Genomic DNA, 115,343 nt, shown 5'->3' on the forward strand with positions numbered 1-115,343 from the left:
ATGGTAAAAACTGCTGAATCAATCTGGGACAATTGCCTTAAAATTATTAAAGACATTGTAGAATGGCAACATTACAAAACCTGGTTTGAACCCATCAAACCTATTGAGCTTAAAAATAATGTGTTACTGATTCAGGTACCCAGCCAATTTTTCTATGAATATTTAGAAGAACACTACGTTAATTTATTAGCAAAAACGCTAAAGCGTGAATTAGGAAAAGATGCCCGTTTAGAATACCGTATTATGGTAGACAGTGGCAATGGTCGCAATGGCAGTATGGACTTACCCGCCAGCGGCATGAAAATTTATGCCAACAATGAAATGAGTTTTCCGCTGGTAATAGATAATCCTGTAAAAAATCCTTTCATTATTCCCGGGTTAAAGAAAATGCAAATAGACCCTCAGTTGAATGCATCTTATATTTTCGATTCATTTATTGAAGGCGATTGTAATCGTGTTGCCCGCAGGGCCGGAAAAACCGTAGCTGAAAAACCAGGCGCCAATTCATTCAATCCATTGGTAATTTATGGTGGCGTGGGTTTGGGTAAAACACATTTGGCACAGGCTATTGGAAATGAAGTGAAACGATTGCATCCCGGTAAAGTAGTGTTATATGTAAGTAGTGAAAAATTTATTAATCAGTTTCAGGACCACAGCCGTAATAATGCCATCAACGATTTCATTCATTTTTACCAGTTAATAGATGTATTGATTATTGATGATGTGCAATTTTTTAATCGTGCTGAAAAATCGCAGGATGCCTTCTTTGCCATTTTTAACCATTTACACCAAAGTGGCAAACAATTGGTACTTACTTCCGATAAATCGCCGAAAGATTTAGACGGCATGCAGGAACGCCTGTTAAGCCGTTTCCGCTGGGGCTTAAGCACCGATTTGCAATTACCCGATTATGATACCCGTATTGAAATTTTAGAACATAAAATGAAGAACGACGGGTTGGACATGAGTAAAGAGGTAGTAAAATATGTGGCCTACAATATTAATACCAATGTGAGAGAATTAGAAGGAGCCTTAATATCGTTATTGGCACAATCGTCTTTAAACAAGAAAGAGATTGATTTAGAGTTGGCTAAAAAGGTACTACGCAATTTTGTAAAAACCAGCAGTAAAGAAATTACCATAGAAGCCATTCAGAAAATGGTATGCGAATATTTTGATGTACCTTATGAACGTTTATTACATAAAACCAGAAAGCGTGAAATAGTACAGGCCCGGCAAATTACCATGTACTTAGCCAAAGCTTTTACCAAAAACTCATTAAAAACCATTGGAGAACATTTTGGCGGAAGAGATCATACAACCGTTATTCACTCCTGCCAAACGGTAAAAGATTTAATGGATACCGATACCATATTCAGAGAAAATGTAATGGAATTAACGCAAAAAGTGCAGTTAGCTGCTATGTAATGGGTCAAAAAAAATAAAGGCCAAAAAATATTTTAAGAATTAGCAAAGCTGATTTTAGGATTTTACAACTGGTGTTCCTATTTTTGCAACCCCAAACGAAAGAATGGGAATGGTGAGGTGGGTGAGTGGCTCAAACCAGTAGTTTGCTAAACTGCCGTACGGGTTAAACTGTACCGAGGGTTCGAATCCCTCCCTCACCGCAAAATATACGCACAAACAAAGTGCGTTTTTTTATCCATAGGGCTCGGGAGGTAGTTCAGCCCGGTAGAATACCTGGTTTGGGACCAGGGGGTCGCAGGTTCGAATCCTGTCCTCCCGACAGAAGCTTCAAAAAGGCAATCCATTAACAAGGATTGCTTTTTTTATTTTGTGCTGTAATGCAGTGGTGATGGGCATCGCATCATCATTTGTTTGTGCAAAAACAAGATTATCCTGGCGTATGTCTGTGTCTACTGTTGTCCTGTAAAATCAAACTGCCATATAAAACATCTGTTTTAGTATAGTAAATAAGGCAGCATTAATACTTTTGCTTTTCTTAATTCTTTTACCGGACAACAGTAGTTGAAAACATACACCGAGTGTTTGTTTAGATAAGAATAAACTATGCTGAAGAGAGATTCTATTAAATTTAAGTGGTTACTTAAATTTACCTTACAGCTACTTAATATGTATCAATTTATATTTTACGAAATCTTTATTGCCGATGCTTTTAGTATAAGCAATTAAGACTGTGGTTTCATCTATTGTTTTAATAACCGGAAAGGTGGCCAGGCCGATATCATCCGTTATAAATTGTTTTTCAGGATTAGTTCCCTGAGGATTTCTTATCTCCAGACCAATTCGTGTGGCAACATTTTGTCCTTTGATTATATTTTCATTCCAAACCATTATAACACGATTGCCAATAGAAGTCATTTGAGGATGTCGGCCCGAAGGCCCGCTGACTAATGCTCGCTGAGAAAAGTTTTTTCCATCCATATCTGCGTGGCAATAATATATACCCGCCTGTCCCCCGGCGGTAAACCAGGAAAATTGCAATCCATTGTTATTTTCCGTCATGGCCGGCCCGCTATGCGGACAGCCGTTGATCACCCAGTTATCATTACTAATTCTGTGTGGTGGTGAAAAAGTTTTACCCATATCTGTAGAAAAAATATGTACCATATCGCGAATGCTGTCATTTAAGATAGCCCTGTATATGATATGAATATTATGGTTATGATCCATAAAAATACCCGTTCTGCAACAGGGGCAGCAGGGCCCTTCAATTCTTTTCTCATTTTCAAATCCTGAAGTACCATGAGAACTTGCAAAGAAAAGAGAAGATCCATCTCCTGTGCCCTTTTTTCTATTGTCTAACCACGTAATGGCTGCCGATCCATCCGGTAACAGTGCTACATCAAAATAACGTTGATCAATACCCGAAGAATCCTTAACCAGTTTTACTGCTCCATTCCATGTTTTGCCTCCATCGAACGATTGGGAATAATAAACGATGCCTGCATAAGAATTTATAGGATTGGGATTAGCAGCTCCCCAAACTGCAATAACCTCCCCTGCGGGCATAAAAATTATTTTAGGCATATTTTCTCCATGTGGAAAAACATTTGCACTTTGTGGAATGATGGTTTCTTTACCAAACGTTTTTCCATGGTCACTTGAAATGGCATAGCACACTACCCGGGTGGAATCACTCGTTTTTTTTATCCAACTCATCACCAGGTTTCCATTGATATCTTTTGTAAGGTATGGGCAGGAGCCTTCAGTAGTATCTGTATTCATTTCGTTTGAAACAACAAGGTTGGAAGCATGGTTTGTTTGATTACAGGAAAGGATAATCCCGGACAAACTGTAATATATAATATATATAATTTTTTTCATTTTTTAATTTTTTGGTTGAAGTAACAATGCTGTTATTTATCTGCCTGTATAAATCATTGTTTAGAAATATTCTTAAGGTTAATTTTTGTTTTTATCAAAATGGTAAGCAACCCCTACCTGCAGGGTTCTCAATTGCCCTGATCTGTACGAAGTACCATAGGCGCTTTTCTCCACCGTTACAGCATAATTTCCATTCGCAACATTCAGGCAATTCATCCATGTTTCATAGTTTTTTAAGCGGTATCCCATCCTGATGTTGAAAGCTGTAAACCCATTATATTTCGAAGTGTTTTGCGGGTCTGTAAAATAGGAACCAAGACTCTGGCATTCTGCAGCAATCCTGAAACCTCTTACAAATAATGGCTTGTAGGTTATTTCGCCATTTATAATATAAGCAGGTGCCTGGGGCATATCGTTCCCGGAAAAATCTTTTCCCTGCTGCAGGTAATTGATGTATTTGTGTTTGGCAACGGTACCACCTATGCGAAACATCAACTCCTGCGTGGGTGCATATTTTATATTCAATTCTATTCCTTTGTGACTGGTTATACCTGTATTTTGTTTTTGGTAACTTCCATCCTGAAGGCGTACACTTACAATTTCGTTCTTTCCATTCAATTTGTATAGAGATGCTTCAACAGATCCTTTTGAACCGGCAAATCCAAGCCATCCGCCTATTTCATAATTATTGTAAGAGGAAGGTTGTAAAGTGGGTATCAGTACTCCACTGTATAAATCGGTTATATTAGGTGGCGCAAAACCTACACTATAATTTAAATAAATTCCTTTTTGGTTCCCAAAATTGTAAGTGAGGCCCAGCTTCGGAGAGAAATGATCGAAGTGGTTAACAGCATCCGGCGCTCCTGAATATGCCCCTGGAGGTAAATGATTGTCAAAATTGTAATCAAGCCTGTCATATCGTGCAGCGGCTACAAGACGCAGCGTATGTACAGGCTGGTATTCTATCTGTGTGTAAAGAGCTGTATTGAATAACCCGATCTTATAATCAGTTAGCACACTGTCGCTCAAATGATATTGATAAAATACGCCGTTAGCATCTTTGTCTATATTTATGTATTTAGCAAGATAGATAGCAGGGCTGTAATCTGCGCCAATACCGGAAATCCATTTAATTTGCACTGATGGTATTTGGGTAGTATGCTGCACCAGGGTTCCAAAACTTTGAAAGGCATCGACATTAATTTGTCCATTTGCTTTTAAGGAATTTCCGGTCACATTTTTAATAGCATAAAATGGATTTTGCCCTATAGAGGAATTACGATAAAAGATGGTGAAGCTGGTTTGGTTGTTGTCATTCCATTCCTGATTTAAGGTGCTCCGAAACCTTAATGCATCTACTTTGCGATAGGTAAACCTATAAAAACTGGAATAATCTTTCCGGTAAAAATGCTGACTGTCCAGACCTCCTTTTTGATCGGTTTTGTAATGAATCAGATCCAAAACGTTGATTAATTTTGATTTTTTATTAAAAGTATAATCACCCCTTACAGTAAAGGCTGCTTTGTAAAAGTCATTATGTTCATTTACACTTTGATTCTGGTTGGCATAATAACCTGCAGCATAAATGCTTATTTTTTTATATGTATTGCTAACCGCAACATCTGTGCGTTTGTAACCTAAGCTTCCTATTTCAGCCTGAATTTTACCTGTAAGGTATGGCGATGGCGATTGCGTGATAAAATTCAGGGCGCCACCTACCGCATCGCTTCCGTATAAGGACGATGCCGGTCCTTTTATCACCTCAATACGTTGCAGCGAAGCCTGATTAATTTCAATTAATGCATTGTGGTTAAAATCTCCAACCGTCCTTATTGGAATACCGTCTTCCAGATACAGGAAGATATTACTGGTGCCTATAGGCTGCCGCACCGCCATGCTGTGCTGTTCGTTGCCAAGATCTACCATAAACACTCCGGGTACTTTATTGATAAGCATATCCAGACGTGTAGCCTTGGTGTCGTTAATTTGTGTTTTTGAAATTACATTTATAGCTACCGGCACTTCCGTACGCTTTTGTGTTTCCCTGCTTCCGGAAATGATTATTTCATTGAGGTTGCTGAACGAGGGTGTTAATAAAATTCTACCTTGATTGGTTGTTTTTATTTTTTTGGGGTAATAACCAATGCAGGTTACAGATATACTATCTGTTTTTGTCGGTATTGAAAAATTGCCATTGGCATCTGTCAGGTATATGTGATGATTTGCAAAGTCAGTAATGGTTGCGCCTTGTAATGCCTGTTTGGTTACTGCATCCAAAACAGTACCAGACATGGTTGATTGCGTATATCCTGCACTGCCTGACATGCATAGCAATGCAATTAAGCATAGATGCTTTTTCATTCATTAATAAATTAAAATTGAAAAATAGATTACCCTGTTTGAGTAATTCAAATGCTGATCAATAGAATAGTAGTTATTATCAGACTGTAGGTGGATGGAAGAATGTCCGGGAAATACAAAATATCCTGGTGTCGTTTTTAAGAAAGAAATGATTTTTAAGAGGGATTATCAGGTCGGGTACAGTAAATATTGTTGCAACAAAACAGGGTGAAAGCTCAACAAGCTCATTTTTAGTTTCAGGTGCCTGAGTATCCTGTTTTTCTTGCTCATTTATTTTTTTGTTGAGATAACATTTACCATTGCAGTGCATCAAAGGCTTATCCCGGTTCTCACATAAATTTTTGACAATATAGGCTCTGTACCAGTAAAAATCAGCTTTAATGAAATAAGTGCTAAATGTTTGTACGAACACAATAACAATTAAGAATATAGATACAGTAACCTTCAATTCAAAATATTTTGATGCAAAAGTGAACGTCTTATTTCAATATGAATATGATTTTGCTCATATGAGGGGATGTTTTTAATTATTTTGTTTCAATAGTTTGAAATAGTTCAGTAAAGTAACTTCTAAATGATAGCGCCTATAAAGCAATTTGTATTTCTCTGCATCCTTTAGAAGTGTTGCTGTTACTTCCGCATAATATACATGGTTTACATTTGGAAAAGTAGGGTCAGCAACAGGGTAGTTGAAACAGCCCAACTAATCGTAGTTTACTCCAATAAAACGAAATTTTACCAGACTTATCGCTGTGCCTACGCCATTTTTCTTAGTAGCAAATGCTACATTAAATAATGATGATATAAGATTTACAAAATTTGTACATTCGTTTTATGCGAGTTGAATGTGTGCAAAGTAGCCAATGCTATAAAAAAGTACGGCGTAGTTGAAAACATAAGGTGAGAGTATGGTTATAAAAGAACAAACTACTGAGATGGGGGCAATCTTGCAAAAGGTTGCCTTTTTCTATCATTTGGCATTTGGTCGCTAAAAAACAAGTTTTTGTCGCACCTACATCAACATTCTATCATAACTACATTATTTTAGTACCATGAAACAACAGTGGTATGCAAAAAAATGGGTAGTCATTGCGATGCATATTGCTGCATGGACCCTCCTATTCTCTTTGCCATTTTTACTTCGTCCTTCCTACGAAAATGCCCATAACCATAACGATTCCTTTTCCCTTATTAAATATATTATCACCGGTGCACTTTGGGCAGGTTTCTTTTATTTGAATGCTTACTTCTTAATGCCCAAATTTATCTACAAAAAAAAGTATTGGGAATTTGCACTTTTACAACTCATCATTTTTATTATACAAATTATTTTCGACTGGATTTTATTTGAAACCTTTCTAACAGAAAGAACATATGAATTAAAACCGGCCATCCTCTTCGTATTCTTTCCCTATATTTTTATTTTGGCTACCAGTACCGCATATAGAATGATTAGCGATAAAATAAAATACGACCATATATTCCAACAAAAAGAAAAAGAAAATTTAACTACAGAGCTTTCCTTTTTAAGATCGCAGGTTAGCCCTCATTTTATGTTTAATGTACTGAACAACATGGTAGCCCTGGCAAGAAAAAAGTCTGACCTGCTGGAGCCATCACTCATTAAATTATCCTCTTTAATGCGTTATATGTTATACGAAGCCGATGAAGAAAAAGTACCACTTGAAAAAGAAACAGAGTACCTTCAAAGCTATATTGATTTGCAGCAACAGCGCTTTGGAAATAATGTGGCCGTTAATTTTTATACGGAAGTGCCTGATAAAAGTTATACTATAGAACCAATGCTTTTAATTCCATTTGTTGAAAATGCTTTTAAACATGGCACAGGCATTGTTGATAACGCTACGATAAATATTGAACTAAAAGCAAAAAACAATTTGCTTCATTTTATGGTAAGCAACAAATTCAATCCTGTTTCAAATGAAATAAAAGATAAAACCTCCGGTATTGGATTAACGAATGTTGAAAGAAGATTGAACTTGTTATATGGTGGAAGTCATTCACTTTTGATTAAAAAAAATGACGATTGGTTTATGGTGTCATTACAATTAAACTTTCATTGATGATACACTGTATTGCTGTTGATGATGAACCCTTAGCACTTGAGCTTTTGGCAGATAATATTAGCCAATTGCCCTATTTACAATTAGAAGCTTCCTGCAATAATGCCATGGAAGCCATGAAAGTATTACAAGAGAAGCCTATTGACCTTATTTTTTTAGATATACAAATGCCGGGACTTACCGGCCTTCAATTTATTCAAAGCCTACCCAAAAAACCAATGATTATATTGGTAACTGCTTATGAAAAATTTGCACTGGAAGGTTTTAATCTGGATGTGGTAGATTATCTCGTAAAGCCGGTATCGTTAGAAAGATTTGTGAAAGCTTGTAACAAAGCATGGGAGTTATACCAACTCAAAAATACGCCTACACCTGCAGCCAATACGCCTAACTATTTTTTTGTAAATGTTGATTATACACTTCTGAAAATTACATTTACCGACATTATTTGGATAGAAGGGTTAAAAGATTACATTAAAATACACCTGCATAGCTCATCAAAACCGGTTATTACCAGAATGAGCATGAAAACAATGGAAGAGCAATTGCCTGCTTCACTATTCATCAGAATTCATAAATCTTACTTTGTATCTATTGAACATATTACTGCCATCAAAAAAAGTAGTGTATTTATTGGCAGCATTGAACTTCCAGTTGGTGATAATTACAAAGAAGCTGTTACGGCTTTAACCGGCAAAACATCCTAACTTTTTTCTTCATTCAACAAACTATCATTTAGCAAGTACGCTTACAAATGCCTGCTTTGTTATTTTATTGAAAAAAATATACATCAAACTAACAACAAACCGCCTCCAAAAATGGAAAGGCGGTTTTTGCTTGAAACAATCCTCCAGATTATTGAACTCCCTGTAAAGCATCCATACCCGAGGTATTAGTATTTTTTCTTTTAAATAAGGATACATCCATTTTACCAAACCGATAAGTAAAGTTTAAACGCAACATTTGCGGGTTACGCAGCCTATTATAATCCTGTACAAAAAAGTTACTTACAGAATATTGATCAGAATATCTTGTATGGAAAATATCACTCATACTCAAGCTAATTGTAGCCGCATCGTTCTTTAAAAAACTACGGCTAATAGCAGCATCTACACTATAAAAAGAACGGATATACCCTTGTGAAGCACTCTGAGATTGCATCATAGGTGGCCCCATTTGCTGACCGCCATTGTTATTTACCGGTAAATTTGTTTTTGATTGATACAATCCGGTTAATTGCAATTTGAATTTTCCGGGTAATTTAAAATTATTATTCATCTTACCAAACCAACTCCATAATGCAGCTTGCGAATTACCAATAATGTTATTGGTATTGATTTGAGAGTTGTAAATGTTTACATTCATCGTCATATCCCACCACTTGGTTAACTTGGTTACACCTGTTAATTCAGCACCTATTGTATAACTTGAATTGGCATTTACATAGGTGTTAATAATATCCTGCTTACCGGTTAAATAGTTTTGTGCAGTATCCAGGTATCTTGTTATCAAGCCCTCGGTATGTTTATAATATAAAGAAGCCAGGAAAGTATTATTATGAGGTAATGTTTTTAAATAGGATAGTTCAAATGAGCTGGTAAACTCAGGCACCAGGTTAGGATTACCTCTGGTAATGTTTAAGCTGTCTGAATAGTCGGTATACGGAATAAGCTGAAAAAAGTTGGGCCTGTTAATACGGCGTGTATAGCTGAATTGCACTTCATTATTATCTTTAAACTTCTGACTTAAAAAAACAGAAGGAAATAAACTAATGGGATAGCTATTACTAAAATGCTGCTGTGTGTTCAATAAATCGCCCGAATAATCTGAACGTTCAGCACGCAACCCTAACTGGTAACCAAAATTTTTAATGGCACTGGTAACCGATGCATAAGCCGCATATACATTATTGGTGTTTTTATAATTAATAGAGGCTGCATTAGATAATATAAAATTTTTACTTGTATTATCCATATAATAATTATCAGTTCCGTTGGTCAACTTTTGCTGTTGAAAACGCAAACCGGTTTCTATTTTCGATTTTTTACCAAATGGTTTTACATAATCGGTTTGTGCAGTAAGAAACTGATTGTAGCCCGTACCAATGGTTTGTTGTTGTGAGTTATTATTGATTGCACTTCCTGCTCCATTTAAATAATAATTGGTGTTGTACAATACGTTATTAGAATTATTACCCGAGAAATAATTCATATCGGCAGTTAGGGTTTCACCTTCTTTTTTAAATAACTGCTTAAACCCAAACTGCGCACCGGTTCCATTAAAAATTCGTTTGGTATTAGCATATCGTTCGCTATATTGTGTAGTAGTACCTGTATTGAGTAAACTATCAATGTTTGTAGTTAAGAACTGATAAGGGCTCATATCTGCATGCACCCGAACCATGCCGGCCGAAAAAGATGTTCGGTTGGTCATAAAATAATCCAAGCCTACTCTTCCAAATATAAAGCCCCCATTGTCTTTATCAGTTGATATTTGATGCACGGCAGTACTTGTATCGCCAAAGTTGTTACGGTAAGTTGTTCCAAAAGTTTTACCCTTGTTTTGGTTTACAAATGCCGAGGCATTAAAATTGAATTTTCCCTGACGAATATTAAAATCGGCACCTCCATTGATAGCACCATAACTATCAACACCGACACGCAGATTGCCATTATAGCCGGTTTTTCTATTCTTTTTTAAAATAATATTCAGAATGCCTGCACCGCCACCCGATGCATCGTATTTAGCAGAAGGATTAGTAATCACTTCCACACTTTCAATAGCATCGGCCGGTATTTGATCAAGGGTTAAAGTAGTAGGCCTTCCTTCAATATATATTTGCGGTGTGGCATTACGCAGTGTTACATTCCCATCAATATCAACATTTACAGAAGGCACATTCTTCATTACATCTAAAGCAGTACCACCTGCATTTACAATATCTTTCTCTACATTGTACACTTTTTTGTCAATATCCATTTTCAAAGTAGGCTTTGTGATGGCGGTTACCACTACACCCTGCAACTGATTCACATCTTCAGCCAATTTAATATTACCCAAATCTTTATCAAAAGCATTCAATGCCTGGCTCATATCGCCCATTGCAGGTTGCGTTGCCGGTTTGGGCATACTAAAACTTACATTTTGTTCTATTGATTTAAAGCCTGTTGCTGAAATCTTTAATTTCAAAGTGCCTATTATGGGCAGCTCTTCAAAACTAAAGTCGCCATTGGCTTTTGTAGTAATACCCTTAAACAACACTTCTTTCATTTTTTTGGTGGCAGCATCCATTCGGGTATGTAATAACAAAACGGTAGCATCATGAATAGTTTTTCCGGCACTATCTAACACCCGGCCATAAATATGCCCAATGTTTGCAGCAGCTTGCGCTTTACCCATACCCGGCATTTGGCTAAAACCGGAAAAACTGAGTGTAACAGCGATAATAAAAATTAAAAGTTGTTTCATAATCTTTTGATATAATACACAAAACTATTCACCCACTCAACCAATAAAATTGAATTGCGACCATATTAGAAAATGTTGCGACGAAACAGATGTATTGGAGCATTTTAGTCATGAATGGGCCAACGCTTCATGAACCCCATAGAAATGTACCTTATTAAATAAAAAATATTATTCATAAAAAAAATAGCTAAAAGGTTTGTATTATTCAATTATTTAGCTATCTTAACCAACGAACAGCGCATCTCATATCCCACGAAGCCTTTCGCCATTTTTATTCTTATTTTTTTTAACCTTTAATACAACAACAACCATGAAAACAATGCTTACATTGGCCATTTTGGCCTTTTTAATTTCCTGCAATCCAAAAGATGCCTCAAAAGAGGTTACCACCACATTGGCAAAAGATTCTACGGGACTGGTCATTCAATCACCCTATCCCATTCTTTATTCGTCTAATTTCACCATGGGCAATCCCAAAAACGCTGAAAACTTATTGATACTTTGGAAAGACTGGGATGATGGTAATTTAGCAGCGCATAAACACTTTTTCGCTGATTCAGTAACCATGGTATTTGCAGATGGGAATACTATCCATACTAGTAATGATAGTGCTTTGGCACATGCCCAGCGCGAAAGAAACAATCTGGCATCTTCAGTTAGTTCTATTAATGCCATTATGCCCGTAAAAAGCGTTGATAAAAATGAAAACTGGGCTTTGATATGGGGCAAGGAAGTAGATACAGATAAAAAAGGAAAAAAAGACTCTGCCTATATTCAGGAAACCTGGCGATTTAATAAAGACGGAAAAGTTGATTTATTCTATCAGTTTAAAGCTGCAGGAGCGCCTCCCAAAAAATAGTAATGATTAGAAAGCCTCATTTTTGTTTTTTTTCATGCCGGCATTTCCTGTCATGGCATGAATTGCATCAACCCCACTATGGTAAGCATTTTCTACACAGATGGACTAATCAACCAATAGCCATTCATGCAATAACACATGGAATGGATGCATTCCTAAATGCGTAATGGTATACTGTAAAAGTTGGCAAAAGCAACAGGATGTATGCGTTGTTGCATCTTCCCAACAGCATCGTCCGGAAAAAGCAGTTGTTTGCTATACATGCATTATTGTACACTTTCATCAGCCTTCGGCTTTAAGTATATAGCAATCAAATTTTCGGTTGCGGCTAGTTCACTCCATCCTTGTTTTAACCAACGCATAACCATGCCCGTCATTTTTTGTTGTAAACCCTTTTGCCTGGGTAATTGCCGGTAATTTTTACTGGTAATGGGAGATGCTATTTTTAGCCATTCGCTTTATTGGCGCTGTGCAACAAATGCAGGATCCTGCTGAAAACGTTTTTTATTGATGGAAGTTTTACTACGCACCAACTGGCGGCCTTTTACCGTATAAAAAGTAAGTCCGCCGTAAGTTCCACTAATATAAAACGAAGAAACAGTTGCCATGGCATATTGATTTTTTGTGTTTTCAATATACAACTTTCAATAGGGGGTTTCCAAATTCTTTTTAGCGAAAAATGCACAATTTTAGCAGTAATTAATTACCATACGGCACCTACCCTTCTACCTATTTACAGCGTTGCGCAACGCTGTTGAGTCGAATTTGTATCGAAGCGGGATGAGTTCGGATTACTATGTTAAACAAACATATTATTACCCCCACATCACTATCTACAAAAATTCAGTACGGCTTCAAATATTTGTTGGCGAATGGGCGTAACATCATAATATTTTCCATTGGGTAAAAAGCCCATGTGCTGGCGGTTAATGAGCAATATAATAGAAGTATGGTATTGTGGAACCACTACAATACTGGTTCCCGTAAAGCCGGTATGTCCAAAGCTACCTTCGGGTGCATGTTTCATAAATGAATCGTTGGTATCCATCATCCAACCCAATCCATTTTGAAAAGCATCTTTCGTAAAGAATGTTTTTAAGGTATTGGCACTAATAAAATCCTTTCCATTTACTTTGCCATCATTCATGAGTATATCTATCAGTTTTTGCACGTCATCGGCTGTTGAAAATATACCGGCTGCGCCTGATACCCCACCATTGGCATACCATGCATTCCCATCATTCACTTCACCATTTAAAACATAATGGCGCCAGCCATTCCACGATTGCGGATTAATTTCTTTGTACGTAAAACCAAGCGTATTATCGTACACCATTCTTTTTTCATAAGGATTACCAAAAGAAGTGGCAGCAAAGTTTTTGAACTTGCCGGTTTTTAGAGGATTATAAGTAGTATGATACATGTTAAGGGGATGAAATATTTTTTCTTGTTCAAACTGCTCAAAGGGCATACCGGAAACCACCTGAATAATTTCGCCAAGAATGGTAAAGCCCAAATCGCTGTATTTTCTTTGTGCACCAATTGGGTACCGTAAGGGTAATTGAGCAATGAGCGAAAATACCTGTTGGCGGTTATGGGCACGATAAAATAAGGGGTACCATTCATCAATGCCCGAGGTATGGGTAAGCAGGTTACGGATGGTAATATTTTTTTTGTCGGGAGTATTAAAATCAGCAACGTATTTTGAAACCGGGTCATTTACCGATAATAAATGCCGATCAGCCAGGTACATAATGGCCGTAGTAGTGCCAATAACTTTGGTAAGTGAGGCCAGATCGAACATTGTATTCAACTGCATTTTTTCAGGTTTTGCCAATAGTTGATGGTCATTACTGTACATCCTTGCATAACCATATGCCTGTTGGTACACTACTTTACCATCTTTCTTAATCAACACCACTGCACCCGGTATGAATTGCTGTTTTACTTGTGATTGAAGGATGCTATCGATGGTATGAATAAGGGTGGATTTTTTTGAATCCGGTTTAGCCGAGGCATACAACACAATAAACAGCAAAATGCATGAAAAAAGAAACTTGTTCATATCGTATGAATAATAAATTACATATAAAACTCAATTCGCATCGCCCATCCCCTAATGCAAAGCCATCTGTTGCCAGGCTTGCCAGATTTCTGCATTTGCATCATTTTTAAATAGGGAAGATACATTATTCTTTCTTTCAGCTAAAGCAGCATCTATTAAATCATAGGCTGTTTTATTAACCGAAAATATTTGCCGACACTGTTGCGTAAAATGCGTGGCACCTGCCGTATCTTTTAATTGATGAAAAGCCAACAAAGTAATACAATAACGGGAAGGCGAAATATATCCCTCTGCTATTTCCAATTGTTGTTGAGAATACTTTACCAATTGCTGCAAAGTGGCATTTGCAGCAGATTCATTGTGTAAAGCAAGATAATTCTGGTAAGTGAGCCAATCTTCTAACGATTCATCCAACATATTGGCATAAGGTTTACCTGCCCCTAAGTTTACCGGCCATAATTTTGACTGCTGAATGTATTGCAGTGCAAGCTGATATTTTTGTTGCGCCATCTCCTGAACAGCGAGCATCAGTAATGCTTTTCTGTACAAATTTCTACCAACGGTTGAACCTTCGTAAGGTAGTATTTCAATAGATTGCAATACCCGTAATACTTTTTTATATTGCGCATTCAGCATTAATGTATTGGCATAAGCTATACCCATTAAATAATTAGTAGTATCTTTTTCAAATGCCCCGGTGGCTAAAGCAAGTGCTTCTGTTAACTGATGATGACCAATATAATATTGTATCAATGCTTGGGCATAACGCCATTGAGAGGGGTCTGATTGATAAGCATGTTGCAGGTCGTGCAATATTTGTAAGGAATCCTTTTCCTGATACAGTGAAGCACGTACTGCATAAAAAGGTACATAGTTTGGCGTATTCCCACAATCGAGCAGCAAATTTAAAGCAAGACGTGGATGGTTATTATTTCGCTCAATTAAAGCGCTGTAATAATGAAGTAGCCAATGTTTGCGCTGTCGCATGAGTTGTTTTATAATATGGTTCGTTTCATTTCTGAAAGGGAAAATCAAATCGGGTTGTACTTTTTCGGGCAATGGTTGCCGGGTAAGATAAGCCCGCCATATTTGTACTTCCGGATTTTGAGGAGCCATTTGCAATAGTTGAAGTGCTTCATTATTTCGGCCAATATTCCAATACCAAATAGCCATTTCTAAAAAAGTTTCTACAGGAAACTCATTGGTAATGGTACTTAAAAATTGTTCTTTGTTTTGTGCATTAGGATTTGCCAGATAATTTTCGAATGCAGCTATATGATTGAGCGGATTATAGGAGTGCAATTTTTGCAATGAAGATTGTTGTAATGCTTTATTTTTTTCTATTCTACCTATTATTACCAATAGTTGGTCAGCATCTACATTATAATAATTGGTATAAAGCGATTGTTGTGCATAATACCTGGCTTTTTCCCATTGCTGTTGTTTGAAATAAATTTTTGCCAATGCGGTATAGGCAGCAGTTCTTAAACCCGCATCTAAAGCGGCTATCTCAAATCCATCTATTGCATCGGCTAACATACCCAATTGTTGGTTGGCCAACCCATAATAATAATTGGCAGTAGGATGATAGGTATTCAATGATAAAGCCCGGCGTGCAAAAAATAATGCAGAATCATAGTTGGCATTTCTGTAATGCACCATTGCCGCATCTACCAAAGCAGGTAAATAATTAGAATCTTTTTGAATGGCCTGATGAAAGTATTGTATAGCTACTGAATAGTTTCTTTCTACCAGATTTTCATGCCCTAAAGTGTACAAGCCATCTGTGCTTGTCCAGTCATAGCTTTTGGGTGTTTCTAAGGGGCGGTGTAACGCCAATTGCTTTGAATCGGAATGATAAATGATTAATCCATTACCTAAAGTGACTGTAAAATCAGAAACTGTATCACTAACGGGAATGGTTTGATGTACAAGTTGCAATACAGACAGTTTTAAATTTTGCTGATACAAAATGGCATTACCCGATATTACCTTTAAAGTGTCATTGATTGGCTGAAGGGGTGAAAAATACAGTTCTATTGCTTTGGCTTGTTGAATTACATTCAGCACACCTACCTGATTAGCTAAAACCATCCCCTTTGTTTTAACCGCGGGGAACCAGTACTCCATCCAAACATCTGTTGTATGTGGAGCAAATCCTTTATGCTTAAAAGGCGTGAAGCTACTTTTTTCTTCTGCCTGATTGAAAAGACGGCCACTTTGTACTTCTGCATATTGGCCTCCTGAATCAGTTAATAACTTTTCCCAAATCATTCCTTGTTGAGAAAGGCCCCATATCCATAATTTTTTTCCCGGTTTATCATTTCTTGTACTATACCGGCCCATGCCTATTCCATCGTTGTGCCAGTAAGCCCCAAAAAAGTTGGATAAGGTGCCAAAAACATGGTACGACTTATAACTTCCAAAGTTATTTTCTTTATACCAATCAATATGCTTCCCATTTTGAGTGTTAATGGGCCAGCTGTGGTGCTGCCCTTCGTGTCCTAAATAGGTATTTCCCGGGAAAATAAACTGCAGATCATTTTTGGCTTTGATGGCTGCATTCATCCAGGTATAATAAGGTTGTTCCTCATCACCGGCATTGTACCAAAAAGAAGAGGTAGTAAAATACGCTTTATCTTTTGGCAAGTTAATTTCAATTTGCCAGGAAGTTCTGGTAAGTAAATCTAATACCCCAATGTAACAACTCACACTTCCATCGGGTTTATGTTGTATGGTATAATCTACAGGTGTAGCACAATTTGGTGTATGCCCAATAATGCCATAGTTGGCTTCAATACCACCGCTTGTCCATGGTCCACGCATGGCTACATCGCGGAATTTTACCACATCATTATCATAGATGAATGGTTTACCGGTTGATTTTTCGATGGCTGTCCAGATTTTTCCGCCTATTTCCGGCAGAATCAAAACTTTAATATAATCATTCTCCAATTCTACTACCTTCCAGGATTTTTTGATGGGATGGTTGGTAAATAAATCATATCTAAAATAAGGATAAATTAAATCGTTTTTAGGAATAGGATTTGGGTCGCGGTAGGGATAAGTGATAAATACTTTATTGTATTCCCGAACGGTGGTGTTTGTTTGTGCATATGAGACTGATGTTATAAACAACAGGCCGAAAATGAATAAGCAGTAAAGTACTTTCTTATTTTTTAGCATAGCAGTATTATACAACATAACTAATTATTTATCATTTATAATGAAGACATTTATTTCAGGTAATTTAATAGTAGCAATCGAATCCGATCATAGTCATCACCGGAAAGAGACCAGGGTGTTGTTGCATCCATTGCTACTTCACTAAAGGCAGCAGGTATCACTTTATTTACAAACGATAGCACTTTTTCCCGGCCAATTTTCTTTTCAGCCAGCAGTAAAATAGCAGCATCTTGTTGACCGCGGCGCATATTTTGTAAGCGGATAGAAGGGAAAAGTTGATTGACCCCAAAATTTTCATCAGGATAAAAAGGGTTATTTCCGGGATAGAACAGAACTCCATCACCGTTACCCCATTCCATACGATTATTGATATAGGTTAATGGATTTGAAAATACTTTTTGATGAAGGTCTCTTTTAGGTCCGCTATGATTATGTTGCCATTGCGTTCCATTCCATACAAACCAAACATTTACGCCATATTTATACATCATCCAACTATTTACTCTACAATCAACAGCAGAGGCTTCTAAAATAATAGAACCGTAACGTGGCCTGTTACCATTATAAAACCAATGGTCACCACCCGATTGTTGAATAGCAGGTAATAACTGCAGATTAACGCCATCATAACCGGCCCAATATTGTATGGCATTTTTCAACAGATGTGTATAAGCAGTCGTTGTAAACAAGGGCATATTTCTTCCTACACCTGTATCATTTATAATCCATTGTGCACGCTTCTTAATCCATTGATATTGATCAGGCTGCGGTTCATCAGTAACATACCAAAAATATTTTACAGAGGGTGCATAATGCTGAAACCAATTCACCCACAAATTTGCCTGTTGCTGCACTGTTATTGAATCATTTCCCATTACAGGATCATCGCCATACATACCAATAGGAAATATTTTTTCTCCTACCCCTATACCCGGCCCCTGATAGTCATTTTTAGGGGTAAATGCCGTTCCATTCAAAAAAGGTAAGTATGCCAGCATATTTGAAGCATTAAATGGGGTTTTATTAACTGTAAACCCACCCATCACATCTATTCTATGCTTATGTCCTTCAAACTTTACCATTTTATCAATTTGTTCATGGGTAAGTGAGGGGAAATAACGATAAACATTTTCAGTATACAACCAAATGGTATGTGCATTGGTGTCGGGTAAATAAACAGGTAAAAGTTCTAAATTAACGGGAATAGTTTTTACCTGTATACCATTTTCCCGAATAACAACTTCACTGTTATAATAACCAGAAGGAATTGTATGCATATTCCTGGGCAAATAAACATCTACCCAAAATGTTTGAGTGGGCTTAGCATCTAAAAACCGATGGTGTGGATCTATTTCTTGTAGCGACGGAATATTGATTGGATATTTTTGTGCATTTTTTAAAGCAGTCATCGGAACCAAAGCATCAGGAATCCAACCGGTCATTTTTTGTGGCATTGCTTTAGGAGAGCCATAGTACCAGTTGGGATGTGTTGAATCAGTAACCAATAAATATTGCTCCGCAAAAAGCTCAACGCTGCCATCTTCACTATACGCAGAATTACCTCCACCAAAGGCCTGATGACCATTTTGCTGCACAAAAGGGCGCATCTCTATGGTTACTTGTTTAGCTCCTATTGTGTCTACTTCCAACACTACCTGAAAAGATACTACTTCATTGTACAATCCTTTTAACTGAATGGTTTTACCGTTCCAAACAGCATTTAATTTTTTTTGTGAAGCATCCAAACCTGTTCTAAATATTTTTTCACCATCACCAACTACCCATATGTGTTGAATTTGTGCTTGTAAACAAGCGGTGCAAAACAGAAAAACAATAAGGAGTATTTTGTACAAACCCTTTACAGCAAGTTTGACCATTTGATTTACTAAACCTGTTAATTGTTCTTGTAACATAGTTGATTATAATTTGATGAAAATCTTTTTTGTATACAGCCAATAACACAAATACCAATATATAAACCATACCACTACTGCATTGATAAAATAACTAACAGGCAGGCTAATATGCATTAGCTGTGAGAAACCACCAATAAAAATATAACTGGCTGGCCGTAACCATTGGTAACCTACTGTTTCAAAAAACAGGTAAATAAAAATTGCATTCATACCAACAGCGGTAATAATCCTGGTATTTTTTTTGTGGTTACGCATATCAATCCACCAATACAGCAAAGCCATTAATAGTAACACCCATCCAAATGAAACTAATACAAAAGCGCCTGTTGCAATGCGTTTGATGATGAGCGAAATTTCCATATAATTGAGAAGGTATCCGCCAGCCAATGCAATAAGCCCAAAAACAAACAGGTTGATTAATTTACGATGATTACTTTTTTTCTCCATTAACCATTTGCCAATGGTTACACCCCATACCGTATGTGCAGCCGTAGATATACAATTGATAGCCACCCACCCGTCTGCATTGATTTTACCCATTAACAACAAATCAACATAACTACCTAAGTTTTTACCTTCTATAAAAGGAAAATTAAAGGAAGGAATTTGAATGAAATGATAGGCCAAATCATTAGCAGCAATGCACAAAATACCTACCATAATCTGAACAAAATAGGAAGAGCGAATGAATAGGTATGCAATTAAAGTAGTAACCGCCAACTGTGTTAATACATTCCATAGCTCAAATACCAGCTTACTGGCATATACACAATGCAAACCGGTACCAAGTATAAACAACTTGAAGCTACGTATAATAATGTGTTTAAAATTATGTTGCCAGGAAATGCCCTGCTTTAATTTCTGTGTATACGAAATATACATGGCTGTTCCGGCCATGGTCATAAAAGCAGGTTGTACTAAATCCCAAAAATGTAAGCCATGCCAGGGATTATGAAAAAATTGTAAATTAAGGTTATGCAACCAAGAAGGGATGGACAAATCATTGATCGAAGCATATAGGGTAGCACTCTCACCGGCTAATAAAATCATAATTAATCCACGCATTACATCAAGTGAAACTAATCTTTCAGACTTTTTCATTAATGATGGCATATTAATGATTTAGTTTTAAATCAATTACAGTTGTATCATTTGAACCTATTAATAAATGTTGTTGTTTACCGATTTGGATTAATGCACTTGCCCGAACATTTTTTCTAATATTTAATCCTGAAAAAAATTGTGGAACATAAGTAAAACTACCTTTACCATTGTTTAACAATAAAACTCCATGATTGGCATCATAACGTCCAAACTTGATACGTGTATAAGTATTATTGCCAGTTAACAATATATCATTATTTCCATCGGCATTTACATCTAACACTGAAATGCCAAATACGGGTGCATACTGCGCCTCAATTGGAAGTGTATGCCATTCAAAACCGGCATTACCTTTATTTTTTAAATATCCGGTAGTTAAATTATTACAAACTAATTTACCCGCATCATTTAATTGTGTATTTGTAAATAAATCGTTAATGGTTGCATTAGCGTATTCATGGTATTGTAAAAATTTATTTTTTAGTGATGGAATTTGTTCAGTAATGTCATCTTTAGAAAAAGCAGGATAAGAAACTCCATTTATGTAATAACACAAAATAGGATCAATAGAACCATTTCCGTCAAAATCTTTATAATACAGCTCCATAGGTTCTTTTGCATTTGCTTTAAATTGCGTATTCAGTCCATAATTTCCTAAAACAATATCCATATCGCCATCGTTATCTAAATCGGCAACGGTTATTCTATTCCACCATCCATTGTTAGGAAAGTGTAAATAATGATTGGACGCATCGGTAAATGAACCTTTTTGATTGATAAAAATTTTAACAGGCATAAACTCTCCAACAACAATTAAATCGGGTAATTTATCTCCATTTACATCTAACCATGCTGCATCTGTAACCATTCCTATGTTTTTAAGAATAGGTGGTGTTGCATCGGAAAAATGTCCCTTTCCATCATTTAATAAAATACAACTTTGCGGTGATAACGGATATTTTCTAGGCACAACCCTTCCGCCAATAAATACATCCAAATCACCATCTCCGTCTATATCGGCCACTTTTACAACACCTACACTAATTCTGTTAGCAGGTAGTCCACTTCTGCTTCGTTTAAAACCCATCCCTCTTTCATTTATATACAATCTACTTTCAAGCAATGAGTCTTTCTCATTTAAATTATATCCACTACTTGCTACCAATAAATCCAACCATCCATCTCCATTTGCATCAAAAAAAACAGCAGACGCATCTTCATAATTCAAATCTTTTAGAAAATCGGGAACTATTACTGGTTGAAAAGTGCCATTACTTTTTTGAAGAAATAATTGTCCTGACTGTAGTTTAGATCCACCCAAATAAACATCAACCAAACCATCTTTATTAACATCTGCAGTAGCAATACAGGGTCCTTGATGTGATAAAAAATTGGGCAAAAGTGTTTGAATGTTAAAATCATTTACATCCTCATCACGATACTGCATTTGAGGCAATGCTTTTTGTATAATTAAAGGGGTGTAATTTGAACCGACTTTTTTATAGTGTTTTACTGCATGTGCTTGACTTAGTTGAAAAGTAATAGTTTGATTAAATTTTACTTTTTGAACAGTTTGCATTGCATCATTAGGCCATATAACCAAAATTGAATCAATCAGTTCGTGAGTTCCTATACCAAAATTTAGAACAGGATCACTTGACGATTGAAATCCTCTTACAGGAAAAGCTTCTTGATAATAAACATCATAACCACAATATACTTTTACTTTAGCACCAATACCATTTATATTTTTAGCATCACCAATAAATTTAATTTTTACAAAATGGTTACTTGAATTTTCATTTGCATTATTTCTATACACAGATGCAATATCATTGGTATTATTCATTACAATATCCATATCGCCGTCATTATCTAAATCGACATAAGCAGCGCCGGCAGAAACTATATTTTGAATGAGGCCCCATTGCATATTGCTTTTTATAAATGAATCTTTTCCTTCATTTTTAAATATATAGCTGTGCTGTTTATTTTCGGGCATTTTTTCAATAAATGTTTTTACAGCATCCTCCTTGTTCAAAATATTGGCTTTTGAAGCTTTATCGGCCGAGAACTGCAGGAAGTCCATATCGGTATAATCTTTTACATATCCGTTGGTAACCAGTAAATCTTTTTTTCCATCATTATCAAAATCAGTAAATAATGCCGACCAACTCCAATCGGTATTAGATACACCTGCCAATTGCCCTATTTCAGAGAAAGTGCCATCGCCATTGTTTTTTTGCAACATATTTCTACTGTATTGATAGTAGAACCCCCTATTAAATAGTAATTGAAACTTGTTATAATTTTCTGCACCACTATGCATTTTTTGGGTGTAGTTATCTTCCGGTAACATATCTAAAGTTAATAAGTCGATGAAACCATCATTATTATAATCGGCTGCATCAGAACCCATTGAATACAATGAAACATGATCCATACTTTGTTTTAACTGATCAGAAAAAGTTCCATTACCATTATTCATGAACAGATAATCAGGTTCATTAAAATCATTAGATATATAAACATCGGGCCATCCATCGTTATTCAGATCAGATATGGCTAATCCCAGACCAAATGTGTATACGTTAGAGGTAATACCTGCCTGGGCAGAAACATCGGTATATACCGGGTGTTTGAGTTGCTCATTCCAATCATTCCGATATAATTTACATTCAAACTCAGGAATAGATTTATTTCTTAACTGCGGATTTTCAATAGCACCCGTTGTGTATTCATGTAAAGAGTGATTAATGAGAAACATATCCAAATCGCCATCTTTATCATAATCAAAAAAAGCGGCTTGTGTAGAGTATCCCGTGTTATCCAAACCATACTCCTGCGCTTCTTCTGTGAAAGTTAAGTCGCCATTGTTGATAAAAAGTAAGTTTTTGCGCATTTTGGGGTTAATATCGGCAGACCGGCAGATGTAAATATCTAATTTACCGTCACCGTTAATATCTACCATGGTTGCGCCCGTACACCAACCCTGCATAGAGGCAATTCCGCTTTTATCGGTAATATCTTCAAATTTAAAATTACCCTTATTTAAATACAACCTGTTTTTTACCATATTACCAGTAAACAAGATATCGGATAACCCATCATTGTTAATATCGCCTATTGCAACACCACCACCATTATAAAAATAGATATAATTTAATATATTAAAGGATGATTCTGTGAATAATTGATTATTAAAGTGAATACCTGTTTCATCGGCATCTAATTTTGTGAGCAATGTATTTGAATGTTGTCCGCAACCAACCATCACTAACAGGATTAACAACAGAAATGAATATTTAAATGGAAACATAGTTTTGTTTTAAGAACTAAACTTACGCTTTATACTAAAAGATTCCATCTTTTATTTGATGGAATCTTTTAGCAAATGCTAGTTACATATCTAATTTTTATCCCACCAAAGTGGCGTAGTAACTTTATCAGGACCACCTAACAGGTTAACTGCTTTGGTTACTTCAGCACCATTGGTTTGGTATTCAGATAGCAGGAAAGGAATTCTTCTGATCCATTGAGTGGTTGTGTTGGTAATATCAGGATTATCTGAATTAACCACAGGATATAATTTTAATACGTGGCTTCTTCTATAATCTGCCCATGCCTCCTGCCCATCAGGATATAATGCCAACCATTTTTGTGTCATAATTTGCTCTAATTGAACGGCAGGATTCGATGTATTGAAGAGCACAGGAATGTTTGTCATGGGTGGTGAATTCAAATAATCGCCTGGCGCAATTGGCGTTGCTGTGCTGTTGATATAATTATTAATAACAGTGGCATCTGTAATTCCCCATTGATTGAATGAGGCAGTAATACCTTGATTGTATAAAGTTTGGGGAGTACCTCCCATATTCCAACCTAAAATAGCACCCTCAGCACGTAGGAAATATACCTCGGCAGTGCACATAATATTTTGTCGGGTAGACAAAGAGGTAGCAGAACCGGTAACATTACCATTAATATCAGTAACATTGGTTGAAGACCATCTTTTACCAACATGTGAATTGTTGTTGTAATTGTTGGCAGGTTGTGTTAATTGATTAACACTTAATCCATTTCTTAATCCATCATATTGATTGTTATTGACAGAGGGTAAGAAATAAACCTGCATCCTAGGATCATTATAGCCTTTTAACACAGATTCCATAGAAGCACTCATTCTAAATTCATTCCAATCTGACATGATTGACAAACCATTACCGTCATCTCCTTTTGTACTTCTATTCACAAGGGCATCATCGCCACCAGGATTAGCAGTAGGATCGGTAATAGGTGCACTCACGGTCATTACCCCACCTGTATATGCTGCTTCGCCTTCTGTTTTAGCCCTAGCAGGATCTACTTTTGAAATACGAATAGCCAATCTTAAACGAAGAGAATTGGCAAATTTAATCCAATGATTCACATCGCCACCATACACTAAATCATAGTTCCCAAAATGATTTTCACCTGTATGTTGATTTAATATCGCCACAGCGGCAGCTAAACGTTTAAAAAAATCATCATAAATTTTATCTTGCGGATCGTAAGGAACAGAAGAGGAAGATACCTTTCCAGCCTGGAAATAAGGAATTGGCCCCCAATAATCAGTTACTCTGTGAAAAGTATACACCCACCAAATACTTGCCATAGCATATTCTACAGAATTAGAATCAGTGTTGGCAAAAATAGTTTGCAACTGAGGCATTACATCAGTATACATTGGGTCGAAGGCTGCTCCTACCCAATCTTGCCTGATTACTAACCTATCAGATGGAAAGTAAGTAGCCTCACAAGCAAAATATTGTGCATATTGATCAGCAAATAAATTTTGGGCTACCTGATAGTTATACATATCATGCGGTGCAGCTGAAAGCGCTTTGGAAAACAAAAAAGGCAATTCAGTTGGTCCAATTGTGGCAATAGAATTCTTATCGATATTAATTGACTTAAAGTCTTTTGTACAAGCACTGATATTTATCATTAATGCGAAAAACAATAAGTATAAAAACGTATTGATTTTAATTTTTAACTTTTTCATATTATACTTATTTAATTATTAAAAGGTAAGTTGTAAATTAACACCAATTGATCTTGTGGCTGGCAAAGTACCATAAGTAATTCCCTGGTAATTGCCATTACCTAAGCTCATATCGGGATCAAATGTCATCTTTCTTTTACCTAATCCCGGAATACTTAGTAAGGATTCTCCACGATATAACCAGAATAAATTACGAGCAACGGTAGAGAGTCTTGCTCCTTTAATAAATAAAGTGCTTTTTAAGGGAATATCATAGCCTATGGTCAGTTCCCGAACACGGAAACTGGTTGCATCGTATGCAAAAAAATCGCCTACTCCATAACGCTTTCCGGATGCAGTTTGCCAAAACTGTTGCGCAGTTATGGTTGTGGTAACGGGGTTACCATTAACATCAACACCACCTAAACTCCATCCCCCTTCTCTATACTTAGCAGTTGCTTCAGGTATACCACTAAAAGCAAGATTCATCTCAGTTCCATCCACAATAACACCACCAATTCTTCCATCTACTAATATACGCAATGAGAAGTCTTTATATCTAAATGTATTGGTTAATCCTAAATTTTCATTAGGATTGAAGTTACCAATATAAGCTTGTGCATCACCGGTTTGATAAGAGGTTAACGGTGTACCATCTGCATTTACTTCATATCTGCCTTTTGCATCTTTCAACCATTTAAATCCAACCAAATCGCCGTATCGCCCACCTTCCTGTATTTGCATCGTAGCAGCACGGCTATCACCAAAATAAACTGTTTTTAATTCCGGACTAAGAGCAACCACTTTATTTCTGTTTAAGGAAAAGTTCAAGGCTACATCCCAGTTAAAGTTTTTAGAATGTATGGCATTGGCATTCAATACTAATTCTATACCCTGATTTTGGATATTACCTGCGTTAATGTACTGCCGGCTATAACCTGTTGAAGTGGGTAAACCAATTTGTAGTAATTGATTGAATGAATTGCTTTTATAATAGGTCAAAGTAAAGCCCCATTTGTTTTTATTGAATCTGGCTTCAATGCCCGCTTCAGTGTTCTTTACTATTTCAGGTTTTAATCCCGGAATGGGTAATGTGGTGCTTCTACTTAAAAACCCATTACCTGCACCCTGACTATAACCATAAGTACTTGTTAGTAACCCAAATTGCCCACCGTTACCTACTTCGGCATAGTTTAAACTTGCTTTCAAAAAAGAAATATATTCAGGTAAATTTATTAAATCAGAAAGCAATGCAGATGCGCCAACTGAATAATATTGGTATGCATAGGGAGCAGGCAAACGAGAATCCCAATCATTTCGAATACTCGCATCTAAATATATAGCATCTTTATAAGAAAAATTTGCCTGTGCAAAGAGTGCCTGTGTTTGAACCTCAGTACCGGTTTGATATAAAGCTGGATTCGTAGCATAATTTAAACTAAACTTATTGGTTACATTTAATCCATTGGCAATACCTTGCATCAAATCAAACTTGTTATCCTGATAAATTGCTCCAAAATGATAATTTGCTTTAATGTTTTCAGTTATTTTATTAATTCCATCAAATATGGCATCAAACCATTTTTGGGTAGTTACTATATTGGTTTGAGAAAAATACCCACCCCTCTGATTAGCCCACAATAATGTTCCTTGCGAATACTGTTGAGTTAATTTATCAATACTCCTGTCAATATTAGCTCTTCCGGATAAACTTAACCATGATGTTAATTGATATTTTGCTGATAGGAACCCCATAATTCTATCCCTTGTTTCATTCAATGCCGTATTATTAATAATCCAATATGGATTTTGATAAATAGACGTTAAGGTAGAAGGCCAGGGATTTGGAGCAGCCACTCCAACATTATTAATCTTTTGATATTGCTGAGCCTCATATAAACTTATATTTCTCGGAGTTTGAAAAATATCAATTACAGGAGAATTTTCTTCCCCTGTACGAGGCTTATTTTTAATGTCCTGATTTATGTATGTTACTTTTGCATCAGTTGAAAACTTAGAGCTAATTTGGTTCGTAACTCGTAAAGTAACGGTATGCCGTATGAGTACATTTTTGGGTACAATACCTTGAATAGAATTGTTTGTATAAGATAGGTAAGTTTGTGCTTTTGAATTACCCCCAGAAACACTAATAGAATTATTTAAGCCTAAACCTGTTTGAAAAAAGTCTTTAATATTATTCGATTGTGGCGCATATTTTTGGGTTTGGCCTAAAAAATTAGTATAAGTTTGGCCGGTCATTTTTGCCCCCCAGCTATCGCCAAATAATGAATCAACATATTGATTATTATTACCTTGCCCATACATGTTTTGTACCTTAGGTAAGGCAAATGCATTTTCAAAAACAGCACCTGAATTTACGTTTACAGACAGTTTATCTTTTGAACCTTTTTTAGTGGTAATAACGATCACACCATTTCCTGCCTGACTTCCATATAATGCTGCCGCAGAAGCACCTCTTAATACAGTAACTGACTCAATATCATCTGGATTAATATTAGATGCACCGTCTGAGCCTTGAACAGAGCCAAAAGTACCGCCCGCTGCACTATATGTATTGTTTTCAATGGGCACCCCATCAACCACTATCAATGCATTATTATCACCTTGAATAGAGCGATTCCCTCTTAATACTATACGAGCACCGCTACCCGGACCTCCAGACCCCTGATTAATAACTGCATTGGCAATTTTGCCTTGCAAGGAATTTAATACATTGTCTGATGCACGCACACCGGTTAATTCAGATACCTTTACGCTTTGGGTTGCATACACTAAACTTTTTGCTTGCCTTGTAATACCCAGCGCAGTAACAACCACATCTTTTAGTTGACTAGAATCACTCCTCAATTCAATTACGATTGAATGCTCATCGGGCCTAACATTCACTTCTTTTTTTAGGTATCCAACTGAGGTAACCTCCAGCTGTACCCGCCCATCAGGCACTTTTAAAGAAAAATTTCCATCGGCATCAGCTGCAGTTCCCTGCGCTTTACCTTTAATAAGAACAGAAGCGCCCGATATGGGTTTCTTTTCTGAATCAACTATCTTTCCCGTCACAGTTCTAGTTTGTGCAGTTACAGTAAAACTGAACAAAACTAGTGAAGAGAAAAAGCATAGAGAGAAGCTAAATTTCCTCATAACACAGTAGTTTTTGGTAAAAAAATAATAATTACTCTAATGTAAAAAAAAAAGTGAAAATTTCTAATTATATAACTGCACAAACGTTTGCATTTATCACGTTATAACATAAACGACCTAACATTTTTCATGTATTCTATTTCAAAATAATATACGCGATTACAGAAGCGCTACAACACTTTTGTGGTGCCACCATTTTGTAAAGAAATATCGATGGGTTTATTTGAACTCCAAGAACCCCTTGTAAAATCCGGCACATTTATGGGGGATGATTTATGTAAAACAGATGCTTCACTCAAAGGGCCGAGTGCACTCCATAAAGCCGTATCATAAACATCTATATCTACAGGCAACCCATTACGTAAGCAATCAATTAGTCTCCAGTTAATCAAAAAATCCATGCCACCATGGCCACCTACTTCTTTCGCAAAAACACCTAATTTTTTTACAATTTCAGGTTTATACTTTTCTTCAAGCAATTCCATTTCTTTCTGATCTATCCATTCAGGCAATGGTGTTTTTTCCCAATCCTCAGGCAACTCCCAATTTTGCGCCAATGCAATTTTTCCCGGTAATGGATATTTTTGAGCACACGCTTTCGTTCCGCTAATTAAATGAATTCTGGAATAAGCTCTTGGCGAGCTAACATCATGTTGAATCATGATGGTTTTACCTTTATGTGTACGAATAATAGATGTATTTATATTTCCCCGAAAATTTTTATTTTGGTATTTGTCGTAATAAGAATCTTTTTTTGCAAGCTTATTGGCAAGTTCTTTCATCATGAAATCATTACTTGACATGGAAACCAAATATTCCATTTTATCACCCCTATTCAAATTCATTATTTGAGAAATTGGCCCTAAACCATGAGTCGGATATAAATTTCCATTTCTTGTAGCATTTTCTTTTAAACGCCACATATCCCAATATTTGTTTTTCGCAAAATTCCCTTGAAGTAAATAATGTAAATATGCACCTTCACAATGAATAATTTCTCCCAAAAAACCCTGCCTTGCCATATTTAGAGTTAATAACTCAAAAAAATCATAGCAACAATTTTCTAATAACACACAATGCTTTTTTGTTTTTTCAGATGTATTAACCAGCTGCCAACATTGATCAATCGTTTTAGCAGCAGGCACTTCTATTGCAACATGCTTACCTTGTTGCATAGCATACAAGGCCATGGGAACATGCAAATCCCATGATGTTGCTATATAAATAAGATCAATATCAGATTGCTCGCACAACCTTTTCCAATTATTTACATCTCCAGTGTAAACTTTAGGTTTGTGACTGGTGTTTTCCAACAATTGCTTTGCAAATTCAACCCTTTCCATACGCAAATCACACAAAGCATTAATTGCTACTCCATCTATTCTAACTAACTGCCTTAAATGTTCAGGCCCCCTATTACCTAAACCAATAAAACCAACCCTTACAATACCTGTTTTTGGAGCAGCATAACCACACATATTGAATACTTGTTCATCATATTGATTAAAAGTTTCATTAAGTACTATAATATTTTTTTCTTTTAAAATATTACTTTTTTTATGGCTGATAATACCAGCTGTTGTAATACCAAACAATTTTAGAAAATTTCTTCTATTACTATTGTTTTCCATGTTTTTATTTTGAAATATTTATTATAATTTAAAAAAAATACCTTTTTTATAAAGAAAATAGCACAAATACCATTCAATGATGAAAACAGAAAAAGAACCAAATATTACACCAAGTACAATGGGAATTCCAAATAAGTTTAAAATACCTGCAACAAGAATATTCATGTATTCATATAAAAAGTAGGAACTTATAAAATTGAAAAAAAGATAAATGAAAATAGAATTTAATGAAACTATTTTAATTAAAAACCAATATTTCTCATGCTTCTTAATGTCAATCCACCAAAAGCAAAAAGTGAATATTAAAATTGCTATACCAGCAGTAGTTAATATAAATGAGCTGCTGGCAACCCATTTTAAAATTGGTGTAATGTTCATTGAATTTAGAAAAATTCCAAAAATTAATGCAGTAAATCCAAATGAAGTAAGATACAATATTTTGTTTCGAGTAGGCATTAATTTTAAAAGGATTTCACCCACAATTAAACCAAAAATTGTACTTACTGAAGAGGGAATTACATTAAAGGTTGTTCCATAATGCGGATTTACTCTTCCTATTAAAATTACATCTATATAATTTGCGAAATTATGAAGGTCTACGAATGGCTGATTAAATCCGCTAATATTTGAAAACCTGAATAAAAGTTCGGTAGCTAAAAGAATTATGATGCTTACAATTAATTGAAATCCAATATTTAAGTTAATGATCAAAAAAGATATTAATGTAGCAACTGCTAATTCAACTAATACATTAGAAAATTGAAGATTTATATGGTTACCCTTCACAGCATAAATTAAAACTCCCCAAAAAAATAACCAAAAGCATCTTTTTAAAATTTTTTTAAATGATGTAGACCAGGCAACCCCTATTTTTTGTTGTTTGTTATATGACATAGCCATTGAAATACCGGCAACAAACATAAATGCAGGTAATAATAAATCCCAAAAATGCAAACCCTCCCACTCAGAATGGGAAAATTGCTGGTATAAAAAAAAAGTAACTTTTCCTGGAAATGCTTCATATATTTTAAGAAAAATATCAGTTTCTCCAAGCATTAATATTAACATAATAATTCCTCTAAAAAAATCTATTGATAATAATCGGGCACTGTAGTTTAATGGCGGCGATTGAAAATTACTTTCCATGTAATAAAATTTAATTAATTAGTATATTTCCTATTTCATACCAACCTTCATCCGTTTTATTTTCAATAGCTAACTGAACCACAGGTATGTTTTTGCTATTTACAATTCCTATTTCTAATTTATATACGGCTTTCGGTAAACTATTTGGCACTTTCAAAATGCTATTGTATAAAATATCGCCGGGAAGCCAAGTTTTAATTTTTTTATGAGTATTAATTACAGCTGAACGGTTATTCTTATTATCAATTAATCGAATGGCTAAACAAAAATCATCGTAACATGGTGCCACCCCTTTATTTTCCCACCATGTTTCCAGCTTAAGCAACCTATTGTTATTTATAGTATAATTATAACTAATTCGTCTTAAAACATATCTATATCCCATTTTTAATAACCATTCGTTCAACAATGGTATCCACTCTTCGGGTATGGCCGACGATTTTGGATTAAATGTAGATATATGCCATTTAAGTGCCTGGTCAAAAATAAATTTTACATTACCATAAGTATATTTTTGTATATGCTTCCAGTCCCAAAAAGTGCGACAAATTTCAAAATATACAGGAGCAGTTTTCCAACGATTTGTTAAATGAGATTGAATAATAGCTTGTGGGTACCAATCATACATATGCGACCACCCATTTTGCTCTTTCGCCCAAATACCTAAATCGCCCAGGCAATCAGCCCTCCATCCAACATATTTATTTTTTGAAACAATATAGCGATTTGTAGTAGAATCAGTTAACAAGGCTATTAGTTTTGTATTTTTAAAAGAATGCAAATAAACATTTATTAATTTATTGCGCGTTCTGGTTGATAATAACTCTGAACCTTCACCCTCTCCCCAAGCACCAATAATTGCAAGATCAACTGATTCTAAATTTGGATTACCATCATACCTTTTTGCAAACCTTTTAATTAATCCACCAAAATATTTTATATAATTAGAATTTTGATAGTCTATCGCCCACTTATTATTAACTTTATTATGAAAATTAAAATCATATCCAACCATATTTCTATACCATCTGGGAACATCATTAGTACTATCAGGCCCATGAGGTGCAATTCTAATTATTAATTTCTGCCCCCGTCGACTTGCGCTATCTAATGCCTGATCAATTAGGTCCCATCTATATACCCCAATTTCAGGTTGCAAATACTTCCAATATATTCTCCAATAAGCCAAAGTGGTTTGAGGATAATTAGTATTAGTAATAGTACCCCGGTAAGTTTGATAATTAATGGGCAAACCATCTCCCTCTGTCCAATCCCTGCCATTTTGAAGTGTATCACCATTAAATCTTTGATATGTAACAAAACCAATTCCAGGATTATTCAATATTTTAAAACTTTCTATGGGCTTTACAACATTGATGTTTGTATCAATTAAACTTCTACAATAAATTTTGCTTATACTTAAAGGAAACAATAAAATAAATAACCCTATTTTAAATGGAGACATAAATTAATAAATTTTGGTAACGCATTATTGTCATATTGCTACTCACTAAATTTATAAACTTCCAAAAGATTCTGCTATGAAAGCAAGCACACAAACGTTTGTGTAATTTTAAAATATAAAACTATTTATTAAAATATTTAGATTCATATTATAATGAACTATCAAAGCATGTAAATAAACCGCAAATTGGTTGCCATAAATTACAATAAAAATAAAACAGCACTGAGGAAGGAAGAAAAAAACATTAATTTTTTATCATTATTGTCCGACAAAACTTAACTAAAAAATCGCTGTAATCCTTTGTTGTAAATGATTACAGGCTAAAAAATGATTGTTTCAAAATTGGAGGTAGTACCCCATCTTTTGAAATCGGCTGAAATATGTTTCTGTAAAGGGTTTGGACCATTATTTTACAATTTTAGTCGGACAACAATGATTTTTTATATTAAAAATACAATCATTCAAATCTAAATACTTATTAAACACAAATACATTTTACATAATTATTGTTGAAAAAGTATATTTATTCACATCATTTAAAATAAATTTCAATGAAAAAAAATAATACTGCACTACTACTTGCAATACTTTGTAGCATTTTTAATACAACATATGCACAAAAAAAATTTAAATATTACGATGCATATTCTTTAAAGATTGTAGGTATGCCATTCAAAAATGTTAAAAGTTATGAGCGGCTCCCACTTACGTTAAAAAAAAGTGTTAGAATACCAATTTGGTATGAAAGCCTAAATTCAACAGGAATTGCAATTCAATTTGAAACAAATTCTTCATCCATTGCAGTAAAATGGAAATCCGGGGACTCAAGCTATTTCCCGCATGTAGCTGGAACACTTGTTAAAGGGCTTGACCTATATTGCTGGCAAGATGGTAAATGGTATTTTGCAGGTGTTGGTAAACCTTATTCTAAAGTGTATAATGAAGGTGTTTTAATTAGCAACATGGAAAACAAGATGAGACGCTTCATTCTCAATCTACCAATGTATGAAACGGTTGATTCTATTTATATTGGTATAGACTCAAATGCGCAAATTTTAAGTCCCAACAAAACTTTTTTTCTTCCTTACAACCCCATCGTTTTCTATGGAACCAGCATAGTGCAAGGAGCATCGGCATCAAGACCAGGAATGTGCTATCCCTCAATACTTTCACGCAGATTAAATATTGAAACAATAAATTTAGGATTTAGTGGAAATGGATTATTAGATTTAGAAATAGCAGAAATTATGAGTGAAATTAAAGCATCTTGCTATGTTATTGATTGCGGCCCCAATCTTACAGAAGCCCTTGTTAAACAAAGGCTTATTAAATTTATAACATTACTGCACAAAAAAAAGCCGGATACACCAATTATATTAGTAGAAAATATAAATTACCCAACAGGCAGGTTTGATATGAAAGCGAAGGCGCATGTAAGCACTATTAACCAGGAATTCAACAATGCATTTAATTACTTAAAAAAACAAGGCATAAATAATTTATTTTACATAAACCAAAAAAATTTAATTGGAAATGATGGAGATGGAACCGTAGATGGTATTCATTTAACCGATCTTGGATTTTATAGACTTGCAAATGTGCTGGAAGCAGAAATAAATAAGATTGGATTAAGCCGAAAATAATTTATATGGTATAAAAATTAAAAATATAGTAAGTATATTTTCATTTAATATCTACAAATATCAAAAATGACAAAATAATTCAGTTACACACAATATGATATTAACATACATTATATTTAAAAAACATAAAATACAATATCTTTTTTTAATTTTATTATTAGTCTGTAATTCTATTGTAGCGCAAACATTTAAATACATTCAAACTACTAATGGAATAGAAATTTACGAAAAAGAAAAAAAAGTATTATTTTTTCAACAAGCTCCCAAAAAACTAAATGATAAATATGAAAGAGCCGGATACGTTCATCCATTATATGGTTTAAACAATGAAATACTTACCGATGACTCACCAATTGATCACCCTTACCACCGGGGAATTTTTTGGGCATGGCATCAAATTATACAAAACAACAAACAAATTGCTGACGGTTGGACTAGCACAAATATTATTTTTAAACGGCCTGAAATTAGCATAAATAATAAAGCCGAAAGTATAGCTTTAACAAGTAATATGAAATGGGGCTGTTTATGTTTAAAAGACAGTGTTTATAATATTATCAATGAGCATACAACTATAACGATATATAAATCAGTAAATAATTACAGACTAATTGACTTTGATATTTCATTATTTCCTTTGATTAGAAATATGTTCATTGGAGGTTCAAATGACTATAAGGGATATGGTGGTTTCTCATTGCGATTAAAATTTCCAAAAAATTTTGAAATTTATGCTATCAAAGGGTTAGTAAATCCACCTAAAAGATCAATCAAAGTTGGTAATTGGGTTAATTTTGTGGGAACATTTGATAACGCAAAACAAACTAAAACTGGCATTGTAGTGTTTGCTTACCCATCTCCAAAAAATAAAAAAACAAAATGGGTTTTAAGAACAAATAAAAGCATGCAGAATATTGCTTTCCCCGGTAGAAAGCCCATAAAAATAAATGAGGATGGCCTTTCTATTCACTACAGAATACTGATATATACCGACTTTATAGCAAAAAACCAGATTATTCAACTATACAACGAATACACATCAAATAAAAAATAATACAAACGTTTGTGTATAAAACATATTGGTAAGCAATAATAATAACTATAATTTAGAATTACATTCCAAAAAATGGTCAATACCTTAATTGACTAAGATTGAATTGATTTTACTATTACAATAATACTGTACGTATGTACAAGACAAAGCTTCATAAACAAAATAACTTATTCTTTTATTACCCTTTATTCATTTTTATATTTATTGCTATATTCTCTTTTACTTTTAATCAAAAAAATACTTTAAAGAAAATATACCTAACTGGCTATGCACAGGGAACTAGCTGGCATATTACTTACTATGCAATAGACACTGTTGTTCGTAAAATTCAAATTGACAGTATACTTTTGGCTTTAGATAGTTCACTCTCAATATACAAACCTTACTCTAAAATTGTTGCATTTAATAATAGTTCAAAAGGTATATACATTGATGTGCATTTGAAGAATGTTATAAAAAAATCATTAGAAGTATATACACAAACAAATGGCTTATCTGATATTACGGTACAGCCGCTGGTTGAAGCCTGGGGTTTTGGAGCAAAGCCAATAAAACAATACCCTGATTCAACTTTTATAGAACAAACATTAAAGTGCATTGGAGCAAATTATTTAAACTTAGAAGATAATTTTTTAAGTAAGAGTAAGCCATGTATTAAAATCGATGTAAATAGTATTGCACAGGGATATAGCGTAGATGTGTTAGCAAATTTTTTCGCAACAAACGGAATAAAAGATTACATCATAGAAATTGGTGGAGAGTTACGCATTCACGGAAGAAAACCAGGTAACAAAAAATTTAGCGTAGGAATAGAAGCTCCCAATGATGATGATATTTTTGGCACTGTAATGGAAAAGAAATTATTAATTGATAGTGGAGCGATAACTACATCAGGAAATTATAGAAAATATCTTGAAAAAGATGGAAAAAAAATATCGCATTTAATTGACCCCCGGACTGGATATCCAATTCAAAATGAAATGATCAGTGTAACCGTATATGCTAAAGATGCAATAACTGCTGATGCTTATGATAATGCACTGATGACGATGGGCTTAAAAAAATCGCTTGAATTTATCAATAACAGAAATGATTTATCGGCCTGGATAATTTATTATAATGCAAATGGAAAGATTGAAGATACCGGAAGCAGCCAATTTTATAAATTAATAAATTAACATACAAATGAAAAGAAGAAGCTTTATTAAAAACTCTACTTTGCTAACCGGAAGCATGCTAATACAGAAACACTTAAAGTATCAGAATACATTCACTTCAAATGAAATAATTAATATCGGTCTTATCGGATGTGGAGGTCGTGGAAATGGTATCATTGATGATGTTATAACAAAAATGATTGATAAATTTCGGGTTGTAGCCATCTGTGATATTTTAGATTTTAGATTACAAGAAGCAAGTAAGTTGGTACCAAAAGCAATAGCATATAAAAATTATTTGCAGTTATTAGAAGATAAAAACGTTGATGCAGTTATTATTGCAACACCACTTTATTTACATTATAAAATGGCGGCAGATGCTTTGCATGCAGGCAAACACATTTATTTGGAAAAAACAATGACCTTTACAATTGATCAGGCCATTAACCTTGTGCATCAAGCTAAGCAGCATCCTAACCAAATATTGCAAATTGGTCATCAACTTCCTTATACTCCTTTATATCAACGAGTATATGAAATGATACAAAAAGGACATCTTGGAAAAGTTACACAAATAGACTGTAGATATGACAGAAATTCTAATTGGAGGAAACCAGTTACAGATCCGAATTTGGAAAAAATAATCAATTGGAGAATGTACAAAGCTTATTCAGGTGGCTTAACCGCTGAGATATTAGCACATCAAATAGAATTTGTGAATTGGGCATTTAACACACATCCTGATTACATTTTCTCAACCGGTGGTATTGATTTTTATAATGATGGCAGAGAAACATTTGATAATGTGCAAGTAATGCTTAGATACGAAAAGGATAAGATGATTGGGAATTATGGGGCCACTTGTGCAAATTCAAGGGATGGCTTTATTTTTAAAATAAAAGGTTCAAAAGGAACAGTAGAACTATTATTTGAAGAAGGATATTATTACCCGGAAGCAGAAACTAAAAAACAACTTGAAACGGTTGATGGTGTTGCCGGTGCAACGAAAATTGAGTGGAAAAAAGACGGAGGAATTCCAATTTTAAAAACCCCAATGAAAGAAGCCACTTGGTATGCATTCGAAGATTTCTATAAATGCATTACTGAAAAGAAGCAACCATTGGTTGATGTTGTAGCCGGAGCTAAATCAGCCATTTCAGTTTGCCTTTCTAATGAAGCATTATATAACAAAAAAATTGAGAATTGGAAAAGTGAATTCAATGTTTTATAAATTGATTATAGTGTATCCAATTTACCATTTGCAATAAAATTTATGCTTAACAAAAGTGACAAAATATATCTCTATTCAAAAACTGAAATAGAGTTATTAAAGATGCAAGCTGATGATGAAATTCCATATATTGAGTATTATCCATCCAATGGCACTTCTACGAATAAAACAGCTATACTAATATGTCCGGGTGGTGCCTATACAAAACTTAGTTGGGAACTTGAGGGTACTACTCCGGCACTTTTTTTCAATAAAAATGAAATTGATATATTTATTTTACACTATCGCCTGAATAATGAAGAACAAAAAGGATATCTTTATCCGGCACAATATAATGATGCTAATAAAGCATTACAAATTATTCATGAATTAGCACCTGCGTTACAAATAAACAAACAGAATATTGGGATTATGGGGTTTTCTGCTGGAGGTCATTTAGCAGCAACTGTTTCTACTTTAAACGCAAAATCGCATGCTAAAAAAATTCCTGCATTTTCTATTCTAATTTACCCAGTTATAACTATGGAAGAACCATATGTCCATAAATTAAGTAGAAGAATGGTATTGGGTGAATCACCAACAAAAAATCAAATTCATTTATTATCAGCAGAAAAAAACATTACACCTAATACACCTCCTACTATTTTAATTCATGCATTTAATGATGAATTAGTATCTGTACAAAATAGCATTCTTTATTTTCAGCAACTTTTACATTTTAATATTCAAAGTGCCTTATTTATTTATGATCATGGTGGCCATGGATTTGGAATACCTGAAAATGATAAATGGCTTTATAAATGGCCGGAACAGGTTATTTCTTGGATGCATTCAATGAAACTCTGTTAACTTTTTTTATGAAATTATTAGTTCAACTTTAAGATTCAAACCTTTAAAACCATATTTTCCGCTAACGTTTGCATATCCGAGTAGTTAAAAATTCAGTTAAGTTTACTTTATTCAATAAAACTAAAAGTAGATTGCAATGTACAACCGTAGAAAATTTATTAAAAATACTGCGTTAACTGGCGCAGGTATTGCGCTTCTTTCTAATCCAATTTTATCTTTTGCATCCATAAAAAAAGAAAAAATAAATGTTGCTATTATTGGTGTAGGGGCCAGAGGCAAATTACATTTAGAACAAATGCTAAAAAGAAATGATGTTAATGTAATAGCAATTGCTGATCCTGATGAGCACAGCATTAGTAGGGCACAAGAAGTTTTGGCTAAATATGGTAAAAGCCCAGTTAAGGCATATAATAACGGACCCAATGATTATAAAAGATTACTCGACAGGAAAGATATTGACAGTGTAATTATAGCCTCGCCTTGGGAATGGCACATACCCCAGGCATTATATGCCATGCAAAATAAAATAGCAGTTGGCTTGGAAGTTTCTGGCGCATTACAACTTCAAGATTGCTGGGATATTGTAAATGCCTATGAAAAAACAAAAATACCTGTAATGATTTTGGAAAACGTTTGCTATAGAAGAGACATTATGGCTGTTCTAAACATGGTTCGCCAAGGTTTATTCGAAGATGTATTACATGTTGAAGGTGGATATCAACACGATTTACGTGCAGAGTTATTTAACACTGCAGATAAATGTTGTTCAGGTGTAACTTTTGGCCCTACAGCTAAAGGATCAGCAAAGTGGAGAACCGAATACTATGTAAAAGAAAATGAAGACAATTACCCAACACATGGCTTAGGGCCTGTTGCCATGATGATTGATATTAACAGAGGAAATAGACTAACCAAGTTATCGAGCATAGCTACGCCTGCAAAAGGATTTAACAGATATGTTGCTAAAAACCCATTGGGTGGCCCCAATAGCCCAAATGCAAAACTGAAATTTAAACAAGGCGACATTGTAACTACACAAATACAAACGCATAATGGACAAACTATAGTTATAACATTATCAACTTCATCGCCTCGCCCCTATAATTTAGGTTTTAAAGTACAAGGCACAAATGGACTTTGGCAAGAATTTTCAGCCGGCGAATTTGATAAGGGTTTAATTTATTTTGAAGATAAAAGCCCCGCTGAAACTTGGGAAAACCCAAAAAAATATATGGAGCAATATGATCATCCGCTTTGGAAAAAATATGCTAATGAAGCTGTAGGTTCTGGACATGGTGGAATGGATTTTTTTGTAGATAATGCATTTGTTGAATGTATAAAAAGAAACATTAATTTTCCCTTAGATGTATATGATTTAGCTACCTGGTACTCCATAACGCCTATTAGCAGAACCTCTATTGCTCAAGGGGGAACCTTGCAGGATATTCCTGATTTTACAAAAGGTGCTTGGAAAACAAGAAAAAATACGTTTGCACTAAATGATGATTATTAGAGCATATCTCAAAAGTATGTTTTTTGTAATAAATTGAATGAATTTGCCGTTTATAAGAGAAACGACATTTATGGATATCACAAACGAACAATGGGACTTGATCTGTGGGTTGATTGAAAAAAATATTCCGGCCAAAAAGATAGCCGGACGTCCTCGAGTAGATGATAGAGCAATTTTAAATGGGATATTATGGATATGTAGAACCGGGGCACCATGGAAAGACCTGCCAGATCGATATCCACCTTATCAGACCTGTCACCGGCGATTTCAGGAATGGGTAAAGTGTTTGCTATGGGAGCAGATATTAAGTCGCCTGGCGGTGGATTTAAAAACTAGGGGAAAGATTGATTTGGCAGAATGTTATATTGACGGCAGCTTTTCAGCGGCTAAAAAAGGGGCTTTGGAGTTGGGAAAACTAAGCGGGGCAAGGGTACGAAGCTCATGGCAATTGCAGACCGTAATGGTCTTCCTATCGCCATTTCCACACATGAAGCAAGTACCCATGAGATTAAACTCGTTGAAAAAACGATATCAAAACGATTTACGCGAACAAAGCCTAAACGCTTGATTGGGGATATGGCTTATGATAGTGATCCTCTTGATAAAATACTTAAAGGGAACCGCATCAAAATGATCGCTCCACATAAAACCAACCGGGTGAAAAAGGCCACACAGGATAGACGTGAATTACGACGATACAAAAACAGGTGGAAGATCAAAAGAGTCTTTGCCTGGATTCAGCAGTTTCGACGTTGTCAAACAAGATTTGATCACTATGATGCCAATTTTCTCGGATTTGTACAATTAGCTTGTACAGTTACATTATTAAGAAACTACTTTTGAGATACGCTCTAGTCTTTTCAGTTTTTTCATAAAGCAATCAGTTCCGTTATGTCTATTTCGGAACTTTTTATTTTAATACAACAAATACTTATTATGCGCAGAATATATTTTATAGTTGTTATCATTGCATTTTCACCAAAGCTTCATGCACAAAATAAAGATGCTATTTTACAACTAATTAAAAGAATTATCCCCACACATGCATCATCATTTAATGTTAGTTATAAAGAATCAACTTCAGGTAAATATTTTTTTGAAATATATACAGAAAATAATAAAATTCTGTTAGTGGGCAATAACAATGTTAGCATTGCAAGCGCCTTGTATTATTATTTAAAAAATATAATTCATTGCGATATAAGTTGGAATGGAACAAATTTAAAATTACCCCAAAAACTACCTTTATTAAAAAAGAAAATAGTTTGTAACAGTCCCTATCAGTACAGATATTATATTAATTATTGCACAAACAATTATACTATGACCTGGTGGGATTGGAATAGATGGGAGAAAGAAATTGACTGGATGGCATTAAACGGTATTAATATGCCCCTTGCAATTATTGGGCAAAATATCATTGAAAAAAAGCTTTAAAGCCTTGCGATAAACGAGTGATGGTGGAACAGCTGCGGGAAGAGCGGCCAAAAGACATCGGCAAGGCGTGTCGTATACTACAAATAAGCCGCAGCTCTCTTCAATACAAGTCTGTAAAAGATGATAGCACAGTGATACACCTGTTGCAGCATCTTTGTCAAACAGTGGAAGAAGAAGGTTTCTGGAAGTTCTATGGGCGGATCGGGTTACAGGGCCATAAAGTGAATCACAAAAGAGTGTACAGGATTTACAAGCAGTTAGGGCTAAGGATGAAGCGTAAATGCAGGAAGCGCCTGCCGGCACGCATCAGGGAGAAACTGGAAGTTCCTTCCTCCTTTAATCAAACCTGGAGTATTGATTTTATGAGTGATGCCTTAAGCAATGGTCGGAAGTTCCGTTCATTCAATGTGATTGATGACTATAACCGGGAGATCCTTTTTATTGAAACAGATTATTCACTGAAGAGCAGCCGTGTACTATGGGTATTAAAACACTTGATAGCCCGGTACGGCAAACCTAAAAAGATACGTATGGATAATGGTCCGGAGTTCATTGCCGGGATAGCAAAACGATGGAGCGAAGCGAACGAGATTGATTTTAAGTACATACAACCAGGCAAGCCATCGCAAAATGCGTATATAGAGCGGTTTAATCGTACCTACCGGGAAAAAGTATTGGATGCCTACTTGTTCGACAGCCTTGATGAAGTTCGTGAGATAAACGAAACGTTTATGTACGATTACAATCTCCAGCGGCCCCATGATGCCTTGGGAGGTTTACCTCCGGCCCTGTACAGGGAACAAGCAATAGAGAGCAGCGAGGCCACTGCTTTTGGGCTTCGTTACGCTTCGGCTACGCCTTCGCTTCACTACGCCCAAAAGCATGATTAATATCAGAACTAAAAGAAAAAAATATTCTACTTTTATACTGTACTAAAAATGGGGAGCCTTCAACCCAATGGGCAGGATTAATTAAAGACTTTTATAAGCAAAGATGGATACAATATTTTCAATTTTTAAAAATTAATTGGAATGAAAACATTACAATTAAACAAAAAGAATTTGAGGAACAAATAAAAAATTGGGAATGGCAATGGGTAAATCAAACAAAAAAATATTCGAATATACCGAAGGGAAACAGTATAATAATAGCCAATAATTTATTTAAAAAATATTATTCGCAATTTTTAAAGCAATATTAAAAAAAGAAATGTTTATATTGGTATAAAACAGTAATTTAAATTATGCAAAAAGGAAGCCCTACCATAAAAGAAATTGCGAAAAAATTAAACATATCCTTTTCAACAGTTTCAAGAGCTTTACACGATCATCCAAGTATTGGTTTAGGTACTAAATTAAAAGTAAAAAAACTTGCAGAAGAAATGGGTTATGAGCCCAATCAAACAGCAGTTTTTTTACAACAGGGTAAAACCTATACCATTGGGGTAATATTACCGCATCTGGCCGAATCCTTTTTCCCCGCTGCAATCAGTGGCATTGAAGAAGTTGCCATAAAAAATGATTATGTTGTATTACTCGGCCAGTCATTAGACAGCATGGAACGTGAAATAATGTTAGTAGAATCTATGCGCAAACACAGAGTGGATGGTTTAATTATATCAATGGCAAAAAACACCAATAATTATGAGCATTTTGAGAAGTTTAAAAAAAGTAATATACCCATTGTTTTTTTCGATTGCATACCTAATATAAAGGAAATACACACAGTATCCTGTAATATTATATCGGGCAGCATTCAGGCTGTTAGCTATTTATTAAAGAAAGGGCATCGTGTAATTGGTTTAATCAATGGTCCGGAAAAACTGGCAGCATCAAAAGAAAGATTAGAAGGGTATCAACAGGCATTACTCAAAAACAGATTAAAATTTGATCCATCGCTGGTAGTTAATTCAGACTTGACCAAAGAGGGCAATATAAAAGCCTTGCACGAAATTTTAAAAAATAAAAGAAAAGTTACCGCCATTGTTGCATTTCATGATAACCTCGCACTTGAAATTATGCAGGAATTAGACGTTACCGCTACAGATCACAAACCAGCTATAGTAAGTTACGCAAATTTACCAATGATGCAGTTTTTAAAATACAAACCAAATGCATCGGTTGAGCAATTTCCTTATTTGCAGGGGAAAAAAGCAACAGAGGTAATCTTAGATATCATAAAAAATAAACATAATGAAGATGCTGAAAATAATGCCTTCTATAAAATAATTCTGGATTCCAAGCTAATTGAATACAATTAAGAACCTTTCAATTGTATCATTTTACACAAACGTTTGCAACCTATAATCAATTTGAATTGTGGTAAATTTAAGTTTCTAATAAAGTAAGCTTAATGAACGGATTAGCAAAATTTTTAAAGGAATTACAGGTTGAAAATGAAGTAGTACAAATTGAATCATTTGGCAATGGTTTGGTTAATCGAACCTGGTTGGTTAGTTTAAAAAATAAAAAAATTATTGCTCAAAAAATAAATACGAACATTTTTAAATACCCTGAAAACATAAATCACAACTTAAATACTCTTTCCAAATATTTTTCAAAGTATTTTCCGGAATATATATTTACAAAACCACTCAGCAACCCAATGGGGCAAACACTTTTTAACATACAGGATGAATACTACAGGGCTTATGAATATATAGCCAATTCATATGTTTATAACACTATTGACAATGAAAATTTAGCTTATGAGGCAGCTAAACAATTTGGGAAATTTACTAAATTATGTGTCGACTTAGATATTCACCTAATTAAAACAACAATTCCAAATTTTCATAATCTTACTTTCCGTTACAAACAATTTGAAAATGCACTTGAGTTGTCTGAACCGGAGAAAAAAGCATTTGCTTATAATTTAATTAGGGAATTGCAGGCAAAAAAATATATAGTAGAAAACTATGAATCAATAATAACCAATCCAAATTTCAAAAAAAGGGTAATTCATCACGACACAAAAATAAATAACGTATTATTTGATAATAATGATAAAGGTATTTGTATTATTGACCTAGACACCATTATGCCGGGTTATTATATAAGCGATATTGGCGATATGATGCGTACTTATTTATCTTCTGCTGATGAAAATGAAACTGATTTTAATAAAATTAGTATTCGTGAAAATTACTTTACAGCTATTGCAAAAGGGTATTTAGAGGAAATGAATAGCGCCTTGTTTGATGAAGAATTAAAAGAATTTATTTTCTCCGGACAATTTATGATTTATATGCAGGCACTTCGGTTCCTAACTGATTATCTGGAAAACAATATTTATTATGGCGCAAAATACCCACTTCAGAATTACAATCGAGCAAAAAATCAAATTGTATTACTAAATAGATATGAAGAAAAAATATCTAATTTTCAACACTATCTCAGCAAGAATATTTTAAATAAAATTTTTTAAAATAATGTTTAATGGAAAATACAGATTTTGATGCTATAGTAATAGGAAGTGGGATTTCAGGTGGATGGGCTACCAAAGAATTAACCGAAAAAGGATTAAAAGTTTTATTATTAGAAAGAGGTAGAAATTTTGAGCATATAAAAGATTATGTAAACGCAAATAAAGAATTTTGGGATTGGCCACATCGGGGAGAAAGATCACAAGCAATGATAAAAGCTTACCCCGTTCTGAGCAGGGATTACTTAATGGACGAAAATATTATGGATTACTGGCCTAATGAACAAGGCTGTCCTTATACAGAAATTAAACGCTTTGATTGGTTTAGGAGTTATCAGATGGGTGGTAGATCAATCATGTGGGGCAGACAAAGTTACCGATGGAGCGATTTTGATTTTGAAGCCAACGCAAAAGATGGAATAGCCATTGATTGGCCGGTACGTTACAAAGAAATTGCACCTTGGTACAGTTATGTTGAAAAGTTTGCAGGCATAAATGGTTCAATAGAAAATTTAGCACAATTACCGGATGGGTTGTTTCAACCCCCAATGCAAATGAATGTTGTGGAAAAAAATCTTGCTCAGAAATTAAAAGCCTATTACAAGAACAGTAGAACAATGATTATTGGTCGTTCAGCTAACCTTACCCATAATTTGCCAGGACGAACCAAATGCCAGTATAGAGATAAATGTGCTTTAGGATGCCCATTTGGTGGATATTTTAGCACGCAATCATCAACCCTGCCAGCTGCATTAGCTACAAAAAATCTTACAATTAGAACTTGGGGTATTGTAACCAGAATATTGTATGATAAAGACAAAAAAAAAGCAACTGGAGTAGAGATTATTGACGCACAAAGTAATAAAACTTATGTATTCAATGCTAAAATTATATTTTTAAATGCATCTACACTCAATAGTACTTGGATACTGATGAACTCAGCAACTGAAATATGGCCCGACGGCCTAGGAAGCAGTTCCGGAGAATTAGGCCATAATTTAATGGACCATCATGTTGGCATTGATGCATCTGGAGAAATAGAGGGGTTTGAAGATAAATACTATTATGGAAGAAGAGCCAATGGAATTTATATCCCCCGATTTAGAAATTTATTTGGAGATAAAAGAAATTATTTACGTGGATTTGGTTATCAGGGAAGCGCCAGCCGAGAAGGTTGGAACAGAGATGTTGCCGAATATTCTATAGGAATAAATTTAAAAGAAAATCTATCTGAACCCGGGAAATGGAAATTTGGTATGGGTGCATTTGGTGAAATGTTACCCTATCATGAAAACAAGGTTGTATTAGATAAATATAAAACAGACAAATGGGGATTGCCCGTTTTAGCCATTGACTGTGAAATTAAAGAAAATGAAATAAGTATGCGTAGAGACATGTTAAATGATGCTGCTGAAATGTTAGAAAACATGGGTGTTAAAAATATACAAACCAATGATAATGCAGGAGCACCCGGTAGAGCCATTCACGAAATGGGAACAGCCCGAATGGGTGATAGTCCCAGAAATTCAGTACTGAACAAATGGAACCAAGTATGGGATGCAAAAAATGTATTTGTAACAGATGGATCCTTTATGGTTTCATCGGCCTGTCAAAATCCATCATTAACATATATGGCATTTACCGTACGTGCAGCTAATTACGCATTTGAAGAATTAAAAAAAAGAAACATATAAATCAATCATGCAACAACTATTTAAAATAATCCTGAACGCAATACTAATTTTTCTGTTAGTGTTAAATATATCGTGTAACACAAAGGGAAATAGTAAAAATACCATAGAAAATACACCACCATGGCATTTAGGTATTCAGTTATGGACATTCCATCTCTATCCATTCATTACTGCTATTGAAAAAGCCGACAGTTGTGGATTAACTTACATTGAAGCGTATTCCGGTCAATCTATCGGAAGTGTCTATTCTGATTCTTTCAATATAAACATGTCTGAAAAATCAAAAAATTTTGTAAAACAGCTGCTAACTAATAAAAAAATGATACTGGTAGGTTTTGGTGTACTCAACCCCTCCGGTAAAAATGAGTGGGATAAAATATTTGCATTTGCAAATGAAATGGGAATAAAAATATTAACAGCAGAACCAAGACAACAGGATTTAGATTATGCTGATAGTTTAGCAGGAGTTTACGGAATGAAAATTGCCATTCACAATCATCCAAAACCAGCACCCTATTGGCATCCGGATTCAGTATTAGCAGCACTACAGCATCATCCAAACATATTTACCTGTGCAGATATCGGACATTGGGAAAGAAGTGGTTTAAACCCCGTAGAATGTATTCAAATGTTGAAGGGTAAAATTGCCGATGTACATTTAAAAGATGTAGATGGATATAATAAAATTGATGCCAATAATATGGTTTTGGGAAATGGAGTGATTAATCTGAATGGCATTTTTATAGAATTAAAAAAGCAAAATTATAGAGGCCAAATATCCATTGAACATGAACAAAACTGGTTGAATAATATACCAGATGTAGAAGAAAACATAGAATGGTATAACCGGGAAATGGCTAAACTTTTTTAAAACATGTAGATTTATAATTATTTAATATAAATATTAATACTATTTTAAAAAATGAATACCCTTGCGATTTCAAAACAAAGTAATAAACATGCAATTTTTATTATTGGTGTACTATTTTTCATATTTGGTTTTGTAACCTGGTTAAATGGCACTTTAATTCCTTTCTTAAAAATTATTTGTGAATTACAAACAGACACACAAGCATTTTTTGTGGTAACTGCTTCCTACATGGCCTATTTTTTTCTTGCCATACCTGCATCTTATATTTTAAAAAAAACGGGTTATAAAAATGGCATGGCATTGGGATTAGCAATTATGATGATAGGAACAATTTTATTTTTACCAGCAGCAACCACAAGAAACTTTGGACTGTTTTTATCGGGCTTATTTTTGCAAGGTGCTGGTTTAGCACTTTTACAAACTGCAGCTAATCCCTACATCAGTATATTAGGCCCTATTGAAAGTGCAGCAAAAAGAATTAGCATTATGGGCATTAGTAATAAGCTGGCAGGTGTAATTAGTCCTTTAATATTAAGTACACTTTTATTAGGCAATATTGAAATAGTTGAGAGGGGTTTAACAACAGATATTAGTTTATCAGAAAAAATAGTATTATTAAATGAGTTAGCCAATAAAATAAAAGCCCCCTACATAATTATGGCAATAGTCCTTTTAGGGCTTGCCATTATCATTTTTCAATCATCATTACCAGAAATAAAGGATACAGAACAATCTAATCAAACAAAAGAAGCAAATACAATTTACAAAAGTATTTTTTCCCATACACACCTTTGGATAGGTGTATTAAGTATATTTTTATATGTAGGAACAGAAGTATTGGCAGGGGATGCAATTGGAATTTATGGGAATGCCATGGGAATACCATTGAATGAAACCAGATATTTTACCTCCTTTACCCTTACCGGTATGTTAATAGGTTATGTTGCAGGCATAATTACTATACCAAGATATATTTCGCAACAAGGTGCATTAACATTGTGTGCACTATCTGGTATTGCATTCACTATAGCCATTTATTTATCTCATGGTTATTTAGCTATTATGTTTATTGCTATGCTAGGATTGTCAAATTCTTTAATGTGGCCTGCAATATTCCCACTTGCAATAGATGGTTTGGGTTCAAAAACCAAAATTGGCGCTGCCTTCTTAATTATGGGTATCGCAGGTGGGGCAATATTACCGTTAATTTTTGCAACATTGAAACATGTTCCTCAAATAGGCTATAAACTGGCATTTTTTGCATGCTTGCTTCCGGCTTATTCATTCATTTTATTCTTTTCTGTAAAAGGATACAAACTAGGAAAAATAATTGCCGAAAAATAAAGTTATACATCCAATGTATCAAGATATTAGTATATCAAATATAAATACATCAAAAGAACCACCTTCCAGAGAAAATGACAAAGTGTATCTATATCTTAAAAAAGCAGCAAAGCAATTATTCAGGCAATATATGCCTGCTGCAGATCTTACTGCCTGGGAAAAACAAAAAAAAGAAATTTACAATAAAATTATAGAAAGCGCCAATATTCATTTCTACAAAGATTTACCAATAGAAATGAGTGTTACAAAAATTTTACATAGGAATTCATATTCAATTCAAAACATATATTTTCAAACACTACCCAATGTATATGCCACTGCCAATTTGTATATACCCAAGGGAGAAGGACCATTTCCTGCAGTTATTAATTTACATGGCCATATTAAAGACGGCCGATTAGATTCATCAATTCAAAACAGAGCCCATTTTTTAGCCAGTAATGGATTTGTTTGCTTATGTATGGATTCATTTGGTTCAGGAGAACGTTCAGAAATTCATGGTGAATCAGATTATCATGGTTCAAATAAGGGAGCAGCGTTATTAAATATCAATGAAACCTTATTAGGTATTCAGATTTCGGAAAATATTAGATGCATAGATTTACTGGCAGGATTAAACATTGTAGATATTAACAATATTGGAGCAACAGGCGAAAGCGGTGGCGGAAATCAGGCCATGTGGTTGGCTGCTATAGATGAAAGAATAAAAGCAGTAATACCGGTAGTTAGTGTAGGTACTTTTGAAGCATTTGTTATGGAACACAATTGCATTTGTGAATTACTGCCGGATGGCTTAACTTTTTGTGAAGAATTTCAGGTATTGGGTTTAATTGCTCCAAGAGCATTAAACATCTGTAATGCACTTCAGGAAACTCATGCAGCCTTTAGTGCGCATGAAATGGTTAAAACTGCACGAAATACAGGTGAAATTTATAAATTATACAAAGCAGATTCTTTATTTCATGTTCAAATTTTTAATAATGCACATGAATATTCATTCGATATGCAAAAGGCAATGTTGCTTTGGTTTAATCAACATCTAAAAAAATTTTCTCAAAAAATTCAAAATGAATTTTCAGAACCAGATTTTCATAAAAGTGATCTGTGCGTTTTCCCTATTGGTGAAAGAATTCCTAAAATTACCACACAGAGTAAATTTCTGGAAACCCAAAGTATCTTAATTGAACAAGAAAAATTATCACTACAATTTACTTCTGAAGAAGAGCGAAAAAAACTGAAAAAAAATCTTCGCATCAATGAATCAAAGATTTCGGATGATACTAATTATACATTAAATAAACTATCTTCAGTAATTTCAGTAAAAAACATTTGTATTGAATGGTATTGTAATAAAATTTCGTGTAATACCAAACACAATACCATAGATACTAAAAGTAATACCCTTTTCTTACAATTGAATCTCTTTGGTTCAGGCATACAAACATCTCCAATAGCAGATTACTTTGATGAACAAATGACTCCATTTCATACTTTATCGAGATCGCTTAATTGGATTGGGAAAACAGTAATTGGAGAGTGGGTTAAACAAATGAATGAAATTATAGATTCTATATTACTTATAAATCCATCTGCAAATATTATGTTAAGAGCAGAAAAAGAAGCAGGATTGGCTGTTATATTTTTTTCTGCCCTTTATCCCGATAAAATCAAGAACATTGAACTAGAAAACGTGCCTATAAGCTATTCGTTTAAAGCACAAAAAAATTATGATTATTACAATATGTCAGTGCATTTGAAAGCTATTATAAACTGGGGAAACATAGTTAAGGCAGTAGCACTTAACAATGCAAACATTACATTTACCAATGCAAGAAATATTCATGGAAGTATAATTTCAGAAAAAGAAAAAAACACATTCATCAACAATCATACATCATTTAAAAATATATATAAAACTAACTCAAATATATTTTTTAATTAAAAAAAACAATATGAACATTCATATACTATCTAGTAAATCATCATTGGGGGAATCTGCAGGTGAAAAGGCTGCAAGTTTAATTAAGACAACTATTAAAGAGCAAGGCAGCGCCAATATAATTTTAGCCACAGGTGCAAGTCAATTTGAAACATTAAAATATTTAATTACAGATAAAGCAATTGAGTGGAACAAAGTGGTAATGTTTCATTTAGATGAATATATTGGTATTTCGGAAAAACATGGTGCCAGCTTTAGAAAATACTTAAAAGAGCGTTTTCTGCAGCAGGTTACACCTTTAAAAGCTACTTACCTGATTAATGGAGAAGCTGATGCTTTAACAGAATGTAGTCGTATTTCAAATTTAATCAAACAATATCCAATAGATGTTGCTTTAGTTGGAATTGGTGAAAATGGACATTTAGCATTTAATGATCCGCCTGCTGATTTTGAAACAGAATATCCCTACATCATAGTAAATTTAGATGATGATTGCAGAAAGCAACAACTCAATGAAGGTTGGTTTAAAAACATAGACGAAGTACCACATCAGGCCATTAGTATGTCAATTAAACAAATAATGAAATCTAAAAATATTATTTGTTCTGTCCCAGATCGCAGAAAAGCACCGGCAGTAAAAAATTGTTTACAAAATGAGGTGAGCAATCATTTTCCGGCTAGCATTTTACAAAACCATCATTTTTGCGACATTTATTTAGATTTTGAATCGGCATCATTACTTTGTAATTTAAAAAAATAAAGCTAAATGCGAACTGCAATTGTTCATGGGCGTATTATTACCTATGATGGCATTTTAGAAAAAGGTTATATTATTATTGATGATGGAATCATCACGCAAATTGGAGAAAACACGATGTCTGAAGATGTTGATATTATTGTAGATGCAGACAACCATTATGTATCTCCCGGATTTATTGATTTGCATATTCATGGAGGTGGCGGTTTTGATTTTATGGATGCAACACAAGAAGCATTTAATAAAGTAGCGGAAACTCATTTGGCATATGGCACTACCACCCTAATGCCTACAACTTTAACGGGTAGCAAAGAAAAAATTTTAGATGTACTTAGAGCATTCCAGGCTTTCAGAAAAAATAACTGCAGTAAAGTCACATTCCTTGGTATGCATCTTGAAGGTCCATATTTTGCTATGGAACAGAGAGGTGCTCAAAACCCTAAACATATAAGAAACCCGGATATGCATGAAATAAATGACATTTTATTATATGAAGATAATATTAAACGTTGGAGTATTGCCCCAGAACTACCCGGCGCCTTACCGCTGGGAAAATTATTAACCGAAAAAAATATCATTGCTTCAATTGCACATACAAATGCACTATATGATGATGTTGTTTTAGCAACACAATATGGTTATAAATTAGTAACCCATCTTTATTCTGCCATGAATGGTGTTATTAGGAAAAATGCTTACAGATATGCCGGAACAATAGAAGCTGCATTTTTAAATGATGAATTATATGTTGAAATTATTGCAGATGGCAAACATTTACCTACACCACTTTTACAATTAATTTATAAGATTAAAGGACCTGATAAAATTGCTTTAATTACTGATGCTATGCGTGCTGCAGGAACAGAGGTAAACACAAGTGTTTTGGGTAGTTTAGAGGATGGCCCGGAGGTGCTTATTGAGGATGGTGTTGCAAAACTACCAGATAAAACTTCTTTTGCGGGAAGCGTTGCGACTACAAACCTTTTAGTGAAAACAATGTGGAAGGATACAGGCATTCCATTAATAGATGTTATTAAAATGATAAGCACAACCCCGGCAAAAATAGTTGGAATTAACCATGAGCTAGGCTCTATTGCTTTAAATAAAATTGCGGACATTGTAATATTTGATGAAGCAGTTAATATCAAAAAAATTCTCAAAAAAGGAATAGTCATAAAATCCTGTTAGATGCCAATTTTTTTATGTATGTATAAATGATAAATAGAACCATGAAAAAGTGATATATTGCTATACAATCAATGAATATGCTATTTCCATATCTTGTCATTGCTGCCAAATCAACCACTGTATACCTGTTCATTATCCTGGCCATACGCATTTTCGGGAAAAAAGAATTGGCGCAATTATCGGTAATTGATTTAGTTTTTATTTTACTCATTAGTAATAGTGTACAAAATGCAATGGTGGGCAATAATACTACCCTATCTGGTGGATTTGCTGCAGCTTCCGGATTATTCATTAGTAACTATATTTTAAAGCTCTTTTTAAAACGCTATAGCATATTTAGTAAAATGGTGCAGGGTGAAAAAATATTACTGATACATGATGGCATTGTATTAAAAGAGGGAATGGAAAAATCTATGTTTAATATAGATGAATTGGAAAGGGCTATTCGCGAACATGGTGTAGATAAAATTGAAGATGTTGACCTCGCTATTTTAGAAGTAGATGGTAACATTAGTGTACTATCAAAAAACTATTCGCACAGAACGGTAAAACCGAGAAAAAAGCCGCAGTTATCGCACAATCCCTAAGTGCTACATGATAGTAAAATAAAAAAGCCATTTCCCGAAAGAAATGGCTTTTATTTTGCTTACCAAAAATATTTTTAAAAAGTCTAATGCAACTGGAATATAAGTCCGGCATGTATACCCACCATATTCATATTCATGGCATCGCTCATGCCAAATTTGGTGTAATTATAAGATACTCCAAATTGAAAAGCGGTATTTGAATTGTAACGGCTAAATGGTAATTGCACACCGGCATCGGCCATCGCGGTAAACTTACCATTGGAAGTATTATTGGAAGAAAACTCACCCAGATATTGATTATAGGTTATAAAACTAATGCCTGCTCCGGCTGCAACATAAGGCTGTATTAGTTTTGTAGTTCCCAAAAAAGGTGTAAAAGTAACTTTTGCCATAACCGGTACTGCCTGAATAGAATTAGAAAGAACGGCTGATATCTGTTGATTGGGTGCCAGATTATACACCGTTCTCGGGTATTTCTGATAAAAATCCTGATAACCAAATCCAAGTCCAACTGCCCATTTATTGTTTAGTCCTAATGAGACATCGCCCATTAAACCCCGTGGTGATATATTGGAAACATAGTTCGATTTAAAATTGCCTAATGGTAATCCTAAATCATAAGCAGCATTCAATTTTACAATGCCTCTTTGCGCCAATAAAGATGAGGCGGGCAACAAACTAAACAATAACAGCGTTAATATTATATATTTTTTCATATATTTTTTTAATGGATGAATAATACAATAACATAATGAATGGTACTAATTGGCTTTTAAATAAGACGACTGGCTAAATAAAGCATACACCTGACTGTCGGCGGTAGTAGCATCAGCAATACCTTCCCCTCTTATTAAGCCATTCCAAATAATCTTTATTTTTCCATTCGCCGCTGCATTTTTTAAATCTAACATATCAATAGAAAGTGCGCCAGAATTAATTTGGTAGGTACCATACATATAAGGAGAATAATAACCATATCCGCCATAGCCCCAATAAGTAGGATCATAATATCCCCCGTAATAATCATAATAACTACTGTAATCAATTATTCCGGTAGTAGTGGTGTTAATATAGGTTACATTTATTCCTAAATCAGGGCTGGCAGATTTAGGCACCAAGGTATAGCCGGCCTGCTGCATGTATTTAGTAATGGCATCAATAAAAGCCTGACCGGTGGGTGTAAGCGATTTAGATGATTGCCCATTGTCTACCACCGTTACTGAATCATCTATACTAAAAGTTTTGTAACTGCTAAAATTTACCGTTGAGTCTCTTTGTGTAATGTAAATTCGGGTATCGGGATTACTTAAATTATTTACTGCGCTGTTTTTGGTACAACTTACCAAACCAAAAATAGCAAGCGCCAAAAAACCGGAGGTCAGTTTAATATTGTATTTCATACAGAAATTTTTTTTATGATATAAAATTAGTTTGTAGTTGATGCTTTAGATAATTTTGATTGTTAATAGTTAAGCGTAAAATACTTTTTTATGATTTTATTGACATTAACAGGATGCAGGTAACAAAAAAAAGCACCCGATTGGGTGCTAAAAATTATTTTTTTATTTTATAGTTAAGCTTAATGTACACCTTCTACCAGTACAGTTACTTTATTATTGAAAACTTCGGCAAAACCACCGGTAATGGTATAATGTTCGGTTTTTTGTTTATCAACCAACACTTTAATATTACCTTTAGACAAGGCACTTACCAGCGGTGCATGCTTTTCAAGAATTTCAAATAAGCCTGAAATGCCGGGTAACTGAACACCATATACATTGCCACTGTACACTTTTTTCTCGGGTGTTAATATTTCTAACATCATAAATTTTCAATTATAACAAGGTATACAATTTAACTTCGGGCCTGTGCCAGTAATTTTTTACCTTTTTCAATGGCATCCTCAATAGTACCTACTAAGTTAAATGCAGCTTCAGGATATTCATCAACTTCGCCATCCATAATCATATTAAAGCCTTTAATGGTATCATTAATATCAACAAATACCCCTTTTAAACCGGTAAATTGTTCAGCCACATGGAAAGGTTGTGATAAGAAACGTTGTACCCTTCTTGCACGGGCTACTACTAATTTATCTTCATCACTCAGCTCATCCATACCCAAAATGGCAATAATATCCTGTAACTCTTTATAACGTTGCAAAATTAATTTTACCCGGTTGGCACAATCATAGTGTGCATCGCCCACAATTGCAGGGGTTAAAATACGGGAAGTAGAATCCAACGGATCTACCGCAGGATAAATACCTAAGTCGGCAATTTTACGGCTTAATACAGTTGTAGCATCTAAGTGCGCAAAAGTAGTGGCAGGAGCCGGATCGGTTAAGTCATCCGCAGGTACATATACTGCCTGAACAGAAGTAATAGAACCGTTTTTGGTAGAAGTAATTCTTTCCTGCATTAAACCCATTTCAGTGGCCAAAGTGGGTTGATAACCTACCGCAGAAGGCATACGTCCTAATAAAGCTGATACTTCTGAACCTGCTTGTGTAAAACGAAAGATATTATCAACGAAAAATAGGATATCTCTTCCTTTTCCGGTACCATCACCATCGCGGAAATATTCAGCAATGGTTAATCCGCTTAAAGCCACACGTGCACGGGCCCCGGGGGGTTCATTCATTTGTCCGAATACGAAAGTGGCTTTTGAGTCTTTCAATTCTTCCAGATTCACTTTGCTTAAATCCCAACCACCTTCTTCCATACTATGTTTAAAAGCATCACCATATTTCATAATGCCTGCTTCAATCATTTCACGCAACAAATCATTTCCTTCACGGGTTCTTTCGCCTACACCGGCAAATACAGATAAACCGCCGTGGCCTTTGGCAATATTGTTAATCAGCTCCTGAATTAACACGGTTTTACCTACACCAGCACCACCAAATAAACCAATTTTACCACCTTTTGCATAGGGTTCAATCAGGTCAATTACTTTAATACCGGTATATAAAACTTCAGTTGCAGTACTTAAATTCTCAAACAATGGTGGTTTGTTGTGAATGGGGCGGCCATTTGCTTTTGATAACTGCGGCAAACCATCAATGGCATCGCCGGTAACGTTGAATAAACGACCATTAATACCTTCGCCAACGGGCATTGAAATGGCTTTTCCGGTATCAATCACTTCCATACCCCGTACCAAACCTTCGGTACCATCCATTGCAATGGTACGTACACTATCTTCACCCAAATGTTGTTGTACTTCCAAAACAAGGGTATCTCCATTGGGCTTTTTTATTTCTAATGCATTGTAAATTTCGGGCAAATCGTTCAGGTTGGGGAAATGAACATCCACAACGGCTCCAATAATTTGCTTAATATTACCTGTAGCGGCCATAAATAGACAGTTTTTTAAAATTTGCGGCAAAGGTAAGGGAATGAAGGTTTCAAATTCTAACCATTTTTTAATGATAGAATATTTTTTATAGAAGCCCTTCCACTACCCTCAATTTCAAGGTGAACAGTTCGTTTATTTTGCTATATTATTTATTTCAAAATGCTATTCCGCCTTATCTTCATTATACAAAATATAGCCTTTCAACTGGTAGTAGGATAACATGGTTTGTGCTGATAAAGCCAACCCAATATTCGGTATCAATTCATCCATGTTCAGGTTTAACATGGTTAATGCCTGGCCACAGGCAATAAATTTTACTCCTTTATTTTGTAATTCTTCTATCAAAGGCAGATTGCTGTTGGAAACTTTATACATTAACCTATAATTATTATTCTTCAAAAGGGAAAACAATGCAGGCCCATGCACCAATACCACTACTTCTAAATTTTTAGCAGGTACACCGGAAGCCACATGCAGGTTCATTATCCTGCCCACTTCGGTAAAACCGGGGTTTTCAGTTTTTGCAGTTAGCGAATCGTTTGGGCCAACCGTTACGTTGAATAAAAGTTTATAAGGCATATTTACATCAATGTTTTCTGTAATGTCTTTTACAGGAATAACACCCGTCCATAAGCTGCTTTGTATGTATGGATGAATGGCTAATTTCTCAAATTTAGCCTGCATACGAGCCTGCTTTTTAGTGAGTTTAATTTGCACTTTGTTGGTGTTTTGAGCGAATAGGGTTTGTTGAATGCCTGCAAAAAATAAGGAACAGAATAGGATGTAAAGCGCAAAATTTCGCATAGACAGTAGTTTAGTTTGTTAAGATAAGCATTGCCTTGCTGTTGCAATGTTTTTTTAAGAAAAAAGTTTAAAATCTTAATATTCCCCTGCTTTCAACCCCGCCACACATGAATTTTATGTTATGAATGTTTTTGATGTTGATTAAACCCTTTTAAAGCATTTATTTTTGATGCTTTAATTTTTTATTAATGTTTTGAAATCATGAACCATTTCAACACAATTCATTCACCGGTTGGATTTTACAGTATTTATTTAAATCATTAGATTAAATATTTTAATTTATTTTTAATCTTTAAAAACATTAACTAAAACAAAATAGCATTTATGAGAAAATTTTACACAATTCGCTTTTTATTTTCATTGATTGCGTTGTTTTTGATAACAATGGGGCAGGCGCAGGTTAGTTTAGCCACTTCGCCCTATATCCAAAATTTCGATACCATTAGAACGGCTTTGCCCAATGGGTTTACGGTAAGAATCGGAGCCACCAATTCTGCTTTAGGTACACCGATTGCCAGTTTTAATACTGCCGCCACTAACTGGAATAGCACTTCAGGCCGATTTGGCAACTATGCTTCTGCAACAGGACTAAGAGCCAGTACCCCACCTGCCACTCAGGCGGCTGCCACCAACCGTGCTTTGGGCGTTCGACAAACCGGTAGTTTTGGCGATCCGGGTGCTGCATTTGTATTTCAGGTTATAAATACCAAAGGGAAAAAAGATTTTGCTTTGAGTTTTAATTTACAATCACTCGACAGCACGTCACCCCGCAGTACAACATTTTTAGTGCAATATGCAAAGGGCACCAATCCTAACAGTTTTAATACGGTAACCTCCACACCTACCCTTTTAGTAACCGGTAACAGAAAATTTTATGATACATTGGTGAACGTGAATTTCGGTACTTCATTAGATGATATTAATGACACTGTATGGATTAGAATTGCCACATTAAGTGCCAGTACCGGCAGCAGTAACCGGGCTACTTCTGCTATTGATAATTTTAGCTTAAGCTGGAATGATATACCTGCAGATACCATTCCACCGGTTGATACTTTACTGATTCCTCAAAATGGAGCCACAGGTGTTTCATCTATATTGCCTTTGAAAATTTATTTCAGCGAACCGGTAGCAGCAGCCACAGGAAATATTGTGGTAGAAAACACGACCGACAATGTGACAGATACCATTGGTGTGGATAGCAGTATTGTTGCTATAAACAGCAATATTGTTACCATTACCACCGGATTACAACCACTAAAACATTATAAAATAAATATTGATGCAGGCGCATTTACCGATTTTTCCAATAACGCTTACGCAGGTAAAAATGGGAATAATTGGCAATTTACAACTGCAAGTAACGATACAGTACCACCTTTTGCTATAAGCCTCACCCCCGCTAATGGCGCTGTGAATATATCCAACAAACCAAATTTCACCATTCATTTTAATGAAAGCATGGTATTGGGTTCTGGGAACCTGCTCATTAAACAAGTAAGTAATGATAGTTTGGTACAAACCATTCCCGTTGCAAATGTAACAGCACAGGATAGTACAGTTCAATTTTCGGCAATTGCCAATTTAGGTTTTAGCAAAAAATATTATGTACAAATTTCAGACAGTGCATTTCTGGATTTGTCGGGCAATGCATTTGCCGGATTTAAGGATAGCACATACTGGACATTTACCACACAAAGCCCCGATTACTTATTCAATCTGAATAACTGTAGCAATGGCTTACCCGATGGCTTTACCCAATTCAGCGCAGCTGGCGATTCAACCTGGAATTGCACCATTTATGGTTATCAGGGCAATGGTATTCAGATCAATGGATTTGGTGGGGGCAGTGCACAATTAAATGACGATTGGCTAATGAGTCCGCCATTAGATTTAACCGGTTTCAATATTCCATTATTAGAATTCTACAACAGAACCAAATACAATGGCCCGCAATTAAAACTGTTGGTTTCAACCAATTATTCAGGAACCGGTAATCCATCTGCCGCCACCTGGACCGAAATCAATGGTCATTTCCCGCCTATTAATTCAGATACATGGACGAAGTGTGCTAGTATTAATCTGACAAACTTTAAGTCAACAAATACTTATATTGCCTGGAGATATGCCTCCAGCCCAACTGATGGTGCACCACGCACTACAATAGACAATATTCATGTACTTAACAGTACACAGGCGCCACAACCCACATTGACAGTTCAACCGGATAATTTATTTTTAGGATATGCTGCTGCCGGAGTTGTGAGTGCCGGTAAAGCATTCCAATTTACAGTGGTAGATGCCAATGGCAATTTAACCATTACTGCACCTGCACAATTTCAGGTTTCAAAAGATAGCATTACATATGCAGGTACCATTCAATACACTGTAAATGAATTAGAGCAAACCAATATTAAAGCTTTTGTTCGGTTTGCTCCTACACAAAACAATTTAGAATACAGTGGCCAGTTGAATTTTGCAATTGGTTCTATTTCTAAAAACTTCACCAGAGTGTATGGTAATAGTGTAAACCGAAGCAATACCATTGATATTGTAAACTGGAATATTGAATGGTTCGGTAGCAATGGTTTTGGTCCTTCTGATAAAAATTTACAGGAAATCAATGTAAAAAAAGTATTACGCTATTTGGATGCTGATATTTATGCATTAATAGAAGTAGTGGACACAATCCGCTTCAGAAGGCTCATTGATTCATTAGGCAGCAATTGGGGCTATACTATTTCGCCATTCTGTACCGGTGCCGCCACTCCATCGGGTAGCAACTGGTTAAGCGGACAAAAAATGGCACTGGTGTATAAAAAAGATATGGTAAGTAATGTATCCGGAAGAGGACTCATGCTCAGCAGTGCTACTGCCAGCAGCAATTGGGCCAATAGCAGGGTACCTTATCTGGTTACTGCCGATGTAACTAATAAAGGGGGTGTTACCAAAACCATTAATTTTTTTATTATTCATGCTAAATCAGGCAGTACTGCCTCTGATTACGATAGAAGATATGCCGGTGTGAAAGAAATGAAAGATAGTTTGGATGCCATCTTTAGCAATAGTAACGTGATGATTCTGGGCGATTACAATGATGATTTGGTAAGTACCATTTCTACAGGTTCAGGCCCGGTTACTTCATGGGATCCTATTTTAAAAGATTCTGTTGGAACCAAATTCTACAAAGCATTAACATTGCCCTTGGATTATCAGGGATTTGCTTCTACTATTAATTATCCGGGAATGATTGACCATAATATCATTTCAAGTAGTTTATTAAGTAGCTACATCAACAATTCTGCCAAGGTTAGAACAGACGTAACCACTGTAATTCCGGATTATTTATCCAATAATACATCCGACCATTACCCCATTTATGTTCGTTTTAATTTTGGAACAGCTACTGCGGTAAATCCGGTAAATAATGATCCCAATTTACTCACATTGTTAGGCAATCCCGGTCATCAGCAAATCCGCTTTATGTTTAACAAAAACATTAACAGCCGCTTACAAATTCAATTAATGGATTTAAACGGACAAATTTTACAGCAACAGGTTGCAGAACAGGTGAATAAGGGTCAGGTAATTAGTTTACCCATTCAAAACTTACCTGCAGGAACATATATGTTACGAGTAGCACATAAGGATGGCACTACAGTAAAACAAATATTAAAATATTAATATTTATTATTTGGTTGATTCAAAAAACCCGTGGCTTTCATTAGCTGCGGGTTTTAATTTTATTAAGCAGAATAGAGGCAATAAAAATAACCAGCTCCGATCCTGTTAATAACTGTTTTCAGATTTTGTTATGCGCAAACAGATCTTGACTCCTTATATTACTAAAGGCTGTGGCCGATGAATTAATACAGTTGCATAAGCAACCAGTCCTTCTTCACGACCTACAAAGCCCATTTTTTCGGTAGTGGTTGCTTTAATGGAAACTTCTTCAGAAGTTAAATGACATGCTGTTGCAATAACTTCCTGCATTTGAGGAATATAAGGTTTTATTTTAGGCGATTCCAGACATATACTGGAATCGATATTGATAATTTTATAACCCTTTTCTGCAATGAGTGCCACTGTTTTCTGTAACAATATTTTACTGTCAATATTTTTATATGCAGGAGAAGTATCCGGAAAATGCACACCAATATCACCTAAACAGGCTGCACCCAATAATGCATCGCAAATTGCATGCAATAATACATCGGCATCTGAATGCCCCAAGGCACCTTTATGGTAAGGAATATGCACACCACCTAACCAGAAATCCCTATCCGTTACCAACTGATGAAAATCAATGCCAAAACCTATACGCATACAACTATTTTAATAATTGAAAGATATTTTTTCAATAAATATGAAATCGGCAACATAATGTTACAATCCAAACCGGCAAAATGTTTGTACTGTGAATATTAAAAAATACGGCCACACTTAGCCGGACTATTACTAATTCAAATTGTTTTTTTTACCTGAACCATTATTAGCTAAGTCAAAGTTCAGACCAATTCTGATGGTATTAGATAATGGGTTACGTGTAGTTACATATCCTGACGCCACTAAATAAGAGAGATTAATGCCAATATTTTGGTAATTCAGCCCCAAACCAAAGGTCAGGTAATTTCTGTTACCCCGATATTTATTTTCATAAAAATATCCGGTTCTTATAAAGAAAGTATTATCATAATTATATTCTGCACCGGCAGAAATTAACCAGGAAGTGAGTTGGTTACTGCCATCGTTGAACGATTTAAACCAACTGGAGAAAACGCTTTGGGTATAATAGGTTGGTGCTGTAGCAGAATCATAAGTAGGCACCAATAATTTATTCAAATCAACTGCAAAAGTTATTTTATTGTCTTTATCTAACCGGGCAGTGTATGCTGCACCCAAACCTAAATTGGCAGGAATATAATCTTTGATATTGGCATCATTGGTATAACTGATTTTTGAACCAAGGTTGCTTAAAGTTACACCCCAGGTAAAATAATTTTTTGTAGTATCAGCTGCAATATGGTACAGAGTAGCATCACCCGCTACAGAAGAACCTGCTTTATAAATTACACCGCTGTTATTTGGATCACCGGATGCAAGGCTACTGTTAATATAACGCAGCGCCACACCGATACCCAATTGACTGGAAAGCTTTCTGGAATAACCGAAATCAATTCCAAATTCTCTGGGCATTGACGAACCTAATAAATTTCCATTGGCATCTGCAAACTGAATATTGCCTAAACTAAAATAACGAACAGAGGCAGAAATAACCTGTTCATTATCCAACCGATGATAACCGGCAATACTGGCTAAATAAACATCATTTAATCCCAAATCTTTAAACCAGGGAGAATAGGTAACAGCAATAGAATTATCGTTTGTAGCAAAAGGTAATTTAGCCCGGTTCCAAAACATACCATTGGCATCGGGTGAAGTGGCAATACCAACATCGCCCATACCACTGGCTCTGGCATCAGAAGAAATACGCAAAAAAGGAACAGCAGTTGTTGTTACATTCACAGTTTGTGTTTGTGCAAATACAGACAGGCTCACAATGCAGAGCAGAAGAACTAAAAAGAATACCCTTATTCTCATAACAGATTTTAATGTGATGAATATACCCTACGGGTTAAAAAACTAAGAGGTAGAATTATTTCATTCAAGCATTTTAGTGAACAAAAAATTTGGCTGTTGCTTCAGCTTTTCCTGTATTGGAGGATGCAATAATATGATAAAAATACAAACCATTCAAGATTTTTTTGTTGTTCAATCCCCGCCCGTCCCAGTTCAGTTCTACTACTCCTCCGGAAGAATTGGGCAAAGTTTGCAATAACCTTGCCACTAAACTGCCATTCATGCTAAAAACATCAATTTCTACCTTTATTTCCGGCGCATCCATATTGTGCACCAAACGAAATGTGGTTTGACTGCTAAAGGGATTAGGATAGTTGTATACGGATAATATTTTCGGTGGTACCGCCGCACTAACAATAAAATGAATAGTGACTGATCGTGCATAGTTGGCTACATTCCAGGCTTTTATAGTTAAGGTGTGTGGCCCGGGAGTTAGTCCGTTTAACTGGTATTGAATGGTGCCGGCCTGATAACTATTGGGCAAAGCCTCATAAAAACTATTGAGTATAATAGGATTATTCGTATTACCATCTAATACAGCTGTAATATCGTGGCCAATACCTGCGCCGATGGTATTTATACCTAACGAATCGAACAAATGCACCAATAATAATGGGGTGGGGTCAACCGTACTACCCGCTCTAAAAAGCGTATCATTTAAAAATGCTTTGATAGTTGGGCCAGCCGTATCTGCGGGCAACAGACTATTACCACCACCAATTAAAAATTGCGTAGTGTAACCGGTAGCATCCAAAACATCATTCCAGGCATATAAACTTAGTTTACTATTCCCGGCCTTATAGTTAATATCCTTGGGTACCACAAATCTTACCTGAAAACGACCATTTGTAACAGAAACCTGACCTTTATAAATAATGTTGGTTTGCTGCATAAAAGTAGTAACAGGGCTGGCAGGGTCATTCCCTAAACTACGCAGTTGTTGTGGCTTATCGAATAAAGTGGCTACTAAATTGCCATTAAATGAAGTTTGCATCTGCCCCTGTGCGTTGGCAATATGCCCACTAAATGTATAGGTATTCAGCGCTTTTAACGTATCATTACCCGTTAAAGCCTGTTGGTTCAGCTGATCAATTTTAATTTGAAGTGTCGGGAAGGAAAGCCGCATGGCAGGATCTCCCAATAATGTAAATTTTCGGTTATTTAAAACATCGCTACTGTTTTGATAGGTAATATTTTTAGCAGTTAAAACAGATTGACCCAAAGTAGGATATACACCGGAAGCATTGGGTTGCAAAGCAGCCTGCATATAATTATTATTAATAATTTGGTTACTATAGGCAAACACGACACGGGTAGTAGTTAATAAGGCAATAGCGCCGGTATTACCATTGTATAACAAACCGCCGCCTAAAGAATTTTTGGTAGGATCATCATAAGGTGCAAAATCGCAGGTAGCCGTAATAAACAAAGGCAATTTATCGGGATTATTGAGTTGTTGCAATTCGGTTTGGCCAAATACTGCAGAATTAGATAATTGTTGATACCCTCCATGCCCATTGTAGTTAAAAATTAAAGCCCCATTATACAATTGGCTAACGATGGCTGCATTGACTTGTGGATACCTGCTGCCTCCTGCCCCACTTATCATTGGATAGGCATCTAAATAAATTTTGTTGATATTAATGGCTGTATCGTATTGTGCAGTGGTAGCTGCAATTGATTCTGCATCCTGCAAATGCAAATCATTGTCTTTATCATCGGCTACAAAAACCGACTGATTGCGCCAGGCACCAAAAGCCGTTTTGGCATGATAGTGTATCATTTTATTCACCATAGTAGTAGCTTCTGTTGTAGTACGAACGGGGAAACGACCAATCGCTAACTTCAACGGCGGCGCCACATTCACCTGATTAATGTCATCTGTATTGCCTAATAATCCAAAAAAATCGTCGGTAACATATGTATTTAAAGGCTCAACACTGTTGGCACTTTCATAAGCAGGTACAAAATTGGTATTGGGTTGAATGCGATTTTTATAATCAAAAGAAGCAGCACCAAATAATAGTACATATTTTAATTGGTTAGTTGAATCGGCGCCATACTTATCATCATACATTTTTAAGAAATCTCTGATAGCCGTAGGATCCGGATTACCACTACTAAACTCCTGATAAATTTGTTGCGTAGTAACTACCTGCACCCTTTGTGAATATTGTTGTTGATGAAATGCAGCCAGTTGGTTAGCCTGTGTTATAAACTGCGGATGAGTAATAATGATAAAATCGGCCGGACTGGTACGATGCAGGTTTTGATTATTCATTGCCCCCAAGGCAAGTGGCTGTAATGCATTCGTGTCAGTAAAGGCAATGTATTGTTTTAAAGAATCAGCAGGTTGTACAAATAACAGTTGCTGATTCATGATTTGCGTATTCATTTCAATAGGTACAAGGGGTTGAGTAACATCCCAAACACGAATATTAGCGTTAGCATTCGATATCTGAAATTGTGCAACTCGGCCTGCACCCACAGCTGCAGGGTCAGAAAACAGCAATGGCATACCATTGTATATGGCTAATTTACGCCGGCATTGCAATACAATTTGATGCATCCACCCCTGCGCGCCAGAAACACCGGGATTAAATTGGAGGGTTACTTTCAATACCGAATCTGCATTCGGCAAACTAACCGATGCTTGTTGCTGTACCTCAGTGGCATAAGCATCTAAAAAATAACCGGAAACGCCGGCAATAGAAGGTGTGGCAAATAAATTGCCATTTAAGCTTAACGAAAAACTACTACTATTAGCCCCCACACTTCTACCCGCCAAATGGTAGCTTACGCCTACAGGTGTATTATTTAAAAGACCCGGAACCTGAAAAGTAACATTTCTGGTTAATCCGGCATTTTGGCTCATAGGGTTACTCCACCATGCTTTACCACTGTTTAACAAGTTTACTGAATCGTTTTCAATGGCAAAATGATCAGTAAAACTATTCACTAAAACAGTTGGGCTTAAAGCAGTTACTTGTGTGCTAATTCTTTTTCCTGAAGGTTGAATGGTAATGTAATAAAAAGCGGTATCGCTGTACAGGTTTTTTTGGTATAAGAACTGCTGTTTGGCAGCATCATACATCCATTGATGCGGGCCCGCAGCATAAAAAAGTACATAATCGTTGTTATTGAAAATACCATCGCCGCCATCATTTACCCAAATGGCATTTTCAAACAAATCATCTATTCGGGGTAAAATATTATTTTCGGGTAACATTTGCCCCCCATTTCCATAAATGCGTAAAGAACCTGCCAATAGGTTGGCGGTATTTATGCCCATATTTTTTAAAAAGGCAACATCTATTTTATAAACGCCAGCTTTAGTAACCCCAATTTTGAACCAATTACCGGCAGATAAAACTGAATTGGGCACATAATTTCTTTGGGCTTTTAACGTTATAGCAGCAGTTAGGAGAAAAAAAACAAGGGTAATTTTAAAAAAATAGGCAATTGTTTTTGGCTGGAAACAATTTATCGTTTTATTTAGCATAATCATTTACTGCGGCAATCCCCTTTTTTAAGGCTAAAATTAGGGTTTTCGGCTGTAGATTGTTATATTTAAGATGATTCATGTATAAAAATCGCCTATATTCGCACAGCGCAAAAACTTTACCCTCTATCTTTTACTGTTTAAGAACCTTAAAATTCATATCATGCAATTGCTTACAACTGCAAGAAACTGTGTGTTATTATTGTCGCTGATTGGCGCTGCTGCTTCTTGTAAAGTATTTAAGAAAAAACCTGAAAAATCGGCTGTTACCGGCTGGAATTATAATGACAAAACACAGGGTAATTTTTATGTAGCAAAACCTAAAGACATTAATACCGCTCCCGGTTTGGTATTTGTGCAGGGTGGTACTTTCACTATGGGTGCTACACAAGAAGATGTAATGGGCGATTGGAACAATATTCCCCGTCGCGTTACGGTGAATTCCTTTTTCATCGATAAAACAGAAATTGCGAATGTGCATTATCGTGAATATTTGTATTGGGTAGAAAATGTTTTCAGCGATACCACTGCTTATCCCGAAGTAATTGAGGCAGCAAAGCCCGATACATTGGTATGGAGAAGTGAATTGGCCTATAATGAGCCTTATGTTGAATATTATTTTCGCCACCCCGCTTATAATTATTATCCAGTAGTAGGTGTAAACTGGAAACAGGCCAGCGATTTTTGTGTTTGGAGAACCGACCGGGTAAATGAATTAGAACTTATTAAGAAAGGCTACATCAATAAAAACAATATTAAAACCGAATTGAATGGCGGTGGCCAGGAGAATTTTGATACCAAAGCCTATTTAATGGGCGAATATCAGGTACAGCCAGGTAAATTAGCTACTTCTAAAAGTAACCCTTTAAAAGATGCACAGGGCCGGCCCAGAACCACAGTAAAATTTGATGATGGTATTTTATATGGCGACTATCGCTTACCCACAGAAGCCGAATGGGAATATGCAGCCTACGGCTATATTGCTGAAAACCCACAGGTAAAAAAAGGAAAGAAAACCAGAGGAGAAGAGAATATTGCCAATAAACAGATTTATGCCTGGAAAAATGCAGGATTTGACAACCTGCGTTCTACACGTGCAGGTGCTTATCAGGGTGCTTTTCTAGCCAACTTTAAGAGAGGGGCAGGTGATAATATGGGTGTTGCAGGTGGTTTAAACGATAATGCAGCTATACCTGCAGAAGTAACTTCCTTTTCTCCCAATGGTTTTGGCATTTATAATATGAGTGGTAATGTAAGCGAGTGGGTAGCAGATGTGTACAGACCATTAACCAGCTTAGATGCAGACGATTTTAATCCATTCAGAGGCAATGTTTTCAAAAAAGTAGATATGAGCCGCGGAACAGGCAATTTAAGAGATAGTTTAGGTCGTATTGTAATGGTACCAGAATCTGATTCCGCATTGAGAGAAAGAAGAAATTACCAAAGAGCATATGCCAAAAATTATTTAGATGGTGACTCTTTAAGTGGGGTGAATTATGGCTATGGTATTACTACACTTATTTCAGATAAATCGAGAGTAGTAAAAGGTGGCAGTTGGAACGACAGACCTTACTGGTTATCGCCCGGAACCCGCCGCTTCTTAGAAGAAGATCAAAGCAGCAGTACCATTGGTTTCCGTTGTGCCATGACGCATTATGGCGCTGCTGAAGGCACTTCCAGAAAAGCACAAACAGGCAACTTCTTCCCGGCAAGAAGAGCTAAAAGATAAAGGAAAGGTAAATACAGCAATTCCACTTAATCAGTGGAAAAATGAAACGCCATCTTCAAAAAAAGATGGCGTTCTTGCGTAAACAACTTTTCAGTTAAATTTATATTGAAACAAATGATAAACCTATTGTATGATTAGCATTGACGCACTCTACCAAATTTACCTGCAATATCCGCAAGTACAAACCGATACCAGAAAAATAAAAAAAGATGACATATTCTTTGCATTAAAAGGACCCAATTTTAACGGTAATACCTTTGCGCTACAGGCTTTGCAACAAGGTGCAGCTTATGCAATTGTAGATGAGCAACCGGATATAAGCAATAATCGTATTTTTGTTGTGAATGATGTACTGCAAACCCTGCAGCAATTAGCTCTTCATCATAGAAAGCAATTCAACATTCCCTTTTTGGCCATTACAGGCAGCAACGGAAAAACCACCACAAAAGAATTGGTGAGCACTGTGTTGAGTAGCCATTTTAAATGCTATACTACTCTGGGAAACCTCAATAACCATATTGGTATACCACTCACTATTTTACAGGTAAAACAAGATGCCCAAATAGCTGTAATTGAAATGGGTGCCAATCACCAAAAAGAAATTGCCGGTTATTGCACTTATACCCTGCCTACCCATGGCATTATTACCAATTGTGGTAAAGCACATTTAGAAGGTTTTGGTGGTATAGAAGGCGTTCGCAAAGGCAAAGGTGAACTGTATGATTTTATTAGAACGCATAACGGCATGGTATTTATGAATGCTGATTATGATTACTTACAGGAAATGAGCAAAGGCATCCATCTTAAACTAACTTATGGTACGGCCAATGCAGATATTATTGGCAATATACAGGAGAACAATTATTTTCTATCGGTACAACTTACAAAAGGCACAAAGGAAATCAGCCATATCAAAACGCATTTAGTTGGCGATTACAATTTACCCAATATTTTATGTACAGTAGCCGTAGGTAAACACTTTAATGTGCCGGAACAAAAAATAAAAGATGCCATTGAAGCTTATCAGCCCAATAACAGCCGTTCGCAACTGATTCAATTCAACAACAACCACATTATTTTAGATGCATACAATGCCAACCCCACCAGCATGAAGGCTGCCATTGAAAATTTTGCTAAAATGCCCGGAAAGGAAAAGGTAGTTATGATTGGCGGTATGATGGAATTGGGTGAAGAAAGCCTTGCAGAACATCAGAATATTGTGCATTTACTGGAACAATTTAAATGGCATGCGGTTATATTGGTTGGAGGCGATTTCAGCCTGGTAAAACATAACTACCTTTACCTGAATAATGCTTCAGAAGCCAGTAAGTGGTTACGCGAACAAAATTTTCATCAGGCGTATATCTTAATTAAAGGCTCCAGAAGTATGCAAATGGAAAAAATAATTAACACGTAAAGAATAGCTATGCAGCCACTTTATAAAATGTTTCCACAGTTAGAACCTGCTTTATTGCAGGAAATAGAAGCAAACAGTATTCTAAAAACCATTCCTGCAGACGAAATATTAATCAGAACAGGCCAATATATTAAAAGTGCATTATTGGTTGTAGAAGGCACATTGAAAATATTCAGAGAGAATGAAGATGGTGGTGAGTTTTTAATGTACTACCTGCAACCCGGCGAAGCCTGCGCCATTTCATTGGTATGTGCTTCAAAAATGGAAGCCAGTAAAGTAATGGTAAAATCGGTTGAAGAAAGTGTCATTATGATGGTACCCATTCATTTAATGGACCAATGGATGAGCAAATACAAAAGCTGGTATTATTACGTTTTAGAAACCTACAGAAATCGCTTTGAAGAACTGTTGTTATTAATTGATCATATTGCATTCAGAAATATGGATGAGCGATTAATTTTTTATCTGAAACGTTACTCCAAAGCACACAAAAGCAATCAAATTAATTTATCGCACCAGCAAATAGCAGATGAGTTGAACTCATCAAGAGAAGTTATTTCAAGATTGTTAAAAAAACTTGAACAAAAGAATTTACTAAGCCTTTCAAGAAATACAATTGAGTTAAAAGAAACTTTTCATAAAGAAATGATTTAGCAAAGTAACATTTGTCACATTTTTTACATGGATTCATTTTCAACTTTGCAGTAAATGAATTTGTGCGAATGAAACTTTTTACTTTACGAAAGAAACTAATACCAACAGATAGTTATTTGAAAACTTTTTTTCTGAATGGTGCCATTGTAATTGATCTCCGACCGCGTACAGCTTATCAAAACGAGCATGTAGCAAATACCATAAATATCCCCTTTGAACAGATATAAAATGCTATTCCTGTACTTTTGCAGATAAAAAGGATATATATTTTAGTGTGCGAAACCGGTGCAGCCAGCAGTATAGCTGTTAATATGCTGAGGGCTGTTGGTATTGAAGCTTATAATGGCGGTAGCTGACAACAACTAAACGAACAGGTATTTTGTTAAGTAAAAAATGATTAAACAATATGCGTAACCATTCAAAAAATCCGGGCTATTTAATTGCCACGCTTACCAATAAATGCCCAAGATGCAGACAGGGCAATATTTTCGTTACCAATAATGCCTATGATTTTAAACACAATATGGATATGCATGAAAAATGCCCTGTGTGTGGGCAGCCTACTGAAGTAGAAGAAGGATTTTATTATGGTACAGGTTATGTTAGCTATGCATTATCAGTAGCATTCTTTGTGAGTACATTTGTTGTCTGGTGGGTACTTATTGGCATGTCGTTCGATATTGATGATATGCGTATATTTTATTGGATGGGTACGGCCATTGTACTCATCATTCTTATTCAACCTTTTATTATGCGGTTATCACGTTCCTTATGGCTAAGCTGGTTTGTAAAATACGATCCCGATTGGGCTAATCATCCTGTAAAAGACAAATTATATTAATCTACATTTTATTCTTTCACATCCATACCAAACCGTACACAAATCATTAAAAAAATAATTGATACTGCATTGTCAACGTATTCAATCTGCCATTGTTATTGATGGTATTGTTTTCTACAACGTAAACAGGCCGGTTTTGCAAATCGAGAGATATTTTGGCTTGCTGCCCATTTATTAAATAGTGAACACCTATATTAATGGTATGCGTATACAAACCATTTAACTTATCATATTTTGCCAATGTAGAAAATACATCAGGCAAAAATTTGCCCTTTTCATTTCCTGTTTTATTACCGGTTAAACTATTAGTAGCATTCAATAAAGTGCCGTTAGCAGGATTCATAATACCGTTATAGCACAAATAATTACTACCATAATTGGTATTAAAATAGCCAATATAAGCTGAAATAGCAGAACCTTTTTGTGTATTTAGAGGCATATCTAAAAAACTTTCAACAGCAAAATGTTGCATGGGTTGATAGGCTGTACCATTATTATTTAAATGCCAGGTTGCATTGAGTTGATAAATACCACCTATGGCTACATTAAAAATTTTTCTTTTTCCTAAATAGGTTCCTGCCATGTAGGATGTAGTGTGTGGTTCCTGTTCAAAAAACTGATAGATGATATAAGCCTGTTGCTGTAATGAATGTTTTTTTGAGCAAAGTTGGCATCATTACCAATGGGTGGCAAATTAGTTACGGAAGAAGTAATTTGGAAAGGATCGCTCAAAATAAAACGATAGTCAAACTTGCCTAATTGGCCCCGTGCATACACACTTAACTTTCTGCTAAAAATCTCGGTTTGATCTACAGTTGTTTGTGCAAACACCGGCACATCAGTGGTTAGGATAGAACTTATACCTGGCTGTGTAAACCGGGAAAGGCCGGTAGCAATGGTAAGACCGGCGCCTATTTTCAGCGTATTATCTTCTGCAAAACTATACTCACACAATGTATCATGAAAAAAAGTCGCAATTTTTCTGTTACCATTACTGTTATATTGCGCATTAAAATTATTTTGACCAAATTGAAAGTAAAGAAAAGCCCTATCCGTTATTTTCCTAAACATTTGAATCCGCGTTCTACGCAGGCCTATATCAAATGTATTTTTTTGCGATTCGCCTTCAACCAGACTACCCAGACTACCCGGATTGTTTTGGTTAAACCGGAGCCAGGTTTGATTTAGAAATGTAAATTGAAAATAGTGACTGCCTGATTCATTCAGTGCAAATCGTAATCCATTTTGCTGCTGAGCATAACCGCCGGTTATGGTAAACATAACCAAATAAACCATTCGTACAAATGTCATAGTTAATTTGTCAAAACGGTAATATAAAGTATAAAAAACGACGTTACAAACAGTTTTACACAAAATTTAAAAAAGAAGGCTATTTTGTCTTTTTGTTTACTGTGCGTTTAAATCGTGCAGTATCATTTGCATAATGGGTGCCATGTAAAAAATCATACCGACTACGCACCAAAAAATCGGTAAGATTTATAGTTTGCTGCATGATTGCACGTTTACCCTGAAATTGTTGTTCAATAGTAACAGACAATATCAATTGATATTGCAGAGTATCTGAATGATGTACCCAAGTGTTGCTATTCTGTTTTGCATTCAATAGTTGAAAGGTATCAGTATCCTGCTGCCAGAGTATGCCTTTCGGTGTACAATAAATTTTATTTAAAACAGATTGAACTGAATCGCCGTGCTGCATTTTATATTGGTATACATGAATCAACAGATCGTTTCGCCGGCTAAAATACTGATAGGTGGTATCCTTTCCATTCACTATCCGCCAGTTTTCATTGCCAAATACATTTTGAATACTATCCATTAAATGTACAGGCATTAATGCAATTGTATCTTTCACAGAATTGGCAGATGGTTTTTTGTCAGCACAACTTAGCAAAACAATGCTTATCAAAAAAAAGAAAGCAACATTTCTCATGCTAAATACATTAAATATTTCATAAACACAAACAGCCCTGTACGATACAAGGCTGTTTGTTAAAGTATTTTATATTAGTTGAATTTAGTCCAGCTTTTCCACCAGGTATCTCCGGGTGCACAAGCACCTATATAAGCCACCGGTGTAAACCAGGCATTTAATTTGGGATTACCAAAAGCAGCACCCGATTTAGCAGGAGAAGCTGCAGTAGGATTGAAATCGGGTGAACTGTAATTAAATGGATCGCCTAAAGCCACATCACTATTGTTATCTAAAATTGCGTTGCCATTGGCAGCAGTATTAAACCAACTTAAAATAGAAGCATCTGTTGCACCGGTAGGTGCAGTGGTGGATGGTGCATATTTTACCGGTGCAGTGCAACCTGCAATGATGGTATTTTGAACATAGAGGCTGGGTGTAGCAGCTGTAATGTTTAAATCGGTTGGAGTGCCTTTGCTGGCATCAATCAACAAACCCTGCGGCCATCCGGCAATAATAGAATTCATGATGCTGATACTGGAATTTCTTCTGATTTGTGCACCACACAAAAACAAACTATTGCCTTTATTATTTAATTGTGCTTTAGGCCCTAAAACAGTCATATTACTAAAAACAGCATTTGTTTGAGGTAATAACGTACTACCATTTGCGTCGTTATCGCTTTCAAAAGCTTCACTTTTCGAAATATCGGCTACAGCACTATCACGCAGGGCAATACCAAACTGCACTTTTCCCTGAAAACCGTTATCCGTATCAAAATCATCATCTAATGTTCTAAAAGAAATCATGTGTTTGCAATTTACAGTACCGCCAAACCACTCAAATGAATCATCGTTGGCATAAGATACCTGCACATAATCTACCACAGTGCCATTTCCTACACCACCAAAGGTTAAACCATTAATTTCTTTATCGGGTAAAAATGCATACCCTGCATATTCAATTCTAACATAACGTAAAATTCCACTGTTATCAGCAGGATTTGAACTGGAACCTAAACCATACAAGCCCAAACCATCAGCATTATTAATACCGCCTTCAATTTCACCTACACCTGTCTGTCCATTAAAAGAAGCATTGGTGGGCGCCTGACCTAATAAAACAACACCCGACCAATCGCCACGTTGCGGATTGGGCGATTCAGATGTAAATACAATGGGTTTATCGGCAGTTCCATCGGCAATAATTTTAGATCCCCGTGTAATAACTAATCCGCCTGCTTTGTTTAATTCGCCTACAATTTTAGTACCCGGCTCAATGGTTAAAATGGCACCTTCAGTTACATACACCAATCCTCTTAATTTATAGGTATAATTGGCTTTTAAAGTAGTATTTACTTTAATTCTACCTTCTAAAATAGTATTTTCCACCCCCGGTGTTGGTGCAGGATTAGGATTGATGGTGGTGCCCCCATCCATTTCAATTTTGCGGCAACCGGTTATCACTAAAAGTGCCGTAGCCATGAATAAAATAGTTTGTTTCATACGTGATGAAGATTTGGTTTAGAAATGTGTTTTCTGTTTTTTTATTTAAGAATTGTATAAGCAAATGATAAGGTTACATTGGTTCCATATTTTTTTCTGATAGCCAGTGCATCAGTACCTGCATCGTATTTTTTATTATCATTCAAATCATGATAAAAACGTGCTTCCTGGTTAATGATATCAGAAATATTTAATTTAATTTCCGCTCTGTTTTTTAATACTTTTTTGGCAATCTGCATGTCTAATAAAGGCCTTGGCGCTTCCCATACCGGTGGATTATCGCTGCCACCCACATAATAAATTCGGCGGCCTATTTGATTGAAAAGTAGGGTGGTATTCAGTCCGATTGATGGAACATCATATTGCAAGCCAATATTCAACAAGTAAGGACTTTGTCCCTGCATGGGCCTGCCTAAACTTGGCACACGATTGTAGATGTAAGACAAGTTACCCTGTACTGTAAAGTTTTTGAGCGCAGTGGTAAAGTCTAAGCGCTTTCTAAATTCAATTTCAGCACCAAAACTTTGCGCATCATCAGGAGAAATATAATTAAAGGTACCTGAACTACCTGCGCCTGTATTATTAAAATAAAGCTCAGTAGGATTTTGAAAATATTTATAAAATACACCTACATTCAATATTTCACCTGCTTTAGGATAGAACTCATAGCGCAAATCAAAATTGGTTACTTTGGTACGGGGCAAATTAGGATTACCCGTAATAGTTGCACCTAAATCAAAATCATAAAATGAAAAAGAAGACAACTCTCTAAACTCTGGGCGGATAACAGTTTGCGAGCCTGCTAAACGAAGATTAACAGCGTTAGTTAATTTATAGGTAGCATTTAAGCCGGGTAGCACATCTAATTTTTCGGTATGAAGATAACGGGGATCGGTTTTGCGTACACTGCCCAATAACTGATCAAAATTCTCAACCCTGGCACCCCAAATAATACGCAGTTTGTTGTGCAGTAATTGGTTATCGATTTGTAAAAAACCTGCATTTAAAATAGAGTTGGCTAAATAGCGGTAACGAATATCATATATTTCATTAAAAGCAAATTTATTATCGGTACCATTTCCAAAATTTTGAGCGCTAAAAACAACCGATGGATCCTCTAAACGAAGTGTCGGATTATCGACAGGTAAATAAATTGCAAATGGGCGTGAATCGAACAACCTATCTTTTACCTGAAAAAAGTAACCGGCTTTTATATTTTGTAATTGATTGTTCCAACGTAATGATTTGATAATATTGGCACCTGTTGTATAAATATAATCATTTAAAAACCCGTAATACCTGCTGCCACTACGTTGCGAGGTTTTTGAGGCACTGATTAACAATGCGTAAGGTGATGAAGGAATAGATGGATCTTCCTGATTATATTGCAAACGCCGCTGATCGGGAATGTATTGATCTAAAATAGCAAAGCTGCCAAACCAATCTAATTTTACTTTCAGAGCTGGTATAAAATGTTCTCCGGAAAGGTTGGTATTGTAATAAGTATTGGCTTTAAACGCCAGTTCAGATGCACGAATATTATCGCCTATAGTTGAGTTGCTTTCAAAATCTTTCCCGGTTCTGCCTGTAGTATAATCAGATGTATTTACGTTGAAAATATTTTTCCAAGATAGTTTATTGTAATTACCCAATTGCAATGTTAATGAACCCAATGCACCCCATAACACATCGTTAGCATATTTGTTGTTGGAATAATCAAAATTTACGCTTGCCTGATTATTGGAAAATGAAAAAATTCTATTTTTAAAAAAGATACGGCGTGGGGTTAAATTATAGTTTAATGCAAACACACACCCCAGTTTATTACGGTTACCCATTGCTGTATTAAAACCACCTGCTACTCTAAAGTTTTTAGATATTAATTGGAGGGTATTATTTTGTGGATTGGCTGTCCATACATTCTCAAATAATTTTCCATAGGTGGTTTTTTGTTCAGGTGTTAATTCATTAAACACCGATTTAGAAGGAAGGCCGGCAGGCAAAGCACGGGTACCATCATCAAATCCTAAAAAATCGAGTTTGCCACCTTTATAATTATAAAAATCATGACCAATGGTTTGGGTATTAAAACCGGTACCCACTTGTACTTCCATAAACTTTTTTAATGGTACATCGTTGGTGGTAATTTGCACCAATCCACCGGCCCACTCACCTGAATATTCAGGCAAAAATGTTTTATTGATAATAATATTATCAATAATGTTAGAAGGAAAAATATCAAAAGCAAAAGTTTTACGATCGGGTTCAGTACTACTCAATAAAATACCATTTAGCATGGCCTGATTGTAACGATCGGCTAAACCGCGAACTACCAAATAACGGCCATCAATAACCGATAATCCCGGAATACGTTTCAACACCTCACCTGTATTGCGGTCGGGTGTACGTTTAATGGCTTCTGCAGAAAGAACCTGTGCTACTACTGCCGTATTTTTTTGGTATTGAATAGCACTGTTTATGGTTTCTACTTTAGCTTGTGTTCTGGAGGAGGCTTTTACGGTAACATCGCCTAAATTATTACCGGCATCCATTAAGTGAACAGAAAGCTGATCGGTATTGCTGCCGGCATTAACATCGGTAATGGTTTTAGTCTGATAGCCCACATATGCAATTTGAAGTGTATATTTTTTACCGGGAATAGCTTTAAAAGAAAAAATCCCATCTACATTGGTTTTAATTACCATTTGCATATCGCCGCTAATAGTAATGGTAGCGCCTGTTAAAGGTTCATTTTTACTTCCGGTTACTTTACCCTGAATGGTTACTGTTTGTGCAACCACTGCAATAAAAAAGAAACAAGGAATGAGTAATAAAATTATTTTCTTCACAAACAATGGCTTTGTTTGGCGCAAAAGTATTGGTGAGAATAACAGTTAAAGAAGATTTAGTATTAAGCAATTATTAAGTTTATTAAGTTTATTATAATTTCATCAAAATAACTTGGAACAATGCTTTTAAGCTGTTTATGTACTAAAAAATTAACTGAAAATTAATATTGAAGAAGAAGGAAATTCAAGGAAAACAACGAAAGATAAAAGCAGAGGGGAAGGGATTCGAACCCTCGATACGGTTTCCCGTATACACACTTTCCAGGCGTGCTCCTTCAACCACTCGGACACCCCTCTGTATAATGCCATTTGCTGCTGTGCTTGTTGCAGATGAACGGATTGCGACGCAACAGCAGCACAACCGGAGTGGCTCAGCCGGTATTAAAAATACCAAATTGAATCCATTTACCGGGCGGCAAAAATAGTTGTTCCTTGTTACACATGAAATATTTTTTCAGCATTCGCTGTTGTGATAGCGGCCAAATCTTCTAAAGTAAGGCTTTTAATGGTAGCCAAATATGTTGCTATATATTGCAAATAACTACTTTCATTTCTTTTGCCACGGAAAGGAACCGGGGTTAAATAAGGGGCATCCGTTTCCAAAACCATGTGTTCAACCGGTATTTTTTCTAATGCAGCAGGTAAACCCGCATTTTTATAAGTGAGCACCCCACCAATACCCAACATAAAATCCATATCAATTATTTGTTTGGCACTTTCATAACTACCACTAAAACAATGAAAAATCCCGGTTAACCCTTTCTGTGCAAATGGCTTTACGCGATTGATGGTTTCCTGCATGGCATTGCGGGTATGAATTACGATGGGTAATTTTTTTTCGAGCGCCCATTGCATTTGCAAATCAAATGCCTGATATTGCTGTCGCATGAAAGTTTTATCCCAATAAAAATCAAGCCCAATTTCACCAACTGCCGCAAAAGGCCTTTTGTTCAGCCATTCTTCTACAATTTGCAAGGCATTGTTAACTGATTCGTTTACTGAACAGGGATGCAGCCCCATCATCGAAATACAATTTCCCGGATATTTTTTTTCCATATCCATCATAGCGCTGTAAGTAGCAGCATCTATGGCAGGTAAAAACATTTTTGTAATTCCGGACGCAATGGCACGGTGCACAACAGCATCTCTGTCTTCATTAAATTCTTCAACATACAAATGGGTGTGTGTATCAATCAGCAGCATAAAAAATTATTTTTTTCACAATAATAATGAACAGGCAACGTTTAAGTGTTGCGATTGTCCGTCAGAAAAAAGTTAAAAAGAACAAATTAAATTTTGTTTTCATAGGGTACGGAATAAACAGGGCCGGAGTATTTACTCTGGCCATTTTTTTATAAAGGAATAGTTTTAAACTGATATCCTTTTTCGGTAAAATGAGCCAACACCTTTGGCAATACATTTTTTAAATGTGGAAATGCTTTTACACTATCATGAAATACAATGATAGAGCCGGGTTGCGCATGGGTTACCACATTCGCCAAACATTCAACAGATGAAATCCGGGTATCAAAATCGCCACTCAGCACATCCCACATAATTACACGAAATGTTCTTTGCATGGATGAATTGGCAGGACGTTGCAATATACCGGCCTGAAAACGGGTAATGCGCCCATAAGGTGGCCGGAATAAGTTGGAATCAATATATTTAGCAGCTTCAAAAACATCATTAAAATAAAGCGTATTATTGGTTTTCCATCCGTCCAAATGCCGGAAGGTATGGTTACCAACAGCATGACCTTCTGCAAGTATTCGTTCATAGATTTCGATATATTCTGCTACATTTTTTCCCAAACAAAAAAAAGTAGCTTTTGCATGGTATTGTTTCAAAACATTTAATACAAAAGGTGTTGCTGCTATTTCCGGGCCATCATCAAAAGTTAAAAATAAAGTTTTTTCCTTTACCGGAATACGCCAGGTTAATGCCGGATACAATTTACTTAACCACCAGGGTGTTTTTACAAAGTACATGGTACAAAGATATTTCTAAATACTTTTATCAGTACAGAAAGTAAGCGGCAGTATTATCTTTGCAGCATGAAGAATAAAAAAGTAAGGGTTCGTTTTGCCCCATCGCCCACCGGTGGTTTACATTTAGGAGGTGTACGCACCGTATTATTTAATTATTTATTTGCCAGGCAACACAAGGGCACTTTTGTTGTAAGAATAGAAGATACCGACCAGACCCGCTTTGTAGAAGGGGCTGAACAATATATATTTGACTGTTTACAATGGTGCGGATTAAAACCGGATGAAAGCCCTGTTAACGGTGGCCCATTTGCGCCATACAGACAAAGTGAAAGAAAAGACATTTATAAACAATATGCCTTACAATTAGTTGAAAAAGGCTATGCCTATTATGCATTTGATACGCCCGAAGCCTTAGATGCTCAACGTAAAGCAATTCCTAACTTTCAATACAATCATCAAACCCGCAGGCAATGCACCAATTCGCTTACTTTAAACCCAGAAGCTGTGTTAGAAAAATTGGCCGGCAATGCCCCTTATGTAATACGTATTAAAATGCCGGAGAACGAAACGGTTACCTGCCATGATTTAATTAGAGGAACTGTTGAATTTAATACCGGTTTAAGTGATGATAAAGTTTTATTGAAAGCAGATGGCATGCCTACCTATCACCTTGCAGTTGTGGTTGATGATTATTTAATGCAAATTACCCATGCATTCAGAGGAGAAGAATGGCTACCCAGCGCACCGGTACATATATTGCTTTGGAAATATTTGTTTGGATTAGATAAGATGCCACAATGGGCGCATTTACCGTTGATATTAAAACCCGATGGTAATGGAAAGCTCAGCAAACGCGACGGGGAAAGATTGGGCTTCCCAGTATTTGCCATGGATTGGACTGACCCCGCCACCGGCAATACTACTACCGGATTTAAAGAACGTGGTTTTTTACCCGAAGCTTTTGTGAATATGCTGGCCATGCTGGGCTGGAATGATGGTAGCGGACAAGAAATATTTTCATTACAGGAACTGATTGAAAAATTTTCGATTGAACGAATACACAAAGGCGGCGCAAAATTCGATTATGAAAAAGCCAAATGGTTTAACCATAGCTGGTTACAACAATTACCTGTACAACAGTATGCAGACAAAGTAAAACCCTATTTTGTTAAAGCAGGTATTACCATAGCAGATGATGCTTATTTGCATAAAGTAATGGAATTGATGAAAGAACGTTGCCAGGTATTACCGGATTTTGTGGAGCAATCTGCCTTTTTCTTCAAACATCCGGAACATATAGATACGGCCTCCATTGCCGGAAAATGGAACTCAGCCAAACAACAATTTTTTGCAGAACTGATTCGCAATTTAGAATTGGCCACCATTTGGAATGCAGAAAATTTAGAAAAAGATTTTAAAGAAATGGCTGCAGCACATCAGCTAAAACCCGGCGAACTGATGTTACCGCTTCGTATTATGCTGGTAGGTGGCAAATTTGGGCCGCATGTTTTTGATATTGCGGCTGCTATTGGCAGGGAAGCAACCATTCACCGGATAAAACATACCCTACAACTAATGCAGGCATAATTGTAAAAAAATGAATAGGAATATAGCAGTATGCTTTATCTTAATGCAAAAAAGATGAAGGCTATATATAAACTCCTGTTTTTTCTGTCATTAATACAATTGTTGCTTCCATTTTTTTTGCAGAGCAGTTTTTATGAACCCCACCGCGATGAATTTTTATATTTAGCTGAAGCCATGCATATAGCCTGGGGTTATTTAGAAGCACCGCCCCTGCTTTCTTTTTTGGGATGGATAACCAATTGGTTAGGTGATGATATATTCTGGATTAAAATATGGCCTGCTTTATTTGGCAGTTGTACCTTTCTTCTGGCAGGTAAAATCATTATTCAATTAGGTGGCAAGAGCCTGGCTTTATTATTTGGATGGCTGCCTTTTATTTTTGGTGGTTACTTACGTTTGTTTTATTTATTTCAACCTAATTTTTTAGAAGTATTTTTTTATACTGCTATTGGCTTTTGCTGGCTGCAATGGATTATTACACAAAATAATAAATGGATTTATTTCAGCGGAATTGCTTTGAGTTTAGGGTTGTTGAGCAAAGATTCTGTGGCATTTTATGCCATTGGTATTGCTATTGGTTTGCTGCTCACCCAACATAGAAAAGTATTCGGCAAACCGGATATTTATTTAGCTGCATTACTTGCCTTGCTGATTTTTTTACCCAATATCATCTGGCAATACCTGCACAACTTTCCTTTTATACACCATATGCAATTACTAGAACAATCACAATTAATACATATAGGTTACAAAGATTTTTTAACGGGGCAGTTACTCATGAATCTGCCTTGTTTTTATATATGGCTTACCGGACTAATCTGGGTATTCTTTTTACCTGAAGGAAAAAAATTCAGATTATTTGGATGGACTTATCTTACTGTGATTTTTTTATTGTTAGTAATGCATGGAAAGGATTATTATGCCTTAGGACTTTATCCTATTTTATTTGCCTTTGGCGGTTATGCTTTTGAACAGTTTACGCAAGGTCATGCACGTTGGTTAAAATATCCTGCATTAGCCTTTTCAATATTATTGGGTTTATTTGCACTGCCAATATTATTACCTGTTGCAACGCCAGAAAAATTAGCAAGCTATTATTCGCAAACACATTTAAACCAAACAGGTTTATTTAAATGGGAAGACCAAAAAATGCATCCATTGCCACAAGATTTTGCCGATATGATAGGCTGGAAAAGCACTACCACTAAATTGGCTAATTTTTACAATAGCATACCGGAAAATGAAAAAAGCACCACCCTTATTTTCAGCCGTAATTACGCATTTGCAGGTGCCATGAATTATTACGGCAGTCAATACCACTTACCTGAAGTATATAGCAATGAGGCATCTTTTTTATTATGGATGCCCAATCATTACCACATTCAAAACATTATTCTAATAGCTAAACACCTACCCGATTTAAACGACACTGCTTTTCATTTCTTTGAAAAATTTGCAGTAATCGACTCGCTGAATAATCCGTTAGCCAGAGAAAATGGTACAAAAATTATATTTTTTCAAAATGCCAATCCGCAACTAAACCCATGGTTAGATAAAAGAATAGCCAGGTTAAAAGCACCTTATTACCGATAAGTTATAAAATAAATATGCTTTACTTACTTTTGCCAACACAATTCAATACGATTGCATGACAACAGTAATGAACAGGCCCATTAGGGTATTAGTAGCAAAAGTGGGGTTAGATGGACACGACAGGGGTGCCAAAATTATTGCCACTGCCCTTCGGGATGCCGGGATGGAAGTAATTTATACCGGATTGCGACAAACACCTGAAATGGTTGTAAATGCTGCTTTACAGGAAGATGTAGATGCCATTGGGGTTAGTATATTAAGTGGCGCACACATGACAGTTTTTCCCCGTATACTAGAATTGATGAAAGAAAAACAAATGCATGATGTTTTACTAACAGGCGGCGGCATTATTCCCGATGATGATATGAAAACACTACAACAATTAGGCGTTGGCAAATTGTTTGCACCGGGTACACCTGTTAGCGACATTGCCAATTATATTCAGGAGTGGACCATTGAACACCGAAAATTTTAAATGATGTATACTAGTATTTTAACCGAATTAAACAACCACATATTTACCATTACTATTAACCGGCCCGATAAGTTGAATGCCTTAAACAAAGCTGTTTTCGACGATTTGAATAAGGCATTGGATGAAGTGTATACCAACGATGAAATTTTATCTGCAGTCATTACTGGTACAGGTACCAAAGCATTTGTAGCCGGCGCCGATATTACTGAATTTAAAGGCCTGTCTGTTGAAGAGGGAAAAGCATTGGCTAAAGCCGGACAAGATACTTTTTTCCGTATTGAGAACTGCCCAAAGCCCATTATTGCCGCCGTCAATGGATTTGCGTTAGGTGGTGGTTGTGAGTTAGCCATGAGCTGCCATTTTAGGGTAGCATCTAATAATGCCAAATTTGGCCAGCCTGAAGTAAATTTAGGTTTAATACCCGGCTATGGTGGCACACAACGCTTGGTACAATTAATTGGTAAAGGCCGTGCCATTGAATTATTAATCAGCGGTAATATGATTGATGCCAAAACTGCTTTGCAGTATGGCATAGTAAATCATGTTTTTGAACCCGAACAATTATTACCGGAAACTTACAAGCTGCTAGCCAACATCAATACCAAAGCACCTTTGGCCATTGGCGCCTGCATTAGTGCCGTAAATGCCGCTTTTGATGAAGCCAGAGATGGTTATGCGGTAGAAATTGATGCTTTTGGCTTTTGCTTTGCAACCGATGATATGCAGGAAGGAACCCAAGCTTTCATTGAAAAAAGGAAACCTGTATTCAGCGGAAAATAAATTTATAACATAAAGGGGAATAAATCATCCGGTATTTGGTACGCAGCAATATTTTTTAAATACGGCAAATTTTTTGCACCGGTTACTACTACTGAAACCTCTGTAGCACTACAATTGGGGAAGCAAACCATACGCCAGTGCCCAACAGTGGTAATAGCAATAGATTGCTGAACCTCACCATGCAAACTAACGGTAATGATAAGGCTACTTATGGCCTGGCCGCTTGTTATGTCTTCTTCCAATACCATACAATTCAGCATAATTGGTTCTTTAAAAACATAGTTGTATCCCAGATATCTTCTTTTCACAGATTTTTTGTTCAGATGCACCGTATTAACCACCGCATTAACTTTCAGGAGTTCTGTTTTAAAAGCCTTATCAAGCATTGCTTTAAAACCTATTAAAGCTGCTGAATCGGGTGAACTAAACCGCCCTTGCCGGTTGGGTGGCACATTGAGTAATAAATTAGCACCCCTGCCAATACTTTTTGCATACAAACCAAACAATTACTGTGGCGTTTTTACCAAACTATCTTCATTGGCATGCTAAAACCAACCCGGCCTGATACTAACATCACACGCTGCAGGTATACAACAACAACCATTGTAATTACCCGATTGTAAAGTATCTGGAAGAGGTGCACCTATGCCACGGGTAAATCCGGCGGTATCTAAAATATTCCAATTTGTAGTTCCTGCAATACCTTTTTCATTGCCCACCCACCGAATATCTGGACCAATATCACTAAAAATGAGAGTTTCAGGTGAATGTTGACGTACCGTTTTTTGAAAAAACGGCCAATCATACATTTGTTTTTCCCCATTAGGCCCTTCCCCATTGGCACCATCCCACCACAATTCAGTTATATGCCCATAATTTGTAAAAATTTCTTTCAAATATTTACAAATACAGTATTATATGCCGGGGTGCCATATTGAGGATGGTTCCTATCCCAAGGCGATAAATACACCCCAAACTTTAAACTTTTTGCTTTACAGGCTTCAGCACAGGCTTTTAAAACATCTCCCCTACCATTTTGCCATTTACTTTGGGCCACCGTATGTGTACTGAATTTACTGGCCATAAACAAAAACCATCATGGTGTCTGGCCATAAGTATAATGCCTTTAGCACCCACCGCTTTGGCAATACGTGCCCATTGATTACAATCTAATGCTGTTGGGTTAAAAACACTTTCCGGCTCATCACCCAAACCCCATTCTTTATTGGAAAATGTATTGGTACCAAAATGAACAAACAGGTAAAACGACTGATCCTGCCATACCAATTGCGCTTTTGAAGGTAGTGGTAATATTTGTAAACCATTTGCACCGGTTTGTGACATGCCAAATGTTGAAAAAACAAATAAAAAAAGGAATAAGTATATTTTAAACATAATACATTTTTCATTTTGCAATACTAATATTACTACAATATCTTCCATGCTTCAACAAATCCTACATTTTTAAACCCAAATAAAACTTAGTCATAACTTTGCGCCGTCTTCAAAAAGTTATTTTATTATCCTAAAAAATATACAGCATGGAATACAGAATTGAAAAAGATACCATGGGCGAGGTAAAAGTACCCGCACATGTATACTGGGGTGCACAAACAGAAAGAAGCGTAGAAAATTTTAATATTGCAAGAGATATTAATCAAATGCCCAAACCTATTATTCAGGCATTTGCTTATTTAAAAAAGGCTGCTGCTTTGGCCAACTTTGAGTTGGGTGTTCTACCGGAAGAGAAATGCACCGCCATTAGTGCTGTTTGTGATGAAATTTTAGACGGAAAATTAGATGACCAGTTTCCGTTGGTAGTATGGCAAACCGGCAGCGGCACACAAAGCAATATGAATGTAAATGAAGTAATTGCCTACCGAGCACATGTATTAAAAGGCGGACAATTAACCGATAAAGAGAAGTTTTTACACCCGAACGATGACGTGAATAAATCACAATCATCTAACGATACCTTTCCAACAGCCATGCACATTGCAGCTTATAAAATGTTGATAGAAACGACTATCCCCGGTATCACCAAACTGAGAGATACTTTAGCTGAAAAAAGTAAGGCATTTATGCATGTGGTTAAAATTGGCCGTACCCATTTTATGGATGCAACGCCATTAACCTTAGGACAGGAATTTAGTGGCTATGTAGCACAACTTACACATGGTTTAAAAGCCATTCAAAACAGCTTATCGCATTTAAGTGAACTGGCTTTAGGCGGTACTGCTGTGGGCACCGGTATTAATACCCCCAAAGGATATGATGTATTGGTGGCAAAAAAAATAGCGAAATTAACCGGTTTACCTTTTGTTACTGCACAAAATAAATTTGAAGCCTTAGCAGCCCATGATGCGATTGTTGAAGCACATGGTGCTTTAAAAACGGTAGCAGTTAGCTTAATGAAAATTGCCAATGATATACGCATGTTGTCATCCGGCCCACGGAGTGGCATTGGCGAAATTCATATTCCCGACAATGAACCCGGTTCTTCTATCATGCCCGGGAAAGTGAACCCAACCCAATGTGAGGCTTTAACCATGATTGCTGCACAGGTAATGGGGAATGATGTGGCCATTAATATTGGCGGAGCTACCGGTCATTTTGAATTGAATGTATTTAAACCCATGATGGTATACAATTTTTTACACAGTGCCCGTTTAATTGGCGAAGGCTGTGTAAGTTTTAATGACAAATGCGCCATCGGCATTGAGCCTATTGAAGCCAATATTAAAAAGCATGTAGACAATTCATTAATGCTGGTTACTGCTTTAAACACCAAAATTGGCTATTACAAAGCCGCTGAAATTGCGCAAAAAGCACATAAAGAAGGCACTACTTTAAAAGAAATGGCGGTAAAATTAGGCTATGTTACTCCTGAGCAGTTTGATGAATGGGTTGTACCGGCTAATATGGTAGGTTTATAGTTTTGAATGGCAATTAACATGTATTAAATAATACATTACTCATTTTAACAAAAACAGAAACGTCTATTTATTTGGCAATTTGTAGAACTCTATAAACGAATGAAATGAATACATTATTCAAACATCTATTTTTTCTAAACAAACACTAAATCATTATTTATAACGCGTTGTGCTATTACGCTCTGAAAATCATACTGGACTTAGGTTTCAATAAACTTGGCTCAACAACCATTAGTTATACATAGTTTACTAAAACACCATTAGGCAATGAGTTTCAAACGAAAACATATTTTAATAGCACAACACGTTATGTATATTTTTATTGAAATTTTGGGTTCAGGTTAATTCCTGTATTTATTTGATCTGTTCCGTTAACTAATAAAGTATCACCTTCCGATAAGTTACCGAAAATTTCCGTTTTATTTTCCACAGAAATCCCATTGCGAACTTCCACCCATTCTGTTTTCCCATCTTTCAACTGGATAACAAAACGTTTTTCCTGATTGGTTACAATTGCAGTAGAAGGTACCATAAAAGAAGGTGTTGACCTGTAAAATGTTAAGATAGCATTTGCAAACATGCCTGGTTTTAATTGATTTTCTTTGTTTACATAAAGAAATTCCCAGATTTCCGTTCTATTAGTAAGATTTAAAGCACCTGATTTTCTGGATAGTTTAGCCTTGAATAAAACATCTGGATAAGCATCGACTGTAAACTTAACAGAAGCGCCTTCTACGTTAGCTGAGACATAAGCCTCCGGTACGGGCAAGCGTAAACGAAGGATACTATTATTTTCTACTATCAAAATAGGATTGGTATTTCCTGTTCCCACCAATGTGCCGGGATCAACATTTCGTTGGGTTACTATACCGTTGAAGGGAGCACGAATTATCAGGTAATTTTTTAATTGTGCATAAGCATTAAGCCTGTATTTTGCAGCTTCTAATGTCGCACTATCTGCCAACATCTGACTTTTGATTCTTTCTATTTCCCCTGCTGCAATTGTACCCTCTACTTTTGCTGCATTCAAGGTACGATTGTATGCATCCAAACTTCCCATATATTTTGACCGTGCTGTTTGAACATCAGAATGATTTTGTGCATAATTGGCAATTATTTCAGGTGCTTCCAAAACCGCTAAAACTTGTCCTTCCTGAACCCAATCTCCAATATCTACTTTCAGGGTTTTAATATAACCGGGTACTTTAGTATATATTTCGGCCTTCTCTAATGGAAGAAATTCGCCGGGGAAGGAAACTTCCTTGTTGAAGGTTTCTTTTTTCAAAATAAAAGCTGCAACTGAATCTGTTATAGCTGTTGGCATTTGTAATCTGTTTTCTTTGTTTTTACAACCCATTGCAAGTGCAAAAGTTGCAATGGTAAAAATCAATATGCCTTTAATATTTTTCATGCTAATGTTGGTTTATAAAGATGAATTATTTGTATTGCCTGCTTCATAGTAAATACTATTTTCGTCTTCGGGGTCAAACGAAAGGTTTTTGTAAGGTTGATTCCCAACTACATAAGAATATATCATTGGTAAGAATATGAGTGTACTAACAGCAGAGAATATCAAACCTCCTATTACTGCTATTGCCAAAGGGGCAGACTGATCGCCACCTTCTCCTATACCCAAAGACATAGGTATCATCCCGGCAATCATAGCAATATTTGTCATTAATATAGGTCGCAAGCGGTTAAACGTAGCACTGAGAGTAAAGCCGGATGAAAAATCTCGTTTACGATGGAGTTCTGCATTTGTAACAAACAAAATTGCGTTGGCTACTGCTACACCAACAGCCATAATAGTACCCATATAGGATTGTATGTTTAATGTTTTTCCAGTTAACAATAACAACAATATAGATCCCGCTACTACTGTAGGTATGATGGAAAGAATAGTAAGTGAAAGTTTAAATGACTGAAAGTTTACTGCTAACATTAAAAAAATCACTATAATAGCAATCAATAACCCCGATTGTAGTTCACTCATGGTTTCATGGAGTAATTCTGATTGGCCCCTTACCATTATTTTTACACCTTGTGGAAGCTGACTTAAAGAGGCTATTTTAACATTTACTTCTTTAAGGGCTGTACCTAAGTCTTTATTATTAATATTGGCAGTAATAGTAATGAAGCGTTGCTGATTAATGCGGTCATATTCACCTGGCGTAGTAATTCTTTGCATAGAGGCAGCATCTCTTAAATAAACAGGGTTACCAATATTGCCCGAAACAGGTACCAGTCCCAGTTGTTCATTACTGTTTATTTTGTATTGCGGGTATTCTATCTGCACCTGATAAGCTATCCCCGAACTTTTATCTAACCAATAATTGGGTTGCGTAAATCGGCTTGATGAAGTGGCTGCCACTGTTGATTTGCTGATTTGATCAACAGTTAACCCTAATTGGCCTGCTTTCACTCTATCAATGTCTATTTTAATTTCTGGGTAATCTAATGGTGTTGCAATTTGAACATCTCTTAAATAAGTAATACTTTTCAATTTATTGTTTAATTTTTCCGCAATTACTCTTGATTGAGAAAGATCTCTGCCCAATACTGCAATTTCAATTGGGTTACTGGAACCTAAGTTTAAAACTTGCTCTACTAAATCACCTGGCTCAAAAGATATTGTTGCATCAGGAAGTGATTGGTGCACTGCTTCTCTCATTTGTTCTTTAAAATTTTCAATACCAATACCTGCCTCTTTATTAAGGTTGATTTTAATTACAGATTCCTGCGGGCCGCTTGTCCATAAGTAAACAAGGTTAATTGGAAAACTAGAAGGTTGTGTGCCAATAAAAGCAGAACTAGCTGCTATATTCCCTTTCGTTATACTATCTGCTAAATGCAAAAGTTTTTGTGTAGCACTTTCAGTTCGTTCTATTCGGGTTCCGGTTGGCATTCTCAACCTAACTTGTGCCTGCCCTGCATCTACTTTTGGAAATATATCCGTACCTATTAATGAAAATAAGATTACTACTAAAACCATTGAACCTAAAACATAAGCCATGGATTTCCATTTTGCTCCTTTAATAAATTGTTCCAGCCAAACAATATACTTATGGCGAAATATTTCAAAGCGAGTTTCTTTGTGGCTGCCTGAATGATTAAACTGATTGCCTTTTAATATCCAATTTGAGAATACGGGAATAATTGTATTTGAAATAAGAAATGAGGAAATCATCGCAAAGCCAACTGACAACGACAAAGGAAGGAACATTCCTTCGGGAACCCCACTCATAAAAAGGGATGGTACAAATACTGAAAGAATGCAAAGCAGGATTAGCAGTTTGGGAATAAAAATTTCCCTGCAACCATCAAGAATAGCTTTACCTTTAGATTTACCCATCTCCAAATGCCGATGAATATTTTCAATTGTCACCGTTCCCTCATCCACCAGAATACCAACAGCTAACGCCAACCCTCCCAACGTCATTATATTGATAGTTTGACCAAACAAGTTCAACAATATAATCGCTGACAAAATTGACATCGGAATAGTTAACACAACAATTAAGGCACTTCTTTGGTCGCCTAAAAAAAGTAATACCATCAACCCTGTTAGTATGGCTCCAAGAGCACCTTCAAATGAAAGACTCTTTACTGAGTTGATTACATAACCAGACTGGTCAAATTCATAAGCCACTTTAATATCGCTGGGTACTGCTGCCTGCATATCTGGCAGAGCCGCTTTTACTCTTTGAACCACATCCCAGGTAGAAGCGTCTGAGCGTTTGGTAACAGGGATGTAAACGGAACGTTTGCCATTTACCAAAGCATAACTTGTAGTTATATCTGAACCAATATTTACACTGGAAATATCCCGAATGTAAACAGTTGGCCCTGTGCCTATCCTAATGGGCACATTTGCCAATTCCTGCACATTATTGACAACTGCATTCTGAGACGTAATTAAAGTTTTGTCTCCCTCTCTTATATTACCAGCAGGTGTAATGCTATTTGCTTTTGCTAATGCCTGAACTATCTCATCAGGTGAAAGATTATATTCCCTTACTTTATTTGGATCAACATTTACTATAACTGTTTTCTGATTGCCACCAAAAGGAGGTGGGGCAGATACTCCCGGAAGCGTAGCAAACATAGGCCGTACCCTGAAAAGTGCAAGATCAGATATCTCACCTAATGTTCTGGTTTTAGAAGTAAAGACCAATTCTCCAACCGGCACACTTCCCGCATCAAAACGGGTAATAAATGGCGGCACGGTTCCAGGTGGCATGAAGGCTTTTGCCCTATTTACATAACCTACCACTTCTGCCATTGCCTGGCTCATATCAGTGCCTTCATTAAATTGTATTTTAATGAGCGCTGCTCCCTGAATAGATTTCGATTCTACAAACTTAACACCGGTTACGTATAAAAAATGATATTCGTAATAAGAAGTAACAAAACCTTCCATTTGTTCTGGTGATAATCCGCCATAAGGTTGAGCCACATAAACAGTTGGCAATCCTAACTGAGGGAAAATATCGACCCTCATTTTTTTAATAGCCAAATATGAAAAAAACAGGATAGCTAATATAACTACTACAATAGTAACGGGTTTTTGCAATGCTCCTTTTAGTAAATTCATAATTTGTTTTTAGTTAGCCTGATTGATAAATAAGTTAATGTCTCCATTCACGGCTGCTTTATATAAGAAAGCTTTCCAAACGCTCATGTATGAAAGCTTATAATCTATTTCTGCCTTTATCAAAGCATATTGGGCCTGCATAAAATCTGAAATTGTAGCAAGGCCAGACTTGTAACGGGATTGCATAGAATTGTATGAAAACCTGGCAGATTCTAAAAACAAAGGGCTTTCTTTTGCAATGGCAAATGCACTATTGAGCGAAGTATCTGCCAATGCATTTTGTTTTTTCAATTGCAATTGAATTTCGTTAAGTTTTTCCTGATTTGATTGTATCAGAAAGTTCTGTTGCTGCAACTGTGGTCGAATTCTTGCAGATTGTAAAAGGGGTAAGCTTATCTGTAAACCTATACCGTAATTTATACTTTGAAAGCCCAGGCCTTCTGCAGCTTTTACCGTACCATTGTATGCAACACCAGAACCTCTTGCATAAAGTGTAGTCCATATGCCCAAGGTTGGCATAGTAGTTTTTGAAAGTACCTTCTTACGGGCAAAACCGATAGCAATATTGGAGTTGTATAAATGAATCAGTGGATTTTTAACTGAATCGGCACTAAAATTTGTTACAGGAAGTTTGGAAAAGAAAAAAGTATCGGCAACAGTAACATAATTATCTGTTGCAAGTAGCTGAGTTAAATAGATGAGGGTTTGTTCTTTATATTTTTGACTGTTCAGTAATTCAACTTTTGATTTTGAATTTTCGGCCTTGAATAATTCGGTATCAACACCAGGCCTTATACCATTTACAACAAGCGATCGAACTGCCTGTAGATTTACCTCTGTTCTTTGTAAATTATTCTGATACACTTTTACCAACTCTGCAGCCGTTATTACATCAAGATAGGCATAGATTACTTTTATTTTGTGTTGAAATATTTCATTTTCGGCATCAGCATTGGCGTATTGCAAGCCCGCTTTAGCAAAATCAATCTGAGCTTTTCGCTGACCGAATGTGATGGGCTGCCAATTAAGCAAAAGACTTGTAGCACTGCCAAATACACCATTCATATTATTCGAGGAAGATGGCGGCCCACTGATAGGCATAATAAATTGCGGATATGCCATACCGGTAATATTATTGTAAGTGGCATAGTCTACTTGGTAGGATGCATCTATAGAAGGAATCAGAGTATTCTTGCTTATATTTATACCTTCTTGGGTAGCTTTAACATCCAACATTTTCGATTTGAGTAAAGGATAGTTTTTTTCTGCTAATTGCAACAATTGAGGCAGTGTTGTTTGTGGTTGTTGTGCAAACCCTTCAAGGTGCAGCAGCAGTAATAGCAAACAATAACTAATTTTTACACTTTTATATAATTTCATTATTATATATTTAAATTTATTTTAATTATTAAAGAAGCCCTGCACCCAAAGCAATGGCAATAAGAAAAAGCATAATAGCTATTGTTACCTGTATAAACTTTAGGGTAATTTTTTTAAGAATTCTTTTACCAATTAAAGAACCGCTTAATGCAGCAAATGTTGCTGCAAAAACATAACTCAAATTTTCATGGAGGCTGGTTTCTGAAAATCTCGTTGCGTATACAGAAAGCCTTGTGATATCTACAAAAACAGATAAGACTGCCGCAGATGCAATAAATGCTTCTTTTGTTAAGCCTGATTTAATTAAAAAAGCGCTTCTTAATGCTCCCTGAAGGCCGGAAAGTCCGCCAAAAAAACCACTTAGTAAACCACCAATTGGCAGCTTGTTTCTGCTAAACTGGATTGCCTTTAAAGATGGGATAATGTTGAACAGTGCAAAGCCGATAAGTAAACTTGCAATGATTAATTTTACAGGCTTTACCTCAAATATTTTTTCACAAATAGTATAGGAATAAAGGTCAGGAAGATTTGAAATATTCATCAGGAGCCATGCACCTGCTAATGATGCAAATATTGCAGGGATACCAAATCGAATCAAAACTGTTTTATCTGCACTTTTACCAACCATTCCTGCAATAAGAATATTATTGAATAAATGAACTATTCCAACTAATGTAATAGCTACCTCTACCGGAAAGAAAATCATAAATACTGGGGTAAGGATAGTACCTAAACCAAACCCGGAAAAAAAAGTAAGTATGGCTACTATAAATGCGGCTACTGATAAAATAATTATTTCCATTTTTGTTTTTCAATTTGTTTATCGATCGACCATTTGCCACCTCCTTTGATGATTAAGAAAATATTTCCCAAAAACATTGACCAGTCTGTACGGCTATCATGCAACATTGACCAGAAGCCATTATTGTGTAAAAGTTCTGCTTTTGTAGTTGCAATTGAAACGAACATGATAATGAGTAAAGGAATAGCTGCCAACCTTGCAAACAGACCTATTAAAACCAGTGTGCCGCAAATTATTTCGAAACTGCCCACAAACGGACCTAAAAAATGAGGATTGGGTAAACCTATTTTTGCGAAACGGCCTGCGCCCAAAGCATCTGCATATAAAAATTTCTGAATCCCTTCCGAAAGAAATACTGTTCCCACCATTAACCTGATAATAATTGTAGTTGTTGCATTATCTGAATGAATGATTTTATAAAACATAATTATAAAATTTATTTTATTTGTAATTAAACAAACACATAAAACCAAAATCCATATGAAGTTGCATATGGCAATGCATTAAAGTTAATCCCGGATTATCTGCTGTAAAATCAAGATGCATTTCTTGAAAACCACCCAACATAACAACATCTTTTATAATACCTGTTGTTGACTTACCTCCAATTCTTGTAATCTCGAAACTATGCCGGTGTAGATGCATCGGATGAATATCATCTGAAGCATTTCGCATGTGCAAACGATATCGCTTCCCTTGTTGCAGATGAAACATAGGCGACATATCCATCATGTTAAAAGCAACACCGTTTATAGTCCATCTATTAAACCCATTTTCAGCAGCATTTTGTTTAGCAAACAACAAATTTATTACCTCATCAGGCGGACTTACTATTCCACGATCATTCCCAAAAATTGTATAATCCCATTTAAATGGTGCCGGTATTTTCCATTGTGGTTTCCCTGTATGGTTTGCATATTCTATCACAATACCCATACCGTTACTTCTGTCATCATCAGACAAATCGCCCATAACCCATATACCAGGATTTCTCATCTCTACAATTGCAGATATTCGCTCAGCGGTACCCAGCCATAACACAGGAACTTGTCGTTGATTTGGTACCGGGTTCCCGTCCAGAGCCACCACTTTAAAACTATGACCTGGCAATGCAAGGCTTCTGATTTCAGTGGCACTCCCATTAAGTATATGGAATAGTACTCTTTCGCCCTCCTTAACACGAATTGGCTCACCATGACCGAGCTGATGGCCATTGATAGTAAAAATATTATACCCAACTTCATACCCTTTTGTTTTAATTGGAGATTCCTTTTCGGCTTTTTCCTGTATGGCTGCTAAATTGGGAATTGATTCACCAGTGAGGAAATCCATAGCCATATCGCCGCCCCGCATAAAGTAAGGCTCAAACTCCTTAAGTATAATAAATGCTTCACGATCATAATTGCCAGGTTCATTTTTTGGTTCAATATAAACAGGGCCCACCTGCCCGGAGTATTGCCCGACATTTAAATTAGCTCCTGCTACCAAGTGCGTATGATAAAACCTAAAACCGGCTGGCTTAGGTACAAAAACTTCACGGCGCATCCCATGAGCAGGGATATAAGGGGTGCCTTCTTCTGCAGCTCCATCAACATCAGTAGGCAAAAACTGCCCATGCCAATGCAATTGTTCAGGTGTATCAGTATCATTATAAATATCTACTATTGCCTTTTGCCCTTCTTTAAAGCGCAATAAAGGACCCGGAAACTCTCCATTGTATGTGGTTGTAGAAATAATATGCTGTGTGCCTACCTCTACCAAACCTGTGCCGATATGAATTGTATAATCTGCTTTTTCATCCTGTAGTGTTACATCCTTTGCTTCTGACGAGAATTTGCGGATATTAGGTTCACTATGTACTAAACTACTCATTGGCAAATTACTTGCAATGGGTATTGCTAACCCGGCTGATTTAATAAATTTTCTACGATCCATAACTTAATTTTTTAAATTAGTCAAGCCATCTAAGAAATGAATTGCTTACCGCATACAATACAAGTAAAATAAATATTTTAAAGTATTGTTCATTATGATTTTTAGGGTGTGAAAAACAATATATCACTTAACAAAGATGGTACATGAAATTAATTAAGCATGGTATATTTGAAAATACTGTGGCACTGGGGTTACTGGCTTCGAAAAGTCTGTGGGGTATACCCAGTATAACGTTTGAAATATTTAACGAAATGAGAAGGGTCGTTAAAGTCTAAGGCAAAGGAGATTTCAGAAACGGTATTATCGGTATAAATTAATAAGCGTTTAGCTTCACTGATTATGTGTTCTGCAAGTACTTCTGCTGTGGACTGATTTACAGCTTTGCGGCAGACTGCATTAAGGTTTTGCGGAGTTGTATTTAACAAGCCTGCATAGTACGCCACATTGTTTTTTATTTCCTTGTTTTGCGAGAGTAGTTCCATGAATGATTGAAAGATATCTGCCTTTACTTTCACGTTATTAATAAGTGGCTTAGCCACTTCTAATATTTTTGCTAACAGGGCTTTTAGCAGTCCTTCCACAACAGGAAATCGGTTTTCATTTGTTGTATCGTTTTCTTTGGTGAGCAACTGAAAGAGTTGATTAATGGTGCTGGTATCTTTTACCTGCAAATTAGAAAAACTGCTTACTTTAGTCAATAATGCTTTCAGTTCTACATCAAGGCTCTTATCTATAAAACCTTTTTTTAAAATTAATACATACCCTTCAGGCACCGTGCGTAAGTCCCAATAATGCACCTGTTCCTTGCGCACAAAGAAGATAACGGGTGGCTGTACTTTGTATTTGGTATAATCAATAGCATGCGTGCCGCTACCTTTTGAAAGGTAAATGATTTCAAAATAATTATTGTGTTTATGTGGTTCAGTTTTCCTAATCTCCTTCTTAAACAGTGTGATCTTAATTAACTTGTCTGTTTCACTTTTATCTTTTATGTTGATTTGAAATGTCATAAATAATTATTATAATTTGGCTATCATTGTCTATCACTCAGCAATGACCAAAAAATTGAAAAAAATAATACCCCCCGATTTTCAATTACTACAATAAAGTAACAAAAAGATAACTCCATAATCAATAAATACCCGGATAATTTACCGCTTTCGTTCAACAGGCGGCTTCATAGTTAGCGCTTAGCACACAACGAAGCCTTAGTTGTTGTAGGCAGTACTGTCAATACGTTCTACAATTGAAAGTCAAATTACCCGCAGCAGCTTTATAACGCTTGAAATTAATGATAACCGTATCACCATACCAGTCCATTTTTAACAATGTGTCAATCTTTCCACCTTCCAATCTGATGTTATTTATAACAAACGGATTATCACTATATCCCCTGATTGATATTTCCAATAAAGTTGGATGCAGCAATTTAGATTGAAAATAAAATGATGTATCCTTTAAGTTGCACAAACGAAACGTCGTAAATTCATATTGTTTACATCCATAATTTAATGCAATTATTGTAAAACCTATAGGAATAAGCTTCTTCATATAATTTATTAATTTGTTGGAACTAATTGTGTAACTCCAGGTATTATCTGACTATTTGCATCTAATGGGTCAAGTCTTCGCAGTTCACCGTTTTGGACTTTTTGCATAAGGTTGATTACTAATGTTTCTTTAAAAAAATGTCCTACTTGACCTTAAGTTTGTAAGTAAACAAATTGGTCTCTCCCAACTTGATTGTTAAACAAGTCCATTTGAATTTCCAGTAAAGGGTTATTAGGTATAAGTTCATGTGCATCCCCTAGTTGCTTAGCTAAAGCAACTCTTAAAACTTTTGCATTCAACCCACTGAACAATGCGTGTCTAAATGCGTCCCCATTTCCATTGTGTACAGAGTTTTGATACAAGTCCTGTGCTTTATCTAATGCATATTTGGCATTATACAAATATTGCAATTGATTTATTCTTGACAAGTTATCAAAAATTTGCAATTCCTGTGTTGACATTTGATTGCGATAATCATTTTCAAATTGAAGGATTTCAAATGTTTCAGGATAATTTGAAGGATCAAAATCGGGATCATATCCCCCACCGCCACCCCCGCCCGTCCACCACTAACTCCAATCAGGTTCAGTGGGGCCGCCACCAATTATTCCTCCACCCGGATTCCAGGGAAAATAAGGATAACCTGTTCCATAATCCCACCAATTGCCATTGGTATTTCCGGTGCCACCAACACCATCTATAATATTATCCTTGGGTGTTGCACAATTACAACTTCCCCTTCCTGTGGGTGGAGTGGTGGGCAGTTGCTGATTGAAAATATGGACTGTGATTTTTCTCGTTTGCCTGAATTGCATAAATACTTTTTTTGTAGGCAGTACTTTACCACCTTTCAATTTCTAAAACTTTAATATTTTTCCACTTGCCGTTTTGTTTGTTAAATAAATACACCTTAGTATATCCTGCCTTTGATGATTCAGAAATTGTTAAAGTAATAATTGCTCTGTCATTTGAAACGAAAGGTCTGTAAAATCTTATCTTACCAACCATTTTACTACAACGGTTTTTGTTTATTTGTTCAACAGTAAATAAGTTAAATCTTCCTGTCTTTTTTAACTTTGTTAACTCTATTTTATCTATACTCAAGTCTGCTCCGTCCAAAAAGAGTTTTTCAAAATCAGTTATTTTTTCACTGCGTAACATATTTTGAATTGACGAGGAAAGTTCAGTAGGCATACCTAAAGTCGTATCAATTTCTATACAGAGATTTTCTAACTTAAGTTCATTTAATGTATCGTTGGGGATTTGAATTAAACGTCCTGTTCTATATGCAGCCGTATCGACCAACTGCAAAAAATTGTCATTTACCAATTCGTAAAAGGTTTCCTTGGAACTCACTTTGCAACCGATGATGCAGAGTATAAAAATGACTAAAATTAGAATCATTCTCATATTAAAAGTATTGACTAAATTTAAGGACTACGGTACCTGCATTATCATCATCAACAATAACGTTAAAAGCATCTCTTTCGAAACCGTAACCAAAATCATAGACGCCTTCGCTAATGTTATTTTGTGTTGTTCCGAGGTGTATATATTCATGCAATATTGTTACAGCTAACAAAAAAGCAGTAGCTTCCTGTGTACTTTGCAAGTATGCTTGTTCAAGCCCACGTACATAGCTTGCCCTAATGTGGAGAGTTTTATTACCATTATTTTTATTGTAAAAACCGAATCTACCAGTCATTTCTTCAACTTTGATAGTTGGTCCTTGTCCAAAGGTTAAATGATTCAGAATTTTTTGTTTACTAAAGCCTGAATACGTTTGTAATGCATTTAAAACCTTTGGATTATTTTTTACGAACGTTTTTAGATTCTTTACCATATCAGTAAATCTCGGGTAATTAGTTTCATAATTATCGGCTGGGTCAAATTGAAAATCAGGTTCGTTTAATGGGTCAGGGTCATTGAAACTAGTTCCATCGTCACCTATGAAAGTCCACGTAAATGGCGGCACAGCATAGTCGTTGTAAGATGGGATGTAAGAACCGCCACCCCCACCCGTCCACCACCAACTCCAATCGGGTTCAGTGGGGCCGCCACCAATTATTCCTCCACCCGGATTCCAGGGAAAATAAGGATACCCCGTTCCATAATCCCACCAATTACCATTAGTATTTCCGGTGCCACCAACACCATCTATAATATTATCCTTGGGTGTTGTACAATTACAACTTCCACCACCTGTACAATCAATAATGATGGTTAAAGTTACAGAGTAACTTTCTGTAATGTATATTGTATTCCCATCAAGGGTAACTTCTAATGAATACGAAATCGTAACTTCTATGCTCATTTCACAACTAACACTCGCCATTGTTCCATTCAATGATTGCGTGCTATTGTTCTTTGGAACATAAAATGCTATATCACTAAGGCAGCTTTTAACAATGTTGAACTTAGTGTATCCCTCTGAAAATATATATATTTAAATGAAATATAATATTTATATAATATAAATTTTTCTAATCAAACCAAATCCTGTCTATTAAAAAAAAAGGCTTTTTATTAAAAAATGGTAAATCGGAAATCAATACAGCACGAATACAAATTATTTTGCCCTTGTTTTGTTCTTCATACAACACATTATATATACAATAATCATTGTCTTTATATGGCAAATAGAGTAAATTATTGCTTCCTAACGGAATAAAAGAAATAGCAGTTTTATAATCTTTTGAATGAATAACTTTTTTTGATTCTAATTTCTTCAAGATATTTTTTTGAGAAATTTTCCCTAACGAATAATAAATTGCTTTAAAATAAATAGTATCATTTTTTTTTAAATGTTTATAAAAAATTGCAGTATCTAACTTTATATCACTTACACATTGCCCCATGGTATAAACTGAAATTAAGAAACCAATTATAATAAAGATAAACTTCATAAATAATTATTTTAATATAAATAAACAGGAAGTTGACTGTAGTATTCAACTCTACGTTAAAATTATTTACTTTTTCTTATCATTGTAACAATGTAATCATTCAATCCACTTGCATAATCAGTTTGTGATTTCCCTTTGATAAGTCCAGTTAATTCATTATAGTAAAGTTTATTTTCTGGATTAGCTCCTTGATTAGGATTTCCAGAGGCATTATCAAAAAAAGTGAAATATTTACCTTTAGAATCTGAACCTGCACCGATTATTACTACAAAATGATCTGTTGTATTATCAGTATTTGGATTAGAGGATCCTGGTTTATCATCAACACCCACTATAACAGGTATTCCTCTTTGAAGTGCTGACAATAAATACCCAACACCGTTTTTGGCTGCACTCTATTCTTTACTATTTTATTACAGAATTAGAATCATAAACCTCAATTGTATATTTTAAATTTGGAATACCTGATAAATCAGAATAATAAAAGCCACGATTTACTTTCCCGTCTTTTAAAATAACTGTTGATTCAATCTTAAAATCGTGAGCATTTGAAGTAATGTTATTTTTTTTTATACTGATTGTCGAATATTTATTCGCTTCTATTTTGTCGACCTTGTACTTATTGCCTTGTACATAAACAATTAGCTGATTAATGGATTCATTGGTCTTATTTTTAATCGTAACCTTAATCTCTGGATTTCCACAAGAAGTTAATTTAGACATAGTAATTATTAAAATTAACAAGTGTTTCATAAATCATTGGTTTGTTGGTGTGAGTTGAGTTGCAGAAGTAATCCCGTGTCGACCTAATTGAGGATTACCATTTATATGCCAAAAATCATTATTTAATCCGTTACTACCTGGTGGATGTGTTGGCTCAAGAGGCTTCAAATATCTTAATTCTCTATTTGTAAGTCTTGTTAATACGTCAGATGAAAGACTTGAATTTGATGTAAAAATCGGAAACATCACGTCTCCAACTATATGTCCAATAGCATTATTCCACAAATCCATAGGATGCTATGTTAATTGCAGTACTTTTAATATGTTTTATTGGAAATCAAATTCTTGACATCTTTGTGTTGGGCAATAGTTAACTATAATTGGATAATCAAAATAATTATCCCTCTTGACAAAGTATAGTTTTTTAACATTAAAGAGGGAAGATTTTACAATAAAAAGTGTCTTTGATTTTTGTCTAATGGAAATAGAATATCGCTCACCTTCATTTCCTATTAGTTTTACTTTCACTTTTTTAATCTTTTCTTCTATATCAGAAATTCTATAGGTAATAAAACCTTCGTTAAAGTCATTTATTAAAAGTACACTATCAGATAAACGAAAAAATGTATTGTAAAAAGGTTCTGACGGAAAATAAGCAAAGTATTTTTTTTTGAATTTCTTAACCGTAATCCAATCACCTAAATAACTTGAACTTAAATTTTCTGTAGTAACAATATTGGTTTTAGCAGATACATTTTGTTTCAAATCCGATAATAAAAATTTAAAGACAAGATCATGAAATTTAGAATGGGGTGTATCTATAAAAATAACTTGATCCGAATTTTTATTTATATATAACGTATCCTTTATTAATTGAGCGTTTGTATTTGTACTCATTACAATTAGTAACAAACAATTTATCAGCTTCATACTCAAAAGTTTTGTTTAGAAAATAATCCTATGTGAATTCTATATCACATAGGACTATTCAAAAAATTATCTTATTGGTTCTTTCTTATTTGAGTTACGATATAATCATAGTATATTGGGGGTGCACCATTTGCAGCTGAAAAGCCGGTAATAATACCTGTATTTTCGTTATAATACAATTTGTTATTACTACTGCATCCTTTACTTGTTAAATTAGTTGCATTGTCATAAAATGTTAAATACTTTCCCTGACTATCCTGACCAGTGCCAACTATAGTAATAAAGTGGTCAGTTTTGCCATCTGCATTTTTTGAACTTGGAGTTCCAGGTCTATTGTCTACTCCAACAATAACGGGCTTACCAGCTTGAAGTTTGGTCATTATATAATTTATACCTGATTTTGCAATACTAGGATATGGGCCGCCATTGGCATCATATACCTTAAACGCTGAGCCATAACCCAAATCTCTCAATCCTGCTTTTGCTATCTGGTCTTTAGTAAGGTCTAAACAGTTTCTGTAGTCGTATCCAACAAATTGAGAAGGAGACAGGACATCACTTATAGTTGGCCAAGGGTTTTGGTCATAGTCAAAAGTAACTTGTGTAGGGTCATCTTCAAACATATTTGGGTCGTCAACAAAGTTTCCTAAAACATTTGGGTCAGGTATAATTTCAAAAGAGAATCCTCCTCCACCTGTACCACCCCCGCCCGTCCACCACCAACTCCAATCAGGTTCAGTGGGGCCGCCACCACTTATTCCTCCACCCGGATTCCAGGGAAAATAAGGATAACCTGTTCCATAATCCCACCAATTGCCATTGGTATTTCCGGTGCCACCAACACCATCTATAATATTATCCTTGGGTGTTGCACAATTACAACTTCCCCTTCCTGTGGGTGGAGTGGTGGGCAGTTGCTGATTGAAAATATGGACTGTGATTTTTCTCGTTTGCCTGAATTGCATAAATACTTTTTTTGTAGGCAGTACTTTACCACCTTTCAATTTCTAAAACTTTAATATTTTTCCACTTGCCGTTTTGTTTGTTAAATAAATACACCTTAGTATATCCTGCCTTTGATGATTCAGAAATTGTTAAAGTAATAATTGCTCTGTCATTTGAAACGAAAGGTCTGTAAAATCTTATCTTACCAACCATTTTACTACAACGGTTTTTGTTTATTTGTTCAACAGTAAATAAGTTAAATCTTCCTGTCTTTTTTAACTTTGTTAACTCTATTTTATCTATACTCAAGTCTGCTCCGTCCAAAAAGAGTTTTTCAAAATCAGTTATTTTTTCACTGCGTAACATATTTTGAATTGACGAGGAAAGTTCAGTAGGCATACCTAAAGTCGTATCAATTTCTATACAGAGATTTTCTAACTTAAGTTCATTTAATGTATCGTTGGGGATTTGAATTAAACGCCCTGTTCTATATGCAGCCGTATCGACCAACTGCAAAAAATTGTCATTTACCAATTCGTAAAAGGTTTCCTTGGAACTCACTTTGCAACCGATGATGCAGAGTATAAAAATGACTAAAATTAGAATCATTCTCATATTAAAAGTATTGACTAAATTTAAGGACTACGGTACCTGCATTATCATCATCAACAATCAAATTAAATGTATCTCTTTCAAAACCAAAACCATACAGTAACACATCAACAACTCCAATAATTATTAAACCCACCGATAATTCAACAGTTTCGTCGAACTTCAGGATTCATTGTTAGCACTACACACAACGAGGCCTTAGATGTTGTAAGAGGTATTATTAATATTGGTATCTAACTTTCAAAAATCCTTTTTTGGCTTTATAGGATTTAAAGCAGAACTTATAATTGTTTTCATAATAGTCATGCAACGAAATAATATTTCCAGTAAAATTGGGTGAAACTTTATGATTTCCTATTTTAACTGTGTCATCTATCGAATTAGTTAAAATTTCCATTTTGAATGTAGTTGCAAAAGTATTTTTTCCATCTCCTAACTTAATATTAAAGAATATGCTATCAATATTAACAGCCGATATTATTATTGTATTCGAGTTCCTCTTGCAAGATACAATAGCTGATAATGAAAAAATACACACAAATAATTTTAAAAAATTTAAGTACATAAACATTACTGGTTTGTTTTTGTTAATTGTGTAATACCTGACATAAATCCATTTCTGCAATTTGGGCAGTCCGGTATTCCATCTCTATCTGAATCATACGAAGGCGATTGGGTATAATCTAAAGGCTTGAGATACTTTAATTCACCATTAAGCAGTTTAGAATAAATTACATCTGCTATCGTATTGGGATCCCAGTAACTAATTGCTGTATTAATTCCAACTGAGTTGTTAAATAAGTCCATATCTTTTTCTTGATACAGTAGTGATGGAACTTCTGACTCATGAGCATCCCCATATTCTTGCGCAAATGTAGAACCACAGGAAAGCGTATTTAGCGCACACCAATAGGCGTGACGAAATGCATCAGCCTTAGTATTCAATTTTGGATTAGGGTTTTGTATTGTTGCTGGATCGGTAAATCTCGCATTTGTTTCGGTAAATGCTTTTTGCATATTTTTCCTAAATTCAATTGCTTGAAAAGGATGCGACTTAACCCATTGCCTTTCCTCATATGTTAGTTTTTTGTAGTCATCGTAATAATCGCCGTCAATATTCATTGAGAAGTTATTCTCAATCCAATTATCGTCATTCCACCATTCGAAAGGATAACCAAACTCCATTCCTGGATATGAAATAGGAGAAACATAAACTCCTTGATAGTAATAGCCCATTCCACCCCCACCCGTCCACCACCAACTCCAATCAGGTTCAGTGGGGCCGCCACCACTTATTCCTCCACCCGGATTCCAGGGAAAATAAGGATAACCGGTGCCATAATCCCACCAATTGCCATTGGTATTTCCGGTGCCACCAACACCATCTATAATATTATCCTTCGGAGTTGCACAATTACAACTTCCACCACCTGTACAATCAATGATGATGGTTAAAGTTACCGAGTAAGTTTCTGTAATGTATATTGTATTCCCATCAAGGGTAACTTCTAATGAATACGAAATCGTAACTTCTATGCTCATTTCACAACCACCACCCACCATTGTTCCGTTCAATGATTGCGTGCTATTGGCGCTGTTATTCCTTGTAGCATGAAATGCTATCTCCACATTTTTTATTTTGCCCGATACAGGTGATTCAATAGTAATTCCATCCCGATTATTTACCGTTTGCTCAAAATAACCAAAAACTGCCTGCGTATTTAATAAATTATTTTTTGCAATTGAAGTTTTTGGTCTGATTGCATTTAGTGAATCACGATTATACAACCGGTAAGTATATAAACTATCATTGTGTTTATAAGCCACTATGTATGACTGTATGGTATTAGTATTTTGCGCTTGTAATGGTATAAAAAATATACCCTGACTGCCCTCGGTTTTATTACTTTGCGTGTATTTTACAGTGTTACCTGTTGCATTAACCCCATAAGTAGATAATTGATTACCTGAGTTAGAATGATTGCTGCTATATATTACTTTGTCCCATCTCGGTATCCCATTTTTCCTTACAAACGCAGGTAAAAAATGAAACATACTATCCTGCCTTCTAATATCGGCAGCTAATTTTTTTATGGCAATGTCCGCTGTAGTACCGGTATTAAAAAACTGTTGTTGTAATTGCGCATAATTGGGGCTTTTTATATTGGGCAAACTGTCGTATTTGCGGCAACCAAACAAAAAACTAACCATGATAAAAAGAATAAAAAGATAACAATTGCTACACCATTTGTAAGCCCTATTGGTAACATTTTTGACTAATTGCGTGTTTCGCAAATGCTGCGGGGAGGGAGGGGTAATCAATACTTTCATAGTAAATTGATTTTAGTTATGTTAAAAATAATTAAATTTTAATAGAAATAAAATTATTTTTATGTTTTTTTAAGTTTTTTCTACCCAATAACCAACCTTTATCCGGGCAACTACGAAGCAGTATGGGGGACTCCTACACTATGAAATGAATGGATGTTCCATAGGTTCCGACGGTTGTAGCTTTAGCGTACCTCTGGCAATTCTTTCCAGCGGGAGGTATAGCGGGGGCTGCGCAGTTCCTGGCGCATTTTCCAGTTGCGGCCGGTTCCACCGGCCGCAAAATGCAACACATCATTCCGCATACTTCCATTAATATTATCCATTACCTCCATTAATTTACCATTGGCATTACCGGTTGCCGGTACAAATAAATTGCCGGGTGGGGTTTCGGCTGGTATAATACCACTTAACAGCACCCCTGCCTTTTTGTATATTTTACCGGTTTGATACAGTTGTGCAGCTAATTGCAGAGCGGGTTTTATCAACTCATGGGTATTGGCAGTAGCATTCGGCAATACAATAGAGGCGCTTACCGAAGGACCATGTCTAAAATGCCCACCCGGTAACTGTTCGGCTTTATACACCATAAATACCGTAATAACCGATGCCACACTTTTTTGTCGGCGCAACTTTTCGGCAGCACGGGCTATATAAGTTGCTACCGCCTCTTTTACCTGCTGCAATGCAGTAACAGGCGTACCAAACATGCGGGTAGTAGCAATCATTTTTTTGGTAACCAATTCATCGCCCAGCCCAATAGCCGGTTCGCGATTTAGCTCTTTTAATAATCGGGCACCCACAACACCGCCCAACTGTTTGCGTACCCAATTTTCGGGCATAAGGCTTAATTGCAGTGCATCATAAATACCAAAACTGTTCAACTTTTCGGCATAACGGCGGCCAATGCCCCAAATATCGCCTACCGGTGTTTGTGCTAATGCCTGCTGTATTACTTCAGGCGTATCTAACACATATACGCATTGCGTGGCTTGTTTATTTTTTTTAGCTATATGGTTGGCCATTTTACTCAGCACTTTAGTAGGGGCAATGCCCACCGATACTGAAATACCCGTCCACCGCTCTACGGTTTGCCGTATATGCAGTGCCAACGCTGTATAATCCGTAGCCCCAAAACCCGATAAGGCTAAAAAAGCCTCATCTACCGAATACACTTCCGTATTTTGTTCACCCACCAAAAAGCGCAGGGTATCCATTACCCGCATGCTCATATCGCCATATAAATTGTAGTTAGAGGAAAAAGTAGTTACGCCATATTGTTCAATAAACGGTTTGGCTTTAAAATAAGGACCGGCCATTTCAATCCCCAATCGCTTAGCTTCATCGGTTCGGCTAATAATACAACCGTCATTATTGCTAAGCACCACTACCGGCCGGTTCCATAAATCGGGCCTAAATAAACGCTCACAACTACAATAAAAACTATTACAATCAACAATAGCATACCATGTATCCGTATTTTTATCGGTGTTGGCAGCCGCTGTTGCAGGCAGTACCGTATTAACTTGTTGTGTATTCATACCACACTAAAAACAAACAAAATATTTAAATAAACGAATAACCGATGCCCATTGCCCGGAACGATGAAGTGATTGCGACGCAACAGGCGATGCCACGAAGTACCACCGCCGGTACCATAAATTATAACAAATGAAATTTACATAGCGGTACCTGATTGCCGTAATTGGGTTTGTATTTTAATAAAACCCATTCTGTTGCCGTAAAAGTGGCATAAAACACCTGTTGCGCATAATGGGTTATGGCTTTGTGATACACATTGGGTGGCAAGGCTGCAGCAAGAGGTATATTGGGACGCTGCATAATTTGCATCTGCGGAAAGCCATTATCCAAAATATAATTGGCTATGGGCTGTAATGCCTGTACCCATTGCCCAAAAGCCATATACTCTTGCAGCCGCACATACACGCTATGTTCAGGCATACCACTGTAATTGTTAAAGGTTAAGGGCAACGACTGCTGTATGCCTGCAATACGATGCAGGTAACGCAACAATGTGTCTTCTAAAGCTTCATCGGCTTTAAAACTCGCCATGGTTAAACGGGGCGTACTGCATACATATCCATATTGCGCCGTAAAAAACGCCTGCTGCTGCAACAGCATCTGGGTAATACAATCAGGTAATACAACACACAAACTGTACTGATACACCGTTTGTTGAAGGGTGCCCACAGGGGCTACAGGTAAATGAACGACATCCATAAAACAAATTTTTTTATACCAACAAATTTAGCATAAAATTGCTAAATAATTTAGTTAACTGCAAAATATATTTTATGATAGATAATATAGCGTACACACCTGCCTACCGGGGCAGTAAAGACTTTACCCAACACCAGGTACCTACTGCCAATGCCAATGGTCTTAGCGCTGCAGCCGATGATTATATGGAACGGGGTATTGACCTGAATGAACAACTGATTATGAACAAACCGGCTACCTTTTTTTTCCGTATGAACGGTGATGCCATGACGGAGGCCGGCATTCATAGTGGCGATGTATTAATTGTTGACCGAAGCGTTGCTATAGCCTCAGGTAAAATAATTGCAGCCGTGGTGAACGGTGAGCTATTGGTGCGGAGGCTGCAGTTAAACTTTAACCATGCTACCTTACTGGCCGAAAACAGTCGTTACGCCTCTATTGAAATTACCGAATTTAGTGAGCAGTACATATGGGGTGTAGTTACCTGCGTTATTCATATTTTAGAAAAGGGGTTATTATCGGGTGGCACTGTTGGCAAAACAAACAGCAATAACAAAAAAGGCATTCATTATTAATATTGTAGCCGGCTACTGCTTTACCATGTAGCTGTTGTTGCGTCGCACACTTGTACGGCAACAATACAAGGCAGCAGATACTACTACCAACGGTTATCCATTTACGTAAAAAACTGCAGTAACCTGAAATTAAATTTATATATTTACCTATACAAAAAAGCACCATGAACACTAACCCCAACCAACAACCAGTACCGGCACAAAAAGAGGCAGCTATGCAATACCTGAAAGGCAGGGGTGCTCAAATTAATACGCCCAACCATTTTTTACAAAATAATACAGAAAAATTACATGTTGAGGCCATAGACGATTGGGAAATAACCCGCAGCGCTACGCAATATATTATCACAAAAGCCACCGGCATTGTAAACAAAGTAGATAGTCCCGATGTGGGTATGTGGTACAGTATGAATCCGTATCAGGGTTGCGAACATGGCTGTATTTACTGCTATGCCCGTAATGTGCATGAATATTGGGGCTACAGCGCAGGTATTGATTTTGAAAGTAAAATATTGGTGAAACAAAATGCCCCCGAACTGTTACGCAAATTTTTAATGAAACCCGGTTGGCAATGCCAGCCCATTTCACTCAGCGGCAATACCGACTGTTACCAGCCGGCTGAACAAAAATTTAAACTTACCCGGCAATTGCTACAGGTTTGCCAGGCTTTTAACCAGCCGGTAGGCATTATTACCAAAAACGCTGCCATACTGCGCGATATTGATATTTTAAAAAACATGGCTGCTAAAAATTTAGTGAGTGTATTGGTAAGCATTACCTCACTCAACGAACAACTGCGCAGCGTAATGGAGCCACGAACTACTACTGCGATGCAGCGTTTGCGTATTATTGAAACATTGAGCAAGGCCGGCATACGGGCGGGTGTAATGCTGGGGCCAATGATACCCGGCTTAAATGAACACGAAATGCAAAGTATTATGGAACGGGCAGCAGCAGCAGGTGCCAGCTTTTCGGCCTATACATTTATACGCCTGAATGGTGCAATAGCCACGCTATTTCATGACTGGCTATTTAAAAATTTTTCCGACAGGGCCAATAAAGTGTGGCATTTAATAGAACAGGCACATGGCGGTAAAGTAAATGACAGCCGGTGGGGTATTAGAATGCGGGGCGAAGGCCCCATTGCTGCCTTGGTGCAACAGCAATTTAACACCTACAACCACAAATATGGACTGAATGCAGAAAAATGGCATTTATCCACCCAACATTTCAACAGGCCCGGTACACAGGGTACTTTATTTTAAGATTGGGCATGAAATTATCAAAAAGATATATCCGTTTTTCCACATTTGGCCATTGTCTGAATAGCTACCGTTATCTTTATACTGAAAATAAATAGCATCATTTTTGCATCCATTCTATAAAAACAAAGCCGAATGAAAATTACTTTTTTCTCTACACAACCTTACGATAAAGAATTTTTCATAAAAGGAAATACCCATTATGGTTTTGAATATACTTTTTTTGAAACGCATTTAGGTCCACACATTGTGCAGGCTTTAGAATCCACCGATGCCATTTGTGTGTTTGTAAACGATAAGGTAAATGCAGCAGTAATAGCAGTGCTGGCACAAAAAGGCGTAAAAGTAATTGCACTGCGCTGTGCCGGATTTAATAACGTTGATTTAGAAGCAGCAAAAGCACACCAAATACGCGTATGCAGGGTACCGGCCTATTCGCCTGAAGCAGTGGCAGAACATGCATTGGCCATGATTCTTACCTTAAACAGAAAAACACATAAAGCCTATAACAGGGTACGTGAACAAAATTTTTCGATTAACGGATTGCTTGGCTTTACCATGAAAGAAAAAACAGTAGGGGTAATTGGAACAGGACATATTGGAGCTGCTTTTTGCACCATTATGACGGGCATGGGTTGTCGGGTACTGGCTTATGATATACAAACCAACCCATCATTCACCACAACGGGCATAACGTACCTGCCATTGGCTCAGGTGTTTGAACAGTCAGATATTATTTCACTACACTGCCCGCTTACGCCACAAACACATCACCTCATTAACATGACAACTTTGCAAATGATGAAAAAAGGCGCCATGTTAATTAATACCAGTCGTGGCGGATTAATTGATACAGATGCTGTAATTGAAGCCCTAAAACAACAACACCTGGGTTATTTAGGCATTGATGTATATGAACAGGAAGAAAATATATTTTTTCGTGATCTCTCAGAAAACATCATTACCGATGATACATTGCAACGTTTAATGGCTTTCCCAAATGTATTGGTAACAGCACATCAGGCGTTTTTTACAAAAGAAGCATTGGAAGAAATTAGCCATATTACTTTAACCAATGTAGATGCATTATTGCACCATAAAAATTTTACGAACCAAACAGCGTTATTAGTATAAATACTATCAATACATTAACCTTTACCATTAATTTTACCGCATGAAGGCACTACTGAAATATAGCTTGGCATTTATAACCGTACTCTTTATTTTTATGGCATGTACCAAAGAGTATAGTTTTGAAACCGGAAAAGGATACAGTGGTACCGCTATTGGCTCTCTGCAAGATACGGCCGGTAATTGCCAAAATGTATATGTAAATGGTACTTACCTGGTAGATAGTGTGTTAACAGATAGCAATTATATTGTGGTTACAGCCAATATTATTTCGCCGGGTAAATATTATATTTTTACTGATACCGTAAACGGCTTTTGGTTTTATGATTCGTCTATTGTTTTATCAACCGGTACTCAAACTATTAAGTTAAAAGGCTATGGTAAGCCCATTTTACCTATAGACGCTAATTTCACCGTTACTTTTGGCAGTTCGGTTTGCCAGTTTACCATACCTTATAATACTTCAGTTATTGGCAATTATTTTCCTACCACCGTTGGCAGTTACTGGACGTATAATGATAGCCAGTTGAATAACACCATCACTACCCATGTATTGCCAATTGTAGACACTGTTACCAATACGGGCCAATCGTATGCCGTTTTTACTGATCGCTTAGGTGATACAGCACTGTATAGAAGAAGCGGCAATACCTATTATACCTATGGATTGTTGTATCCTGACAACTCATCAGGACCGGTAGAATATGCCTTTTTAAAAGCAGGGGTACCGGCAGGAACGAGTTGGGATTCTCCCATTGTTACTGCTATTGTAGCCAATCAAACCATTAAAGTAAAATACCATTTTACACTGTTAGGCAGTGGTTTAACAGCCAGCTATAATGGCAATAATTTTACCAATGTTATTAAAGTGCAATTAGATATACAGGCACTGGTACCACCTACCATTAACTATGCTACGGCACAAACATCTTTTTTTTATTATGCGAAAGGAGTTGGGCTCATTGCCATAGAAGTACCCGGCAGCACAACAGTAATGCCTTATAACTCTACCATTACACAATGGAAAGTAAATTAAAAATGATACTACCTCTTTTCAATGAATGGTATACGGGTACTAAAACAATTGTTGCAGGATTTAATTGATACCTTCAAACCCTTCCAGAGCAGAAAACTGGTACTATAAACTGTTTGTTTTTCAGTAACCATTTTAGATTTAATTTCGGAATGGTTTTACTTCTTCGGTTGCAGCAGTATTTTGCTGGGCATCCTGTTTCTTGTTGAAAAATTTATTTTGAAAAAGCAGCAAAATAATCACACCTACCGAAATAGAAGCATCGGCAATATTAAATACGGGTTCAAAAAATTCAAATCGCTCACCACCCCACACAGGAAACCATTTAGGATAATAGGTATCCACCAAAGGAAAGTATAACATATCTACCACCCTTCCATGTAAAAAATGAGCATAGCCTGAACCGAAAGGCACTAATTTTGATACATTTTGTGAAAACACATCGCTGTTATCAAATATCAGCCCATAAAACATACTATCAATCAAATTACCCAATGCACCGGCATAAATTAATGCTGCACAAATTATAAAACCAGTATGGTATTGTTTTTTGATAAAATCTCTTAATAAAAAAGTACCCCACACTACTGCAACCAATCTAAATAAAGTTAAAATAATTTTTCCAAACCCTCCACCAAATTTCCATCCCCAAGCCATTCCCTCATTTTCAACAAAATGCAAGCGAAACCAACTACCAATTACATTGTGTTCCTCACCCGCATAATAATGCAGTTTTATATAAAATTTCAAAGCCTGATCGGCCAGAATGATGGCGGCTATCAGAATAATGACTTGTTTAGCTTTCACTGATTTTATTTTAAAGCGACAAAGATATAAGAATTGACTCTGTGATGGTAAATGATACATTTACTTAAGCTATCCATTTGCCAATAACCGGCAGCTTTTGCATTTCTCTGCGTTCTATTCTTAACACAAAAACAACAAAAGCAAGTAATAATGCAGTGGCAAAAGTATAGCTGAATAAAGTTTTGGTAATATATGCCGTTATGCTGTTATGCAGAAAAAACAATAAAACGGCAATCACCATATATGCCATTAATTTCTTCCAGGCATAAGGCACCCGATATTTTTTTTGTCCCCACACATAACTAATAATCATCATGCTTCCGTAACAGGTAAAAGTTGCCCAGGCACAGGCCATAAAACTATAATGTGGAATAAAAATGTAATTAATTAGAATAGTGATGGCTGCGCCGGCTAATGTTATCCAGGCACCGGCCATGGTTTTATTGGTAACCTTATACCAAATACTGAGGTTATAATAAATGCCCAAAAACATATTGGCAAACAATAAAATGGGTACTACTTTTAATCCTGCCCAATACTTAGGACCGATAAAATGTTTCCATACCGGCAAATACAGTGCTACCACTAAAAACATTACAGAAATAATGATTACAAAAAATTTCATTACCCGGGCATATACCTTTTGCGGATTTTCGCTTTCGGCCTGTTTAAAAAAAAATGGTTCTGCACCCATTCTAAAAGCCTGAATAAACAAGGTGATTAAAATCGATAATTTATAGCAGGCATTGTAAATACCCACCTGTTCTTCTCTAAATGTTTCACTACCGGGTAACCACCAACGCAACATTAATCTATCAAAGGTTTCATTAATCATTCCACCCATGCCTGCAATCACTAACGGCATGGCATATATCATCATTTGTTTCCACAACCGAACATTAAACTTAAATTGTATTTTAACAATCTCTTTTGACAACAACAGCAATGTTACTGCCGATTGTACCACATTGGCAAATACAACATATACTATAGGATTGGTTTCAGGATTAAATACCAACACTACCCAACTTCCTTTAGGATGCTGCATTTGTTGCGGACAATACACTATAAAAAACCAGGTAATTAAAATATTCAATACAATGCCACTGATTTTTACAAATGCAAATTTCAATGGCCTTTCTTCCTGACGCAATTTGGCAAATGGAATGGTAGATAATGCATCTAAACTGATTACAATGATACTTAGTTGAACAATCGCCGGAAAGCCACTTAACCCTGTTACATTTCCTAAAACAGACTGATTCATCCAAAGTATTACTGAAAATAAAATGGTTGAAAAGAAGATCGATAATGCTGCGGTATCATAAATAATGGCTTTGTTTTCATCTTTCGAAGAAAAACGAAAATATGCCGTTTCAAAACCATAAGTAAATAACACATTTAAAATGGGAATAGCCGCATAAATTAATCCCATTTTTCCATAATCGCTGGTTTTGGCCAGTCCATAGGTTAATAGCGGGGTTAAAAGATAGTTGATAAACCTTGCGGCAATAGAACTTACCCCATACCACATGGTTTGTCCGGCTAATTTTTTGATACTGCTCAATAGTAATCCTTTTTATTGGGCGCTAAAATAACGAATCGATTACAGTAAGCACAAAGGTTTAGCAAATAGTTTAACAGTTCCATTTAATGCACATGCATAAAAGGAGGTGTAATGGTGTATCCGGGAGGAGCAAATCGCGGATCTTTTAAAAATGAACTATCCGTTAATGTATATAAAAAAGCGGTTAATTGTCCAATTTCATAATTCGATAAAGGCAGTTTGTTCCGTAATAAACTATCCGTAGTGGGGCCTACTATCATTGATTTTCGGTAATGATCAAATACATTAATTAGAAAAAAGAAACGTCCGTCATGCCCATAAGGCTGGGTAACAGCCACATTGCGCAGGCTGGGCACTTTAAACTTCAATGAATCGGCCGGATTACCGGTAATTTTCATACGGCCCATATCCTGCAGCACATCATCTGCCGGCAGTCCGGTATTGCGATAAGAAAAGTCGGTAAACAAAGGTTCTTTATGACAACTCGCACATTTTTGTTTAAAAATAGCATGGCCTAAACTTTCGGGTAAATTAAAATGAGCTTCACCACGCATTACTTTATCGTATTTGCTGTTACTGCTTACCAACATCAGTTCAAACTGGCTCAGGGCCTGCATAATACGTTTGGTATTAATTTCTTTTGTACCAAAAGCCTGTTTAAAAAGCGTTGGGTATTCGGAATCTGCATTGAGCTTTTTAATAATGTTTTCAATGGTTTCGGCCATTTCATTCGGTGCAGTAATAGGCGCCAGTGGCTGTGCATCTAAATGATTAATACCCCCATCCCACATGAATGCTTTTTGCCAGGCTAAGTTTTGTAAAGCAGGTGCATTGCGGGTAGTAAGTGAATTATCATAGCCATGACTTAAATTATGATCGTAAGTAGCAAATGCTGCAAACTGTTGGTGGCAACCGGCACAGGGAAAATTACCATCCTTACTCAATCTTCCATCATAAAATAA

General features: G+C 35.9%; 94 protein-coding genes and 3 tRNA genes (1 of these 97 running past the window's edge). 39 read left to right on the forward strand and 58 right to left on the reverse strand.

Going from position 1 to position 115,343, the window contains the following annotated elements; all coding sequences use genetic code 11:
* The 3 genes from dnaA to AC3QLY_RS00015 all read left to right on the forward strand — a co-directional run bounded on the left by dnaA (window position 1) and on the right by AC3QLY_RS00015 (window position 1,747).
* Window positions 1-1,428, forward strand: a complete 1,428-nt coding sequence (dnaA, locus tag AC3QLY_RS00005) for a chromosomal replication initiator protein DnaA (RefSeq protein WP_074419135.1) — start codon at window positions 1-3, stop codon at window positions 1,426-1,428.
* 111 nt (window positions 1,429-1,539) lie between these two features.
* Window positions 1,540-1,628, forward strand: a tRNA-Ser gene (locus tag AC3QLY_RS00010).
* Window positions 1,629-1,673: 45 nt separating this feature from the next.
* A tRNA-Pro gene (locus AC3QLY_RS00015) sits at window positions 1,674-1,747 on the forward strand.
* Between the two features lie 338 nt (window positions 1,748-2,085).
* On the opposite strand, the gene AC3QLY_RS00020 is transcribed toward AC3QLY_RS00015, so the two are convergent.
* Both AC3QLY_RS00020 and AC3QLY_RS00025 read right to left on the reverse strand, forming a co-directional pair.
* Entirely contained in the window at window positions 2,086-3,309 is a 1,224-nt protein-coding gene (locus tag AC3QLY_RS00020) for a sialidase family protein (protein ID WP_074419134.1), read from the reverse strand.
* 78 nt (window positions 3,310-3,387) lie between these two features.
* Window positions 3,388-5,670: a TonB-dependent receptor gene (locus AC3QLY_RS00025; protein WP_074419845.1), complete on the reverse strand. Its 2,283-nt coding sequence runs from the start codon at window positions 5,668-5,670 to the stop codon at window positions 3,388-3,390.
* Between the two features lie 1,052 nt (window positions 5,671-6,722).
* On the opposite strand from AC3QLY_RS00025, the gene AC3QLY_RS00030 reads away from it, so the two are divergent.
* Together AC3QLY_RS00030 and AC3QLY_RS00035 are read left to right on the forward strand one after the other, a co-directional pair.
* The gene (locus AC3QLY_RS00030) at window positions 6,723-7,754 is read left to right on the forward strand and encodes a sensor histidine kinase (RefSeq protein WP_074419843.1); all 1,032 of its coding nucleotides are present in this window, start codon (window positions 6,723-6,725) and stop codon (window positions 7,752-7,754) included.
* The gene (locus tag AC3QLY_RS00035) at window positions 7,754-8,461 is read left to right on the forward strand and encodes a LytR/AlgR family response regulator transcription factor (RefSeq protein WP_074419494.1); all 708 of its coding nucleotides are present in this window, start codon (window positions 7,754-7,756) and stop codon (window positions 8,459-8,461) included. The genes AC3QLY_RS00030 and AC3QLY_RS00035 overlap by 1 nt, the downstream gene beginning before the upstream one ends.
* 148 nt (window positions 8,462-8,609) lie before the next feature.
* Here AC3QLY_RS00035 and AC3QLY_RS00040 read toward each other — a convergent pair whose 3' ends face one another.
* Entirely contained in the window at window positions 8,610-11,222 is a 2,613-nt protein-coding gene (locus AC3QLY_RS00040; protein ID WP_074419495.1) for a TonB-dependent receptor, read from the reverse strand.
* Window positions 11,223-11,532: 310 nt separating this feature from the next.
* Between AC3QLY_RS00040 and AC3QLY_RS00045 the strand changes: the two genes are divergently transcribed.
* Complete coding sequence (locus AC3QLY_RS00045) at window positions 11,533-12,081, forward strand: hypothetical protein (RefSeq protein ID WP_143439148.1); 549 nt, start codon at window positions 11,533-11,535, stop codon at window positions 12,079-12,081.
* A 458-nt stretch (window positions 12,082-12,539) separates the two neighbouring features.
* On the opposite strand, the gene AC3QLY_RS00050 is transcribed toward AC3QLY_RS00045, so the two are convergent.
* From AC3QLY_RS00050 to AC3QLY_RS00100, 11 genes are all read right to left on the reverse strand, one after another.
* Window positions 12,540-12,689, reverse strand: coding sequence for a hypothetical protein (locus AC3QLY_RS00050; protein WP_179852348.1), 150 nt, complete (start codon window positions 12,687-12,689; stop codon window positions 12,540-12,542).
* 221 nt (window positions 12,690-12,910) lie between these two features.
* Entirely contained in the window at window positions 12,911-14,146 is a 1,236-nt protein-coding gene (locus tag AC3QLY_RS00055) for a serine hydrolase domain-containing protein (protein WP_492990154.1), read from the reverse strand.
* 51 nt (window positions 14,147-14,197) lie between these two features.
* On the reverse strand, window positions 14,198-17,350 hold the full coding sequence (locus AC3QLY_RS00060; protein WP_492990156.1) for a DUF5107 domain-containing protein: 3,153 nt from the start codon (window positions 17,348-17,350) through the stop codon (window positions 14,198-14,200).
* 32 nt (window positions 17,351-17,382) lie between these two features.
* Window positions 17,383-19,245 (reverse strand): hypothetical protein, encoded by a 1,863-nt coding sequence (locus AC3QLY_RS00065; RefSeq protein WP_492990158.1) that lies wholly within the window; start codon window positions 19,243-19,245, stop codon window positions 17,383-17,385.
* Window positions 19,246-19,251: 6 nt separating this feature from the next.
* Window positions 19,252-20,361, reverse strand: a complete 1,110-nt coding sequence (locus AC3QLY_RS00070) for an acyltransferase family protein (protein ID WP_492990160.1) — start codon at window positions 20,359-20,361, stop codon at window positions 19,252-19,254.
* A 1-nt stretch (window position 20,362) separates the two neighbouring features.
* The gene (locus tag AC3QLY_RS00075; RefSeq protein WP_492990162.1) at window positions 20,363-23,671 is read right to left on the reverse strand and encodes a VCBS repeat-containing protein; all 3,309 of its coding nucleotides are present in this window, start codon (window positions 23,669-23,671) and stop codon (window positions 20,363-20,365) included.
* A 90-nt stretch (window positions 23,672-23,761) separates the two neighbouring features.
* Entirely contained in the window at window positions 23,762-25,396 is a 1,635-nt protein-coding gene (locus tag AC3QLY_RS00080; RefSeq protein WP_492990164.1) for a SusD/RagB family nutrient-binding outer membrane lipoprotein, read from the reverse strand.
* 18 nt (window positions 25,397-25,414) lie between these two features.
* The gene (locus tag AC3QLY_RS00085; RefSeq protein ID WP_492990166.1) at window positions 25,415-28,453 is read right to left on the reverse strand and encodes a SusC/RagA family TonB-linked outer membrane protein; all 3,039 of its coding nucleotides are present in this window, start codon (window positions 28,451-28,453) and stop codon (window positions 25,415-25,417) included.
* A gap of 251 nt (window positions 28,454-28,704) precedes the next feature.
* Window positions 28,705-30,165, reverse strand: a complete 1,461-nt coding sequence (locus AC3QLY_RS00090; RefSeq protein WP_492990168.1) for a Gfo/Idh/MocA family protein — start codon at window positions 30,163-30,165, stop codon at window positions 28,705-28,707.
* 21 nt (window positions 30,166-30,186) lie between these two features.
* The gene (locus AC3QLY_RS00095; protein WP_492990170.1) at window positions 30,187-31,311 is read right to left on the reverse strand and encodes an acyltransferase family protein; all 1,125 of its coding nucleotides are present in this window, start codon (window positions 31,309-31,311) and stop codon (window positions 30,187-30,189) included.
* A gap of 10 nt (window positions 31,312-31,321) precedes the next feature.
* Window positions 31,322-32,776 carry a DUF4832 domain-containing protein gene (locus AC3QLY_RS00100; protein WP_492990172.1) on the reverse strand — a complete coding sequence of 485 codons (1,455 nt, stop codon included), beginning with the start codon at window positions 32,774-32,776 and terminating at the stop codon, window positions 31,322-31,324.
* Between the two features lie 551 nt (window positions 32,777-33,327).
* Here AC3QLY_RS00100 and AC3QLY_RS00105 point away from each other — a divergent pair.
* The 19 genes from AC3QLY_RS00105 to AC3QLY_RS00195 all read left to right on the forward strand — a co-directional run bounded on the left by AC3QLY_RS00105 (window position 33,328) and on the right by AC3QLY_RS00195 (window position 53,463).
* Window positions 33,328-34,419 carry an SGNH/GDSL hydrolase family protein gene (locus AC3QLY_RS00105; RefSeq protein WP_492990174.1) on the forward strand — a complete coding sequence of 364 codons (1,092 nt, stop codon included), beginning with the start codon at window positions 33,328-33,330 and terminating at the stop codon, window positions 34,417-34,419.
* Window positions 34,420-34,513: 94 nt separating this feature from the next.
* Window positions 34,514-35,473 (forward strand): DUF6807 family protein, encoded by a 960-nt coding sequence (locus AC3QLY_RS00110; protein WP_492990176.1) that lies wholly within the window; start codon window positions 34,514-34,516, stop codon window positions 35,471-35,473.
* Window positions 35,474-35,607: 134 nt separating this feature from the next.
* Window positions 35,608-36,651: an FAD:protein FMN transferase gene (locus AC3QLY_RS00115; protein ID WP_492990178.1), complete on the forward strand. Its 1,044-nt coding sequence runs from the start codon at window positions 35,608-35,610 to the stop codon at window positions 36,649-36,651.
* Window positions 36,652-36,658: 7 nt separating this feature from the next.
* The gene (locus AC3QLY_RS00120) at window positions 36,659-37,861 is read left to right on the forward strand and encodes a Gfo/Idh/MocA family protein (protein ID WP_492990180.1); all 1,203 of its coding nucleotides are present in this window, start codon (window positions 36,659-36,661) and stop codon (window positions 37,859-37,861) included.
* A gap of 42 nt (window positions 37,862-37,903) precedes the next feature.
* Window positions 37,904-38,710, forward strand: coding sequence for an alpha/beta hydrolase (locus AC3QLY_RS00125; RefSeq protein ID WP_492990182.1), 807 nt, complete (start codon window positions 37,904-37,906; stop codon window positions 38,708-38,710).
* Between the two features lie 136 nt (window positions 38,711-38,846).
* Window positions 38,847-40,223, forward strand: a complete 1,377-nt coding sequence (locus AC3QLY_RS00130) for a Gfo/Idh/MocA family protein (protein ID WP_492990184.1) — start codon at window positions 38,847-38,849, stop codon at window positions 40,221-40,223.
* Between the two features lie 70 nt (window positions 40,224-40,293).
* Window positions 40,294-41,066, forward strand: a protein-coding gene (locus AC3QLY_RS00135; RefSeq protein WP_492991269.1) for an IS5 family transposase whose coding sequence is annotated in 2 segments (ribosomal slippage) — window positions 40,294-40,630 and window positions 40,630-41,066 — 774 coding nt in all. Because the reading frame shifts where the segments join, the coding sequence is not laid out codon by codon here.
* A gap of 93 nt (window positions 41,067-41,159) precedes the next feature.
* Window positions 41,160-41,660 (forward strand): alpha-N-acetylglucosaminidase N-terminal domain-containing protein, encoded by a 501-nt coding sequence (locus AC3QLY_RS00140; RefSeq protein WP_492990186.1) that lies wholly within the window; start codon window positions 41,160-41,162, stop codon window positions 41,658-41,660.
* 20 nt (window positions 41,661-41,680) lie between these two features.
* A complete protein-coding gene (locus AC3QLY_RS00145; protein WP_492990188.1) occupies window positions 41,681-42,550 on the forward strand; it encodes an IS3 family transposase in 870 nt (289 codons plus the stop codon).
* A gap of 23 nt (window positions 42,551-42,573) precedes the next feature.
* Window positions 42,574-42,861: an alpha-N-acetylglucosaminidase C-terminal domain-containing protein gene (locus AC3QLY_RS00150; protein ID WP_492991271.1), complete on the forward strand. Its 288-nt coding sequence runs from the start codon at window positions 42,574-42,576 to the stop codon at window positions 42,859-42,861.
* Window positions 42,862-42,903: 42 nt separating this feature from the next.
* Entirely contained in the window at window positions 42,904-43,920 is a 1,017-nt protein-coding gene (locus AC3QLY_RS00155) for a LacI family DNA-binding transcriptional regulator (protein WP_492990190.1), read from the forward strand.
* 188 nt (window positions 43,921-44,108) lie between these two features.
* Window positions 44,109-45,086: a phosphotransferase enzyme family protein gene (locus AC3QLY_RS00160; RefSeq protein WP_492990192.1), complete on the forward strand. Its 978-nt coding sequence runs from the start codon at window positions 44,109-44,111 to the stop codon at window positions 45,084-45,086.
* Window positions 45,087-45,097: 11 nt separating this feature from the next.
* Window positions 45,098-46,777 carry a GMC oxidoreductase gene (locus tag AC3QLY_RS00165; RefSeq protein ID WP_492990194.1) on the forward strand — a complete coding sequence of 560 codons (1,680 nt, stop codon included), beginning with the start codon at window positions 45,098-45,100 and terminating at the stop codon, window positions 46,775-46,777.
* Between the two features lie 7 nt (window positions 46,778-46,784).
* Window positions 46,785-47,648, forward strand: a complete 864-nt coding sequence (locus AC3QLY_RS00170; RefSeq protein WP_492990196.1) for a sugar phosphate isomerase/epimerase family protein — start codon at window positions 46,785-46,787, stop codon at window positions 47,646-47,648.
* 51 nt (window positions 47,649-47,699) lie between these two features.
* Window positions 47,700-48,992: a sugar MFS transporter gene (locus AC3QLY_RS00175; RefSeq protein WP_492990198.1), complete on the forward strand. Its 1,293-nt coding sequence runs from the start codon at window positions 47,700-47,702 to the stop codon at window positions 48,990-48,992.
* A gap of 235 nt (window positions 48,993-49,227) precedes the next feature.
* Window positions 49,228-50,934, forward strand: a complete 1,707-nt coding sequence (locus AC3QLY_RS00180) for an alpha/beta hydrolase family protein (protein WP_492991273.1) — start codon at window positions 49,228-49,230, stop codon at window positions 50,932-50,934.
* A gap of 10 nt (window positions 50,935-50,944) precedes the next feature.
* A complete protein-coding gene (locus tag AC3QLY_RS00185; RefSeq protein WP_492990200.1) occupies window positions 50,945-51,691 on the forward strand; it encodes a glucosamine-6-phosphate deaminase in 747 nt (248 codons plus the stop codon).
* Between the two features lie 6 nt (window positions 51,692-51,697).
* Window positions 51,698-52,876 carry an N-acetylglucosamine-6-phosphate deacetylase gene (nagA, locus tag AC3QLY_RS00190; RefSeq protein WP_492990202.1) on the forward strand — a complete coding sequence of 393 codons (1,179 nt, stop codon included), beginning with the start codon at window positions 51,698-51,700 and terminating at the stop codon, window positions 52,874-52,876.
* A 77-nt stretch (window positions 52,877-52,953) separates the two neighbouring features.
* Window positions 52,954-53,463, forward strand: coding sequence for a DUF421 domain-containing protein (locus AC3QLY_RS00195; RefSeq protein WP_492990204.1), 510 nt, complete (start codon window positions 52,954-52,956; stop codon window positions 53,461-53,463).
* Window positions 53,464-53,546: 83 nt separating this feature from the next.
* Here AC3QLY_RS00195 and AC3QLY_RS00200 read toward each other — a convergent pair whose 3' ends face one another.
* From AC3QLY_RS00200 to AC3QLY_RS00220, 5 genes are all read right to left on the reverse strand, one after another.
* Window positions 53,547-54,179: an outer membrane beta-barrel protein gene (locus tag AC3QLY_RS00200; RefSeq protein ID WP_218331367.1), complete on the reverse strand. Its 633-nt coding sequence runs from the start codon at window positions 54,177-54,179 to the stop codon at window positions 53,547-53,549.
* A 45-nt stretch (window positions 54,180-54,224) separates the two neighbouring features.
* Window positions 54,225-54,863 (reverse strand): DUF4136 domain-containing protein, encoded by a 639-nt coding sequence (locus AC3QLY_RS00205; RefSeq protein ID WP_074418622.1) that lies wholly within the window; start codon window positions 54,861-54,863, stop codon window positions 54,225-54,227.
* A 179-nt stretch (window positions 54,864-55,042) separates the two neighbouring features.
* Complete coding sequence (gene atpC, locus AC3QLY_RS00210; RefSeq protein ID WP_068242796.1) at window positions 55,043-55,288, reverse strand: ATP synthase F1 subunit epsilon; 246 nt, start codon at window positions 55,286-55,288, stop codon at window positions 55,043-55,045.
* A gap of 29 nt (window positions 55,289-55,317) precedes the next feature.
* Window positions 55,318-56,823, reverse strand: a complete 1,506-nt coding sequence (atpD, locus tag AC3QLY_RS00215; protein WP_492990207.1) for a F0F1 ATP synthase subunit beta — start codon at window positions 56,821-56,823, stop codon at window positions 55,318-55,320.
* A 162-nt stretch (window positions 56,824-56,985) separates the two neighbouring features.
* Window positions 56,986-57,627 carry a DsrE family protein gene (locus AC3QLY_RS00220; protein WP_218331366.1) on the reverse strand — a complete coding sequence of 214 codons (642 nt, stop codon included), beginning with the start codon at window positions 57,625-57,627 and terminating at the stop codon, window positions 56,986-56,988.
* A 324-nt stretch (window positions 57,628-57,951) separates the two neighbouring features.
* Here AC3QLY_RS00220 and AC3QLY_RS00225 point away from each other — a divergent pair, with 324 nt between their 5' ends.
* The gene (locus AC3QLY_RS00225) at window positions 57,952-61,311 is read left to right on the forward strand and encodes an Ig-like domain-containing protein (protein ID WP_492990209.1); all 3,360 of its coding nucleotides are present in this window, start codon (window positions 57,952-57,954) and stop codon (window positions 61,309-61,311) included.
* A 153-nt stretch (window positions 61,312-61,464) separates the two neighbouring features.
* Here the strand turns inward: AC3QLY_RS00225 and ispF are convergent, their stop codons facing one another.
* The 3 genes from ispF to porU all read right to left on the reverse strand — a co-directional run bounded on the left by ispF (window position 61,465) and on the right by porU (window position 66,652).
* Window positions 61,465-61,953, reverse strand: a complete 489-nt coding sequence (ispF, locus tag AC3QLY_RS00230) for a 2-C-methyl-D-erythritol 2,4-cyclodiphosphate synthase (protein ID WP_074418047.1) — start codon at window positions 61,951-61,953, stop codon at window positions 61,465-61,467.
* A 132-nt stretch (window positions 61,954-62,085) separates the two neighbouring features.
* A complete protein-coding gene (gene porV / locus AC3QLY_RS00235; protein ID WP_492990211.1) occupies window positions 62,086-63,228 on the reverse strand; it encodes a type IX secretion system outer membrane channel protein PorV in 1,143 nt (380 codons plus the stop codon).
* Window positions 63,229-63,301: 73 nt separating this feature from the next.
* A complete protein-coding gene (porU, locus tag AC3QLY_RS00240) occupies window positions 63,302-66,652 on the reverse strand; it encodes a type IX secretion system sortase PorU (protein WP_492990213.1) in 3,351 nt (1,116 codons plus the stop codon).
* 280 nt (window positions 66,653-66,932) lie between these two features.
* Between porU and AC3QLY_RS00245 the strand changes: the two genes are divergently transcribed.
* The 4 genes from AC3QLY_RS00245 (at window position 66,933) to AC3QLY_RS00260 (ending at window position 71,410) form a co-directional block, all read left to right on the forward strand.
* Complete coding sequence (locus AC3QLY_RS00245; protein ID WP_074418050.1) at window positions 66,933-68,498, forward strand: SUMF1/EgtB/PvdO family nonheme iron enzyme; 1,566 nt, start codon at window positions 66,933-66,935, stop codon at window positions 68,496-68,498.
* Between the two features lie 130 nt (window positions 68,499-68,628).
* Entirely contained in the window at window positions 68,629-69,915 is a 1,287-nt protein-coding gene (locus AC3QLY_RS00250) for a UDP-N-acetylmuramoyl-tripeptide--D-alanyl-D-alanine ligase (protein ID WP_492990216.1), read from the forward strand.
* Between the two features lie 9 nt (window positions 69,916-69,924).
* Window positions 69,925-70,569 (forward strand): Crp/Fnr family transcriptional regulator, encoded by a 645-nt coding sequence (locus tag AC3QLY_RS00255; RefSeq protein ID WP_074418051.1) that lies wholly within the window; start codon window positions 69,925-69,927, stop codon window positions 70,567-70,569.
* 406 nt (window positions 70,570-70,975) lie between these two features.
* Window positions 70,976-71,410, forward strand: a complete 435-nt coding sequence (locus AC3QLY_RS00260; protein ID WP_492990218.1) for a DUF983 domain-containing protein — start codon at window positions 70,976-70,978, stop codon at window positions 71,408-71,410.
* A gap of 46 nt (window positions 71,411-71,456) precedes the next feature.
* On the opposite strand, the gene AC3QLY_RS00265 is transcribed toward AC3QLY_RS00260, so the two are convergent.
* The 8 genes from AC3QLY_RS00265 to AC3QLY_RS00300 all read right to left on the reverse strand — a co-directional run bounded on the left by AC3QLY_RS00265 (window position 71,457) and on the right by AC3QLY_RS00300 (window position 79,688).
* Window positions 71,457-71,993 (reverse strand): hypothetical protein, encoded by a 537-nt coding sequence (locus tag AC3QLY_RS00265; RefSeq protein ID WP_288071946.1) that lies wholly within the window; start codon window positions 71,991-71,993, stop codon window positions 71,457-71,459.
* The gene (locus AC3QLY_RS00270) at window positions 71,975-72,721 is read right to left on the reverse strand and encodes a hypothetical protein (RefSeq protein WP_492990220.1); all 747 of its coding nucleotides are present in this window, start codon (window positions 72,719-72,721) and stop codon (window positions 71,975-71,977) included. The genes AC3QLY_RS00265 and AC3QLY_RS00270 overlap by 19 nt, the downstream gene beginning before the upstream one ends.
* A gap of 79 nt (window positions 72,722-72,800) precedes the next feature.
* Window positions 72,801-73,364 carry a hypothetical protein gene (locus AC3QLY_RS00275; protein ID WP_074418053.1) on the reverse strand — a complete coding sequence of 188 codons (564 nt, stop codon included), beginning with the start codon at window positions 73,362-73,364 and terminating at the stop codon, window positions 72,801-72,803.
* A gap of 74 nt (window positions 73,365-73,438) precedes the next feature.
* Window positions 73,439-74,848 (reverse strand): beta-helix domain-containing protein, encoded by a 1,410-nt coding sequence (locus tag AC3QLY_RS00280; protein WP_074418054.1) that lies wholly within the window; start codon window positions 74,846-74,848, stop codon window positions 73,439-73,441.
* Window positions 74,849-74,889: 41 nt separating this feature from the next.
* Window positions 74,890-77,697, reverse strand: coding sequence for a TonB-dependent receptor (locus tag AC3QLY_RS00285; protein ID WP_492990222.1), 2,808 nt, complete (start codon window positions 77,695-77,697; stop codon window positions 74,890-74,892).
* 210 nt (window positions 77,698-77,907) lie between these two features.
* A tRNA-Ser gene (locus AC3QLY_RS00290) sits at window positions 77,908-77,994 on the reverse strand.
* A gap of 138 nt (window positions 77,995-78,132) precedes the next feature.
* The gene (locus AC3QLY_RS00295; RefSeq protein WP_492990224.1) at window positions 78,133-78,900 is read right to left on the reverse strand and encodes a TatD family hydrolase; all 768 of its coding nucleotides are present in this window, start codon (window positions 78,898-78,900) and stop codon (window positions 78,133-78,135) included.
* A gap of 149 nt (window positions 78,901-79,049) precedes the next feature.
* Complete coding sequence (locus AC3QLY_RS00300) at window positions 79,050-79,688, reverse strand: polysaccharide deacetylase family protein (RefSeq protein ID WP_218331920.1); 639 nt, start codon at window positions 79,686-79,688, stop codon at window positions 79,050-79,052.
* Between the two features lie 66 nt (window positions 79,689-79,754).
* Between AC3QLY_RS00300 and gltX the strand changes: the two genes are divergently transcribed.
* From gltX to AC3QLY_RS00320, 4 genes are read left to right on the forward strand one after another with little or no spacing between them, the layout of a single operon-like run.
* Window positions 79,755-81,275, forward strand: coding sequence for a glutamate--tRNA ligase (gltX, locus tag AC3QLY_RS00305; protein ID WP_218331918.1), 1,521 nt, complete (start codon window positions 79,755-79,757; stop codon window positions 81,273-81,275).
* A gap of 54 nt (window positions 81,276-81,329) precedes the next feature.
* The gene (locus tag AC3QLY_RS00310) at window positions 81,330-82,868 is read left to right on the forward strand and encodes a glycosyltransferase family 39 protein (protein ID WP_492990226.1); all 1,539 of its coding nucleotides are present in this window, start codon (window positions 81,330-81,332) and stop codon (window positions 82,866-82,868) included.
* Between the two features lie 55 nt (window positions 82,869-82,923).
* Entirely contained in the window at window positions 82,924-83,343 is a 420-nt protein-coding gene (locus tag AC3QLY_RS00315; RefSeq protein WP_074420990.1) for a cobalamin B12-binding domain-containing protein, read from the forward strand.
* A complete protein-coding gene (locus AC3QLY_RS00320; protein ID WP_074420989.1) occupies window positions 83,344-84,123 on the forward strand; it encodes an enoyl-CoA hydratase/isomerase family protein in 780 nt (259 codons plus the stop codon).
* A gap of 2 nt (window positions 84,124-84,125) precedes the next feature.
* Here AC3QLY_RS00320 and AC3QLY_RS00325 read toward each other — a convergent pair whose 3' ends face one another.
* The 3 genes from AC3QLY_RS00325 to AC3QLY_RS00335 all read right to left on the reverse strand — a co-directional run bounded on the left by AC3QLY_RS00325 (window position 84,126) and on the right by AC3QLY_RS00335 (window position 85,467).
* Window positions 84,126-84,620, reverse strand: a complete 495-nt coding sequence (locus tag AC3QLY_RS00325) for a PH domain-containing protein (RefSeq protein ID WP_074420988.1) — start codon at window positions 84,618-84,620, stop codon at window positions 84,126-84,128.
* 48 nt (window positions 84,621-84,668) lie between these two features.
* A complete protein-coding gene (locus AC3QLY_RS00330; protein WP_074420987.1) occupies window positions 84,669-85,019 on the reverse strand; it encodes a hypothetical protein in 351 nt (116 codons plus the stop codon).
* A 118-nt stretch (window positions 85,020-85,137) separates the two neighbouring features.
* Entirely contained in the window at window positions 85,138-85,467 is a 330-nt protein-coding gene (locus tag AC3QLY_RS00335) for an alpha-L-fucosidase (protein WP_179855930.1), read from the reverse strand.
* A 197-nt stretch (window positions 85,468-85,664) separates the two neighbouring features.
* Here AC3QLY_RS00335 and fumC point away from each other — a divergent pair, with 197 nt between their 5' ends.
* Complete coding sequence (gene fumC / locus AC3QLY_RS00340) at window positions 85,665-87,059, forward strand: class II fumarate hydratase (RefSeq protein ID WP_074420985.1); 1,395 nt, start codon at window positions 85,665-85,667, stop codon at window positions 87,057-87,059.
* 319 nt (window positions 87,060-87,378) lie between these two features.
* Here fumC and AC3QLY_RS00345 read toward each other — a convergent pair whose 3' ends face one another.
* The 22 genes from AC3QLY_RS00345 to AC3QLY_RS00450 all read right to left on the reverse strand — a co-directional run bounded on the left by AC3QLY_RS00345 (window position 87,379) and on the right by AC3QLY_RS00450 (window position 108,006).
* Entirely contained in the window at window positions 87,379-88,470 is a 1,092-nt protein-coding gene (locus AC3QLY_RS00345) for an efflux RND transporter periplasmic adaptor subunit (RefSeq protein WP_074420984.1), read from the reverse strand.
* 12 nt (window positions 88,471-88,482) lie between these two features.
* Window positions 88,483-91,653, reverse strand: coding sequence for an efflux RND transporter permease subunit (locus tag AC3QLY_RS00350; protein ID WP_492990230.1), 3,171 nt, complete (start codon window positions 91,651-91,653; stop codon window positions 88,483-88,485).
* Window positions 91,654-91,662: 9 nt separating this feature from the next.
* Window positions 91,663-93,033, reverse strand: coding sequence for a TolC family protein (locus AC3QLY_RS00355; RefSeq protein WP_074420982.1), 1,371 nt, complete (start codon window positions 93,031-93,033; stop codon window positions 91,663-91,665).
* Between the two features lie 28 nt (window positions 93,034-93,061).
* Window positions 93,062-93,835 (reverse strand): TSUP family transporter, encoded by a 774-nt coding sequence (locus AC3QLY_RS00360; protein ID WP_492990233.1) that lies wholly within the window; start codon window positions 93,833-93,835, stop codon window positions 93,062-93,064.
* The gene (locus AC3QLY_RS00365; protein WP_492990234.1) at window positions 93,826-94,260 is read right to left on the reverse strand and encodes a DoxX family protein; all 435 of its coding nucleotides are present in this window, start codon (window positions 94,258-94,260) and stop codon (window positions 93,826-93,828) included. The genes AC3QLY_RS00360 and AC3QLY_RS00365 overlap by 10 nt, the downstream gene beginning before the upstream one ends.
* Window positions 94,261-94,276: 16 nt before the next feature.
* Window positions 94,277-95,770, reverse strand: coding sequence for a multicopper oxidase family protein (locus tag AC3QLY_RS00370; protein WP_492990236.1), 1,494 nt, complete (start codon window positions 95,768-95,770; stop codon window positions 94,277-94,279).
* A gap of 191 nt (window positions 95,771-95,961) precedes the next feature.
* Window positions 95,962-96,780, reverse strand: coding sequence for an AraC family transcriptional regulator (locus AC3QLY_RS00375; RefSeq protein ID WP_492990238.1), 819 nt, complete (start codon window positions 96,778-96,780; stop codon window positions 95,962-95,964).
* A gap of 220 nt (window positions 96,781-97,000) precedes the next feature.
* Window positions 97,001-97,321 (reverse strand): hypothetical protein, encoded by a 321-nt coding sequence (locus AC3QLY_RS00380; RefSeq protein ID WP_074419550.1) that lies wholly within the window; start codon window positions 97,319-97,321, stop codon window positions 97,001-97,003.
* 152 nt (window positions 97,322-97,473) lie between these two features.
* Window positions 97,474-97,782 carry a DUF6973 domain-containing protein gene (locus tag AC3QLY_RS00385; RefSeq protein ID WP_074419551.1) on the reverse strand — a complete coding sequence of 103 codons (309 nt, stop codon included), beginning with the start codon at window positions 97,780-97,782 and terminating at the stop codon, window positions 97,474-97,476.
* Between the two features lie 108 nt (window positions 97,783-97,890).
* A complete protein-coding gene (locus tag AC3QLY_RS00390; protein WP_218330461.1) occupies window positions 97,891-98,136 on the reverse strand; it encodes a hypothetical protein in 246 nt (81 codons plus the stop codon).
* A 25-nt stretch (window positions 98,137-98,161) separates the two neighbouring features.
* Entirely contained in the window at window positions 98,162-98,731 is a 570-nt protein-coding gene (locus AC3QLY_RS00395) for a hypothetical protein (RefSeq protein ID WP_074419553.1), read from the reverse strand.
* Between the two features lies 1 nt (window position 98,732).
* Window positions 98,733-99,656 (reverse strand): hypothetical protein, encoded by a 924-nt coding sequence (locus AC3QLY_RS00400; RefSeq protein WP_492990241.1) that lies wholly within the window; start codon window positions 99,654-99,656, stop codon window positions 98,733-98,735.
* Between the two features lie 148 nt (window positions 99,657-99,804).
* On the reverse strand, window positions 99,805-100,227 hold the full coding sequence (locus tag AC3QLY_RS00405) for a hypothetical protein (protein WP_074419555.1): 423 nt from the start codon (window positions 100,225-100,227) through the stop codon (window positions 99,805-99,807).
* A gap of 62 nt (window positions 100,228-100,289) precedes the next feature.
* Window positions 100,290-100,592, reverse strand: a complete 303-nt coding sequence (locus AC3QLY_RS00410; protein ID WP_492990243.1) for a hypothetical protein — start codon at window positions 100,590-100,592, stop codon at window positions 100,290-100,292.
* Between the two features lie 40 nt (window positions 100,593-100,632).
* Window positions 100,633-100,950: a hypothetical protein gene (locus AC3QLY_RS00415; protein ID WP_492990245.1), complete on the reverse strand. Its 318-nt coding sequence runs from the start codon at window positions 100,948-100,950 to the stop codon at window positions 100,633-100,635.
* A gap of 33 nt (window positions 100,951-100,983) precedes the next feature.
* Window positions 100,984-101,241, reverse strand: a complete 258-nt coding sequence (locus AC3QLY_RS00420; protein WP_492990247.1) for a hypothetical protein — start codon at window positions 101,239-101,241, stop codon at window positions 100,984-100,986.
* A gap of 36 nt (window positions 101,242-101,277) precedes the next feature.
* Window positions 101,278-101,847 carry a hypothetical protein gene (locus AC3QLY_RS00425; protein ID WP_492990248.1) on the reverse strand — a complete coding sequence of 190 codons (570 nt, stop codon included), beginning with the start codon at window positions 101,845-101,847 and terminating at the stop codon, window positions 101,278-101,280.
* 104 nt (window positions 101,848-101,951) lie between these two features.
* Window positions 101,952-102,845, reverse strand: a complete 894-nt coding sequence (locus AC3QLY_RS00430) for a hypothetical protein (RefSeq protein WP_492990250.1) — start codon at window positions 102,843-102,845, stop codon at window positions 101,952-101,954.
* 25 nt (window positions 102,846-102,870) lie between these two features.
* Window positions 102,871-103,440, reverse strand: coding sequence for a hypothetical protein (locus AC3QLY_RS00435; RefSeq protein ID WP_074419553.1), 570 nt, complete (start codon window positions 103,438-103,440; stop codon window positions 102,871-102,873).
* 567 nt (window positions 103,441-104,007) lie between these two features.
* On the reverse strand, window positions 104,008-105,768 hold the full coding sequence (locus tag AC3QLY_RS00440; protein WP_492990252.1) for a DUF6973 domain-containing protein: 1,761 nt from the start codon (window positions 105,766-105,768) through the stop codon (window positions 104,008-104,010).
* Between the two features lie 182 nt (window positions 105,769-105,950).
* Entirely contained in the window at window positions 105,951-107,306 is a 1,356-nt protein-coding gene (locus AC3QLY_RS00445) for a Y-family DNA polymerase (RefSeq protein WP_492990254.1), read from the reverse strand.
* Window positions 107,307-107,427: 121 nt separating this feature from the next.
* Window positions 107,428-108,006, reverse strand: a complete 579-nt coding sequence (locus AC3QLY_RS00450) for a hypothetical protein (RefSeq protein WP_074419596.1) — start codon at window positions 108,004-108,006, stop codon at window positions 107,428-107,430.
* Between the two features lie 74 nt (window positions 108,007-108,080).
* On the opposite strand from AC3QLY_RS00450, the gene AC3QLY_RS00455 reads away from it, so the two are divergent.
* The 4 genes from AC3QLY_RS00455 (at window position 108,081) to AC3QLY_RS00470 (ending at window position 112,010) form a co-directional block, all read left to right on the forward strand.
* Window positions 108,081-108,581: a LexA family protein gene (locus AC3QLY_RS00455; protein WP_074419597.1), complete on the forward strand. Its 501-nt coding sequence runs from the start codon at window positions 108,081-108,083 to the stop codon at window positions 108,579-108,581.
* 164 nt (window positions 108,582-108,745) lie between these two features.
* Window positions 108,746-109,846, forward strand: coding sequence for a PA0069 family radical SAM protein (locus tag AC3QLY_RS00460; RefSeq protein WP_074419598.1), 1,101 nt, complete (start codon window positions 108,746-108,748; stop codon window positions 109,844-109,846).
* Between the two features lie 132 nt (window positions 109,847-109,978).
* Window positions 109,979-110,977 carry a 2-hydroxyacid dehydrogenase gene (locus AC3QLY_RS00465; protein ID WP_074419599.1) on the forward strand — a complete coding sequence of 333 codons (999 nt, stop codon included), beginning with the start codon at window positions 109,979-109,981 and terminating at the stop codon, window positions 110,975-110,977.
* A 40-nt stretch (window positions 110,978-111,017) separates the two neighbouring features.
* Window positions 111,018-112,010, forward strand: a complete 993-nt coding sequence (locus AC3QLY_RS00470) for a hypothetical protein (protein ID WP_074419811.1) — start codon at window positions 111,018-111,020, stop codon at window positions 112,008-112,010.
* A gap of 138 nt (window positions 112,011-112,148) precedes the next feature.
* Here the strand turns inward: AC3QLY_RS00470 and AC3QLY_RS00475 are convergent, their stop codons facing one another.
* The 3 genes from AC3QLY_RS00475 to AC3QLY_RS00485 form a co-directional block, all read right to left on the reverse strand.
* Entirely contained in the window at window positions 112,149-112,814 is a 666-nt protein-coding gene (locus AC3QLY_RS00475) for a lipoprotein signal peptidase (RefSeq protein ID WP_287101708.1), read from the reverse strand.
* A gap of 64 nt (window positions 112,815-112,878) precedes the next feature.
* Entirely contained in the window at window positions 112,879-114,381 is a 1,503-nt protein-coding gene (locus tag AC3QLY_RS00480; protein WP_074419812.1) for a lipopolysaccharide biosynthesis protein, read from the reverse strand.
* Window positions 114,382-114,464: 83 nt separating this feature from the next.
* Window positions 114,465-115,343, reverse strand: partial view of a cytochrome c peroxidase gene (locus AC3QLY_RS00485; RefSeq protein ID WP_074419402.1) — the 3' portion only. 180 nt of this gene lie beyond the right edge of the window; only the last 879 of its 1,059 coding nucleotides appear in the window; the start codon falls outside the window, past its right edge — the gene reads right to left on this strand; its stop codon occupies window positions 114,465-114,467.

This window comes from Hydrotalea sp. GW822-HT8A01 (genome assembly GCF_058798575.1).

Coding starts and splice junctions, on each gene's coding strand:
- AC3QLY_RS00105 (WP_492990174.1), top strand. CDS start 33,328: ATGAAAAAAAATAATACTGCACTACTACTTGCAATACTTTGTAGCATT.
- AC3QLY_RS00260 (WP_492990218.1), top strand. CDS start 70,976: ATGCGTAACCATTCAAAAAATCCGGGCTATTTAATTGCCACGCTTACC.
- AC3QLY_RS00445 (WP_492990254.1), bottom strand. CDS start 107,306: ATGAATACACAACAAGTTAATACGGTACTGCCTGCAACAGCGGCTGCC.
- AC3QLY_RS00265 (WP_288071946.1), bottom strand. CDS start 71,993: ATGGCAGGAACCTATTTAGGAAAAAGAAAAATTTTTAATGTAGCCATA.
- AC3QLY_RS00425 (WP_492990248.1), bottom strand. CDS start 101,847: ATGAGTACAAATACAAACGCTCAATTAATAAAGGATACGTTATATATA.
- AC3QLY_RS00360 (WP_492990233.1), bottom strand. CDS start 93,835: ATGGAAATAATTATTTTATCAGTAGCCGCATTTATAGTAGCCATACTT.
- AC3QLY_RS00100 (WP_492990172.1), bottom strand. CDS start 32,776: ATGTCTCCATTTAAAATAGGGTTATTTATTTTATTGTTTCCTTTAAGT.
- AC3QLY_RS00140 (WP_492990186.1), top strand. CDS start 41,160: ATGCGCAGAATATATTTTATAGTTGTTATCATTGCATTTTCACCAAAG.
- AC3QLY_RS00130 (WP_492990184.1), top strand. CDS start 38,847: ATGTACAACCGTAGAAAATTTATTAAAAATACTGCGTTAACTGGCGCA.
- AC3QLY_RS00270 (WP_492990220.1), bottom strand. CDS start 72,721: ATGACATTTGTACGAATGGTTTATTTGGTTATGTTTACCATAACCGGC.
- AC3QLY_RS00225 (WP_492990209.1), top strand. CDS start 57,952: ATGAGAAAATTTTACACAATTCGCTTTTTATTTTCATTGATTGCGTTG.
- AC3QLY_RS00030 (WP_074419843.1), top strand. CDS start 6,723: ATGAAACAACAGTGGTATGCAAAAAAATGGGTAGTCATTGCGATGCAT.
- AC3QLY_RS00025 (WP_074419845.1), bottom strand. CDS start 5,670: ATGAAAAAGCATCTATGCTTAATTGCATTGCTATGCATGTCAGGCAGT.
- AC3QLY_RS00440 (WP_492990252.1), bottom strand. CDS start 105,768: ATGAAAGTATTGATTACCCCTCCCTCCCCGCAGCATTTGCGAAACACG.
- AC3QLY_RS00185 (WP_492990200.1), top strand. CDS start 50,945: ATGAACATTCATATACTATCTAGTAAATCATCATTGGGGGAATCTGCA.
- AC3QLY_RS00315 (WP_074420990.1), top strand. CDS start 82,924: ATGACAACAGTAATGAACAGGCCCATTAGGGTATTAGTAGCAAAAGTG.
- ispF (WP_074418047.1), bottom strand. CDS start 61,953: ATGCGTATAGGTTTTGGCATTGATTTTCATCAGTTGGTAACGGATAGG.
- AC3QLY_RS00065 (WP_492990158.1), bottom strand. CDS start 19,245: ATGTTACAAGAACAATTAACAGGTTTAGTAAATCAAATGGTCAAACTT.
- AC3QLY_RS00045 (WP_143439148.1), top strand. CDS start 11,533: ATGAAAACAATGCTTACATTGGCCATTTTGGCCTTTTTAATTTCCTGC.
- AC3QLY_RS00090 (WP_492990168.1), bottom strand. CDS start 30,165: ATGGAAAACAATAGTAATAGAAGAAATTTTCTAAAATTGTTTGGTATT.
- AC3QLY_RS00465 (WP_074419599.1), top strand. CDS start 109,979: ATGAAAATTACTTTTTTCTCTACACAACCTTACGATAAAGAATTTTTC.
- AC3QLY_RS00275 (WP_074418053.1), bottom strand. CDS start 73,364: ATGAGAAATGTTGCTTTCTTTTTTTTGATAAGCATTGTTTTGCTAAGT.
- AC3QLY_RS00195 (WP_492990204.1), top strand. CDS start 52,954: ATGCTATTTCCATATCTTGTCATTGCTGCCAAATCAACCACTGTATAC.
- AC3QLY_RS00435 (WP_074419553.1), bottom strand. CDS start 103,440: ATGAGAATGATTCTAATTTTAGTCATTTTTATACTCTGCATCATCGGT.
- AC3QLY_RS00095 (WP_492990170.1), bottom strand. CDS start 31,311: ATGGAAAGTAATTTTCAATCGCCGCCATTAAACTACAGTGCCCGATTA.
- AC3QLY_RS00180 (WP_492991273.1), top strand. CDS start 49,228: ATGAGTGTTACAAAAATTTTACATAGGAATTCATATTCAATTCAAAAC.
- nagA (WP_492990202.1), top strand. CDS start 51,698: ATGCGAACTGCAATTGTTCATGGGCGTATTATTACCTATGATGGCATT.
- AC3QLY_RS00345 (WP_074420984.1), bottom strand. CDS start 88,470: ATGAAAAATATTAAAGGCATATTGATTTTTACCATTGCAACTTTTGCA.
- AC3QLY_RS00370 (WP_492990236.1), bottom strand. CDS start 95,770: ATGGATCGTAGAAAATTTATTAAATCAGCCGGGTTAGCAATACCCATT.
- dnaA (WP_074419135.1), top strand. CDS start 1: ATGGTAAAAACTGCTGAATCAATCTGGGACAATTGCCTTAAAATTATT.
- AC3QLY_RS00350 (WP_492990230.1), bottom strand. CDS start 91,653: ATGAATTTACTAAAAGGAGCATTGCAAAAACCCGTTACTATTGTAGTA.
- AC3QLY_RS00395 (WP_074419553.1), bottom strand. CDS start 98,731: ATGAGAATGATTCTAATTTTAGTCATTTTTATACTCTGCATCATCGGT.
- AC3QLY_RS00055 (WP_492990154.1), bottom strand. CDS start 14,146: ATGAACAAGTTTCTTTTTTCATGCATTTTGCTGTTTATTGTGTTGTAT.
- AC3QLY_RS00300 (WP_218331920.1), bottom strand. CDS start 79,688: ATGTACTTTGTAAAAACACCCTGGTGGTTAAGTAAATTGTATCCGGCA.
- AC3QLY_RS00405 (WP_074419555.1), bottom strand. CDS start 100,227: ATGAAGTTTATCTTTATTATAATTGGTTTCTTAATTTCAGTTTATACC.
- AC3QLY_RS00075 (WP_492990162.1), bottom strand. CDS start 23,671: ATGTTTCCATTTAAATATTCATTTCTGTTGTTAATCCTGTTAGTGATG.
- AC3QLY_RS00385 (WP_074419551.1), bottom strand. CDS start 97,782: ATGTCAACACAGGAATTGCAAATTTTTGATAACTTGTCAAGAATAAAT.
- AC3QLY_RS00200 (WP_218331367.1), bottom strand. CDS start 54,179: ATGAAAAAATATATAATATTAACGCTGTTATTGTTTAGTTTGTTGCCC.
- fumC (WP_074420985.1), top strand. CDS start 85,665: ATGGAATACAGAATTGAAAAAGATACCATGGGCGAGGTAAAAGTACCC.
- gltX (WP_218331918.1), top strand. CDS start 79,755: ATGAAGAATAAAAAAGTAAGGGTTCGTTTTGCCCCATCGCCCACCGGT.
- AC3QLY_RS00020 (WP_074419134.1), bottom strand. CDS start 3,309: ATGAAAAAAATTATATATATTATATATTACAGTTTGTCCGGGATTATC.
- AC3QLY_RS00280 (WP_074418054.1), bottom strand. CDS start 74,848: ATGAAACAAACTATTTTATTCATGGCTACGGCACTTTTAGTGATAACC.
- AC3QLY_RS00455 (WP_074419597.1), top strand. CDS start 108,081: ATGATAGATAATATAGCGTACACACCTGCCTACCGGGGCAGTAAAGAC.
- AC3QLY_RS00415 (WP_492990245.1), bottom strand. CDS start 100,950: ATGTCTAAATTAACTTCTTGTGGAAATCCAGAGATTAAGGTTACGATT.
- AC3QLY_RS00450 (WP_074419596.1), bottom strand. CDS start 108,006: ATGGATGTCGTTCATTTACCTGTAGCCCCTGTGGGCACCCTTCAACAA.
- AC3QLY_RS00420 (WP_492990247.1), bottom strand. CDS start 101,241: ATGGATTTGTGGAATAATGCTATTGGACATATAGTTGGAGACGTGATG.
- AC3QLY_RS00295 (WP_492990224.1), bottom strand. CDS start 78,900: ATGCTGCTGATTGATACACACACCCATTTGTATGTTGAAGAATTTAAT.
- AC3QLY_RS00220 (WP_218331366.1), bottom strand. CDS start 57,627: ATGCGAAATTTTGCGCTTTACATCCTATTCTGTTCCTTATTTTTTGCA.
- AC3QLY_RS00375 (WP_492990238.1), bottom strand. CDS start 96,780: ATGACATTTCAAATCAACATAAAAGATAAAAGTGAAACAGACAAGTTA.
- AC3QLY_RS00060 (WP_492990156.1), bottom strand. CDS start 17,350: ATGTTGTATAATACTGCTATGCTAAAAAATAAGAAAGTACTTTACTGC.
- AC3QLY_RS00460 (WP_074419598.1), top strand. CDS start 108,746: ATGAACACTAACCCCAACCAACAACCAGTACCGGCACAAAAAGAGGCA.
- AC3QLY_RS00125 (WP_492990182.1), top strand. CDS start 37,904: ATGCTTAACAAAAGTGACAAAATATATCTCTATTCAAAAACTGAAATA.
- AC3QLY_RS00145 (WP_492990188.1), top strand. CDS start 41,681: ATGGTGGAACAGCTGCGGGAAGAGCGGCCAAAAGACATCGGCAAGGCG.
- AC3QLY_RS00320 (WP_074420989.1), top strand. CDS start 83,344: ATGATGTATACTAGTATTTTAACCGAATTAAACAACCACATATTTACC.
- AC3QLY_RS00040 (WP_074419495.1), bottom strand. CDS start 11,222: ATGAAACAACTTTTAATTTTTATTATCGCTGTTACACTCAGTTTTTCC.
- atpC (WP_068242796.1), bottom strand. CDS start 55,288: ATGATGTTAGAAATATTAACACCCGAGAAAAAAGTGTACAGTGGCAAT.
- AC3QLY_RS00175 (WP_492990198.1), top strand. CDS start 47,700: ATGAATACCCTTGCGATTTCAAAACAAAGTAATAAACATGCAATTTTT.
- AC3QLY_RS00035 (WP_074419494.1), top strand. CDS start 7,754: ATGATACACTGTATTGCTGTTGATGATGAACCCTTAGCACTTGAGCTT.
- AC3QLY_RS00390 (WP_218330461.1), bottom strand. CDS start 98,136: ATGCAATTCAGGCAAACGAGAAAAATCACAGTCCATATTTTCAATCAG.
- AC3QLY_RS00355 (WP_074420982.1), bottom strand. CDS start 93,033: ATGAAATTATATAAAAGTGTAAAAATTAGTTATTGTTTGCTATTACTG.
- AC3QLY_RS00155 (WP_492990190.1), top strand. CDS start 42,904: ATGCAAAAAGGAAGCCCTACCATAAAAGAAATTGCGAAAAAATTAAAC.
- AC3QLY_RS00365 (WP_492990234.1), bottom strand. CDS start 94,260: ATGTTTTATAAAATCATTCATTCAGATAATGCAACAACTACAATTATT.
- AC3QLY_RS00165 (WP_492990194.1), top strand. CDS start 45,098: ATGGAAAATACAGATTTTGATGCTATAGTAATAGGAAGTGGGATTTCA.
- AC3QLY_RS00080 (WP_492990164.1), bottom strand. CDS start 25,396: ATGAAAAAGTTAAAAATTAAAATCAATACGTTTTTATACTTATTGTTT.
- AC3QLY_RS00250 (WP_492990216.1), top strand. CDS start 68,629: ATGATTAGCATTGACGCACTCTACCAAATTTACCTGCAATATCCGCAA.
- AC3QLY_RS00255 (WP_074418051.1), top strand. CDS start 69,925: ATGCAGCCACTTTATAAAATGTTTCCACAGTTAGAACCTGCTTTATTG.
- AC3QLY_RS00430 (WP_492990250.1), bottom strand. CDS start 102,845: ATGCAATTCAGGCAAACGAGAAAAATCACAGTCCATATTTTCAATCAG.
- AC3QLY_RS00470 (WP_074419811.1), top strand. CDS start 111,018: ATGAAGGCACTACTGAAATATAGCTTGGCATTTATAACCGTACTCTTT.
- AC3QLY_RS00070 (WP_492990160.1), bottom strand. CDS start 20,361: ATGCCATCATTAATGAAAAAGTCTGAAAGATTAGTTTCACTTGATGTA.
- AC3QLY_RS00335 (WP_179855930.1), bottom strand. CDS start 85,467: ATGTCACAAACCGGTGCAAATGGTTTACAAATATTACCACTACCTTCA.
- AC3QLY_RS00110 (WP_492990176.1), top strand. CDS start 34,514: ATGATATTAACATACATTATATTTAAAAAACATAAAATACAATATCTT.
- AC3QLY_RS00245 (WP_074418050.1), top strand. CDS start 66,933: ATGCAATTGCTTACAACTGCAAGAAACTGTGTGTTATTATTGTCGCTG.
- AC3QLY_RS00400 (WP_492990241.1), bottom strand. CDS start 99,656: ATGGCGAGTGTTAGTTGTGAAATGAGCATAGAAGTTACGATTTCGTAT.
- AC3QLY_RS00310 (WP_492990226.1), top strand. CDS start 81,330: ATGAAGGCTATATATAAACTCCTGTTTTTTCTGTCATTAATACAATTG.
- porV (WP_492990211.1), bottom strand. CDS start 63,228: ATGAGAATAAGGGTATTCTTTTTAGTTCTTCTGCTCTGCATTGTGAGC.
- AC3QLY_RS00115 (WP_492990178.1), top strand. CDS start 35,608: ATGTACAAGACAAAGCTTCATAAACAAAATAACTTATTCTTTTATTAC.
- AC3QLY_RS00050 (WP_179852348.1), bottom strand. CDS start 12,689: ATGGCAACTGTTTCTTCGTTTTATATTAGTGGAACTTACGGCGGACTT.
- AC3QLY_RS00170 (WP_492990196.1), top strand. CDS start 46,785: ATGCAACAACTATTTAAAATAATCCTGAACGCAATACTAATTTTTCTG.
- atpD (WP_492990207.1), bottom strand. CDS start 56,823: ATGGCCGCTACAGGTAATATTAAGCAAATTATTGGAGCCGTTGTGGAT.
- AC3QLY_RS00205 (WP_074418622.1), bottom strand. CDS start 54,863: ATGAAATACAATATTAAACTGACCTCCGGTTTTTTGGCGCTTGCTATT.
- AC3QLY_RS00120 (WP_492990180.1), top strand. CDS start 36,659: ATGAAAAGAAGAAGCTTTATTAAAAACTCTACTTTGCTAACCGGAAGC.
- AC3QLY_RS00380 (WP_074419550.1), bottom strand. CDS start 97,321: ATGAAGAAGCTTATTCCTATAGGTTTTACAATAATTGCATTAAATTAT.